114 protein-coding genes and 7 pseudogenes (2 of these 121 cut by a window edge) are annotated in these 115,343 nt (G+C 36.5%); 33 read left to right on the forward strand and 88 right to left on the reverse strand.

Annotated features, from left to right (window positions below; translation table 11 throughout):
- The 8 genes from MW695_RS03115 to MW695_RS03150 form a co-directional block, all read right to left on the reverse strand.
- Window positions 1-599, reverse strand: the 5' portion of a protein-coding gene (locus MW695_RS03115; protein WP_247103265.1) for a siderophore ABC transporter substrate-binding protein. It extends 397 nt beyond the left edge of the window; the window shows 599 of its 996 coding nt (coding positions 1-599); it begins with the start codon at window positions 597-599; its stop codon lies beyond the left edge, outside the window.
- Window positions 600-708: 109 nt separating this feature from the next.
- Window positions 709-1,464, reverse strand: a complete 756-nt coding sequence (locus MW695_RS03120; protein ID WP_247103266.1) for an iron ABC transporter ATP-binding protein — start codon at window positions 1,462-1,464, stop codon at window positions 709-711.
- On the reverse strand, window positions 1,458-2,408 hold the full coding sequence (locus tag MW695_RS03125; protein WP_247103268.1) for an iron chelate uptake ABC transporter family permease subunit: 951 nt from the start codon (window positions 2,406-2,408) through the stop codon (window positions 1,458-1,460). Before MW695_RS03125 ends, MW695_RS03120 begins: the two co-directional genes overlap by 7 nt.
- A complete protein-coding gene (locus MW695_RS03130; RefSeq protein ID WP_247103270.1) occupies window positions 2,398-3,351 on the reverse strand; it encodes an ABC transporter permease in 954 nt (317 codons plus the stop codon). The genes MW695_RS03125 and MW695_RS03130 overlap by 11 nt, the downstream gene beginning before the upstream one ends.
- Before the next feature lie 342 nt (window positions 3,352-3,693).
- Window positions 3,694-4,482: a 6-phosphofructokinase gene (locus tag MW695_RS03135; protein WP_247103273.1), complete on the reverse strand. Its 789-nt coding sequence runs from the start codon at window positions 4,480-4,482 to the stop codon at window positions 3,694-3,696.
- Window positions 4,483-4,497: 15 nt separating this feature from the next.
- Window positions 4,498-5,487 carry a Gfo/Idh/MocA family protein gene (locus tag MW695_RS03140; RefSeq protein WP_247103276.1) on the reverse strand — a complete coding sequence of 330 codons (990 nt, stop codon included), beginning with the start codon at window positions 5,485-5,487 and terminating at the stop codon, window positions 4,498-4,500.
- Window positions 5,488-5,502: 15 nt separating this feature from the next.
- Entirely contained in the window at window positions 5,503-7,560 is a 2,058-nt protein-coding gene (locus MW695_RS03145; protein WP_247103279.1) for an ATP-binding protein, read from the reverse strand.
- 151 nt (window positions 7,561-7,711) lie between these two features.
- Window positions 7,712-9,124: a PAS domain S-box protein gene (locus tag MW695_RS03150; protein WP_247103284.1), complete on the reverse strand. Its 1,413-nt coding sequence runs from the start codon at window positions 9,122-9,124 to the stop codon at window positions 7,712-7,714.
- A 296-nt stretch (window positions 9,125-9,420) separates the two neighbouring features.
- Here MW695_RS03150 and MW695_RS03155 point away from each other — a divergent pair, with 296 nt between their 5' ends.
- On the forward strand, window positions 9,421-10,068 hold the full coding sequence (locus tag MW695_RS03155; RefSeq protein ID WP_247103287.1) for a hypothetical protein: 648 nt from the start codon (window positions 9,421-9,423) through the stop codon (window positions 10,066-10,068).
- 98 nt (window positions 10,069-10,166) lie between these two features.
- Here MW695_RS03155 and MW695_RS03160 read toward each other — a convergent pair.
- From MW695_RS03160 to MW695_RS03175, 4 genes and pseudogenes are all read right to left on the reverse strand, one after another.
- Window positions 10,167-10,319 (reverse strand): annotated as a pseudogene (locus tag MW695_RS03160) (sporulation protein YhbH); the annotation flags it as partial.
- Between the two features lie 20 nt (window positions 10,320-10,339).
- Window positions 10,340-10,564, reverse strand: coding sequence for a DUF1198 domain-containing protein (locus MW695_RS03165; RefSeq protein ID WP_247103290.1), 225 nt, complete (start codon window positions 10,562-10,564; stop codon window positions 10,340-10,342).
- Window positions 10,565-10,585: 21 nt separating this feature from the next.
- Window positions 10,586-10,810 (reverse strand): hypothetical protein, encoded by a 225-nt coding sequence (locus tag MW695_RS03170; RefSeq protein ID WP_247103296.1) that lies wholly within the window; start codon window positions 10,808-10,810, stop codon window positions 10,586-10,588.
- Between the two features lie 38 nt (window positions 10,811-10,848).
- A complete protein-coding gene (locus tag MW695_RS03175; RefSeq protein ID WP_247103298.1) occupies window positions 10,849-11,439 on the reverse strand; it encodes a hypothetical protein in 591 nt (196 codons plus the stop codon).
- A 445-nt stretch (window positions 11,440-11,884) separates the two neighbouring features.
- Between MW695_RS03175 and MW695_RS03180 the strand changes: the two genes are divergently transcribed.
- Window positions 11,885-12,076: a hypothetical protein gene (locus MW695_RS03180; protein ID WP_035347745.1), complete on the forward strand. Its 192-nt coding sequence runs from the start codon at window positions 11,885-11,887 to the stop codon at window positions 12,074-12,076.
- A complete protein-coding gene (locus MW695_RS03185) occupies window positions 12,076-12,666 on the forward strand; it encodes an ATPase (RefSeq protein ID WP_247103302.1) in 591 nt (196 codons plus the stop codon). Before MW695_RS03180 ends, MW695_RS03185 begins: the two co-directional genes overlap by 1 nt.
- A gap of 296 nt (window positions 12,667-12,962) precedes the next feature.
- Here MW695_RS03185 and MW695_RS03190 read toward each other — a convergent pair whose 3' ends face one another.
- Window positions 12,963-14,684: a metallophosphoesterase family protein gene (locus MW695_RS03190; protein ID WP_247103304.1), complete on the reverse strand. Its 1,722-nt coding sequence runs from the start codon at window positions 14,682-14,684 to the stop codon at window positions 12,963-12,965.
- Window positions 14,685-15,070: 386 nt separating this feature from the next.
- On the opposite strand from MW695_RS03190, the gene MW695_RS03195 reads away from it, so the two are divergent.
- Window positions 15,071-15,898, forward strand: coding sequence for an IS3 family transposase (locus MW695_RS03195; RefSeq protein ID WP_308446068.1), 828 nt, complete (start codon window positions 15,071-15,073; stop codon window positions 15,896-15,898).
- 187 nt (window positions 15,899-16,085) lie between these two features.
- Here the strand turns inward: MW695_RS03195 and MW695_RS03200 are convergent, their stop codons facing one another.
- Genes MW695_RS03200 through MW695_RS03210 form a run of 3 tightly spaced genes read right to left on the reverse strand, consistent with a single transcriptional unit; the run spans window position 16,086 to window position 18,458 of the window.
- Window positions 16,086-16,676 carry an Imm64 family immunity protein gene (locus MW695_RS03200; RefSeq protein ID WP_247103309.1) on the reverse strand — a complete coding sequence of 197 codons (591 nt, stop codon included), beginning with the start codon at window positions 16,674-16,676 and terminating at the stop codon, window positions 16,086-16,088.
- 5 nt (window positions 16,677-16,681) lie between these two features.
- The gene (locus MW695_RS03205) at window positions 16,682-17,542 is read right to left on the reverse strand and encodes an SAR2788 family putative toxin (protein WP_247103311.1); all 861 of its coding nucleotides are present in this window, start codon (window positions 17,540-17,542) and stop codon (window positions 16,682-16,684) included.
- 13 nt (window positions 17,543-17,555) lie between these two features.
- The gene (locus MW695_RS03210) at window positions 17,556-18,458 is read right to left on the reverse strand and encodes a S8 family serine peptidase (protein ID WP_247103318.1); all 903 of its coding nucleotides are present in this window, start codon (window positions 18,456-18,458) and stop codon (window positions 17,556-17,558) included.
- Window positions 18,459-18,917: 459 nt separating this feature from the next.
- On the opposite strand from MW695_RS03210, the gene MW695_RS03215 reads away from it, so the two are divergent.
- Window positions 18,918-19,295: a hypothetical protein gene (locus tag MW695_RS03215; RefSeq protein ID WP_247103322.1), complete on the forward strand. Its 378-nt coding sequence runs from the start codon at window positions 18,918-18,920 to the stop codon at window positions 19,293-19,295.
- 42 nt (window positions 19,296-19,337) lie between these two features.
- On the opposite strand, the gene MW695_RS23015 is transcribed toward MW695_RS03215, so the two are convergent.
- The 4 genes from MW695_RS23015 to MW695_RS03225 form a co-directional block, all read right to left on the reverse strand.
- Window positions 19,338-19,511 (reverse strand): peptidoglycan-binding domain-containing protein, encoded by a 174-nt coding sequence (locus MW695_RS23015; protein ID WP_368859649.1) that lies wholly within the window; start codon window positions 19,509-19,511, stop codon window positions 19,338-19,340.
- Window positions 19,501-19,710 carry a helix-turn-helix domain-containing protein gene (locus tag MW695_RS23020; RefSeq protein ID WP_368859650.1) on the reverse strand — a complete coding sequence of 70 codons (210 nt, stop codon included), beginning with the start codon at window positions 19,708-19,710 and terminating at the stop codon, window positions 19,501-19,503. Before MW695_RS23020 ends, MW695_RS23015 begins: the two co-directional genes overlap by 11 nt.
- 89 nt (window positions 19,711-19,799) lie before the next feature.
- Window positions 19,800-20,048, reverse strand: coding sequence for a hypothetical protein (locus MW695_RS03220; protein WP_247103325.1), 249 nt, complete (start codon window positions 20,046-20,048; stop codon window positions 19,800-19,802).
- 18 nt (window positions 20,049-20,066) lie between these two features.
- Entirely contained in the window at window positions 20,067-20,288 is a 222-nt protein-coding gene (locus tag MW695_RS03225; protein WP_252120637.1) for a helix-turn-helix domain-containing protein, read from the reverse strand.
- Between the two features lie 155 nt (window positions 20,289-20,443).
- Here MW695_RS03225 and MW695_RS23135 point away from each other — a divergent pair, with 155 nt between their 5' ends.
- The 3 genes from MW695_RS23135 (at window position 20,444) to MW695_RS03235 (ending at window position 21,364) form a co-directional block, all read left to right on the forward strand.
- Entirely contained in the window at window positions 20,444-20,686 is a 243-nt protein-coding gene (locus tag MW695_RS23135; RefSeq protein WP_483299841.1) for a helix-turn-helix domain-containing protein, read from the forward strand.
- The gene (locus tag MW695_RS23140) at window positions 20,605-20,820 is read left to right on the forward strand and encodes a hypothetical protein (protein ID WP_483299843.1); all 216 of its coding nucleotides are present in this window, start codon (window positions 20,605-20,607) and stop codon (window positions 20,818-20,820) included. Before MW695_RS23135 ends, MW695_RS23140 begins: the two co-directional genes overlap by 82 nt.
- A gap of 124 nt (window positions 20,821-20,944) precedes the next feature.
- Window positions 20,945-21,364, forward strand: a complete 420-nt coding sequence (locus MW695_RS03235) for an HTH domain-containing protein (RefSeq protein WP_247103326.1) — start codon at window positions 20,945-20,947, stop codon at window positions 21,362-21,364.
- 112 nt (window positions 21,365-21,476) lie between these two features.
- On the opposite strand, the gene MW695_RS03240 is transcribed toward MW695_RS03235, so the two are convergent.
- The 4 genes and pseudogenes from MW695_RS03240 to fabF all read right to left on the reverse strand — a co-directional run bounded on the left by MW695_RS03240 (window position 21,477) and on the right by fabF (window position 24,178).
- Window positions 21,477-21,761, reverse strand: a complete 285-nt coding sequence (locus MW695_RS03240; RefSeq protein WP_247103327.1) for a hypothetical protein — start codon at window positions 21,759-21,761, stop codon at window positions 21,477-21,479.
- 172 nt (window positions 21,762-21,933) lie between these two features.
- Window positions 21,934-22,322: pseudogene (locus tag MW695_RS03245) on the reverse strand (MepB family protein).
- Between the two features lie 289 nt (window positions 22,323-22,611).
- A complete protein-coding gene (locus MW695_RS03250) occupies window positions 22,612-22,851 on the reverse strand; it encodes a hypothetical protein (RefSeq protein ID WP_247103328.1) in 240 nt (79 codons plus the stop codon).
- A gap of 91 nt (window positions 22,852-22,942) precedes the next feature.
- On the reverse strand, window positions 22,943-24,178 hold the full coding sequence (gene fabF / locus MW695_RS03255; protein WP_247103728.1) for a beta-ketoacyl-ACP synthase II: 1,236 nt from the start codon (window positions 24,176-24,178) through the stop codon (window positions 22,943-22,945).
- A 239-nt stretch (window positions 24,179-24,417) separates the two neighbouring features.
- On the opposite strand from fabF, the pseudogene MW695_RS03260 reads away from it, so the two are divergent.
- A pseudogene (locus MW695_RS03260) lies at window positions 24,418-24,550 on the forward strand (transposase); the annotation flags it as partial.
- 253 nt (window positions 24,551-24,803) lie between these two features.
- On the opposite strand, the gene MW695_RS03265 reads toward MW695_RS03260, so the two are convergent.
- The 12 genes and pseudogenes from MW695_RS03265 to MW695_RS03315 all read right to left on the reverse strand — a co-directional run bounded on the left by MW695_RS03265 (window position 24,804) and on the right by MW695_RS03315 (window position 34,850).
- Complete coding sequence (locus MW695_RS03265; RefSeq protein ID WP_247103330.1) at window positions 24,804-25,232, reverse strand: PaaI family thioesterase; 429 nt, start codon at window positions 25,230-25,232, stop codon at window positions 24,804-24,806.
- A gap of 29 nt (window positions 25,233-25,261) precedes the next feature.
- Window positions 25,262-25,615: pseudogene (locus MW695_RS03270) on the reverse strand (MFS transporter); the annotation flags it as partial.
- Between the two features lie 123 nt (window positions 25,616-25,738).
- Window positions 25,739-25,987, reverse strand: a complete 249-nt coding sequence (locus MW695_RS23025) for a YbfB/YjiJ family MFS transporter (protein WP_368859651.1) — start codon at window positions 25,985-25,987, stop codon at window positions 25,739-25,741.
- On the reverse strand, window positions 25,988-26,218 hold the full coding sequence (locus tag MW695_RS03275) for a hypothetical protein (RefSeq protein WP_247103333.1): 231 nt from the start codon (window positions 26,216-26,218) through the stop codon (window positions 25,988-25,990).
- 82 nt (window positions 26,219-26,300) lie between these two features.
- On the reverse strand, window positions 26,301-27,059 hold the full coding sequence (locus tag MW695_RS03280) for an SDR family oxidoreductase (protein WP_247103334.1): 759 nt from the start codon (window positions 27,057-27,059) through the stop codon (window positions 26,301-26,303).
- A gap of 363 nt (window positions 27,060-27,422) precedes the next feature.
- Entirely contained in the window at window positions 27,423-27,887 is a 465-nt protein-coding gene (locus MW695_RS03285; protein ID WP_260505829.1) for a MarR family winged helix-turn-helix transcriptional regulator, read from the reverse strand.
- A 766-nt stretch (window positions 27,888-28,653) separates the two neighbouring features.
- Window positions 28,654-29,916 (reverse strand): glutamate-5-semialdehyde dehydrogenase, encoded by a 1,263-nt coding sequence (locus tag MW695_RS03290; RefSeq protein WP_247103336.1) that lies wholly within the window; start codon window positions 29,914-29,916, stop codon window positions 28,654-28,656.
- A 108-nt stretch (window positions 29,917-30,024) separates the two neighbouring features.
- Window positions 30,025-31,425 (reverse strand): annotated as a pseudogene (gene lpdA, locus MW695_RS23145) (dihydrolipoyl dehydrogenase).
- 47 nt (window positions 31,426-31,472) lie between these two features.
- Window positions 31,473-31,763, reverse strand: a complete 291-nt coding sequence (locus tag MW695_RS03300; RefSeq protein ID WP_247103338.1) for a hypothetical protein — start codon at window positions 31,761-31,763, stop codon at window positions 31,473-31,475.
- Window positions 31,764-33,287: 1,524 nt separating this feature from the next.
- Window positions 33,288-34,031 carry a hypothetical protein gene (locus MW695_RS03305; RefSeq protein ID WP_247103339.1) on the reverse strand — a complete coding sequence of 248 codons (744 nt, stop codon included), beginning with the start codon at window positions 34,029-34,031 and terminating at the stop codon, window positions 33,288-33,290.
- Between the two features lie 76 nt (window positions 34,032-34,107).
- Window positions 34,108-34,632: a hypothetical protein gene (locus MW695_RS03310; RefSeq protein ID WP_247103340.1), complete on the reverse strand. Its 525-nt coding sequence runs from the start codon at window positions 34,630-34,632 to the stop codon at window positions 34,108-34,110.
- The gene (locus MW695_RS03315) at window positions 34,629-34,850 is read right to left on the reverse strand and encodes a hypothetical protein (RefSeq protein ID WP_247103341.1); all 222 of its coding nucleotides are present in this window, start codon (window positions 34,848-34,850) and stop codon (window positions 34,629-34,631) included. Before MW695_RS03315 ends, MW695_RS03310 begins: the two co-directional genes overlap by 4 nt.
- Window positions 34,851-35,004: 154 nt before the next feature.
- Between MW695_RS03315 and MW695_RS03320 the strand changes: the two genes are divergently transcribed.
- A complete protein-coding gene (locus tag MW695_RS03320; RefSeq protein WP_247103342.1) occupies window positions 35,005-35,634 on the forward strand; it encodes a DNA adenine methylase in 630 nt (209 codons plus the stop codon).
- A gap of 237 nt (window positions 35,635-35,871) precedes the next feature.
- Here the strand turns inward: MW695_RS03320 and MW695_RS03325 are convergent, their stop codons facing one another.
- The 3 genes from MW695_RS03325 to MW695_RS03335 are packed head-to-tail and all read right to left on the reverse strand — an operon-like array spanning window position 35,872 to window position 38,368.
- Window positions 35,872-36,342 carry an SMI1/KNR4 family protein gene (locus tag MW695_RS03325; RefSeq protein WP_247103343.1) on the reverse strand — a complete coding sequence of 157 codons (471 nt, stop codon included), beginning with the start codon at window positions 36,340-36,342 and terminating at the stop codon, window positions 35,872-35,874.
- 18 nt (window positions 36,343-36,360) lie between these two features.
- Window positions 36,361-37,917 carry an HNH/ENDO VII family nuclease gene (locus MW695_RS03330; RefSeq protein WP_247103344.1) on the reverse strand — a complete coding sequence of 519 codons (1,557 nt, stop codon included), beginning with the start codon at window positions 37,915-37,917 and terminating at the stop codon, window positions 36,361-36,363.
- Complete coding sequence (locus MW695_RS03335; protein WP_247103347.1) at window positions 37,877-38,368, reverse strand: T7SS effector LXG polymorphic toxin; 492 nt, start codon at window positions 38,366-38,368, stop codon at window positions 37,877-37,879. The genes MW695_RS03330 and MW695_RS03335 overlap by 41 nt, the downstream gene beginning before the upstream one ends.
- Window positions 38,369-38,665: 297 nt before the next feature.
- On the opposite strand from MW695_RS03335, the gene MW695_RS03340 reads away from it, so the two are divergent.
- Complete coding sequence (locus MW695_RS03340; RefSeq protein WP_247103349.1) at window positions 38,666-38,815, forward strand: hypothetical protein; 150 nt, start codon at window positions 38,666-38,668, stop codon at window positions 38,813-38,815.
- Between the two features lie 18 nt (window positions 38,816-38,833).
- Here the strand turns inward: MW695_RS03340 and MW695_RS03345 are convergent, their stop codons facing one another.
- A complete protein-coding gene (locus MW695_RS03345; RefSeq protein WP_247103351.1) occupies window positions 38,834-39,589 on the reverse strand; it encodes a MerR family transcriptional regulator in 756 nt (251 codons plus the stop codon).
- 169 nt (window positions 39,590-39,758) lie between these two features.
- On the opposite strand from MW695_RS03345, the gene MW695_RS03350 reads away from it, so the two are divergent.
- From MW695_RS03350 to MW695_RS03365, 4 genes are all read left to right on the forward strand, one after another.
- Window positions 39,759-40,976 carry an MFS transporter gene (locus MW695_RS03350; RefSeq protein WP_247103355.1) on the forward strand — a complete coding sequence of 406 codons (1,218 nt, stop codon included), beginning with the start codon at window positions 39,759-39,761 and terminating at the stop codon, window positions 40,974-40,976.
- A 230-nt stretch (window positions 40,977-41,206) separates the two neighbouring features.
- The gene (locus tag MW695_RS03355; RefSeq protein ID WP_247103356.1) at window positions 41,207-41,806 is read left to right on the forward strand and encodes an ImmA/IrrE family metallo-endopeptidase; all 600 of its coding nucleotides are present in this window, start codon (window positions 41,207-41,209) and stop codon (window positions 41,804-41,806) included.
- Between the two features lie 267 nt (window positions 41,807-42,073).
- Window positions 42,074-42,646 carry a hypothetical protein gene (locus MW695_RS03360; RefSeq protein WP_247103358.1) on the forward strand — a complete coding sequence of 191 codons (573 nt, stop codon included), beginning with the start codon at window positions 42,074-42,076 and terminating at the stop codon, window positions 42,644-42,646.
- 305 nt (window positions 42,647-42,951) lie between these two features.
- A complete protein-coding gene (locus tag MW695_RS03365) occupies window positions 42,952-43,947 on the forward strand; it encodes a beta family protein (RefSeq protein ID WP_247103359.1) in 996 nt (331 codons plus the stop codon).
- Here MW695_RS03365 and MW695_RS03370 read toward each other — a convergent pair.
- Window positions 43,910-44,512 (reverse strand): sce7726 family protein, encoded by a 603-nt coding sequence (locus MW695_RS03370; RefSeq protein ID WP_247103361.1) that lies wholly within the window; start codon window positions 44,510-44,512, stop codon window positions 43,910-43,912. The genes MW695_RS03365 and MW695_RS03370 overlap by 38 nt on opposite strands.
- Before the next feature lie 327 nt (window positions 44,513-44,839).
- Between MW695_RS03370 and MW695_RS03375 the strand changes: the two genes are divergently transcribed.
- A complete protein-coding gene (locus MW695_RS03375; protein WP_247103367.1) occupies window positions 44,840-46,438 on the forward strand; it encodes a recombinase family protein in 1,599 nt (532 codons plus the stop codon).
- Between the two features lie 227 nt (window positions 46,439-46,665).
- Here MW695_RS03375 and MW695_RS03380 read toward each other — a convergent pair whose 3' ends face one another.
- The 4 genes from MW695_RS03380 to MW695_RS03395 form a co-directional block, all read right to left on the reverse strand.
- On the reverse strand, window positions 46,666-46,818 hold the full coding sequence (locus tag MW695_RS03380; RefSeq protein ID WP_247103371.1) for a hypothetical protein: 153 nt from the start codon (window positions 46,816-46,818) through the stop codon (window positions 46,666-46,668).
- A 148-nt stretch (window positions 46,819-46,966) separates the two neighbouring features.
- Window positions 46,967-47,392 carry a 3-hydroxyacyl-ACP dehydratase FabZ gene (gene fabZ, locus MW695_RS03385; protein WP_247103374.1) on the reverse strand — a complete coding sequence of 142 codons (426 nt, stop codon included), beginning with the start codon at window positions 47,390-47,392 and terminating at the stop codon, window positions 46,967-46,969.
- A 461-nt stretch (window positions 47,393-47,853) separates the two neighbouring features.
- Window positions 47,854-48,387 (reverse strand): dienelactone hydrolase family protein, encoded by a 534-nt coding sequence (locus MW695_RS03390; RefSeq protein WP_306421062.1) that lies wholly within the window; start codon window positions 48,385-48,387, stop codon window positions 47,854-47,856.
- Window positions 48,388-48,488: 101 nt separating this feature from the next.
- Window positions 48,489-48,698, reverse strand: coding sequence for a hypothetical protein (locus MW695_RS03395; protein WP_247103376.1), 210 nt, complete (start codon window positions 48,696-48,698; stop codon window positions 48,489-48,491).
- Window positions 48,699-48,933: 235 nt separating this feature from the next.
- Between MW695_RS03395 and MW695_RS03400 the strand changes: the two are divergent.
- Window positions 48,934-49,314 (forward strand): annotated as a pseudogene (locus MW695_RS03400) (tyrosine-type recombinase/integrase); the annotation flags it as partial.
- Between the two features lie 206 nt (window positions 49,315-49,520).
- Here MW695_RS03400 and MW695_RS03405 read toward each other — a convergent pair.
- From MW695_RS03405 to MW695_RS03445, 9 genes are all read right to left on the reverse strand, one after another.
- Complete coding sequence (locus MW695_RS03405; protein ID WP_247103381.1) at window positions 49,521-50,024, reverse strand: DNA topology modulation protein; 504 nt, start codon at window positions 50,022-50,024, stop codon at window positions 49,521-49,523.
- 182 nt (window positions 50,025-50,206) lie between these two features.
- Window positions 50,207-51,628, reverse strand: coding sequence for a serine hydrolase domain-containing protein (locus MW695_RS03410; RefSeq protein ID WP_247103384.1), 1,422 nt, complete (start codon window positions 51,626-51,628; stop codon window positions 50,207-50,209).
- A 41-nt stretch (window positions 51,629-51,669) separates the two neighbouring features.
- Window positions 51,670-52,233: a TetR/AcrR family transcriptional regulator gene (locus MW695_RS03415; RefSeq protein ID WP_247103386.1), complete on the reverse strand. Its 564-nt coding sequence runs from the start codon at window positions 52,231-52,233 to the stop codon at window positions 51,670-51,672.
- Window positions 52,234-52,503: 270 nt separating this feature from the next.
- A complete protein-coding gene (locus MW695_RS03420) occupies window positions 52,504-53,127 on the reverse strand; it encodes an NUDIX domain-containing protein (protein WP_247103388.1) in 624 nt (207 codons plus the stop codon).
- Window positions 53,128-53,203: 76 nt separating this feature from the next.
- Window positions 53,204-53,599, reverse strand: a complete 396-nt coding sequence (locus MW695_RS03425) for a GNAT family N-acetyltransferase (protein ID WP_247103389.1) — start codon at window positions 53,597-53,599, stop codon at window positions 53,204-53,206.
- 98 nt (window positions 53,600-53,697) lie between these two features.
- On the reverse strand, window positions 53,698-54,651 hold the full coding sequence (locus MW695_RS03430; RefSeq protein WP_247103390.1) for an aminoglycoside phosphotransferase family protein: 954 nt from the start codon (window positions 54,649-54,651) through the stop codon (window positions 53,698-53,700).
- 440 nt (window positions 54,652-55,091) lie between these two features.
- Window positions 55,092-56,267: a sporulation protein YhbH gene (gene yhbH, locus MW695_RS03435; protein ID WP_247103393.1), complete on the reverse strand. Its 1,176-nt coding sequence runs from the start codon at window positions 56,265-56,267 to the stop codon at window positions 55,092-55,094.
- Between the two features lie 250 nt (window positions 56,268-56,517).
- Window positions 56,518-57,051, reverse strand: a complete 534-nt coding sequence (gene lepB, locus MW695_RS03440; protein ID WP_247103395.1) for a signal peptidase I — start codon at window positions 57,049-57,051, stop codon at window positions 56,518-56,520.
- Between the two features lie 219 nt (window positions 57,052-57,270).
- A complete protein-coding gene (locus tag MW695_RS03445; protein WP_247103397.1) occupies window positions 57,271-59,166 on the reverse strand; it encodes a PrkA family serine protein kinase in 1,896 nt (631 codons plus the stop codon).
- Between the two features lie 307 nt (window positions 59,167-59,473).
- Between MW695_RS03445 and MW695_RS03450 the strand changes: the two genes are divergently transcribed.
- Window positions 59,474-61,333, forward strand: coding sequence for a transglycosylase domain-containing protein (locus MW695_RS03450; protein WP_247103399.1), 1,860 nt, complete (start codon window positions 59,474-59,476; stop codon window positions 61,331-61,333).
- 117 nt (window positions 61,334-61,450) lie between these two features.
- Here the strand turns inward: MW695_RS03450 and MW695_RS03455 are convergent, their stop codons facing one another.
- The 5 genes from MW695_RS03455 to queG form a co-directional block, all read right to left on the reverse strand.
- Window positions 61,451-62,008, reverse strand: coding sequence for a DUF5366 family protein (locus MW695_RS03455; RefSeq protein ID WP_247103401.1), 558 nt, complete (start codon window positions 62,006-62,008; stop codon window positions 61,451-61,453).
- 270 nt (window positions 62,009-62,278) lie between these two features.
- On the reverse strand, window positions 62,279-62,752 hold the full coding sequence (trmL, locus tag MW695_RS03460) for a tRNA (uridine(34)/cytosine(34)/5-carboxymethylaminomethyluridine(34)-2'-O)-methyltransferase TrmL (RefSeq protein ID WP_247103407.1): 474 nt from the start codon (window positions 62,750-62,752) through the stop codon (window positions 62,279-62,281).
- Between the two features lie 150 nt (window positions 62,753-62,902).
- Complete coding sequence (locus MW695_RS03465) at window positions 62,903-63,787, reverse strand: amidase domain-containing protein (RefSeq protein ID WP_247103410.1); 885 nt, start codon at window positions 63,785-63,787, stop codon at window positions 62,903-62,905.
- Window positions 63,788-63,951: 164 nt separating this feature from the next.
- Entirely contained in the window at window positions 63,952-64,485 is a 534-nt protein-coding gene (locus tag MW695_RS03470) for a methylated-DNA--[protein]-cysteine S-methyltransferase (RefSeq protein ID WP_247103411.1), read from the reverse strand.
- A 68-nt stretch (window positions 64,486-64,553) separates the two neighbouring features.
- Window positions 64,554-65,696, reverse strand: coding sequence for a tRNA epoxyqueuosine(34) reductase QueG (gene queG / locus MW695_RS03475; RefSeq protein WP_247103412.1), 1,143 nt, complete (start codon window positions 65,694-65,696; stop codon window positions 64,554-64,556).
- A gap of 149 nt (window positions 65,697-65,845) precedes the next feature.
- On the opposite strand from queG, the gene MW695_RS03480 reads away from it, so the two are divergent.
- Together MW695_RS03480 and MW695_RS03485 are read left to right on the forward strand one after the other, a co-directional pair.
- On the forward strand, window positions 65,846-66,538 hold the full coding sequence (locus MW695_RS03480) for a B3/B4 domain-containing protein (protein ID WP_247103413.1): 693 nt from the start codon (window positions 65,846-65,848) through the stop codon (window positions 66,536-66,538).
- Window positions 66,539-66,643: 105 nt separating this feature from the next.
- Complete coding sequence (locus MW695_RS03485) at window positions 66,644-67,090, forward strand: Dps family protein (RefSeq protein ID WP_247103415.1); 447 nt, start codon at window positions 66,644-66,646, stop codon at window positions 67,088-67,090.
- Between the two features lie 196 nt (window positions 67,091-67,286).
- Here the strand turns inward: MW695_RS03485 and MW695_RS03490 are convergent, their stop codons facing one another.
- A complete protein-coding gene (locus MW695_RS03490) occupies window positions 67,287-67,793 on the reverse strand; it encodes a ferritin (RefSeq protein ID WP_247103417.1) in 507 nt (168 codons plus the stop codon).
- Between the two features lie 76 nt (window positions 67,794-67,869).
- Window positions 67,870-70,218: an FdhF/YdeP family oxidoreductase gene (locus MW695_RS03495; RefSeq protein ID WP_247103418.1), complete on the reverse strand. Its 2,349-nt coding sequence runs from the start codon at window positions 70,216-70,218 to the stop codon at window positions 67,870-67,872.
- 117 nt (window positions 70,219-70,335) lie between these two features.
- Here MW695_RS03495 and fdhD point away from each other — a divergent pair, with 117 nt between their 5' ends.
- The gene (fdhD, locus tag MW695_RS03500) at window positions 70,336-71,130 is read left to right on the forward strand and encodes a formate dehydrogenase accessory sulfurtransferase FdhD (RefSeq protein ID WP_247103421.1); all 795 of its coding nucleotides are present in this window, start codon (window positions 70,336-70,338) and stop codon (window positions 71,128-71,130) included.
- A 227-nt stretch (window positions 71,131-71,357) separates the two neighbouring features.
- On the opposite strand, the gene moaA is transcribed toward fdhD, so the two are convergent.
- The 12 genes and pseudogenes from moaA to MW695_RS03560 all read right to left on the reverse strand — a co-directional run bounded on the left by moaA (window position 71,358) and on the right by MW695_RS03560 (window position 85,285).
- Entirely contained in the window at window positions 71,358-72,374 is a 1,017-nt protein-coding gene (moaA, locus tag MW695_RS03505) for a GTP 3',8-cyclase MoaA (RefSeq protein ID WP_247103423.1), read from the reverse strand.
- Between the two features lie 185 nt (window positions 72,375-72,559).
- Window positions 72,560-74,149: a catalase KatX gene (gene katX / locus MW695_RS03510; protein WP_247103429.1), complete on the reverse strand. Its 1,590-nt coding sequence runs from the start codon at window positions 74,147-74,149 to the stop codon at window positions 72,560-72,562.
- A gap of 116 nt (window positions 74,150-74,265) precedes the next feature.
- Window positions 74,266-74,853: a class D sortase gene (locus MW695_RS03515; RefSeq protein ID WP_247103431.1), complete on the reverse strand. Its 588-nt coding sequence runs from the start codon at window positions 74,851-74,853 to the stop codon at window positions 74,266-74,268.
- A 22-nt stretch (window positions 74,854-74,875) separates the two neighbouring features.
- Entirely contained in the window at window positions 74,876-75,172 is a 297-nt protein-coding gene (locus MW695_RS03520) for a hypothetical protein (protein WP_247103432.1), read from the reverse strand.
- Window positions 75,173-75,385: 213 nt separating this feature from the next.
- On the reverse strand, window positions 75,386-77,083 hold the full coding sequence (locus MW695_RS03525) for an ABC transporter substrate-binding protein (protein WP_247103434.1): 1,698 nt from the start codon (window positions 77,081-77,083) through the stop codon (window positions 75,386-75,388).
- 362 nt (window positions 77,084-77,445) lie between these two features.
- A complete protein-coding gene (locus tag MW695_RS03530) occupies window positions 77,446-78,270 on the reverse strand; it encodes a carbohydrate ABC transporter permease (RefSeq protein WP_247103436.1) in 825 nt (274 codons plus the stop codon).
- Entirely contained in the window at window positions 78,263-79,126 is an 864-nt protein-coding gene (locus MW695_RS03535; RefSeq protein ID WP_247103729.1) for a carbohydrate ABC transporter permease, read from the reverse strand. The genes MW695_RS03530 and MW695_RS03535 overlap by 8 nt, the downstream gene beginning before the upstream one ends.
- A 170-nt stretch (window positions 79,127-79,296) precedes the next feature.
- Window positions 79,297-80,616, reverse strand: a complete 1,320-nt coding sequence (locus MW695_RS03540; protein ID WP_247103438.1) for an ABC transporter substrate-binding protein — start codon at window positions 80,614-80,616, stop codon at window positions 79,297-79,299.
- A 246-nt stretch (window positions 80,617-80,862) separates the two neighbouring features.
- On the reverse strand, window positions 80,863-82,605 hold the full coding sequence (locus MW695_RS03545; protein ID WP_247103440.1) for a sensor histidine kinase: 1,743 nt from the start codon (window positions 82,603-82,605) through the stop codon (window positions 80,863-80,865).
- Between the two features lie 3 nt (window positions 82,606-82,608).
- On the reverse strand, window positions 82,609-84,162 hold the full coding sequence (locus MW695_RS03550; protein ID WP_247103441.1) for a response regulator transcription factor: 1,554 nt from the start codon (window positions 84,160-84,162) through the stop codon (window positions 82,609-82,611).
- Between the two features lie 157 nt (window positions 84,163-84,319).
- Window positions 84,320-84,481 (reverse strand): annotated as a pseudogene (locus MW695_RS03555) (twin-arginine translocase subunit TatC); the annotation flags it as partial.
- Window positions 84,482-84,676: 195 nt separating this feature from the next.
- Entirely contained in the window at window positions 84,677-85,285 is a 609-nt protein-coding gene (locus tag MW695_RS03560) for a dihydrofolate reductase family protein (protein ID WP_247103443.1), read from the reverse strand.
- Between the two features lie 694 nt (window positions 85,286-85,979).
- Here MW695_RS03560 and MW695_RS03565 point away from each other — a divergent pair.
- A complete protein-coding gene (locus MW695_RS03565) occupies window positions 85,980-86,672 on the forward strand; it encodes a DsbA family oxidoreductase (protein WP_247103444.1) in 693 nt (230 codons plus the stop codon).
- Between the two features lie 126 nt (window positions 86,673-86,798).
- Here the strand turns inward: MW695_RS03565 and MW695_RS03570 are convergent, their stop codons facing one another.
- From MW695_RS03570 to MW695_RS03580, 3 genes are all read right to left on the reverse strand, one after another.
- Window positions 86,799-87,071, reverse strand: coding sequence for a class I SAM-dependent methyltransferase (locus MW695_RS03570; RefSeq protein WP_247103445.1), 273 nt, complete (start codon window positions 87,069-87,071; stop codon window positions 86,799-86,801).
- 115 nt (window positions 87,072-87,186) lie between these two features.
- On the reverse strand, window positions 87,187-88,365 hold the full coding sequence (locus tag MW695_RS03575; protein WP_247103731.1) for a S41 family peptidase: 1,179 nt from the start codon (window positions 88,363-88,365) through the stop codon (window positions 87,187-87,189).
- 224 nt (window positions 88,366-88,589) lie between these two features.
- Window positions 88,590-89,510, reverse strand: a complete 921-nt coding sequence (locus tag MW695_RS03580; RefSeq protein ID WP_247103446.1) for a LysR family transcriptional regulator — start codon at window positions 89,508-89,510, stop codon at window positions 88,590-88,592.
- A 55-nt stretch (window positions 89,511-89,565) separates the two neighbouring features.
- Here MW695_RS03580 and MW695_RS03585 point away from each other — a divergent pair, with 55 nt between their 5' ends.
- Complete coding sequence (locus MW695_RS03585) at window positions 89,566-90,336, forward strand: class I SAM-dependent methyltransferase (RefSeq protein ID WP_247103448.1); 771 nt, start codon at window positions 89,566-89,568, stop codon at window positions 90,334-90,336.
- A 68-nt stretch (window positions 90,337-90,404) separates the two neighbouring features.
- Here MW695_RS03585 and MW695_RS03590 read toward each other — a convergent pair whose 3' ends face one another.
- From MW695_RS03590 to rraA, 10 genes are all read right to left on the reverse strand, one after another.
- On the reverse strand, window positions 90,405-90,632 hold the full coding sequence (locus MW695_RS03590; protein ID WP_306421063.1) for a hypothetical protein: 228 nt from the start codon (window positions 90,630-90,632) through the stop codon (window positions 90,405-90,407).
- A gap of 511 nt (window positions 90,633-91,143) precedes the next feature.
- Window positions 91,144-92,511, reverse strand: coding sequence for an MATE family efflux transporter (locus MW695_RS03595; protein ID WP_247103735.1), 1,368 nt, complete (start codon window positions 92,509-92,511; stop codon window positions 91,144-91,146).
- Window positions 92,512-92,817: 306 nt separating this feature from the next.
- A complete protein-coding gene (locus tag MW695_RS03600; protein WP_247103450.1) occupies window positions 92,818-93,984 on the reverse strand; it encodes an iron-containing alcohol dehydrogenase in 1,167 nt (388 codons plus the stop codon).
- A gap of 349 nt (window positions 93,985-94,333) precedes the next feature.
- Window positions 94,334-95,149, reverse strand: coding sequence for an ABC transporter permease (locus MW695_RS03605; protein WP_247103452.1), 816 nt, complete (start codon window positions 95,147-95,149; stop codon window positions 94,334-94,336).
- 4 nt (window positions 95,150-95,153) lie between these two features.
- Window positions 95,154-96,131 carry an ATP-binding cassette domain-containing protein gene (locus MW695_RS03610; RefSeq protein ID WP_247103454.1) on the reverse strand — a complete coding sequence of 326 codons (978 nt, stop codon included), beginning with the start codon at window positions 96,129-96,131 and terminating at the stop codon, window positions 95,154-95,156.
- Window positions 96,132-96,164: 33 nt separating this feature from the next.
- Entirely contained in the window at window positions 96,165-96,545 is a 381-nt protein-coding gene (locus MW695_RS03615) for an SHOCT-like domain-containing protein (RefSeq protein ID WP_247103460.1), read from the reverse strand.
- Between the two features lie 13 nt (window positions 96,546-96,558).
- Window positions 96,559-96,927, reverse strand: coding sequence for a DUF2089 domain-containing protein (locus MW695_RS03620; protein ID WP_247103461.1), 369 nt, complete (start codon window positions 96,925-96,927; stop codon window positions 96,559-96,561).
- A 636-nt stretch (window positions 96,928-97,563) separates the two neighbouring features.
- Complete coding sequence (locus tag MW695_RS03625) at window positions 97,564-98,781, reverse strand: CynX/NimT family MFS transporter (protein WP_247103462.1); 1,218 nt, start codon at window positions 98,779-98,781, stop codon at window positions 97,564-97,566.
- 199 nt (window positions 98,782-98,980) lie between these two features.
- Window positions 98,981-99,364, reverse strand: a complete 384-nt coding sequence (locus MW695_RS03630; protein ID WP_247103464.1) for a DUF302 domain-containing protein — start codon at window positions 99,362-99,364, stop codon at window positions 98,981-98,983.
- Between the two features lie 697 nt (window positions 99,365-100,061).
- Window positions 100,062-100,547: a ribonuclease E activity regulator RraA gene (gene rraA, locus MW695_RS03635; protein WP_247103467.1), complete on the reverse strand. Its 486-nt coding sequence runs from the start codon at window positions 100,545-100,547 to the stop codon at window positions 100,062-100,064.
- Window positions 100,548-100,746: 199 nt separating this feature from the next.
- Between rraA and MW695_RS03640 the strand changes: the two genes are divergently transcribed.
- Entirely contained in the window at window positions 100,747-101,670 is a 924-nt protein-coding gene (locus MW695_RS03640) for an ArsR/SmtB family transcription factor (protein ID WP_247103468.1), read from the forward strand.
- Between the two features lie 32 nt (window positions 101,671-101,702).
- Here the strand turns inward: MW695_RS03640 and MW695_RS03645 are convergent, their stop codons facing one another.
- Window positions 101,703-102,584, reverse strand: a complete 882-nt coding sequence (locus tag MW695_RS03645) for a LysR family transcriptional regulator (protein ID WP_247103470.1) — start codon at window positions 102,582-102,584, stop codon at window positions 101,703-101,705.
- 159 nt (window positions 102,585-102,743) lie between these two features.
- Between MW695_RS03645 and MW695_RS03650 the strand changes: the two genes are divergently transcribed.
- The 4 genes from MW695_RS03650 (at window position 102,744) to MW695_RS03665 (ending at window position 107,875) form a co-directional block, all read left to right on the forward strand.
- Window positions 102,744-103,838, forward strand: a complete 1,095-nt coding sequence (locus MW695_RS03650) for an ABC transporter ATP-binding protein (protein ID WP_247103472.1) — start codon at window positions 102,744-102,746, stop codon at window positions 103,836-103,838.
- A complete protein-coding gene (locus tag MW695_RS03655) occupies window positions 103,825-104,877 on the forward strand; it encodes an ABC transporter substrate-binding protein (protein WP_247103479.1) in 1,053 nt (350 codons plus the stop codon). The genes MW695_RS03650 and MW695_RS03655 overlap by 14 nt, the downstream gene beginning before the upstream one ends.
- Before the next feature lie 3 nt (window positions 104,878-104,880).
- On the forward strand, window positions 104,881-106,542 hold the full coding sequence (locus MW695_RS03660; protein ID WP_247103481.1) for an ABC transporter permease: 1,662 nt from the start codon (window positions 104,881-104,883) through the stop codon (window positions 106,540-106,542).
- A gap of 112 nt (window positions 106,543-106,654) precedes the next feature.
- A complete protein-coding gene (locus MW695_RS03665) occupies window positions 106,655-107,875 on the forward strand; it encodes an MBL fold metallo-hydrolase (RefSeq protein ID WP_247103483.1) in 1,221 nt (406 codons plus the stop codon).
- Window positions 107,876-107,994: 119 nt separating this feature from the next.
- On the opposite strand, the gene MW695_RS03670 is transcribed toward MW695_RS03665, so the two are convergent.
- On the reverse strand, window positions 107,995-110,181 hold the full coding sequence (locus MW695_RS03670) for an alpha-galactosidase (protein WP_247103488.1): 2,187 nt from the start codon (window positions 110,179-110,181) through the stop codon (window positions 107,995-107,997).
- Between the two features lie 192 nt (window positions 110,182-110,373).
- Between MW695_RS03670 and MW695_RS03675 the strand changes: the two genes are divergently transcribed.
- The 5 genes from MW695_RS03675 to MW695_RS03695 form a co-directional block, all read left to right on the forward strand.
- Entirely contained in the window at window positions 110,374-111,255 is an 882-nt protein-coding gene (locus MW695_RS03675; protein ID WP_247103490.1) for a helix-turn-helix domain-containing protein, read from the forward strand.
- 278 nt (window positions 111,256-111,533) lie between these two features.
- Window positions 111,534-112,763 carry an ABC transporter substrate-binding protein gene (locus MW695_RS03680; protein ID WP_247103491.1) on the forward strand — a complete coding sequence of 410 codons (1,230 nt, stop codon included), beginning with the start codon at window positions 111,534-111,536 and terminating at the stop codon, window positions 112,761-112,763.
- A gap of 77 nt (window positions 112,764-112,840) precedes the next feature.
- On the forward strand, window positions 112,841-113,707 hold the full coding sequence (locus MW695_RS03685) for a carbohydrate ABC transporter permease (protein ID WP_247103493.1): 867 nt from the start codon (window positions 112,841-112,843) through the stop codon (window positions 113,705-113,707).
- Window positions 113,707-114,531 (forward strand): carbohydrate ABC transporter permease, encoded by an 825-nt coding sequence (locus MW695_RS03690; RefSeq protein ID WP_247103495.1) that lies wholly within the window; start codon window positions 113,707-113,709, stop codon window positions 114,529-114,531. Before MW695_RS03685 ends, MW695_RS03690 begins: the two co-directional genes overlap by 1 nt.
- A 328-nt stretch (window positions 114,532-114,859) precedes the next feature.
- Window positions 114,860-115,343: the 5' portion of an AraC family transcriptional regulator gene (locus MW695_RS03695; RefSeq protein WP_247103504.1), read on the forward strand. It continues 401 nt past the right edge of the window; 484 of the gene's 885 nt are visible here — the first part of the coding sequence; its start codon is at window positions 114,860-114,862; the stop codon falls past the right edge of the window.

The raw sequence follows: 115,343 nt of genomic DNA on the forward strand, positions 1-115,343 counted from the left end.
AAATCCACTACTGAAGTTTCTACATCAGCAATTTTCTCTGCAGCTAGTTCTTCTTTTCCAAAGATATCTCCTAAAAGCGTCACATTAGAAGCCAACGACTCTAAATAATTATCCGGATCTGTTGACATAAATAATGTAGGTGCAATGTCTTCTAATTCCTCATATGCTTCGGCTGCACGACCAGAAATAATAATTAAATCAGGCTGCATGTCAAAGATTTTCTCAAAATCAGGTTCAAAAAGAGAACCTACATTTTCATAACCTTCTTCCGCATATTGAGATAAATAATCAGGCACACTATCAACTGGAACGCCTGCAACTTCTACACCTAAAGCATCAAGTGTATCTAGAACACCTAAGTCAAACACAACGACCGTTTCAGGAGTCTCTTCAATAACCGTCTGACCTAGCTCATGATCAATTGTGATTTCCGTTAGCTCATCAGCAGCTTCTTCACCTTGCTCATCATTTGATTCTTGTTGAGCCGTTTCTTCTGTATTTTCTTCTGGTTCTGAAGACGTATCCTCAGATCCTCCGCAAGCAACCATAAATAGTGCTAGCAACACACTTACAAACAATAGTAGTAATGATTTTTTCATTCCCCACTCACCTCTATATCTTTTTTATATAATTACACAGCGTTCCTGATTAACCAAGTGTAATCGCTTTATACTAGTAAACCATTAGCCAATCAGTCAACTGTGATAATTAAAAATAAACAGCAATTTTCCGATTATCAATATTGTTAATCGGAATATCCATATCATAGATTTCTCGTAAGGCATCCTCATCAATCACTTCATGAGCTGGACCTTCTTTAATAATTCGCCCATTCTTGAGAGCAACAATGAAATCCGAATAACAGGAAGCAAAATTAATATCATGGAGAACAACAACAATCGTTTTGCCTAGCTCATCTACCATGTTTTGTAGTACTTTCATAATTTGAACTGAATGTTTCATATCAAGATTATTTAACGGCTCATCAAGTAGAATATATTCAGTATCTTGAGCGATCACCATTGCTATATAAGCCCGTTGACGCTGTCCACCACTTAATTGATCTAAATATTTATCTTGAATATCTTCTAATTCCATATATCGAATCGCTTCATCAATATAACGTATATCCTCCTTTGTTAAATTCCCTTGCGAATAAGGAAAGCGCCCAAAGGAAACTAAGTCTCTTATTTTCAAACGTATGTTAATATGATTCGACTGCTTTAAGATGGAAATTTTCTTTGCTAAATCATTGCTTCTTTGCTTCGTAATGTCCATATCATCAATTAAAACGAGTCCCTCGTCCTTAGCAATTAATCGACTAACAATTGATAGAAGAGTACTTTTTCCAGCGCCGTTTGGCCCAATAAATGACGTAATTTTCCCTTTTTTAATTTTCACTGAAACATCGTCGACAACACTTTTCGAAGCATATCTTTTCGTTACATTTTGAACTTCTACCATTTTTTACTCTCCTTTAACAACAAATATAAAAAGTAGGTTCCACCGATAAAATTAATAATGACACTTAACGTTGTTGAGAACGTAAAGACACGTTCGACAATGAGCTGACCGCCAATTAAAGCAATGATACTTATTAGAATAGAACTTGTTATTAAATACTTGTGCTGATGAACTTTCATATATTCATGAGCAACATTAACAACTAATAAGCCTAAGAATGTTATAGGTCCAACTAACGCCGTTGCAATCGATACTAAAATAGCAATAATAATTAAATAGTTCTTTATGACGTGATCATAATTGACTCCTAAGTTAATCGCATGCTCTCTCCCTAACGATAGAACATCTAAATATTTATAAAATCGATACGCATACAGCAAAATCAATATGATCAGAGTAATCGAAATACCGAGTAAATCTGTGTTCACATTGTTAAAGCTAGCAAACATTCTATTTTGTACTATAAAGAACTCATTTGGATCAATTAATACTTGCATGAATGTTGTAAAGCTTGAAAAGAATGTTCCGAATACAATCCCAATCAATAACAACAAATAAATGTTTCGATCTTCTTTATTAAATAGCAATTTAAATAAGAATAATGAAAACAAAACCATACAGCTTATAGATATAAGGAAATTAACATGCTGATTAAGCATAACAAAGCTTAACGAACCAAACGCAAAGATCATAAACGTCTGAATTAGAACGTACAACGAGTCTAAACCAATAATACTTGGTGTCAAAATTCGGTTATTCGTAATCGTTTGAAATATAACCGTTGAAAATGCTATTGCTGAACCTGTTAGAACAATAGCTAACACTCTAACCCCTCGTCTTGGTAAGATATATTCCCAATTACCGTTAGAGTCTATTGTCATGTACAGGATAATACACGTCATTGCAATTATAGCTAAAATGAGTATCTTTAACTTAGAGCCCATAGGATCTCCTCCTTAAAAGCAGGAAGAGGAATATACCACTACCAACAACTCCAACTGTTAAACCAATTGCAATTTCATATGGGTAAATAATGATTCTCCCTATAATGTCACAAACAAGAACAAAAATGGCACCTAATGCCGCTGTATAAGGTAGGTTATCCCTCAAATTATCTCCGCGATAAATGGAAACAATGTTTGGAATAATTAACCCTAGAAATGGAATCATTCCAACTGTCAAAACGACAACTGACGTAACTAAAGCAACAATAATTAAACCGATATTCACAACTTTTTTATAATTTAAGCCGAGATTGGTTGAGAATTCTTCTCCCATACCTGCAACTGTAAATCTGTTAGCAAATATATAAGCAATAATTAGAACGGGAATACTAATGTATAGTAGCTCATAACGCCCTCTTATCATTAGTGCGAAGTTCCCTTGTAACCATGCCGACATATTTTGAATTAAATCATAACGGTAAGCAAAAAAAGTTGTGATCGAACTAATAATGTTTCCAAACATAAGACCGACTAATGGAATGAAAATCGTATTCTTAAACTTAATACGATCTAATATTTTCATAAAAATAAATGTTCCTAGAAGAGCGAATGAAAAGGCAACTAGCATCTTGACAAATGGACTCGCACTCGTAAAAAGCAGCAAAGAAACCATGATACCAAACCTTGCTGAGTCCAAAGTTCCAGCCGTTGTCGGTGAAACGAACTTATTTCTTGTTAGTTGCTGCATAATTAATCCGCATATACTCATTCCAACACCAGCTAGAATAATACTCACTAAGCGCGGAAAACGAACGAGCCATAATGTTTGCTTTTGCTCCTCTGTCAAATTAAATATTTCGAGTGGCGAAATATTTTGAACACCGACAAAGAGAGAACTTACAGAAAGTAAGATTAATAGAATAATTAAATAACGTAACTTCATGATCCCCTACACTTTCTATACTGCCTTCATCTAAGCTTATTATGTATCTTATTGATAATGATTATCTCTGATAACTATCATACAGACAATTGAGATTGATTGTCAATATCCATTAAAGAAAAACCATTATGAATTTGTAGAAAATGTGAAAATAAAAAACACCGAAAAAGTTTGGTTTTAACTTTTTCGGTGTCCTCACTTATTCCGCTTTTTTGCGAGGAAACGGAAGCTAGTGACTTTATATAACCTAAAAACGCCTTTGAGAGTCATTTTTCAAAGGCGTTTTGTTTACGGTCTAAAGAGCATTAAAAAGGATTTAAATCCTTTCTAATGCTCTTTGAATCATTTATGACTGAGACACCACTGTATAATTTTCTTCGCTAACTTATTCGCAATGAGTCGATCAGCACCACTTGGATATGGCCCAAGAATGAGTGATTGATCAACTTGAACATACTTCCAATCAACCGCTACGTACTGTTCTAATTGTTTAACGACTTCGTTCGGGTTTAAATGCTCATCAAATATAATAAAGCCATATGTTTTTCCATTTGCAATTGATTGTTTAAGTAATGTAGCAATTCCCTCTAACTCTAACATATTTTGTATTCGATGTTCATTTACAGCAACGACGACATCTTGAATCAAATTTTCAGAAAGTTCTTCAGGAAGCTGAATCCCAAAAATACGTGGATGATCATATTTCATTGAGTTAATCGTATCTTTAACTTTCAAAATTTGATCGACAATACTATCCAAAGCTGTATCATAGCCCAAATTTTGCCCTGTATCTTCATCAATTAATGGAATATGTAAGTGAGCAACCGTCAACTTCTCTAATAAATCATTTCCAACATTAGATTTCTCTCCGAGCACTATAACTTGATCAAACTGATCGAATATAGAAAGATCTACTTCATTTCTTAAATGGGAAGGTCTAATCATTGGCGCTTCAAACTCTTGAGAGAATAGAATTTGTTCCTTTTGATACGATTGAACCTTCACTTCACTTTGATCATTGATTTCGATACTAAATAGCTCATGCTCCTGAATTAACTGAAATGCAACTGTTTGAATTAATTGCTGCACTCCAGCTGGTGATTCTTCGACTAACAATAAACCAATCTTCATTAATTAGCACCCCTTTTAATCTGACAAATCAGCAGAATATGTAACGCCTATTTGTCTTCTTGCTTCTTCTAAAATTAGAGCGGTTTCGACTGAATATTCTAATTTATTACACGCTACTTCCTTCTCTCCGTTTTGAATAGCTTCAATAAAAACTCGTGCTTCATCGAACATCGCTTCCTCATCTTGTGGTGCACTTATATCCTCTACACGACCATCACGATAATGAATATGAACCCTTTCAGGCGTATGTATTTTATCAATGATAATTGAACCATCTTCACCTTGTATTTCAGTCGGAAGTGCTGAATCTGTAATTTTTGAATACATAATAACCGCTTCCATACTGTCATATTGTAACAACAAACTACCTTGCCCATCTACACCTGATTTTAATAAATGCCCGATTGCTTTCACCTCATTAGGACGGCCGAACATTGCAACGGTTGGAAATACACAATAGATCCCAATGTCCATTAATGCACCATTTGAAAATTCAGGCTTAAATGCATTTAAAACAGTCCCCGCTTTATACGCGTCATACCGAGACGAATATTGGCAAAAGCTCGTTACAAATCGGCGGATCGTTCCTATTTTATGTAAATGTTCTTTTAGCACTAAAAAGTTAGGCAACGCTGTTGTTTTTAAGCCCTCCATTAGTAAAACGTCCTCTTTTTTCGCAACATGAATCATTTCTTTAACCTCAGAGCTGTTAGAAGCCATCGGTTTTTCACAAAGAACATGCTTCTTATTCTTCATCATCAAAATCGCTTGCTTTTTATGAAATGAATTTGGGCTTGCGATATAGACAGCATCTACTTCCTCACATTGAGCTAATTCTTCTAAGCTAGTAAATATGCGGTGAACTTGATGCTTGCTTGCAAACTCCTCTGCTCTTTCCTTCGTTCTTGAATAGATAGCTGTTAATTGAAATCCCTCAACTTTAGTAGCAGCTGAAATAAATCGATCTGTAATCCAATTAGTCCCTATCACTGCAAAACGTACCATAACATCCTCCTAATTCTAATCTAGTTGCTGATGATTATTGGCTTCCTCTTGGTACAAAGGTAAAGTAACTGTCACCGTAGTACCAACTTGTTCCTTACTATAAATGTCTATGAAACCATAGTGACTGTCAATGATTTTTTTCGTGACCATCAACCCAAGTCCAGTTCCTTTCTCCTTTAACGTATAAAATGGTTCCCCTAACTTATCAATTAAATGCGCTGGAATTCCACAGCCTTGATCTTTAATAATGATGGAAACCATACCATCATTCGATATCCGAATATTCGTAACGATTTTTCCGCCATCATTCATTGCTTCAATAGCGTTTTTATATACATTAATAAACACTTGTCTCATTTGATTTTTATCTGCATAAATGTATGGAGTTTCTATTTCCTGTTCAACATATAATTCAACATTGTTTAATATGGCCTGAGGCTTCAAGAAACGATTAACATTTAAAATAAGTTCATATACATTCTCTTTCTGATATTGGATAGCTTCAGGCTTTGATACAGCCATAAATTCATTTGTAATCATCTCAAGACGATCAATCTCATTTGAAATAATGGACATATATTCTTGATTAACGCTTTTTGAGCTTTGTTGAATTAATTGAAGAAACCCCTTTATAGTCGTTAATGGATTTCGAATTTCATGGGCAAATCCAGCTGCTAATTCTCCAACAACGGAAAGCTTTTCCGATTTGCGCAAAAGCTCTTCCGTTTTAATTGCGGTCGTAATATCTGAGCACGTACCGACTATCTCAATCACTTGCCCATTTTCGTATTTTGGGAATAAACTCAATAGAAAAGTATAATCCATAAATTTCATTTGAAAGACTTGCTCCTTGCCACCCCATGCCTTCTCATAATAAGATTCCAACTTTGTTGTATATTTGATAGGTAGAAAATCATTCAACTCTTTTCCTATAAGTGATTTAAATGGTATCTTTTGTATTCTTAATAATTTGCCATCGATTAACGGATGAATAAAACGGCCATGCTCTCTACGAACTCTAAATATAATTCCATTGTGCAGTTCGACTGCCTCTTGTAGCTCTTTTCGTGCCTTAATCACTTCTGCTTCTGCTTGTTTTTGTTCTGTAATGTCCCTTAATATCGCTGCATATAACGTTTCCCCGCCTCTTTTAATCATGGAGGTTGATATACTTATATCAATAAGGGCAAGATCCTTTCGCTTACGCTTCGTTTGAAAGTTGATAACAGGAACACCTTTATCAAGCTGCTGTAACAATCCTCTATATTCAATCATTAAATCAGCTGGAATTAACGATGCCACAGTTAAGTCATCCTCATCTGTATAACCAAACATTTGTTTAAACCCACTGTTACTTCTAACAATGGATAAATCCTTACGGTACACAACAATGGCATCACCGGAATGCTCGAATAACAGCTCTAGCTCATTATCGATAGAGTGTATATCAGTATTTTCCTCTAATCTTTTAAAAAATGAAAGAACGGCGTAACCTAAAAATAAAACAGCAATCACCTTAAACGCACCGGCGTACAAAATAGCTATTCCTACTGAAAAAAGGCTCAATACAACGAATAAAAAACTCAATATCATAAAAGTAAGGGACAAAATTAATGGATTAATGAGTTTGATATTTTTCTGTTTGTGCCATCTAACCATGAAATAAAGAAGTGGAAGATAGATAGAAACCATGAAGCTATATAATGCAATAGCTAATCTTTCATAATCCATATAAGACTGAGAAAACATGAAAGAAATAAATATAAAAAAAACAATGCTAATAAGCCAGCCAAACTTTTTATCTGGCTTTAATGTAGCGACAACGGTTACAAAAATCATCCACTCTAAAAATAATATAAAGATCACCGTTCCACTTAAATACAATTGATCCCCTAAAATGACAGCCAAAATATGAGATGAATACGCTAGGATAAGCAATAAAAATAAAAAAAGGTAGAGCAATGAACTAAAAGTCTGTGAATTTAAAATTCTTTTTAGGCAATAAATGAACAGCAGAAAATAAATGACTAACACCGCACAAACAAAAACATATTCAATAACATTCTGTTCCATTATATCTCCTATCTCCCGAGAAGGATTTAGAAAAATAAGGCTAATCACGACGTACACTACAAGCATGATGATAACGATTTGACTAATTGGGTGCTGGAGTTTTAAAAGTGAAATACCCATAAGCTCTCCTTCTCTCATCTTTCCTATCCCACTATGAGGGAATTGGTAATGTAATTTGAAAGGTTGTTCCACTGTTCAATTCACTACGAACTTGAACATGCCCTCCTAAGTTCTCAATAATCCCATACGTTACCATTAGACCAAGCCCCGTCCCCTTTTCTTTTGTTGTATAAAATGGCTGTCCTAATTTCGCAAGCTTATCCTCAGAGATCCCTTTCCCTTGATCGATGACTTCAACAATTGCATCGCCATCTTCCATACTAGAACGAATCGTAATTTCGCCCCCTTTAGGCATTGCATCGATTCCATTTTTTATTAGATTAATAAATACTTGCTTCAATTCATTTTCATCACACTTAACAAAGACAGGCCCATTAAGGTCTGTTACTATTTGCACATTCTCAATTATACATTGAGGCTCCAATATACTTTTAACTTGAGTCAAAATTTGATTAAGATCATGCTTTTCTAAATGCTTCACTTGTGGCTTTGCCAGCAGGAGCAGCTCATTCAAAATAATTTCAATTCTTGAAAACTCCTCCGACATAATTGAATAATAGATTTGCTTAGCCGATTCCCCCGATTGAATAAGCTGAAGAAACCCTTTTAATGAGGTTAATGGATTTCGAATTTCATGGGCAATTCCTGCAGCCATCTGCCCTACAAGTGACAGCTTCTCTGAATTTTGCATATACTCTTGGGATTTCTTAAGCTCAGTAACATCTCTAAATATCACAACCGTGCCTTTATATTGAGCATTTTCATAAATTGGGTTAATCGTATATTCAACATCAAATTGTTGTCCATCTTTTCTAGAAAATTGATCTTCTCTTACTTGCAGAGTTCCACCATTTTCAACAGCCTGAAGAAATGGACTTGTAACAGCATCTTTGTCTCCTTTTAATTTCAAAATGACTTCTTGAATTCTTCGACCAATCATATCATCCTGCTTACAGCCAAGCATATTTTCAGAAGCACGATTCCAAAAGACAATTGTACCATCTGGATTTAGTCCGAATATGCCTTCGTTGATTGAGTCTAAAATAAGTTGATGCATATGATTTAATTCATTTAACTCTTTTTCCTTTTTTAATTTCAAACTAATATCAAAAATATCGACATGGTAATAAGAGGTTTGTCCCATTTCTAACATGATTATATGCAACGAAACCCACAGAACCTTCCCGTTTTTATGAACAAATCGTTGATCAATAACTAATTTATCCGTAATGTCGGAGGGGGTGTTAAACAATGATGTCGTCTTATTTAAATCATCAGGATGTGAAACAATATCAAATGCTGAATGCTCAAGTTCCTCTTTGCTATAGCCCGTAATTATGCTTAATGCTTTATTCACCTTAAACCACTGGCCATCTAATGTCATAATTGCTTTTCCAGAAGAAGCGTTTTCAAAGGCATCTCGATATAAGTTTGTATGATCCATTCATCTTCCTCCAAGTCCTATTTGTTCTCTAATAAGAATTATACGCTATTTTTCAACATAAAAAAGACATTGACGGAAAATATTGATAAAAATATGAGATTTGTCAATAGGCGTCTATAATAGACAGCATTTTTAGAGTTTAAGTAACATATTTTGACTTCTTTTGATCAATTGATCGTATGTTTTTCTTGAATCATGAACAAAATAAACTGAAAAAATCATAAAAATTGGAGGTCACCAAAAAAGTTAAAAACCAAACTTTTTCAGTGCCCTCATTGAAATGGAGGTTTTTTATTTTGAAGAAAAACTGGCTCTATCTACTTCTTATGATTATGACTGTTCTTCTGCTTATTTCATGTGGTGCTGAACAACAGGAAGAGCAAATAGAGGAAGATGCAGACCAGCAAGAGCTAGAGGAAACAGGGGAAACTGAGAGAGATGAGGAAGAGCAGGTATTAGATGAAGCAACTGGTCATGATGAAGGAGATGTAGTTGAAAACGAAGGAGGCACCTTTACACTCATTTCCAAGCAAGATGATATTGAGTCCCAAGAGACAGGACCAATGATTGTCGACATCACACAAATCAACGCAAGTTCAGGTCAACTCCAGGGGGATCTAGCTGATTTTTTGGAAACAACTGAAATTGAATACATTCAAGTTGATATGGAAGTTGAAAACACATCAGACGACACGATCTTCTTCTATCCTGGACAAGCGACCATAACGACAAATACGGGAGAGCAGCTTGAATCTGATATGTGGCTTTCCGATCATATCGATGGAGAATTTATTGGAGCCGTCCGAAAGTCAGGCTCGCAGTTTTTCATTCTAGAAAATTCTACTGCTGATGAAATCGAAACAGTTCGAATCATCATAAACGCTCCCCATAACGAAGAATGGGAGGATACCGGTGACAAGATTGACTTCACGGTTGAATTTTAAAGTTCACTTAAAAAGAACAAATCAACTTTTTTAGCATTTCGATTCACAAGAGTATCTAAAAGGGGGGAGATTCTCCCCTTTCAGACACTCCATTCATCCTATGCTAACGCTTCCTCCTCTTTTTTGAAAAAGGCTTTCATTGCATGATATACGTCAGCTTTCTCCTTTAAAATAAAGTGACGAAATCGCATATCATCAATGTTCTTATAGGCACTCATGAGTGTAGAATGGCGACTGTATTGATTCACTTCTCTCAGGAGTATACGAATGATCAAGTATTTATTTTTTCTTCTATCTCTTTTATACTATGTACGAGTTCTTTTTGAGTCCTTAAAATTTCACTATTTAGCTTTTGAAGTTCTTTTTTATTTTGAATGGTTTGTTTAAAATCTGAAAGTGACTCTTCTAAAATACTATTTGCTTTTTTCTGTTCTTTTTTCATCGAAATAAAACCCACAATAAAAATCAGAATGATTGCAGTCAAAATTAACCACATTTTAGAATTCACCTCAATCCCTTAATTTAATCTATTCCGAATATCTTTTACAACCTCTAGCATTTCTTTTTGTGTTTTTAATAATTCTCTCTGTATTTCTATCGTCTCTTTTTGATTTTGTATTGATTCTTTTACATCAATTTGTGAATCATCAACTTTTTCTTCGGCCTTGTTCTCAAATTTCCTCATTGATACGATTATACAAAATAAAGCGATAATAACGATCCAATACATAACATCAAGCATATTTTTATTCTCTCCTTTTATTCATTTTAATTCAAAAGTTATTCAAAGCTAACGTCAACTTCCAAATCTTCACTCATTGGTTCTCCTTCATATTCTGGGCTATGTACGATAAATGTCACCTTTTCAATATCTTCCAATGAAACATCCCCCAATTCAAAGGAAACACTAATTAACGTATCTGATGCTCCTCGTAAATTATATGAATAGAGTGCACTGCTAAATAATTCATCCATGTTTATTAATGGCTCTTCTTCATTTATTCTTAATTTTGGATAATGATGGTCAAATTCAATCCCATCACCAATTTCACCTTCCAAATCCATTTTCATTAAAAAGTTGGCATATTTATATTCCGTTTCCTCGGAGGTATACTCATTAGCATCAAAATGCCCTTTTAATAATTGTACTTCCTCAATCACTACATTCAATGGTCCAGTCTGGTACTCTCCTAAATCATCCGCATTTTCCACGCGATAAAACTCTCCCCATTCACCCCACCAACCGTTCTCTCTTCCTTCACCAATCATTTCAAAAGATTCTGTTGTTCCCTCCATATCATCTGTTTCTGCACACGCCGTTATAACAATCATTAATAAACTAATAGCTAATAATTTGTAAATTAATTTCATATATCGATACCGCCTTTATTGGGAATATTTACATGAAATCAATTTTAACATACTATATAATTTTTTAGTGGAGATTATGTTACTAATAAGAGGAAATAACCGCCGGTTTCATTCTATAAGTGCACTTTACTGACTGTCCCTAAAGGGGACTCTGAATTGACCGTGAATCGTTCCCTTCTATTTCTTATCTTTAAATGGATCTACATAAATCGAGGTTTTCTTATTTATATCGAAGAAACGGACCTATTGAGTGTCTTCTTTTTGTTGAACAGTATCGTTACACTATGTAATAGATAGATCTATTGTTTTATCGTAATTTCTTATTCAACCTAAGCACCCTTTACTTTAAGTGAACTATTCACAAAATATCATTACTCCTAAGTCTCAAATCGCTTATAAAAATCATAATTAATCTGATATAATTTAAAGAAAGGTGGTGTTCCTTATGTTAGAACAAAACAATGAACCTAAGAGAAAATACGAATGGTTAAGTAAATGGGTTAAAATGACTGGTGAACGGGCGAGAATTGACGCTAAGGTTAATAACACATATATTGTATATGAAAAAGACGGAATGCTTGTAAAGGAATTCCCTAATGGTGATATTGTTCCATTGAACAAAAATGGTGACTCGTAATGCATAGCTACAAACCTATATTCTTTGTATTTGCGGGTAATAACGGAAGCGGTAAAAGCACTATACGCAACTTAATTATTGATAAAATTGGTATTGATATTAATATCGATCCAGATGCTATCGCTCGAAGAATTGACCCAGAAAACCCAGAGAAGAATAGAGTTTCAGCAGGTAAGGAAGTCATTAAATCTGTCAATAAGTACATCAAAGAGGGTAAAGACTTTTCTATTGAAACAACTCTTGCTGGTAAAAATGCTATTAAACAAATGCAAAAAGCTAAAGAGATGGGCTATGAAATAACCATGTTTTATGTTGCATTAAATAATGTCCATCAAAACATAGAAAGGGTTGCCATGAGAGTGAAGAATGGCGGTCATCATATCCCTACTGAAGATATTATCAGAAGGAATAAAACTTCTTTTAAGCATCTCTATGACTATGCATATATGATTGACAACCTTGTATTAATTGATAACAGTGAAGAAGATGGGGAAATTGTGCTTGAAGTAAATAATGGCTTCATTACTTACGAAGCAACCTACCTTCCAGAATGGACCCATCCTGTTCGGAAGCAATTTGAAAAGGATTAAATGATCAAGCCGATCTTCTAGCTTAAAGAAAATCGGCTTTTTATTATCCAACTCCACCGATAAAACAATAAATTTTATTGAAGATAAGCACCCGTTAGTTTAGAGTCGACTAATACTAAAATGTGACATCATCCATTTTTAATTACATATTTAAAAAGTAAAAAAAAATTACTATAATAAGAACTAATGAATAGATAACAGCCCCATATACTATTTTACCAAATAAAGAATCTAACAAAACATCAAAGGATGGGATACCTATAGCTTAAAACTTCTTATTTTATTGATTGATTTTCTTAGTTTGTTAGCTTAGGATTTATCAGATTCATTAACTCAAATCCTGTATTCATTTTAGAATATATTGAGCACACCACAAAGAGCTCTTTGCTTGCAAATTTCACAATTTTGCTTTGGCCAGATGATGCTGGTATATGATGATGACCATGTATGGCTCCGATTATATTATATTCCTTAAATAATTTTTCAATTTTCGGTTCAGACAAATTGTAATCCTTATTATACGCCTTGCTTTTTATTGAAAGCATACTCAGTTCATTAAACAGTGGTGCATGTGAAACTATTATTGTTGGAATATCATAATCGTTGTTTAGTAATTCCTTTAATGATTTAAGAATAAATTTTTGTTGCTCATTCTTTCTCTTAACTAAAGCAACAGGTATTGTGAGCCCAATATACCGGATTCCTTCATGAACTATATGATTATTATGTAATACGTTTAATTGTGGAAATCGTTTTTCAAGTTCAACCTTTACTACCTCGTAAAATCTATGGTTACCCACAGGCAACATGTGCCATGACTCATCAGGCTTTTCTAAGAGTTGTTTAAACCATTTACTATTCAAAAATGGACTCCATTTTTTCCCTTGCAGTTCGTCTATATTATTATTATCCGGCAATACATCTACTAATTCATGATTTCCAATTACATAGATACCTTTAATATCTCCGTTTGTTGCACGAGAATCTGAAATATCCCCTACTAATATATTGAAATTACTGTTAATAAACGGAATCTCCCCATCAATAGTGTGGACATCAGAGACAACATTCAATAAATTTGTATTCTCTGTCGAAAGAACATTTTCAAAATATTTTTCTGATTCTTTAGGATGAACACTATGCGGAATATAATTTTTTCTAACTTCAGAGATTTCTTTCCCTGATCTTGATCGTAAAATCGGCTTATCATTTAAATTCAAGGTCTGTTTGGCAATGATGATTGGATTTTCTGTATTTACCTTTTCTGCTAGAGGTAGTAAACTCAATGCTGGTTTTATATCTGATTTATAGGTTACAAACTTATCCTTATTTCTATTATTAGCAAGAGATCTCTTTAGAAGATTTGTTTCTAACAATTTAACACTTTTTCCATCAGTTGTTATGGGTAAAGATTTAGTAAGTTGAACGACAAAGTTAAGATATTCAAAAATATACTCGGATATTCCTGTGTTTACATTCTCACTAAACAAGAACTTACCTGCTAAATTTGCAGAAATAGGTCCAGTTTCATCATGCTGCAGTAGTCGCCCAAGAATTTGAATCTCAAATAATGGATTTTGAAATATTGCATTATATGCTTGTTTAACTTCAAAAGAGTTTTTATCAACACGTTTTTTTGTGACTTGAAAAATACTAAGCATAATGTATTTTTCTAAATTACCTTTATGCATTTTAATATACTCGCGTACCTCTTCTGGATGGAGTAGGTACTGAATAGTTGCACGTTGGATATAATTCCTAGCTGTATCATAAGGAATGGCTGAATAGACAATATCTCCTCTGGATGATATAACCAAATCTTTTTTCTTCATACTATATGTCAATTGAAAATAATCGTTTCTAAACAATATTTTGTTGACAGGTCGTCGTGTGTTTTCTGGATAAAGTTCGAAACGTGCAACAAGTTCTGATGATAGTTCATCCTCAGTTTTTGTTGCTATAAATGGGCTAAGCTTTTTAGCGACGATTAAAGAACTTTTTATTTTATTAGATTTCATTAAATCACCTCATCCTTTAAAGATAATAACTGACTCTTGCACTATCCTGCCCAGTTAGCTTAAGTGAATAACTTCACAATGTCGCAATTATTCATACTAAAATCATACCAGAAGATAACGAATTATTGTTCATTTTCCACATTTATGTAAATCGTTATTGCGTAGTAATAGTCTACCTAAGTAGTAAACTAATTAATCTAACCTATACCCTTGATTTACTCTTACAAAATAAGGCTATAAAATATGAAAAGAAGATGCAGTTGCATACGTATCCCCTATTCATATTTATGTTATGTTAATGATTGGATACAATCTACTGATTCATTCTTCGGATTATTTACTATTGTTGAAACCTCGTAAGCATCCATGTCCTCAGTTGGGTATGAATATGTACCTTAGCTAACGTAAGTAGAAGTGGATATTACGCATGGTTACAAGCAACGGAGATTCGTCAAAAACGAGAAGAATCAGATGAGCTAGAAATTGAACTTATTAAGTGGATTTTTGAATATAAGAAAGAAAAAGTAGGCGCACTTCAAATTAAAATGATCTTGGAAAATGATTATTTTGTCATTATGAACCATAAGAAAATCAGAAGGTTAATGAAGAAGTTTGGTCTTAGTGCAAAAATAAGACAAGCAAACCCTTATCGAAAAATGCTTAAGGCGACTCAAGAACACCGTACTTGTCCGAACCTACTTGATCGTCAGTTTGATCAGCAGGAGCCTGGTAAAGTGTTATTGACAGATATCACTTATCTTTATTATGGTAGGGGCCAGAAGGCTTATTTGTCTTGTGTTAAAGATGGTTCTTCGAAAGAAATCGTCGCTTATAACGTCTATAGTTCCTTAGAAATGGAGTTGGTTTATCAGACACTTGATAAGCTTGTAGAAGCCACTGTTCAATTTCACCCAGAGGCCATTCTTCACTCTGATCAGGGAGTCCACTATACAAATCCAATGTTTCAGGAGAAGGTAAAGCAATTAGGGATCCGTCAGTCTATGTCAAGAAAGGGAAACTGTTGGGACAACTCTCCAATGGAATCATTCTTCGGCCAATTCAAAGATCATGTCAATTACAAGAGCTGCGAAAATCTTACGCAGTTAAAGCACGAAGTGAATGAATATATAGAAGAATACAATAATCATCGTTACCAATGGGGATTAATGAAAATGACCCCGGCACAATACCGAGGTCATTTACTAGCTGCTTAAGTCTCTTTTTATAAACTGTCCATTTTATGGGGTACAGTTCATTTTCAGGGGCTCTTTGTTAATCATACGGACGGTGGTTTTTACGGAGATCTTCTAGTTTAAATGCTTATAAACAAATTAAGCATTCCAATTGAATAGGCAACATATAGGTCCCTCAATATTTTTTTCCGGGTCCTTAAAACATATTTTAAATTTTTATAGACTTCCGTTTCTTTTCTTGCTCCGTGATGCCATCAATACTATAATTACCATAATAAACTTCTAATAAATTATTCTTTTCAACTATGCTAACCGGCATTACGTCTGGATCTTCTATAACTCTTTGAAGTTCATTTGGGTGAATTTCGATTTCAAGTTCATGACCGACTAAACAATAATTATATTTAGTGTAATTGTATAATTTAATCAATACCCTCAATAACTCTTCTGTGATTAAATGTACGTCACTGCTATCACCATCATTTAGTATGCCTTCCCATTCAATATCATATAAGAATCCATAAAAACCATTTTCATTAAATACTGTTAAAGAAAAATCACCTTCAATTTGAAATGCTTCTCCTGTTATTTCTATCATCAGATAATTCCATTCGGTAGGTAATTGCAAATCGTCATTATCTTTTATTTCAATCAAATTCTCACTATCTTCCCTATATTTAATTGTTCTAATAACGCTACCTTCTTTAATAAGAAAATTAAGAGTATACTTCAAATTGCTGAACATATCTCTTTTATCAATATAAACTTGGGCTATATTGATATAACCGCCTATTGGCATAAAAACTACCTCCTTAGAATCAATTCCCCTACTACATTTCTATGATGATTAATTTGCTTAGTAGTTAACTTATAAGCAGTAATAAATTTCCCATTTTGGTCTACAAATACACCTAAGTTACCTTTTAAATGTAAAATAACACGCCCCGATTGTCCACTTATTCTTGTGCTATAAACATGCGAAGCACTTCCAATATGATTTCTTAACGCTGCTTCAAATGCAGCAGCATTTTTTTTGCTATAACTTCCCCTAATTCCAAAACTAGCTGCATGTTTGAATTTCTTCTGTAATTGGCTAGTAGAAAAAGTAACAGCCGTCAAGGCTCTAATCAATTGACTTCTAGTATACAATGAAATAGCAACTCTAGCTCCAAGCCTAATAATTGCACCTACTATAACAGCTGGTAAAATCGATGCTTGAAGTTCCTCGGTGTTTAACTTAAATTCTTCACCGGTATCTAAATCTTTTACAATTGCCTTAAATAAATCTCCATCAATTTCTTCTACTTTCACAATGAAGTTATTTTGTACTTCCTCACCATCTATAATAGAGTTTATCTCCATATGTAAATCCTCTGTTTCAGTATCCATCTGAACAACATTTTCTACTTCAATACCTTCAGTAATATAGTCAATTTCGATTTCTAAAGAACCTTCACTTATATGTCCTAAATTAAAATCGAGTTCTTCAGCATTTTCTAAATTTTCATCACTTAAAACTTCTTCTTTCACTTCTTCCAAATCATCATATAATACATTTTCATCATAAAGTTCAATATTTTTATTACTATTAGTAGCATTTACTGTGTCATAAAGTGGTAATAAAATCATAAAAACTACTAAAAAGCTTGAAATCTTTTTGATCATTTAGAACACTTCATTAATTTAATTTTAATAATCCTATTCCATATTCAACTTCTTCCATATATTCCAAATTAACTATTTCAAAACCATTATATAATATAACTTCTCTTGTATTTACCCCGCTATCCTTTATGTTATCAATGTTCGCTAAAATGCCTGTAACATATGCGGTTGCAAAAGAAGTCCCAGTATATAAAGAATATCCTCCTTCATTATCTGTTGATATAATATCAACACCTGGTGCAACTATATCAATTTTACCTTTAGCTGCAGAGGTAGGGCGATTTAGTTCGATATCAATCGAATTAACAGAAACTACATTGGTATATTGCGCAGGATAATCTACACCTAAACCGTATGTGTTACCAGCAGCAGCTACTATCAAAATCCCTTGTGACATCGCTTGTTCAATCACTCGTTCAAGCTCTTTATTTTCTGACTGAAACCCAAAACTAATATTAATAAGATCAACTTGCTCCTCCATGCACCACTTAATAGCAGAGATCAAGCTCTGTATACTCCCTTTACCCTCAGCATTTAAAACCTTTACATCGTATAACTCCACATTTTGAGTCACACCAACAATCCCTACATCATTATCGTTTGCAGTAATAATTCCTGCTAAAGCTGTTCCATGTCCATAGTCATCTTTAACAGGTTGACCCGGATTAATAGCATTAAACTCCTTTTCTATTTTCCCTTTTAAATCTTCGTGTTCTTTATAAATCCCACTGTCTAGGATTGCTACTCTCACAGAACTATCTGATGAGCTTGTTTGATACCCTACAAGTTCAATCCCCCATGGAACCACTTGCTCATATTTAATTCTTTCAAGTAGTTCTTCAGGAGTTTGCAAATCATCATTAACCTTCTCACAACTTGCTAAAATAGCAATAACTATAAAGACCAAAATATTCAATAAACAACCTTTTATTTAATATTCACCTCACTTCACTCATATTCTGAAATTTAGTTTACTGAACCTTTTTAGACATTCAATTAGATTGTTGAACAGCAGGCATTTCAAAATATCAATTTTCAAGGAATATTAATAAATAGCTCTATTAGATTATCACTCTCCCAAATAAATGAAAAAATAAAATCCAGAAAACCATTTTCCATTATTTTAAAATATTATCCATTATTTTGGACTTTAATATAATACTATTTAATTCCAAAATAATCAATTTTTTGTCTCTTTTATATTTATATAATGAAAAAGTGGATTGTTTGAGGAGTGTGGAGAGGGTTTAGATAGAGTAAAATTTAATTTTTTTATGTTAGTATGTACAATAAGGAGAGGATGTAGATAATGTTCAAATGGTACATTAGACTAATGATTAAACTTTTTTCCGCATTTGTATCGCCTCTAATATTCATGATAGGTATAATGATGGTAGGATTGGTTAGAGGAGGAACATTAGTAATCGATGTTTTCTTCTTTCAATTAATTATCATTTATTATATTTATACTCTTCCTATCTATTTGTTTTTTATCATTCCTTTTTCAATGCTCGTAGATAAAATAAATCCCAAATGGAAAGTTGTATTTTATGCTATCGCAGGGGTAATTGCAGGAGTAGCTGGAAGTATTATAATAACTTTACTTTCAAATAAAAGCCTACCTGATTTTTCACGATTCGATTTTCACACGATCTATACTTTTATGATTGCAGGTATAGCTTTTTACATAGCCGATATCATTATAAAAAATATCGTCCAACGCCTCATTGACGGCCAATTTCCGTTGAATTAGAACATTAAATTGAAGCCCCCACAAACGTGAGGGCTGTTTTTATTATCCAAACATATGACTCCATGTTTGCGATCCTACAACCCCATCCACAGCAATGCTTTGTGAGCTTTGGAATTCTCTAACTGCCCTCTCTGTACCTCCTCCAAAGATCATGGATCCATGGATCCCATCTACAGTTAGTCGAGCGTTAAATTGACGATTAAGCTCACTTTGCAATACTCGGATTAACCCACGTAACGTTTCGGGTCCAGGTAACCCATTGGAACCATCTGATCATGTCAGACGCTTTTAATTCCAACTTGTCATTTTCCAATCCCGAGACTGCGCTACGAGACAAAAACATCTTTTCTGCTAATTCTTCTTGGCTTAACTCAGCGTTCAACCTCACTTTCTTAAGTATTGATCCGAACTGCATCTTTCTCCCTCACCTCCTTCATGTGCAATATCTGTACATAACTTGCAAGGCATTAACAACAAAATGTCTAGTTAGCTAGTAAAATTGAGTTATGTTTGATCTTTTGCATGAACTATATTCGATACGGCTGTCACTAAACTTAATGCAACTGGATCACCTCTTTTGATTGCCTGATCAAACCATTCCTGAATTTGTTCAGGTGTCTTATTCACAAGAGTTGAATGAATCGTGACAATGGTGTTGCCATTCGTGATTGTTTTGGAATCCAAAGCATTCGCCCCCTTTGGGACATTTATATGCTGCGGATTGAGTGGGACAGCCCTTGCGTTTTGTGGCATGTTTAAACCTCATATTTCTTATGCGGAATTATTTTTACACGATTCGTGACATTTCTCTTCAAAAAAAATAATCCATTCGAACAATAGAACCTGACTAATTCTTTTCGAAACATTTACACTGGGGTTTCTAAAACCTTGCTCGATAGAAGCGTAAGTTGTTCTTGCAATTCCTGCTTTATCAGCTACCTCTTCTTGAGTAAGTTTTAAATCCAATCGCTTTTGAAGCAACCAATCTCTCATTATCTCACCTCCAATTACACGATTTGTGTATTTGTTATACACACATAAATACACAAAACGCGTAATATCAATATAAAAATTACACTTTTTGTGTATTTTATTAAATTACTGTGTAGTTATAATAGAATTATAATCAACCGAAAGGACTAAAAAATATGCTCAGTTCACGTTTGTCTAGCCTAAGAAAAAGTAAAAAACTACCTCAAGCAGAACAAGCAAAAGCTTTAGATATTGCCAGAACAACGTATGCAATGTATGAACAAGGGAATAGAGAACTGATTACGAAACCCTTTCTAAAATTGCAAACTTTCATGACGTGTCGACTGACTATCTTCTTGATCTCATTGATAATCCTAAAAGTATCGAAACCGAGGAACAACGCCTTGAACGAAAAGTAGATGAAGCTCTTATGGATCCGGAAACAGAGGTTTTCCTAAAGGACTACTTATCTGCTCCAGAAAAGAAGCGTGAGGATGTGCGGAATTATCTGAAGTTTTTGATTCAGCAGGAGGAAATTGATAAAAACAAATAAAAAAACGGCACCTCTATTTTTCTAAAATGTACCCTATAGAGTAGACACTTTAGAAAAAGGACTACTTTATAGGGTTCTTTTTTGTATACTTAATTTAGAGAGAAAACGGAATTGGGGAATCTTGATGACTAAAAAGTATTTTACAGAAAAAGAAGTGAACGACCTATTAGTAAATCCTAATGTAAAGTCTGTAAGTGATCAAGCAATTACTTATACAGATGAGTTTAGGAGATTATTTATTTCAGAGAGTGAAAAAGGAAAATTTCCACGTCAAATATTCGAGGAGAATGGTTTTAATAGTGAAGTTGTAGGTTCAGACAGAATTAGAAAAACGGCTAATAGATGGCGAACTACCTATAAAAAGTCTGGTGTAATGGGACTTAGCGACTCACGCTCAAATACTTCTGGAAGGCCACTTCAAAGAGAACTTACGTTACAAGACAAAAACCGCAGACTAGAGGCTCAAGTTCATTTGTTAAGAGCTGAGAATGAGTTATTAAAAAAGTTAGAGATGATCGAAAGGGGGCTGGGGAGAAGCGAGTAATAGGGGCTGTCGAAATGAAGTTTCTTTTAATCCGTTCTATTATTGAAAAATACAATCTTCGGAAAATGGTCAGTTTTCTATGTGATATTTGTGGAGTGTCACGTTCTGGATATTATAACTCAACTTTCGCAGCACGAAATAGACAGACATATGATACTACGTCAAGAAAATAGACACAGATTTTTCTTGACGTAGTATCATTATTATCAACCTTAAATTCAATACCTACAATACCTCTTTTATCATGAAGGAAAAATCGCATAGATAAGAAGTGCGTAGTATTTTCAGATTCATGTCCAGTTATCCAGGTAAACTCATTCTTACCCAATTGAGTAGCAAAACTTTCAATGCCATTTTTAAGGTCTTCTAATTGTCCATTGTCTAAATAAATCTCCAACTCAACATTGCAATCACTACCATACAGGCATAGGCTTACTTCAAAGAAATCAGCATCAGTCCATATTTTTTCATTATAAACCTTGAATTAGCCAAAGTATCCACAACCTTTCCTGCTTAACCCCTGTTACACAAACGCACCCGTTTGTGTAAGTGCAATTTTTCACAAACTATTAAGAATTTAGCTTTAAGAATTTTTGTATTGGTAAATGATAGGAGTTACTCAACTCAACAAAATATTCTAATTGCCATTTCTGTGTTTCGATAGCTTGTTTGCTCGTGGGTTTTTCCCATATAGGGTATACTCTAATTGCCATTTTTCCTTTTGTAGTTGCCGTTTTAATGATATTTTGTTTTACAAGTACTTCTTTTGGAAAAACGAATTGTCCAAAATTTTTATTAGTAAAGGTATTGATAACCAACAAGTCAGTAGCCTTTTCATATGAAAAAGCTTGGTTTTTTGATTCTTATCTTTTTCCCAAAAAGCAACAAACTGTCCTAGCTTAGTAGGTGTTTTCTTTGCGACTCTAAATCTAACCGATTTCGAGTTCAGCTGAAATATACCCGCTCCGTAATCTGAGAGCTTCCTCTCGGATAGCTCTTATAATGAAGTGATTTGGCTCATAATACTTTTTATTTACATATGTTAGCGCCTCATAAAATTCATTCACTACTTTTACCTACCCTTATTTAATAATATTAGATAATACCTCTCAAATTAGATTATCCCAACTTCAGCATAATGCCCGAACCAAAATTAATTAATTGAGCTATTCTACCTCATAGTTTAATAAAATCAAAAGGAACAACCACACATTTGACTGATCCCGCTGTTCAAGTAAAGCCCCCCTTTAGTTGAAGAGTGATGTCTTAATCCCTCTCTTTAAATGAATCGATTGCCTGATAATTTCATCTGGCTTTTTAGCTTCAATCACAACAGTTTCATTCCTTAAATTCAACTTTACCCCTTGCTTTCGGTTAACAATATATTCCGTTTCCCCTTTTAAATTAGAACCGATTCCCCAACAACAAGCTTTTACGATGTCTAACACTAGCCAATAATGGAAATCAGTCCACAATACAACTTTCATTAGGTAAACCTTCTTCTTTTAAAATTGCTTTTGAAGAGATTTTAATAGAATAATATATAACCTATCGATTATTCCTTTTCTTCAATCCTATCTATATCGAAAATTTCTTAAATGCCAACACTACATTATGTCCTCCAAAACCAAAACCATTAGAAATAGCATAGTTTATTTTCATGTTAACTGCATGGTTTGGAACATAATCTAAATCACACTCTTCATCCGGTATATCATAATTAATAGTTGGAGGAGCTATATCTTCCATGATACTATTAAGGGTTATAACAGCCTCAATCCCACCTGCTGCTCCAAAAAGGTGCCCAGTCATCGATTTAGTGGAACTTACCTTTAAGTTATAAGCATGAGCACCAAAAACACTTTTAATCGCTTTGGTCTCTGATTTATCTCCTTCAGGGGTACTTGTACCATGTGCATTTATATAATCCACATCAGTCAATCGAATCTTTCCCATATTTAAAGCCAATTTCATTGCATTTGCTGCCCCATTGTAATCAGGGGAAGTAATATGATAGGCATCTGTTGTGGAACCATAACCTACGATTTCTCCTAAAATTGTCGCTCCTCTTTCTCTCGCATGTTCATATTCTTCCAGGAATAAAACACCCGCTCCTTCAGACATGACAAAACCATCACGCCCTCTGTCAAATGGGCGACTTGCCTTTTCTGGAAAATCATTAAAAGTAGACATTGCTCTCATTCTTGAGAATCCAGCAAAAGCAAGTGGATTAATAGGAGCTTCAGCCCCTCCAGCTAATATACCATCAGAATAACCTTGTCGAATATTTAAAAAAGCCTCCCCAATAGCTTGATTCCCTGTTGCACAAGCAGAAACAGGTGAAAAGCTAGGCCCCTTAAAACCCGTTTTTATAGATATTATTCCTGACGCCATATTACTGATCATCATTGGAACCATAAATGGAGAAACTTTTCTTGGTCCTCTTTCAAGCAAAGCTTTATGATTATCTAATGTAGTATTAATTCCTCCAATACCGGAACCAATATAAACCCCTAATCGCTCCTTATTAACATTTTGTAAATCTAGATTCGCCTGTTCCAAGGCTTGTTGAGCAGCAGCAACAGCATACTGTACGAATAAGTCATATTTCTCCTTTTCTTTTTTATCAATAAATTGCTCTGCGTCAAAGTCGCTAATATAACCTGCAATTTTGGTGCTAATATTGTTATAGTCATCAGATTTAATTTTCTTGATGCCTGAGTTACCTTCTTTTATGTTCTTCCAGAACGCTTCAACTGTATTTCCTAACGGTGAAACGACTCCATATCCTGTTACTACAACTCTTCGTGCCATTACCAAAACTCCCCTGTCATTCTTTTTCACATAACTACTTCAAAAGACCTTAAGTTGTTCCAATATTTTAGAAAAGAAATCATCTCTTAATACACATTTATATTGTAATCCGCCTTTGGCGCTTGAGATGATACTGCTAATGCCTTCAGATCGTCAGTATTTTGAATACCCCCTTCCTTTTTGGCGTCATTAAGCAGTTCTGTTAGAAAATCTATTTCCATTTGACTTAGTCGTTGTATGGAACGCCTTTCTGCTCGATGGGATTTGCACTGACGGCAATTATCTAAAGTTCCGTTGTCCTCACGCCACGGGCAAAGTCGATTGCCCATTTTGCATGGTGCCTGCTCATCTTCCAACTACGGCATGGAAGTTCCTGGTTCCTCTAGAATACGAAATAGATGATTTTTGGCAATTTGACGAAAACGATCCAAGCAGGTTATAACCAAAGGTATCGTATAGCCTGTCTCTATGCTTCTCGACCCTTTCTCTAATATGGATTTATGGTTCTCTATTACCGTATTTAGCCCTCCGATTTCTGAGCCACCTAATTAGGATACGGCACCATAGCCTGTTATTACGACTCTGCGTTGAATAGCAAACCCCTCCGTGATTAACGATAGTTTAACTATCTATTTATTGCCTTTTCTCCGTTTAGTGTCATACAAGTTGAACTGGCTTTCGCTACCAATGTCTCATTCTCATCAAAAATAGTGCATTCGATAAGGCCAATGGAACTTCCCTTTTTCACTACAATGGCATTAGCTTTTAAGGTAGTTTTCCATACGGGTTTCAAATAGTTAATTTTCAACTCGATCGTTGTATACGTTTCTCTTTCATCTAACAATGTAGCGTAAGCCACTCCCATTTCTGCATCTGCCAAATCACATAGAATACCACCATGTACGGTTCCCATCGGATTAAAATGCGTTTCCTTTGTCTTTAATGTGAATACGGACTTTCCATTCTTAACTTCTACTAAATTAAACCCAATTAACTTTGCAACAGGTGGGACTGAAATTTCTTTGTTCGCATTTAATTTAATCTTATTCTCCATCATCCATTCCCCTTTACGTTGTTTGTGTTTTATGTTTCCAATACAACTTTCTCCTTTTCACTTACAAAACAAGTGAGTATAAGGGCAGTAAAAAATATGAATATGGCAAAGATATATGCCTCTCGAACTCCCCCTAAATGCTCAATAATTGATCCTGCAAGAAAGGGTCCTACTAATTGACCAGTTGCAAAGAAAATGGTTATGAAGCCCAAAACGGCTGGTACTAGATAAGGAAGAGAGCGTTCTGCTGCCATCGCTTGGACAAGAAACATGAGACCTCCAATGGAAAAACCAAATAAAATTGCCGAAGCCATAAAACTTATTATGTGATCATTGACGACTGGAATAATACCTCCCATGACACAAAAAGCCAAAGCAACGAGTAAAGATTTTTTCTCCCTACTTTATCTGAAACGATTCCCCAAATTGGACCTCCAAGAATTATAAATAAGCCAGAAATTGAAAATAAACTACCGGCCACTCTTTCCTGATTCTTTCAATACGATTCATGAGAGTAGTGTGAATAAAATAGAGGTAATAGAAAAAATCAGCCAAATAGCCCTCCATTCCCATACAGGAAAATACCTAATCAAATAGGTGGTCATGAGACCACTAAGAAGCATTCCTGAACCCACCCCACTAAATAAGACACCGAGTACTAATCCCTTTTTCTTTTGAAATTGGATGACTAATAAAGACATTATGGGGGAAAAGGCTAAAGCACTTCCTGCCCCGCAAAAAAACATAATAAGCATCTATAGATAAAAGGAGTTCGAGAATGAAAGAAAAAGGAAGCTAACTGTTACAAGAGAGCCACCTGCCATAATGACTTGTTTCATTCCAAACTTGAGTGCTAATAACCCAGCCTGTGTGTAGTTCATATTTAAGTCGGCTTGCATAAAAGGCATTAACACTCCATAAGCCAATCTTGCAAAGCCAGTTGTCGAAATAACCAACAAGAAACCCACAATAAGTTGTGACCACATAGACCATTTTTTATGTGCTGGAATATAAATCCCCCCTGAATAAACAGAACCTCGTCCATATCCGTACCAATGTTCCGTATAGTTAACTCTTGTTTTTGCTTAACTGATTTAACATAAACTGAGGCGCAACACGACTCATGAACTTCAGCGCACTGCTCTGGCCCGGCAGGATCTCAAAGCGATCCTTTTCCAAAGCCTTGATTGTGTACCTAACCATCTTATTGGCATCCATTGGTTTCATGGCTTTGATCTCGTCAGCATCAAAAACTTCAACTAAAGGGGTCTGAATAGCTGGAGGCGCCAATTCAAACACTTTAATATTAGTATTTTTCAGCTGGATTCGCAGTGATTGTGTAAATGAATGAATACCAGCTTTCGTCGCACTATATACCGGCATTGCCGGATAAGGAACAAATGCAAGTGCGGACGAGACATTCATAATCGCAGCGGATTTCTTCGTCTTTAAATGCGATAAGAATTGGTTCACCATGCGGATCGAACCACTGAGGTTAATTTCAATCTCGCTACTGAAATCCACTAAATCAACCTCTTTGGTATGAAAGTTCAATTTACGCATAACCCCAGCGTTATTGATCAGAACATTCAGTTCTGGAAATTGACTAATTACTTTTTCAAAAAGGTCAGAAATTGCCTTTAGATCGCTTACATCACTCTGAAATGTGTAAACGTTTGGCAGTTTCTTTTTGGCTAAGTCCAGTTTGGACTGATCCCGCCCGGTAATAATTACGGTGTTCCCAAGCTGAAGGAGCTGAGCAGCAAGCTCGAATCCAATCCCGGATGTTCCACCCGTTATGAGTATTGTGTTGGAATCCATTTTCATAAAAATCAATCCTTTCTCTATAAATGATTTATATAGTGGCTTTACTTGCTTTATTGTGCAACAAGATTCTCAGTGGTGGATTCGTAGTAACGCACAACTGTGGGATGTTTGTTGATTTTTAGACACTTTATCCATCCTTTCATATTAAGTGCATATACACCTTTTAGTGAAAAAAATTAGGCTATTCGCATTTTTGAGTGGAGGATTGAAAGACTATCAAAACCGAAAGGGCATGATTTATAAGCCAAGAGGCCAGTTGACAAGGAAAACTAGCTTTGCCTACAAGGCTATCATGCCCACCACTCCATATAAAATCTCTTAAAACCCATCTTAATCTCACTCTAAACTGCGATGAACCAAACATTAATCTCGCCTGTTCAGCTTAACGATATCAGACAATTGACCAAGCAAACCTTTATAACGGTCATCGCCCATATAGTCTCGAATACGATTTTGCGCCTGTTCCCATAACGGCAGCGCACGCTTAAGAAGGTCCCGGCCGTCGGGTGTCAGAGCAATAAATCGTTTCCTGCGATCCTCCCCTTCCGTGATCGACACCCAGCCTTGTCTCTCAAGCGGCTTGAGATCCCGTGGCAATGTGGTCCGATCCATAAGAAGAATTTCGGAGAGAGATGTAATGGTGATAGACCCGGTCTGTTCAAGTGCCATCAGCAATGAGAATTGTGTAGACCGAAGCCCGACTGGTCTTAAATATTCATCATATAAACTGGTAATGAACCGGGACGCCTTTCTTAAATTCAAGCTAGCGCACTCTGCTGCATAATCGGTCGTCCCTGAAAAATCTGAAGTTGAATTTTGTTCTCTCATATTTATGAGTATATACACTTATTGTGTCGATGTCAATCTTTACAATCATCTTAAACCTAGACGAATCCTTTTTTATTATTGAAAAAGGATCTTCAACTGATCCTTTTGTGCTTGCTTATTAAATTAACGTAACCCATTACTTAAATAAGGCTTTTTATTTTAATTAAGAAAAAACTCTTCCAACACTTCAACTTTATTTGTTTGAAGAACTATCCCTTTATAATCAAAAACCACAATTTCGGGGAACTCATTTAAGGATAATGCTTCTTTATAATCATGTTAATAATTTTCATCTAATATAATATAAGTCAAAGAATGAATTTTTTTCATAATTTATTCGCATCAATTAAGTCATTATTGATACTACGTTGGTATTCTCCAGAAGTCATTTTATCATCAAAAACCACAATACTGTATTTACCTTCAACTTCAGATTTAAATTTATTAACAACTCTTTCTACCTCAGAAGAACAACCTATAAAACAAAAATTAGACTTAATATAATTGCTAATTTCTTTTTCAAAACTCTCACTCCTTACAACTATTTACTTTAACATAAATTTACGAATACCCTTATTAAACATTGATGCTCGTTGAAGAAGATCCCAAAGGATATAATGAATACTGTATACAAATCTATTTAACATAATTATAATTTTCGGAAGTACACCAAAAGGCCAAACCCTTTTCTACCAAGGGTTTGGCCTTTGCTCATTTTTATCGTTTATGCATGATTTAAAGGAATTTCAAATAACATTGTGACTAATTAAAGTCGAATTTGTCCGTCTCCATTGACATAATATTTTGTCGTCGTTAAAGCTGGTAACCCCATTGGTCCTCTTACATGTAGCTTTTGTGTTGAAATGCCAATTTCGGCACCAAATCCAAATTCAAAGCCATCTGTAAAGCGTGTTGAGGCATTATGATAGACAACTGCTGCATCAATACCATTTAAGAATTGTTCAACATTCTTTGGCGTTTCCGACACAATACACTCGGAATGTTTTGTACCATATTGATTAATATGAGCAATGGCTTCTTCAACACTATTTACAGTTTTCACACTGATGATTAAATCTGAAAATTCTTTTGCATAATGTTCCTTTGTTGCTTCGAGGGCTGTTGGAAATAATTTACAAACTTTTTCATCTCCATAAATTTTAACTCCAGCAATGGATACCGTTTCAAGTAGTTCTTTCCCATAATTATTAAAGAATTCATCATGGATTAATAAACTTTCAATCGTATTACATACTGATGGACGATGAGTTTTAGCATTTAGTACGATTGGTCTTACAATATCGTATTTTGCGGTTGCATCAACAAAAACATGGCAGTTACCAGCCCCTGTTTCAATAACAGGCACACTTGCTTCACGTACCACTAAATCAATTAAATCTTTGCCTCCTCGAGGAATTAAAAGGTCCAAATATTCTGTTAAGTTAAATAATATTTTAGCAGTTTCGCGTGACGTATCCTCGATTAAAAGTACCGCATTTTGAGGGAATTGCACACGTTTCAATGCTTGATGTATAGACTTAACTAAAGCCATATTGGAGTGTTTTGCTGAACTAGAGCCACGCAGTAGAACTGTATTTCCTGTTTTTAAAGATAGCGTAGCTGCATCAATGGTTACATTCGGACGGGCTTCATAAATCATACCAAGGACACCGAGTGGCACACGTCGCTTACTAATAATCAGTCCATTATCCTTATTTATACGTTCCAATTCTTCTCCTATTGGATCGGGCAAATCAATTACTAAATGAATTGCATCACTCATGGCTTTAACCCGTTCTGGATTCAGCATAAGACGATCGTTTATGGACTCAGATAACCCTAATTTATGACCATATTCAATGTCTTTTGCATTTTCTTTTAGTATAAACGCTTGATCTATTAGTAATTGCTCTGCAATTGCTAATAGTGCTGTATTTTTTTCTTCAGTTGTTTTATTTTGCATTTCTAAACTTGCTTCTTTTGCAAGCTTTGCTTTATAAATGACTTCATTCTCAATAGCTGTACTCATTGATTTTACCTCCTTTACATTTAAGTTAATTTACAAATGATGAAGAAAATTGAGATGGCATAGTTTACTTCTGCTTGAATTGATTGGTTCGGTACATAATCCAATAAATTATTTAATGATATGAATTGGGGTTCCAAGTGCAACTTCGGCAGCTTCCATTGTCATTTCTCCTAGTGTTGGATGGGCATGGATTGTCATAGCGATGTCATCGGTACTCATTCCTGTTTCAACAGCCAAACCTAACTCCGAAATGATATCTGATGCATTTGCTCCGGCAACTTGCGCTCCGATAACAAGTCCATCTTCTTGACGAGTTACAAGCTTAACGAACCCATCTGTGCTGTCAAGTGACAAGGCACGTCCATTTCCCGCATATGGGAATTTCGCAGCTACTACTTCAATACCTTCATCTTTTGCTTGTTGTTCAGTATAACCTACAGTTGCAAGCTCAGGGTCTGAAAATACGACTGCTGGAATGCCTATATAATCAATTTCAGATAGATGTCCGGCAATTGCTTCATAGAATGCCTTATGTGCTAATTGTGGACCTGGAACAACATCACCGATTGCATAAATATTAGGAACATTCGTGCGGCATTGCTTATCGATTTCAATAAGTCCACGGTCTTTCATTTTACGCCTGCTTGTTCAAGACCTATTTCATCCGTATTCGGGCGGCGTCCGACCATTACAAACACATAATCAACGTCTATTTTCTTTTCTTCATTTTTTACCTCAAAGGTTACAGTTACGGCATTTTCTGTTTCTTCTACACCTTTTGCTATTGCTTTGGTATAGAATTCTACACCTTTTTCTTCATACTCTTCTTAACAACGGCTGACATTTGTTTCTCAAAACCTACGCCTAAAATTTCATCTGCACCCTCTAAAATCGTTACTTGGATACCAAAGTTTGCATAGGAACCGCCAAGTTCGATTCCTATAACACCGCCGCCAATAACAACGATTTTTTCAGGAATTTCATTTAAGCTGAGGGCACCAGTCGAATTTAGAACGCGTTTTGAATATTTAAATGTAGGCAACTCGATTGGACTCGATCCTGTTGCAATAATTGCATTTTTAAAGTTGTATGTTTGAGCATTTCTTTCGCCCATTACGCGTAATGAATTACTGTCTACAAAGAATGCTTCACCACGTACAATCTCAACTTTATTTCCTTTTAATAGTCCTTCGACACCGCCAGTTAACTTCTTCACTACACTAGCTTTCCACTCTTGTACCTTTGAAAAATCAACCTTTACATTCTCTGCTCTAATTCCATATGCATCCGAATGCTTAGATGCTTAGCTGTTTCATAGCGGTGACCTGCGGAAATTAATGCCTTTGAAGGAATACAGCCGACATTACAACATACACCGCCCAAATATTCCTTTTCTACAATTGTTACTTTTTGTCCCAGCTGGGCAGCACGAATTGCTGCTACGTAACCCCCTGGACCTGCACCGATGACAATAGTATCTGTTTCAATTGGGAAATCTCCGATAACCATTTACTTACGCCTCCATTAACAATAGTTTTGGGTCGTTAAATAATTTCTTAATATGATTCATTGCATTCTGCTCTGTAGCTAGGAGCTTCCTTAATTTTCTTAAACACTAAAACGGTATAATGTCCACCGAACCTAAAACCATTTGAAATAGCATAGTTCACTTCTGCTTGAATACTATGGTTAGGTACATAATCAAGATCGCATTCTTTATCCGGATTTTTGTAATTAATAGTAGGCAGGATGATATCGTTCATTGCTACAATCAAGAAGATATACTCAATTGTTGAATTTTGTTCTCTTATAATTACGAGTATATACACGTATTTTGTCAATGTCAATCTTTATATCATCTTAAGCCTGAACGGATGCTTTTTTATTATGTACAAAGAAGCGGCTGGAAGTATACCGCCAGTCCCGCTTCCCCTTAATTTTACCATAAAAATGTTAATTCCTTCTTCAAGATTACTGCTCGTTACTTCAATAAGAAAAAAACGATAACCATATTCAGCTATCGCTTTAATCACAAAGTGTTAAAACTTTATTTAAAACTAACTATTTATTTCGTTCTAATTCTTCCACACGTCTTTTTAATAATTCAATGTCTTTTGATACGGACCTTTCAGAAGTATTCTTTTTTAGTTTAGAATAATAAATAGTGCTATTGCCATTAATGTTAATAGGAAAAAGATATTTTGACTAATAAATTCTAACATTGTCTATCCCTCCTCTCTACTCATCAATGCTGATTATTTAAGTTTTCTGTTAAATTAGTCGAGTAGAAGAGAGTCTCTCTACCTTTCGATAGATTGTACTCTCCCCCCTCACAGAACCGTGCTTGCGCTATTCACGCACACGGCTCCTCCTAGTTACCATTCGCAGAAATAACTTGCCATTCCTGCTATCCTTACTAGTTTTGTTTCCATTTAATCATCCTACCTCTGAGTGTAGGTCTACCTCTGTGTGTAGTAAATGTGTCCCTAGCAAGGGTGGTAACTAGGTAGCAGCCTTTCCTCCATCAACATTACCCAACTTCATTGGTACTACGCTGCTATCCGACTCCCTAACCAGCGTTTGGTTTCTTTACTTATTATCGCTTGTACACCATACTCTTCTATTTAAGAAAAGACTGATAGGGTCTCCCGAGTTGCCGTATCATATCAATGTGTAACGTGCCAAGGTCTCTGACTCCAGAGAGGTTTCATTCTTCTTGCCATATACGAAGAATGAAATGTTGCTTTCTGCTGCAGGTAAAGCATCAGCCCTCTCGAATTACTAACATTATGGGGCTCAATCCCTTCAACCATTTGGCTTTCGGCCCGCAACCTAACTGTCTACGCTTAAAGACTAAAGTTACCTTTAGCCCTCCAAGACTCGCTACGAGTGAATGGCTAGTTCTTGCTCGACGGGAATCCCACCCGCTATATGATACGACCTTGGCTCGGCCGCACACCTGCTCCGTTAGTACAATAAAGAAAGTACGCTGTTTCTTGTTATAGTAGCGCTACCCGTTCGTACAATAAAACTATGCTAACCTAAATAGACAGTTTTGCCATTTTCTCTTTTGGCACGAATGATGATTTCCCCTGCAATTTGTTCTGGATTTTTATAATCCTTCTCTACTTCTTCAAATTGTGTATTTATTAATTCTTCTAACTCACCTAATGTGGTATCTTTGGAAAGTAAGCGTCAAATAAAAAGAGGACACTGATAGACTACGGTTGTACCGTAATCGATCAGTGTCCTCCAGTTGGCTGGTAGAACTATTTTAATAAAACTTATAGACCTCTTAATATATAACCATTCAGGTAAAAATAAAATATCAATAGTTTTATCTTCATTCTAAGTACTTCTTTCAGACCATATTAATCAAACTGATCGAATAAACATTTTAACTTGCTTAATCGGTCATATTTCAATTGGTAACAAATATAATATAATATTAATGCTCCAGAAACTAGTAAAAACACATTTAGATTAAACAACAAATTTCCTTTTAAATATTTACTTATGACTTCTGATATAATCTCCCCGAATTCAGGGTCAACTAAAAAAACATCAGATAGCAATGAATTAGATATTTCCTCTCCGGAATTCCCACTTAATTCTAAAAAATTTATTCTTTGATCAATCGATAAAGAAATTACATTGTTCATCCAATTATTGTATAAGTTATTGTATACATTAAAAACAGAAAAAAAAGCAGTAACTACAATTGTAAAAATAATTCCTACAGGAGCAAAATTTTTCTTTTTATCTAATTCACTATTAATCAACGCCTTATATATTTTCTTTTTCTCTTGCTCAAGTTCCTGTATATTTTTATCTATAGTTTCCATTCGTTTAAATGTTATTATTTCAAACATGGGAAAAAAAGTATAAATAACCTTTTCCACTCCTTTTCTTGATTCTTGTAACAACCTTAAACTTGCACCAAAAAAATTTAATTTATTACATACCCATCCTCCAAATGCAAATATCATAATAATAAGTATAATTTCCCCTGATACTCCAAAATGATTAGCCACAAGTACAATAACCATTCCTACTACAAGTACAGTAACCATTGCTACAAGTACTGTTATAAATTGGTTAACTTTTTGATTCAAAACTCCTCCCCCTCATCAAACTTATCTTTTTCATTTTAAGCAGTGTCCTCCAGATGGAGAGAAGAACTACTTAAAATTAGGATTTTTTCCTCTTCATTTTCTTCTTCAACCTTTTCATTTTTCTTTTGTGCCTGTAATTTGTCTTTATTTTGTTGTAAATAGAATAAATTGAAGAAGAATATTTATAATCATTTGGCAACCCAAGAGATTTCCGCGTTTTATGAAAAGCACCATTTATATAATTTAACAGTTTTTTATCACATTCATAAAAGTTTTCATGTTCATCATACTTCCAATTAATATAACTGATTTCATAATAACTATTTATTATTTGTTCTAACTCTGGATCAAATAGCTCAGGATTTTTACTAAATAAATCAACTAAACCTGTTACATCATCATCGTCTAATCCTTCAAAACCATCATGAGGGTTTGTTCTTGATAGAATGAGTTTGAAAATTGGTACATATAATTCTGTTAATACTCGCTCGGTATACTTGGAGGTACGTACTTTATGTTCTTTGATATAGCTAAAATAATTGCTAGCACCAGCAGTAATTATTGCGGTTAAAAATATAGTAATAAATTGTTCCCAATTCAAAACTCCTCCCCCTTATCAAATTTAATTTTTTCATTATAAGCATTATATCCTGTATAGTTAGCAGAACTAGACTCCATAATAATATAAATATTTTTCACTTCTCCAAATTGAACCAATGATCGTAATTTATGATCGTATTGTAAAAGTAATTCCCGAATACCTTCCCCATAATCTGTATGACCCAAACAATAAATAAGGTATTTTTCATCACTACTCATAACAACCTATATAGAGCCTTTTGCAGATGGTGCAGCGGTTGCACTTGGCTTACTATTTAATAATGATGTTAGAAAAATAATTATAAATGATTTTGATACATCGATCTTTGCTTTTTGGCATTCTATACTTTATTCAACAGATAATCTAATCGAAATGATATATGACTGCGAGATTAACATTGAAGAATGGTACAAACAAAAAGAGATCCAAAGAAACAAATCAAATTCAACTCTTCTCGAATTAGGTTTCTCTACCCTTTTTCTTAACAGAACTAACCGCTCTGGAATTATAAAAGGTGGAGTAATAGGTGGCAAAGAACAAAAAGGATATTACAAACTTGACTGTAGATTTAATAAGGAAAAACTAATTAATAAAATTAACATAATCGCATCAAAAAAGGATCAGATTGAATTATTTAATGAGGATGCAATTATTCTTATTGATAAGGTTATTAAGAATACAAGGAATTCCTTTACATTCTTTGACCCACCTTATTTTGAAAAAGGGCCTTCATTATATACTAACTTTTATAGTGAAGAAGACCATATTGATTTGGCAAAAAAAATAAAGCAAGACTTGAGGGAACGAACATGGATAGTAACCTACGATCATACACATGAAATCAAATCAATATATTCAAATTTAGAGTATATCGAGTACTCATTATCCTATACAGCTCAAGAAAAAACTAAAGGAATTGAATATATGTTTTTCTCAAAAAAAACTGATTCCAACTGCCCTGAGAACTATCTTACCGTTTTAAAAGAACTAACTTCTACATAAGCCGTAAATGGCTTTTTCTTTGCAAATCAAACATATATTCCTATAATGAGTATTAATCTAACAAATTTAGGAAGGTGTAACTATGATAGCATATCAAACAACCCATCTTGAGGATACATTGAGAAACTATATAACCAGCTTGGAATAGATCTCCTGCTGTGTTAGTTCTTCATAAGCTTATGACTAAAAATAATAAAAAACCTTGAAAGGCTATAGCCAATCAAGGTTTTTCAAATTCTATACTTCTTGCTTAACTAAGTCTAATAAAAAATCACCAAAGTCGTTAGCAATTATTTCATATGCTTGACTCTCTAATTCAACTCCAGGCACAAAAGATACTACTTTTGGTTCTCCATTATCATCAAGGTGACTATAGTCTAAACAAAATATTTCGTCACTCCCAGTATCATATATAACTAGCAGATTATCAGGTAGATTAATTTCCCTTCGTTCTGTTAAAGTGTACCATATAGCGTCTGGAACTGATGAGTTTTCAAAATCAGCATTAATAATTCCGTAAATTTCTTGTGCTCCGAAATTACCTGCTCCAAATGTCTTTAAATAATCAAAATATAAACCAGTAAACTTTAACCCTAATTTTTCTCCAGCCAAACTAATTAATTCATTTGTACGACCACCCACAAAGTCAGCAATCTCTTCTTCATTCAAAATAATTTCCTTTGCTTTTTGATAATTTTTTACACTCATGTCCATCTCCCTTTAACATTAAAAATCATTGGCTCTATTTTTCCAGTAATCAGTTCGCCATTTATTAAACTCAGACCTATTTATACCTGAAGGTATAGGATTAGGATTGATGTGAATTACAAAACTATTATCTTTATGAAACGTCTGTGTCACCTCTGCTATCGAACTTTCATTTCTTTGTGTCGTGTGATGAAGGTTTATAGACTTTCCATCTGGACCAAGTGGAGCTAATCCCTTCTGCATTCTTTCAAGGTTAGTTCTACCACGTGCGTCTTTCATATTTGGATTTATAATATCATCTCTTTGATAAACTTTCACGTTTTTAAATTGGGTGGTTTTATTCCAATAATTATAACCATTATATATCCCCATATTCCCACCAGTCTCAACCTTACTAAACTGAACTTTGTCACTTTCATCCAACTTCCGAAACATCGCTCGTGAATCGATCACATTAAACGGTACCGAACTGGCTAGTACTGGAGGCATTCCTAATCTCGCTGCGAGATCACTGATGGTGTCCATCCCTCTTTGTAATGTGTTCTGAACGGTTGTGGCTGTCGATTGAATCGTGCCTAGTGTCGTGCCTAGCGTTCCGGCTGGTGGTATCGTTGTCGGTCGATTGGAGGAATCCGTCCGGTTGTTCTTGGCGGTATTGGCCATTTTGCTCGCTTGGCCTAACCGAGACATGCCTTTATCTCCGTATACTGAGATTAACACAAGTCCCGTTGCATAGCCTAGCCATTCCCCGCGGGATTGACTCGTCCCATCAATGACATCTTCCGTGAACGAATCACGTAACATTTGCCCCATCTCTATGATAATCCCCGGTTCCTTGATAACTTCCCCTGCAAAGGCGATTTGGTCTTTGACGGTGCCAACAGGATCTTTCGTGAATTCCCACAGACTCTTTCCTGTATCGATTCCCGATCTTCCAACACCGATGGTCACTCCTTTAAGGTAATCATAAAAAGGCTTTTTGGACAAATATTCGTTTATGAGTTCTGTTTCGATAACCTCCATAGTACTTTCCATGCGATGAATACGACTGTTGATCATCGGAATGTTCCAGCCTTTGATTTTCTCCAGGATTGCGCTTCCTTGATCGGCCGTATGAGTAGCGGTTTTCAGCCACCATTTCTCATGCGCCGTGCCGTATGCTTTGCTGAGTGGAAACCCACTCGGCTTCCCTTGAAAATCAGTCACTTCAGTCACATTCCCTGTCCCTACAACACCGAACTGCGCGAATGAAGACTCGTGTGGACTTCGGCGGAAGTGAGCCACAACACTTCGTAACGGCATTCGCGCTAAAACGCGTTCCACGATGACTTTGATTGCATCTTTTTTCGCCGTCTGTCCATATTTTTGAAGCCCGAGCGAGCTGAGTGATGCTTTCGCTTCATTTGTATGTAAACCTGGCCTGCTGATCTGACCACTTTCCGCTTTTTGAACGGAAAGAAGGGTTGCGAGAACGGTAGATTCCTTCGCTTCCATAACAAGTGGTTGAATGGTAGACAGACTTGTCTGAAACCCTTCAGTTCTTGTGGTACTCGCCTGATTTCCAATAGCAGACATCAACCGTTCGATTTCCGCTATTGATTGAAGAAGGCGATGTCGCACTTGTTAGATCTGATACACTACGGATCGTTTGATCGATTTGCTTCATGATCCGCTCAAACTCTTGATAAGCTTGTTCGATTTCAGTCTCTTGCTCTTTCACATAAGAGCTCTCAACAATCGCTCGTTCGCTCCTATCGACGTTCATATGGAATTCGTGAATGTGCTTCTGAAGGTTCTTCTCTAATTGGATAAAAAGGCCTTCAAATGACCGAAGAAGCGTCCCGTGTACGTCACCAAAATAGAGCTTAGCTGCATCGGCAGCTTCTCCCTTAAAGCTAGACATTCGACAGATCTCTTTTATATTCGCTCTCACATCTCGGAGCCCTTGCTGAAGTTCTCGTAACTGCTGAGATTGTTCTTCCTTAAAGGAATGAACCTCGGCCATGTTCACTTTCTCATTCGCCATCTATTCTTCCCCTCCATTACAATTATTCCATTATAATACAGGGAATAGATGGTACATATAGGATATTGCTCACATTTTAACGCCAATATAAATGGGCATATCTCATTTTAATGTATTTATCCAAAACTGAAAAACAAAGCTGCGTAGTATTTAATCTACTCCGTAATACAAGAGTTAATCTGGCACATGTGCAGAAAAATCATCTTCTGGATTTATCTTAGACACCCTATAACTTTACAAACCGAACATATATTCCTATAACAAGTAGTAATCTAACAAATTTAGGAAGGTGTAACTATGATAACATATCAAACGACCCATCTTGAGGATACCATTGAGAAACTATATAACCAGCTTGGAATAGATGCGCCAGCTAATTTCAATATGGACCACCTCAACAATGGCTTCCATTATGTAACAAAGCACTTGAGAGTCATTTGCTTCTAGTCACCTGTCTTATCCTACTCATTTATTATTGTTCTCGTCATAATATGTTTTTAATTCTTTATAAATATAACTAGCTATATTTTCAGGAAAATAATTAGTAAACTCATGATTATACGTAGTTAAAAAATGATCATTATCCACAAGATTTAAAATGTTCCTACTCGCAGGGAATAGATTATTCATTTCGTTAAGAATTTCTTGTACCTTTTTTCTGCTGATAGAATCATTATAATGAATAGCATTTCTAATGGCTTGAATTAAAAACCATATCTCTCTATCCATTTTCTCCTTATATACAGGATCATGAAGCATTTTTATTTCTTTTAAGATCTCCTTTTCATTTGTAAAATGTTCTTCCAATATTTTAATTTGTGATTTTTCCCGCCTAAATAAATCCAGCATAATAAAAGCAAATTCATTTAATTCTTCCTCAGAAATACCTTCAATGTTGTACAGTCTCTCCATTCTTGTAATTACCTCTAACTTATCATCTAACTCTGCTTGCTTTTTTTCAATTAACTGCTTCTGTACCTGCAACAACTCCCGATTTTTAAACTTCTGATTAGTCATTTGTTCTTTTATTTCATTTAATGATAAACCAAAATGTTTTAAAATCATTATTTGCTGAAAAAGTTCCCAGTCTAATTGTGTATATACTTTTCGGCCATTTTTATTATATTTTTTTGGGGTAAGTAACTCTATTTTATCGTAATATCTTAGTGTTCTTACCGTTGAACCTACTAATTTTGCAAACTGACCAATTGTCATTTCCATGTTAACACCACCTTCCTGAATTATAAACTGTTACGTAAGGTCACAATCAATACACTTGTTAAAAGTTAAACTAATACAATTTAAGAATATTTTTTAGAAAATGTTTGCTTACGACATTACGTCACAATTTATGATTGGTTCTATAATAAGTTTGAGAGGAAGGTTATCTATGGAACAACAATCATTATTTCGGAATCGTACATTTATATTTTTGTTTATTGGTAGCTTTTTGGCGCTAATAGGGTATAGTATGTTTTTCATGACAACAACGTGGTTTGTCATTTCTGATTTAGGTTCTGCTAGTTCATTGGGCATTATTCTTATTGCCATTACTGTGCCACGTATTCTCATGATGGCATTCGGAGGGGTTCTTGCTGATAAATTCAAGAAGACGACAATCATGTTCAGCACGAGTTCAATCCAAGGAGTTTTGCTAGTTATCATATTTTTATTGAACAATGCAAATCAATTAACATTTTTGTATCTGATTATTTTGGGATGCATTTTTGGAACATTAGATGCATTTTCTGGACCAGCTGGAACATCTTTAATCCCGAAAATAGTACAAAAAAACCAAATAAAACAAGCAAATGCTATTATTCAAGGATTAGGTCAGATTGGTTTTGTTATTGGACCTATTATCTCTGGGAGTATCATGGAATTCGGTGGCGTTACATCAGGTTATTTAGCCTCATCTATTATAGTTCTGTTATCTGCCTTTTTTATGTTCCCACCTCTCTTAAAAGAAGGCCCTGTAGTTAATACAATAAAACAGACACCATTTAAAGATCTCATAGAAGGGTTTTCCTATGTAAAAGCAAGTAAATTTTTAATGACAGGTATCCTTATTTTAATTACGTTAAACTTTTTTGCCTTCGGAGCGATATCCATTGCAATCCCAATTTTAGTAGAAGCGTATGGTGGGTCACCCATTAATCTTAGTTACATTGAAGCTGCTTTAGGGAGTGGGATGCTAATAAGTACAGCAATAATCGGTATGATCAAAATACGCCGTAGGGGATTAACGTCGATTGCAGGCTTAATTTTAACATTAATCGTAGCTATAGCTTTTAGTCAAATTCCTAATTTGTATATTTTAACGGTGTTAGCGTTTTTAATTGGATTTACCATGACATTTGTATTCATCCCATTTTTCAGTTCAGCACAAGAAGATACTGATCCCCGCATTATGGGGAGGGTCATGAGTATTGTTTTTTTAGCCATGAACGGGTTTGATCCCCTTGCCTATGCAAGTGTAACTTTACTCGTTTCTAGAGGATTTGATATTCAATTAGTCATACTGTCCTTTTCTATTATTGGATTAATAATTGCTATTTCCATTTGGTGGAGAGGACATGCATTTAGAAGTTACAAGTCTAACTATTAATTTACCTTCAGAAAAAGACCACTATAGATAGAAGTGGTCTTTTTAAGTTTTATAGTTAAAGTGAGGACACTTGCTGCATAGTTTAAATCTACTCCGTAATACAAGAGTTAATCTGGCACATGTGCAGAAAAATCATCTTCTGGATTTACCTTAGACACCCTATAACTTTACAAAACGAACAGATGTTCCTATAGTGAGTAGTAAACTAACAAATTTAGGAAGGTGTAACTATGATAGCATATCAAACGACCCATCTTGAAGATACCATTGAGAAACTATATAACCAGCTTGGAATCAATTCACCAGATAATTTCAATATGGACGAAATAGCACTCATACTTGGTATCAGTCTTCACTTTCAAGCTTTTAACAGTCAGTTAGTTACATTCCGAGGTAAAACAAGCATTAACATTAATTCCGAGCAATCCCCCCAAGAAATGTGGGAAGATTTTGGCCATGAGCTCTGTCACTACCTAATTCAGTATGGAAAACAAACGCATATGGCTGAACTTTTTTTGAAATTCCAGGAATATAAAGCAGACCATTTTGCCCTCCACTTTTGTGTGCCAACTTTCATGCTAGAGCAAGTTGAACTACCTGCAGAACGTAACCAAGCAATAGCGTTAATAGCCGCAAAGTTCAATGTGACAATTCCATTTGCTAAAAAGCGCTTAGAGCGATACGAGCAGCAATTAATAGGTTCAGAGATTAATCTTCGTTTTATTGCTCAATTTGAAGCTATGAATCTATTCAAACAACAAATTGGACATGACTACGTTTTAGAAGATTCCAATAATACATATTTGGTAAAACGTCACAGGATTAAATAACATAATAAGAAATAAGAGTGATTGTTGATCGGTATAAGCTCATCCCAAAAATGAAGAATTATAATTGTCTATTTCACCTAACTTTGCAACATCAATAAAATAACACGGTATATTGATGTTGTTTTTTGGCTTTAATTGTCTAATATATATATTTTTTAACAGGACTTTAATATTATTTATTTACATATTTTTGTTGGGATCATTGTTTAACAGTGTGAATTTACCTATTATTTCTTTTGAAAAATTAATGATGAAGGGAGAGATTTAGTGGAATTTAAAAGCGTCAGAAAAGGTATCACTCAAGCTAACTTTAACGATAGTGCATCTACATTTTTATTTGGCGAAATTGCTATCATCTCCATCATTGCAGGTATATCTACTTTGAATTGGACTGTTTTTGGAATAGTCTTATTGGGTTTAATTGCTTTTACTTGTTTTAGAAAAGGAGCCATTATATTAATAATTCTGTTTTCTATTTGTTGGACAATCATCGGCTTATTAATCGGAGGTATGTTAGGTGGTCCAATTGCAGGTATTATATTCGGAATAATTGCTTTAATCGTATCTGCTGGTTTTCATATCGGAGCATTAGAGTGGATGGATGATATGCGGAACTCTAATGTATCAGTACAAAATGAAAACCATTCAGACACAAGAGAATTATGGAAACGATATAACGCAATGCAATTCGCTTATTCTAATAATCCTCTCTCATTTCCTAATGGAGAAATCATACGTTATGAAAATTGGTATAACAACCCGTATAGTGAACCAAATATAGAAAACTGGTATCAAACAAATAGAAAACACTTTAGTGATCACCAAGAGAGTTATTCTTGATTAAGAGTTTACATGTTTCAAGCAAGCAACTAATGCAATAACAGCTATAAAAAATCTAACAACACGACATACACCAAGTTTATTTGGGGGTGTCGTGTTTTATTTTAGGAAGTGTTAAAAACAAATAACAGTTCTGCTAGTCATATACCAAAAAAATACAAAGGTTCCATTAATGCCATACACATACATATTTCAAGTGTATATTTATTAGCTGTCTACTTTAAAATTTGTGATTTTAGGGGAGGTGATTCATGGAAATTTAATGCGAATACGTTGGATAAAACTAAAAATAGGAGGCGTAATCTATGTTATATGTTCCAATTCTTAAGTGTAAACAAGGAGAAAAAGATGCTCTTTTAACTCTTCAAGACAATATTAAAGATCAGATTCTACCATTATTAGAGGTTACACCAGATATAATTGAAAAAGGCACGTTCGCTGGTGTCCAAGATTTTTGGGTAAAGCGTTTGTTCATCTTTGATATCTCACCAGAATACTATAGTGAGATGTCAGACAAAGAATATGTAGCACTTTATCGGAAAACTGACTTTGAGTTTTCAATTCCAACTATAAAACTAGCAGACGATGAAGAAAAGATCAATGAACTAAAAAGCTTATCGCAAAATGGATTAGCTCTGAGGGTTTACCTTGAAGAAATATTAGATGATGATTTTCAAAGTAACTATGAAGATCTGTTAAAGCATATCGACAGTAGCAAAACCGATTTAATTATTGATGCTCAGAGTGTTGAAGTTAAGCGTATTAATGAGGTGTCATTCTTAGTTAAAGGTGCTTTATCTTCAATTAATAACATTGATAAGTTTAGAAACGTAATTTTCTCAAGTAACTCATTCCCTAAGTCGCTTGAGGTCGAAAGAAATAAATTGAGTGTTTTGCCTAGAATTGAAAGCAAGTTATTTCAAAAGGTTTTAAGTCAATCAACAGTCAATCTAATCTACTCTGACTATTCAATTAACCATTGGACTTACTTTGAGTTTATTTTGGGTATACAGCCCTCATTCAACATTAGGTACACCACTGAAAATTCCTACGTTATCTTTAAAGGTGAAACAAACAAAAAGGGTGGCCTAAAAATAGATAAAGTACAAGCAGCTTGTAAATTACTTACAGATTCCGAGTATTTTTTGGGGAAAGATTACTCTTGGGGTGATTTAGAAATACATAGTCGTGCAAACGGTGATATTTCTAAGTCTGGAAACCTTACAACCTGGAGAGCGATTGGAACAAATCACCATATCACTCTCATTGTAAATCATCTCTCCAACCAGTTCGAGTCTTAAGCGTTTCTCTAGTATAATCTCTTAACAATTTAAACGAGATAAATTCAATTGTTAATTCCTTTAATCCTGGCTTATCTTTTTTTGAATAACCTCGGACTTTATGTTGTTTCAAAAAAGACTTTATTTCAGGATTCCATAGCAGATCAAGTAAGTTCGTAGCTTTTACATTCTTATTGACCTTACTTGATCTGATTTTTTTAAGAGATATGTTCCCAAATCTATTTACATATGCCACTTCAATACCCCAATGGTTAGGTACATACTTTAGAATTTTATTTTCGAACTTCTTACCGATCACAATTGTGGATTTGTCAAAAGTTTTATCGTAACATGCGATTTGATTAGGTAGCCTTTCTAGTGAATCGCAGTCACTTTTAATTTCAAATCCATGGAGTATTCCATTGGCAAGTACTACGTCTGTTCTAGCTATGCCATCACAAATAGTAAGTTCCTCAATTATACGATAGTGCTTTGCACTATTGTCATTATGAAGCTTCTTTAATAATACCTCTCTTATATCGGAATCTGTTAGCATTTCAATCACTCCAATATATATGTTTCTCATTGGATAATAACATAAAAAATCACTTAATTACGAATTAATGAGCAACATTTTTAAATTTTTATATCGTTTCTTCATTTTCAATTACTTTACAATAAGAACATACATTCTTATAATTGATAGAACGGATATTTTGTGGTGTTCCTATTGTGATTTGCTACAGTAACACAAGCTACTTTGGCAAGAAATCCACTTAACGAAATGGCGCTCTCTATACATATCCCTACTACATTGAATAGCATTTAGGCAAAAAACATTAATACTACTTTTGTAGATGAAGTTACCTACTTTTTAGTCCGTATGGATGATTAGAAGAGCTTCTTTTAATGAATGTCCGAAGCTTTAATGCAATATAAATGTAAGTATAACAAAAGGCAGGTGTTACAATTGCGCCCAACTCGATTAGATATATTCATCTATTTAAGGAAAAGCCGCAAAGATATAGAAAGCGAAAGAAAAGAAGGTGGCGACACCCTTCAACGCCACAGAAAACTCTTATTAGAAGTTGTTAAAAAAGAGAATCATAACTTAGTCAGGGAACCTTTTGAAGAAGTTGTTTCTGGAGAATACATCATTGAACGCCCTGAGATACAAAGGATGCTGAAAGAAGTGGAAAATGGAGCTGTAGACGCTGTGCTTGTTGTTGATTTAGACAGGCTTGGCCGTGGAGATATGTATGATATGGGTTCTATCTATCGTGCATTTAGTTATTCTGAGACCCTAGTCCTAACTCCTACTGACGTCATCGATCCTACTCAAGAAAATTCAGAATTGATGTTTGGTGTAAAAAGCATTGTGTCACGAGAAGAACTCAAAAGCATTAACAAGCGTTTGCAAAACGGACGAAGAGCAAGCGCAAAAGAAGGGAAATTCATCGGCAAGCAAGCACCATTTGGATATAAGATTGATCAAAATTTAAAATTAGTGCCGGACCGGGAAACAGCTCCTATAGTTAAAATCATTTTTGAAAAAATATCCGAAGGATTAGGACGCCACAAAGTAGCACGATATTTAGAAGAAGTTATAAAAGCTAATCCTCCATCTAAATATCAGTTTTGGGATCAATCAAGCATTTCGTACATCATAAAAAACGAAGTATACAAAGGAAATATCATCTGGGGGAAAACAAAGCAATATAAACGAAATGGCAAGCGCATAACGAAAAAACTACCTCGAGAGAAATGGATCATTGTTGAGAATGCACATGAGGCTGTCGTACCAGAAGAGTTATTCCGGGAAGCAAATAATGCTCTATCAGCAAGGTATCGAACTCCTACCGTCCAAGCCCTTAAATTGTCTAATCCACTTGCAACAATTTTAAGATGCTCCATTTGCGATCGTGCTCTTAAAGTCACTCACTCAAAGGACAGGCCGAATAAACAAGTCCGTTGCGAGACAAGAACATGTGCCTCTTTTCAAAAGGGTGCACTTCTACCAATTGTTTATGACAAGTTAATCGAATCCTTAGAATCTATTTTAGAATCTATAACCATTGAAGGAGAATTAGTAAAAAAGCAAGAAGAAAAGCTATCGGTCTTACCTGGTCTCAATAAAACACTAGAACATGCCGAAAAGGATCTCGCTTTGTTAGAAAAGCAAAAAACGAATCTACATGATCTCCTTGAACAAGGCGTTTACGACATAGAAACATTTATGGAACGACAAAACATCATCGTATCGAAAATGAAACAGCTGCAACAAACTGCAGTTGAAACTGAAGAAAGTATTAAACGGGAAATGGAGAAAGAAAAGCATTACTCTACCTTCCTCCCTCGAGCACGGTCTATTTTAGAAACCATTAAGAATACTGATGATCCAGAACATATCAATAAGCTGTTAAAGTCCATTGTAGAGAAAGTTGTTTATACTCGTAAGAAAGACTGGAAAGAGGTCGACAAGTTCAAATTAGACATTCATTTGAAAATATAATAGCTTTAGCTTTGAAATGAAAGCACAAATATCTTGCAAGCCCTTATTTCACGATAAATAAAAAGAAGCCATTTTGAAAAAAAGATTGATCAAAATGGCTTCTTCTTCATTAGATTTTAGTTTGGTTTTTAAAAAAAAAATTAATTATTTTCTACCTATATTGTTCAATAACCGCGCTCGATTGTTGAAGATCGTTATTAAAGTAAAGCAACCCGTTAGCTTAATACTCAGGTATTCAATGCCTTTCTCTTTTTAAATGAAAGCACGATTGCTATAACAAATAAAATTACTGAAATCAAAATACTTGTTCCCGTAGCGATAGGTGTTAAAACCCCTAAAATCAATAGAATAAACCCTAATACAATTAAACTGACAACCATCAAAATCCCTCCTCTATGTACTAATTTTCACCATTAAAACCCAATTGTTTTTTCCATTAACCTGCTTCGTTTGTTGAATAAGAAAAACGTTTTCTTGTTAAAGAAACGCTTATCGTTAGTGAAATAACATTTTAGAAATTAATAGCTTTTAATCACCAAATGCAAATATTATTTCTGTTTCGCAAACTAATTCTCCATCAACCGTAGCTATACCTTTGCCTTTTCCAATAGGACCTTTTAATCGAGTTATTTCAACCTCAAGACGCAGTTGGTCTCCTGGTTTAACTTGCTGTTTAAACCGGCATTTATCTATACCTGCTAAAAGCCCTAGTCGTCCTTGGTTTTCTTCTTTAGTTAACATCACAACTGCACTTACTTGAGCTAATGCCTCTACAATTAATACGCCTGGCATAACTGGATAATTGGGGAAGTGTCCGTTAAAAAACTCCTCATTCACAGTCACATTTTTTAAACCAACTGCTCTTTTTCCTTCTTCTAATTCGATAATTCTATCCACTAAAAGAAATGGATAACGATGTCTAATAACATCCTTAATTTTTTGAGTATCTAACATCATTAAAGCCCCCATAACAATCATATTTAGAGAAATCTATTTATTTCTATTTTATCACTTGATTTTAATGCTTGGCACCAAAATATAGCACTTCTTCAACTTAACAGCTTCGTTAAGTATATCTTTTCACAAATTATGTTTAATTCGCTTTCTTATAGTTGTAAAATCCATTTAATAGAATAAAAAATGGAATAATTAATAAAATTAAACCTGCTATATAGTTAATATAAATCACCAGAAACCAACCTCCTAAAAGGTTAATAGCCGCTAATGTTAGAGAACTCCAAAAATATTTTTTGTTCTTCGTCACCTTAAAAACATAAATGCTAATTATAATTGAACAAATAGCAATTATAATGGTGCTAAACGCCACCTGCTCCACCTCCCAGAATCACTTTCCTAAGTACAACTCCTACGCTCACATCTTTTTTTGTTAAAGCACCCGTTGGTTCAATAAGGTATCAGTTGAGATAATGTATATTTTGTAAAAAATCCATCATTTTTCTATATGCTTTTTGTGCTGACCTCTCATTATATTTTGAAGAGTACGGATCACTGAATCCATGTTGACCACTGAATTTATATATCTTAATATTCTTTTTATCTAAAGTTGAAATTAACTCATCCACATTAAATGATTCTTCCTCATTCGGAAAGAACAGCATTATTGGATTTTTTGGTAATCTGGAAACATAATTTCTAATACCTGAACCATAATAACCCACTACTCCATCAACAGATTCATCCTCACTACATAACCAAGCTATAGTGGCACCAACACTGAATCCGACGATATATATTCTTTTGTATTTATTTTTAATATCTGACAATACATCTTTTATTTTATGTAATGCATTTTCAAAACCAACGTTTTCCATAAAATGATGATACGCTATTTCCTCTTGAGAATAATCAAATGGTGTATCACGTTCATATAAATTAGGGCATAAAACATCAAATTTCTGTTCTGATAGAAACTCACAAACATTCTTCATATGTTGATTAATCCCATAAATTTCGTCTATTAAATGATTACAGTATCACACTTTTTATGTATTAATTTAATCATTTGCACCTCCCGTAGAAATTACTCAGTTTAATCCGATTCACCTTCTGTTTTTCTAAATGAAAAATCTTTAAATAAGTAAAGGTTTCCAGCACAAACAAACCCTAAACCCAATAAAGTTATTGTTAAACTCATAAATTGACCAGTGATTAAACCGTAAACAAATATTGTTAAGCCAAAAGCAAAAAATATCACACTCGATATAATGCATATTTTCCCATAAGTAGTTAGCCTTTTCACAAAATACCTCCTCCTTCTTAACCCCTCCTGCTCCGATAGTTGAACAATCACTTTATCATTTTAACATTAATTCCCTTTTTGGTTTCGTCATTTTGTATTATTTAGAATAAAAAAGTAAATAATTCCTGTATAAAGACTGAGTACAGGAGGAATCACAATGCTCTTATCACAAGCATACAAAAACTATGAATCTGATAAACGAATCGAAGGTTTCTCTTTTTAGACGTTAAAAGCATACAAATTGCAATCAGGCCTTCTCATCCGCTATTTTAATGATGTCTCCATTGAGTCATTATCTACTAATCAACTAAAGGAATATTTAGCCGAATCAAGCGAACACTTAAAACCGTCTAGCCTAGCTCACCGTATTCATTTTATGCGATCCTTGTTTCGCTGGTCACATGAAGAGGGACATATTCCATCAAACCCAGCCTATAAGATTAAGGAGCCAAAGGTCGGGAAGCGAATCCAAAAGTTCCTCACAGAAAGAGAGATTGAACATCTTAGGGAAGCTTGTAAGATGCCAAGGGTGAAAGTGCTGTTTGAATTTATGTTTTCAACTGGTTGCCGTATAGGTGAAATTGTCTCTCTGGATAAGAATTGTATTAACTGGTAGAATCGTTCTGCATTTATCAGAGGGAAAGGAGATAAAGAACGCGAGGTTTACTTTAACATTCGTTGTGACATCTTGTTAAAACGGTATACAACGACAAAAGAGCAGCACTTGAGAAGTGTTGCTCTTTTGAATACTCGCCCCTATTTACACAAGAAGCGACTGCGCTATTCAGCAATCGCACCCCATAATTGAATAAGATAACCTCATTAAATTTCATCTAAAAATCTTTGAACCTCATTCGGTGATTTTAAAATAATAATTTGTTTATCTTCTGATAATTGTTCTAGCTTTATTAAAATGTCTGGTCTTTTAGTTTTTGGATAATTCCATATCCATTTTAAAAAGTTTAAATCAATTCTTTCTTCACATCCTTCACCCATATCTGGTCTTATTTTATTTCGGTACTGTATCATTCTTTTGCAAGCACGGTAAACACAAATTGTTCTATGAATATCAAGAAAGATTATTGTATCTGCTGCATTAAGTCTTATATCCATTGTCCCACCATAGTTTCCATCGATAAGCCATTCTTCTTTATTCACTAAGTCATTTTGAACTTTTCTCTGTTCGTCCTTTGGCACTCCTACCCAATTAGGTTTCCAAAATAAAGCATCAAGGTGGTAAACATTTATTTTTAGCTTGTGACCTAATTGCCTTGCCAGTGTGGATTTACCTGAACCACCTGAACCAATAAGTATAACTTTTTTCATTATATTCTCCTTATTGAGTTATCCTGCTTCGTTAGTTCATTATCTTTGTAATTCAACTTTAACATAATATTCCAAAAAATCATCCACAAAAAGAAAAAAACACCAAATTAATGATAGTCTTGCTCAGCTCTTGCCCCCGTTACCATTCCTATAGTACATTTATTCACAATCTTGTAAATATATCATTTATTGATTTTATTTTTTTTAAATATTGCAGGAAGGAGATTTGCAATAAAGGGTATGATTCCATTTGTCGCAACTATAACAACCAAAATATTAACTAATATTGCAACATCTGGTGCGAAAATTCGAATAGTTCTCCATGGACTATTCATTACATAAGTCAGAATAGGTATAATTCCAACTGCGAAAATAAATATTAAAATACCATAGGTGAAAGACCACTTCTTACTTATAATTTTCTTACGTCTAATAATTATATGGATTACAGTTAATACTGCTATTAGAATAGTTACCGCCAAAAGAATCGATTGAAGACTATTACCTGGTTTCGATAACTCACCAGGTTCAGTCCCATTCATTATAGAACGAATCCCTTCCATCATGTAATAAACTTGATAATCATCCATGATATGATATTTATTTGTCAAAAGGACTGCTGCAACATCTTGGTCAGGTATAAAGAACATTTCTGCTCTGAAATCCGATGTTGCTCCCCCATGGAAAGGAAAATGTTCTTTTTTAGAAAAACGCCAACCTAAGCCGTATGTTTTACCTTCTTCTGGTGGATTTTTTATTAACTCGAGGTATTGTTCTGATAATAAGTCTCCACCTTCTAACATGAATGTTAAAAACTTTGACAAGTCATTTGTACTGGAAGCTATATAGCCGTATGGTGCTCCCGCATTATCATAGAAACCGTCACTTTTTATCGGTTGGCCGAACCATGACTCGAACCCAGATACGTATCCTTTATCAACTATTCTTTTATAGTCAGCAGCCGAATGATTCATGCTAAGTGGTGTAAAGATACTCTGATTCAAATATTCTGAAAAGGTTTGGTTTGTCACTTGTTCAACGATTTCTCCCAAGAGCAAATAGTTAGCAGAGGTATATTCATAAACCTCTCCAGGATCGTGAGACAGCTCTACGCCACTCAGTTCTGTAACTGCTTGAGTGATTGCTCCCATGCTCTCCCTCTCCACGTCTGTAACTTTAAAGCCATCATATCTACTAATACCACTTGTATGTTCTAATAGATGCAACACTGTAATTTTTTTTGTACTTTCTGTTTGATAGTTAAACGATGGAATATAAGTCTGAATTGGTTCGTCAAGCTTGATTTTGCCATCTTCAACTAACGTCATGATAGCCAAGGCTGTTATCGGTTTACTTAATGAACCAATAAGAAAAGGTGTATCTGAAGTAACACTTGACCCATTGCTCATTATTCCCCAATTACCTTGATAGAAGTTTTCTCCATTTTTTATAATCTTCAGTGATGCTCCAGGAATGTTATATGTATCTAAAGAATTCTCTATATATTTTTCTATTTTTTGCCTAGCATCATCCGTATTTGCAAAGGCATTAATAGGATTTGACAGAAACAGTATAATGACTAATAAAACAATTGCTTTTTTCATTGGATTTTGCTCCCCTTGGTCTATATTAACAATACTACTGCCTACTCATCCTTTAAAAGTCCATTTGAAATCTCTATCAATAAATCATAAGTTTTATCTATATCAAATTCCTTATCTATTATTTTTTGAAGGGCTAATCCATCAAAACAGGCTAACAAAATACTCGCTAGAGCATTTGCCTTACTAGGATTATTTGTCAACTTTTGCAAAGGTTTTGACAGACTCTCTCTTCCATTTTGTAAAATGTTCATAACTTCCTTTTGATATGTCTCTCCTTTTAAGCCCAGAGAATAAAGCTCGTATCTCCATAGATACCAAAGCGGGTCATTTTCCACCCTAGATTTAATTTCAAGTAAAACTTCTGAAGGGTTAATTTGGGAACTTTCTTCTGTACCATATTTACTGTGGTATTTAGTTTGAATATCGTTCTGAACAGAGAAAAGTAATTCTTCCTTATTCTTAAAATAATAATGAACCAATCCTGGTGTTATATTAGCATTTTTAGCAATATCCTTTATTGAAGTATTATTAAAACCCTTAGTGCTGAACTCTTTATATGCAGAATCTATTAATCGTTGGCGTTTACCTGTATCCCTTGTATTCATTACATCACCTCTTTGTTATTTGGTCGACCAACCAAATTACACTTGAGATTTTTAACAAAAACAATAGAACAAAAGATACATCTTAATCTTCCACGCTTGTTCAACAAACCTCCCTCAATAAACTAATCACAATTCTCTAGTATTCTCAGGTTTACATAGTTAAATCATTAAGCTGCTTCTCTACAAATTCAGTTTAACCCCGTTGAAGAGCGATAGCTTCTTTCGCTATCGCCTCCGCTACTTTAATAAGCGTTTACCTCTAATATAATCTTAATCCAAATTGTTCATCTCTCTTAGTAAATATTGAAGCCACTCATTTTGAGGAGAAACAACATGCGGTAAGTTATCTATTGGATACCAACATAATTTAAAGTTTTGATTATCTGTCTCTATTTCCCATTCATCCAGATAACTGTTCGATTGGAGATGATAAAATTGTCTTGTTACTTTTGATGCTAAATTCAATTTTTCCGTCCAACCAGTTATCTGATACGTTACGTAATTCGGTTCTGGGAATTTATCCCCCTCTTTATATGTAATTTGCACAAATTGACCTTGATTTCTTTCATGTAGAACAGTAATACCTCTTCTTATTTCTGCCCATTGGAAACTTGATATGTCTGGTCTTGAATATATTTTCGCCTTATCAAAAATGATGTACTTACCTTCTAAATTTTGTTCCTGTTTTCCTATACGTTTACATGAAACAAATTCTTGGAGACCCGTTTCTTCAATGGCTTCTCTAATAGCGGCTTGATGGAAGTCTTCATTTATTTCGACTGTACCTGCTGGTATTTGAATACCTGCATTTGGGTGCTGAATTAAAAGAAGTTCAGATTTGTTATCTTTTTTTCTTGTAATAAAACATGTAACCTTTTCTAATACTTTTTCCATAATCCCTCCAAAAATAGTAAAGCAGGCTGTCACCTAAACTTTTCCTAATATTTCAATAAAATTTAGTCAATATCATTCATTTTTTGTGCATTACAAATTGAGATTTACCATACTTAAATGCATTTTTCTCATAAAATGGAATTAAATCCTTTTCACAAAACAGGCTAATTACATCAATGTGCGAAAGTTCCTTTACTAATTTTGAGACAATTTTTGTTCCAATACCTGATTTTTGAAATTTTTTATGTATTACAACGTCTTCTATATAAGCCCTAAAATTACCGTCTGATACTGCCCTTGCAAACCCAATAAGAACATCACCTTTCCAAGCACCAACCGACACTTCTTGTTTTAACATTTTTTCAATATCTTGTTCTTTTCTTTCTTCCCACCAACCTACATCCCTATATAGTTTCATAAGTTCATTAGCTTTTATTGGCCTTTCGGTAAAACTCATTACCTCCACAATCATCTTGCCAACCCCCATTACGATTTACTATATATACACTAACTGTTTTATGTTGACGTATTGAACTAATCTGACCAATAGTTGAAGAGCGATAGCCTTGTTCAGCTATCGCACCTGTTTTTTAAAGTGTTATTCTTCACAAAGGTAGATTCCATTTTATACCACTTAGGTTTTATTTTGTTAAAGTAATCATGATCTTCTAAATACATGTATACTTTATCTAACATCTCATTCATGTTGTTTGGGATAGTTTTTAAAGTCCAAATTACAGTTGAGAAAACGCACATTGCCAGGTAAAGTGAATACAACCTCCAAAAATCTTCAACAGGTTCGTTATTATTAAAATAACCTCTGATTTGTCCTATTGAAAAAGGTATGCTTACTCCTCGGCTAAAAATCCCTATCTTTAGAAATTCATGAATAGGATCTCCCCAATCATACCTGTTAAAGTCTATAACTCCAGCGAATTTATTATTATTCACAATGATATTGCCAAGGTGAAAATCATCATGTTGAAATAAGTTCGGGCGTTGTTTCATGAGGTGGATATTCTCATCAATAAAACTCATTATTTTTTGGTCATTTTTAACCTTCACCTCACATTCTAAGTAAGCATCAATATACATCCTATGTTTTTCAACTTTCCTCGAATACCACGAAGAGATATGGTCTGGAGCAGATAATCTGTGCATTTTTCTTAATTCTTTTCCCGCCTCAATACCAATAATAAATTGTTCTTGCTCTGAGTATTTTAAAATTTCATCCTCAGCGTCCTTACCCTCTATGTATGATGTGATCATATACCCCCGATTTCCTACTTCACCAATTGAAATCGGTTGTGAACAAGTAACGTGGTAATTCTGCATCCTATGCAAAATAAAATATTCTCTCTTCTTTAATTCCAACTGTTCTAAATTAAACATCCGAAGTAATAGCTTATTGTTACCTTCCATATGTATTAGATATTTTTCATCTGAGGAAAACCCCTTTTCAATTTCAATAACTTCTTTACAATTACTTATTAACGGAATCTGTTTTATTAATGCTTTACTCACACCTTACCCCCGACACTAAATTTTTGGAGCAATACAATAATCACCAAATTGTACAACGGTTTCATTATTGTAAACATTCTATTGACGACGGAATATTAGATTGAAAGGATAGACTGGTTTAAATGCAATTATAATTATACATTCATAGTACTTAGCATTATTTTTAATTTGTTTTATCAGACACCCCGTTCTTGTTACTTACTTTATAACAAAAAATCAATCAAACTTCTTAAAGTAAACCGCTCCGTTACTTTAAGCACAATTCTTTACAATCTCTAATTATCTTAACATAAATTCCCTATTTAATTACCAACTCTTATTCTATTATCTTGCTGATTACGGAACAAAAAAAATCCTGCATCAATACAGGACTTTTGATCAAGCTTTTTATAAACGGTGCAACGTTATTTCAAATCTACAATAGCCGCATGAAAATCCGTCTAGACTTTTTCTATTTCTCTTTTTTCAAAAAAATGCAATAATGATCTAAACACATCTTTCTTTTCTCTTAGCTGAAAATATTTGAAACGATCATCTTCAACTTTTGAGTAAATATTCATTAATTGTGTACCTCTTGAAGAACTGTATTGATTCACCTCCCCATATCCAAACATACTCGACACTTCCATTAGCTGCTGCACAAGCTTCAAGCAGCGGGCGTTATCTGATGTTAAATTATCGCCATCTGAAAAGTGAAACGGGTAAATATTATAGCGGATCGGATCATATTTGTTGCTAATTATTTCTAGCGCCTTGCGGTAAGCGGATGAACAAATCGTTCCACCACTTTCTCCTTTGTTAAAGAAATCACCCTCTGATACGACCTTTGCCTCCGTATGATGAGCAATAAACTCAATATCAACGGTTTCGTATTTCGTACGAAGGAAACGGGTCATCCAAAAGAAGAAGCTTCTTGCCATATACTTCTCCCATCGTCCCATCGAGCCGCTTGTATCCATCATCGCAATCACAACCGCCTTCGATTCGGGCTTTACAATTTCATTCCACGTTTTAAAGCGTAAATCATCATTATAAATGGGAACAATACCTGGTCTACCTTCAAGTGCATTACGTTTAATCGCTGATAAAATTGTTCTTCTTTTGTCAATATTCCCCATTAATCCTTTCTTTCGAATGTCGTTAAAGCTAATGTCTTCAAGAACAATTTCATTTTCTTCTTTTTGCTGAAGGTTCGGTAGCTCTAACTCGCGAAATAATAATTCTTCCAACTCCATAATCGACACTTCTGCCTCTGAGTAATCTTCTCCTGGTTGATCTCCAGCACCTTTCCCTTTACCAGGTCCTTTTTGTTTGTCGCCATTTGGATCGCGTGCGACTACATCTCCGACCTTACTATCTCCTTTGCCTTGGCCTACATGCTTATTTTTATCATAATTATAGCGAATCTTATACTCATCTAATGACCGAATTGGAATGCGAATCACATCTCGACCATTTGACATGACGATGTTCTCCTCACTCACGAGATCAGGAAGGTTTTTCTTAATTGCTTCCTGTACTTTCTCTTGGTGTCGTCGCTGGTCTTGATGACCCTTCTGATGTAAGGACCAATTTTCTTGTGAGATAACAAATTGACGTTGATTACTGTTCGCCATGTGATTCCCTCCTTTTTTTTATATCGCTTTGCTACTTACATGTTATCGAGTCACACAATCACTTTGACGTGCATACAATGATGACGTCTAGAGCCATTACATCGTTACTTTTTAGCTAACATCCACTTCATTAGGGCTCAAAAATAACTTACTCTATCATATGCAGACAAGAAAAAGAGTTGCTAATAAATTCTGACAAAAACACTGCATGAAAAAAGGACAGGCTTAATTAGCCTATCCTCCATTCCATTCATTTGACGGTTCCAACATCTGTAATTGGCCAAAATCTTAAATCAACTTTGCCGACTATATGATCCATTGGAATAAACCCAAGTCTTCTACTATCTAAACTATTAGGGCGATTATCTCCTAAAACGAACACATGATCCTCCGGTACTTTCTCCTCCATAGCAAAGTCGCGTGTGTAGCGATCACGCCCGTCCTCTGTCGTTACTTCTAAAAAAGGCTCTTCTATTTCTTCACCGTTAATGTATAACGTATCATTGATATATGATATTTGATCTCCTGGTAATCCTATTACTCGCTTAATATAATCTTCTGTCTCACTTGCATGAAAAACGACAAGATCAAAACGTTGTGGATCTGAAAAGCCATAACCTACCTTATTCACAATGAATTTTTCACCATCAAACACACTAGGCTCCATCGATTCCCCTTGTACCTCATAGCTTGTGAAAAGGAATGTCCGGATTAAAAATGCTAAAAGAAGTGCAACTACAATAGCCTTGATCCATTCCATCCATTCATTTTTCGTTGTCTCCATCATCGTATCCCCGACCCATCTACACCGTTTCCTTTAATTTACCACTGTTATCGAATCATCACAAGGATCAATCACACCAAATTCACATCAATATCAATCATTTCGTCCAATTTTACCTTGTCCCATAGTAGCATGTTACATTTTGGTAACAACTAATTAATGATAGGATGCGCCTAATGTGGAGAGCATCACCACATTAGGCGCATCACACATGCGATATCAACGATTTAATAAGCTTCCAACATAACGCAACAATTCATTAGCTGACACGGAATTGTACCCATGCTCATCAACTAACCTTGCAATGACTTCATTAATTTTCTTCAGTTGTGATTCATCTGGAGTTTTCGTTGATGTTGTAATTTTAACGATATCCTTTAGATCAGCAAAGAGCTTCTTCTGGATCGCTTCGCGTAAACGTTCATGAGAATTATAATCAAATTTCTTCCCTTTTCTCGCATAAGCAGAAATTCGGATTAAGATCTCTTCACGAAATGCCTTTTTTGCATTTTCCGAAATTCCAATTTGTTCTTCAATGGAACGCATTAATTTCTCATCTGGTGTCATTTCTTCACCTGTTAAAGGATCGCGTAATTTATTTTGATTACAATATGCTTCAACATTGTCTAGGTAGTTATCCATTAGCGTTTTCGCTGACTCATCATATGAATAAACAAATGCTTTTTGTACTTCTTTCTTGGCAATCGTATCATATTCCTTTCTTGCAACAGCTATAAAGTCCATGTATCGCTCACGGTCTTCTTTTGTAATAGAAGCATGTTCATTTAAGCCTTCTTTAATAGATCGCAAAACATCTAATGCATTAATCGACGTTAATTGCTTACGAATAATGGCCGACGAAATTCGATTAATGACATAGCGTGGATCAATACCAGCCATTCCCTCATCAGGATATTCTTGCTTCAATTCTTCAACATCCTGTGAATTAAAGCCTTCTACGCTTTCTCCATCATAAAGTCTCATCTTCTTCAACAAGTCAATGCCTTGCTTTTTCGGCTGCTGTAATCTCGTTAAAATCGTAAAAATCGCCGCAACCTTTAATGCATGTGGAGCAATATGCACGTGTGATAGATCACTTTCTTGAATCATTTTTTGATAAATCCGCTCTTCTTCAGATATTCTCAAGTTATATGGAACCTTCATGACAATAATTCGAGAATGTAATGCTTCATTTTTCTTATTTGCAATAAAAGAGCGATATTCCGATTCATTCGTATGAGCGACAATTAATTCATCCGCACTAATTAGAGCAAACCGCCCTGCCTTAAAATTTCCTTCTTGAGTGAGAGAAAGCAAATGCCAAAGAAATTTTTCATCACACTTGAGCATTTCCTGAAACTCCATCATCCCACGATTGGCTTTATTCAATTCACCATCAAATCGATATGCTCGTGGATCAGACTCAGATCCATATTCAGCAATTGTTGAAAAATCAATACTTCCTGTTAAATCAGCAATATCCTGTGATTTCGGGTCTGAAGGACTAAAAGTCCCAATTCCAGTCCGCTTATCTTCAGAAAAAAAGATACGTTCAACGATTACATCTTCAATTCGGCCACTATATTCTTCTTCCAAGCGCATCATATTTAATGGTGATAAATTCCCTTCCACTTTAATTCCATATTCCTCGTAGAATTCATTTCTCAAGTGATTCGGAATAAGATGAAGAGGATCTTCATGCATAGGACATCCTTTTATGGCATAAACCGCACCTTTATCCATTCGTGAATATTGTTCTAACCCACGCTTTAGCATTGTAACAAGTGTCGATTTACCTCCACTAACAGGCCCCATTAAAAGTAAGATACGTTTCCGTACATCTAAACGTTTAGCAGCCGAATGGAAGTATTCTTCAACAAGCTTTTCAAGGGCTTCATTTACTCCAAACAACTGATCTTTAAAAAATTGATATTCTTTCTTCCCGTTGTCTTCCTCTACTCCAGCATCCTTAATCATATTGTAAACACGGGAGTGAGCGGTTTGAGCAATCCACGGCTTCTCCTTCAAAAGGTTTAAGTAATCAGCAAATGTACCTTCCCACTTTAGACGCTCCTCTTCTTCTCTGAAATCTTCAATTTTACGTAAGATTGACATGTAGCGTAACCTCCATCCTCATGGTCAGAGCAAGATTAGTTAACCATATGCAACAAAAGAAATGAACATGCAATCTTTTATGATTATGACCCTTTTTCTTTAAATTGGTGGTAAAATATAAATGGAATAATTAAGATCTTTTCTTAAATATGTCGTGCGGAGCCATTACTTTGGATTAAGATTGTCTGATCAGATAACTCATATAATGAAGTAGCCGACGCCCGTCCAATATTCCACTTAATCTCCACAATTGGATTTCTTTAAAATTTCCTGAATTCTGATCATATAAGAAAAGAGTGTACACAAAATGATAAAGATGGCAATCGGTTGGATTTTCACTAGTATATCAAGTATCGTATTTGCATTTGTCTTAATAGAAGTGACAGCTGAAGTGAAAGAGGTTAAGACTTTATCCGAGCTTATAGATGAACAAGTCGACTTGCAAGACATACAGTTATCTTCTAACAGCTATATGTATGACCAACATGGAGATCTAATTTCAGAGCTTTACATCGATCATAATCGGCGATACCTACATTATGATGAAATACCTGTCCAACTGATCGATGCTTTTATTGCTACAGAAGACCAACGCTTCTTTGAGCATAAAGGCTATGATGCGATTGCAATGGTTAGAGCGCTTTTGGCTAACGTTCGCCAAGAGGGTATTGAAGAAGGTGCAAGTACAATGACTCAACAGCTTGCTCGAAACCTTTTTCTAACACATGAACAAACGTATAATCGCAAAATGACGGAAATCCTCTATTCACACGAATTAGAAAAACATTTTACAAAAGAAGAAATTATTGAGCTTTATGTGAACTCAATTTATTTCAGTAATGGCGTATATGGAATTGAAGCGGCTAGCTATTTTTATTTTAATAAGCCGAGTAAGCAATTAACATTAGCCGAAACAGCCTTCTTAAGTGCGATCCCGAACAATCCAAGTCATTATGATCCACTACAGCACTTTGATCGGACATTACTTCGCCAAGAATGGATTTTGCAAAAAATGCTTGAGGTTCACTATATTTCAACGGAAGAGTACGAACAAGCACGTAATGAGCATCTTACAATAAATCAACGACAACGAATTGATGAATTTCCTGATTACGTGACTTATATTCATCACGAACTAACAGAACTTATTGCACAATCAGAAGGATACTCATTGAGAATAGAGCAAGCAGAATCAGATGACACACGTCAAGAAATTGAACGTGACCTGCAAAACCATGTTCAACAGCTACTTGAAAGCGGTATTCATATCGAAACTGCCCTTGAACCGTATAGACAGAACAGTATTACAAAGGCTATACAACGGTATTTACCTGAAGATGATATACAAGCTGCCGTCGCAATGATCGACCACCATAATCATGAGATCGTCGCGATAAGCGGAGGCAAAGGCTATAACAAGTTTGATTTTCATCGCGGGTATCAAGATTTCCGTCAGCCAGGCTCTGCGATTAAGCCCATTCTTGTCTATGGACCTTTTATTGAAGAAACAGGTGCATCTATTTCAACTCAAATTGATGCATCGAACATATGTATTAACGACTATTGTCCAAATAATTATGGAGATCAGGAATATGGTCATGTCCCAATATTGACAGCATTTAAACACTCCTATAACACACCAGCTGTACGTCTGCTACACCAAATTGGCATTCAACATGCATTTACGTATTTAGAACCTTTTTCGTTTTCAAGAGTCGTATCAGATGACTATGTTCCAGGTGCTGCTTTAGGAGGCTTAACATATGGAGTCTCTCCACTAGAGCTCACACAGGCCTACACAACATTTGCAACGGATGGAGCTTTTACACAGTCATATGGCATTCGAGCTGTAAAAGATCAAGAGGGGACGATTTTGTATAGTTGGGAACAAGAGTCTGAACAAGTATGGAGTTCTTCAACCAATCAAAAAATGCGCTCACTTCTAGATGAAGTCATTACAAGTGGTACTGGGAGACAGGCCAATATTACTGCATCCTACCGTGGTGGGAAGACAGGTACAACTGATGAATATCGTAATTTATGGTTTGTTGGTTTAACCGACCAATACACAGCAGGAGTATGGATTGGTAACGATGATAACCAATCCATAGAAAGAGTCAACAACCGTTCACCTCACCTAGACATTTGGAGAGAAAGTATTAAATAAGACCAATAAATGAAAGAGAGTCTCCTCCCTTAACTAGAAAAAGGTGGAAACTCTCTTTTAAATGTGTATGAGTATCAAGTATCTACTTGTAATAAGTGAAGATTTCACTCCACCCAATTAAATCGGCAAACTTGCCATAAAGCTATTATACAAGCGTACTAAAGCGTACAAGACCGAAATAACAAATGCTCCCCAAAAGAAAACTTGAAAGAAAATAAATCCGACAAGACCAGCAAAGGATAAAACATCACTTACTTTATAAATGAGAAAAACAAAATAAATAAAATTAGCGAGTAAAAAGAGAGCAAGAATGAAAATAAGTTGGTTGGCAACAAATAATGAGATGATACTTCCAATTAAATAAATCCATGCACCTGCCCTCGCTTTGGACAGCTCTGTCCCTTCTTCGTCTTTTGAAAAAAAGAGCATCGATAACTCAATTGTCGTATCTGCTATTAGCTTCAATGCAGAAAATACCATAAAGAAAAATAACATTAATAAAAATAATAAAGTCAATTTAATTCCATTCTCTGAAATGAACTCTAGCATACCGCTATAGACTCCCATATTTACAAGCTCAGTCAAAATAAGCCCTTGAACATAGATAGCTAACGCTAGACTAAAGAGTACAATTGATATTAAAGGGAAATGACTAGTAATATAACGATTGGTCATGAACGTTTCTCCATTTCTTCATATTCATTAAGTGTGTCTTGATTGTGAATTTAGACTTCTGATATTTCATTCTTCGTCAAGTTGATTTATAATGAAAAGGATCATGTCGCAAGGAGGCTATGATTTATGGGAACTATTCTTATCCTTGGAGTATGTGTAGTATTCTTTGTTGCCCTCTTTACAGCTGGCTATGAAGATAATCCTCACAAGAACTAATGAATGAAAAAATCGATCAGACTCGCATAAGAGCTGGTCGATTTTTTTGTATCCTTATGTTAAATGAGGAAAACCTTGTTGACGAATGGCTTCATAAATAACAATAGCTGCAGTATTGGACAAGTTTAACGATCGGATATGATCGGTCTGAGGAATCCGAAGGCAGCGTTCAACATTACGGTTGATGATTTCATCAGGAATTCCTGTTGTTTCACGTCCAAATACAAAAAAGTGATCCTTATTTACATCTGAATAATCAAACTCACTATAATTCTTTTCACCAACTGTTTCAATAAAATAAAATTCTCCATCATCATAACTTGCAAAGAGCTCGTCCAATGAATCATAGTAACGAATGCTCACACTTGGCCAATAATCACACCCTGCACGCTTTAACATTTTATCATCAGTTGAAAACCCTAACGGACGAATTAAGTGTAGCGTTGTATTCGTTCCTGCACACGTTCGAGCAATATTGCCAGTGTTTGCTGGTATTTCTGGCTGATACAATACAATATGAAGCCCCACGCGCTCCACTCCAATCTTTGTATATCATGGTCTCTTAAACGAATTTATTATATCATAAGACTCCTTTAACCGCCGAATTTTATTTTATCGAAACTACAATTAAAGGGTATTCAAACCGTTTAAATCCAGGCTAGAATACCCTCACAATCCTCATATCTTTATATGAAAGAACTTATATTGAATTTGTGGTGTCCAAGCTGTTGAATCTTCATATTTCCAGTAACGCATTCGACTATTAGTCGTTTGCGCATTAACAAGCGGCTCTCCATTAGCATCTTTTGCTACAACGATCGTTGTATGCTGCCAACTGCCATTCCCATTAAAATCATAGCAAATGACATCCCCTGGCTCTAACAGCTCAGCACGTGCTCGTTCTTCCCCTCTAAGCCCTGAATTCGCTCCGCTTAAATACCAACGCATCGCATTTGCTACTGACCAGCTATAGCTCCATGTACGTCCATTATACCACCACCCCTTTGATCGATTTGAAAATCCTCTCATTTCGGCACCACCTGCACGTAAGCATTGTGATATAAAGTTTGTGCAATTATTTTCAAATTTCTCATATTGAGGATTGTAGTCATTCCACCATCTTTCGGCATACTGTACTGCTTTTCGCCGATCATAAGTAGCTCTTTGAATGCTCTCTTCACTTTCTTCATGACTAAATTCAACATGTGCTGTTTCATCATTTTCCGATAATTTCCCTTCGAAACCAATTTGGTGATCCGATTGACATGTTTCCCTTAAAAATGTGGCCCTCCTTACACACTCTCTTTCTTCTACATAAAATTCATCCTTCAATTTAATGAGAAATTCTTCATGTTGAACATAATCAACAATTTGCTGATCATCAAATTGATTAGAACGAAGCACATCACCTTCAACAAGAGTACGGACAATAGTCGCTCCACGTTGACGATGCATACTTAACACATTTTCAACTTGTTGATCCGTTTTTTCAATATTTGAAACATAGGCATGACTCCGATTCTTAATACGTTGATGCAAATTCAATATGATCCTTTCATCCATCTGATTACACCCCTTTCCTTTTTACACTATGCGTGAAATCCAGAATCCATTAATCAGAACAACTTTAGAATGAATACTCTTCATTGATTAGAAACAAAAAGAAGCCACAAAGGCCAATAACCTCTACGACTTCTAACCTTGTTATTAAGCTTTATATTCTATGATTAAGAGGATATTTTTTGAATTGCTCCTTCTAAGGATAACAATCGTTCCTTTTTGTCTAATCCCCCACCATATCCAACCATATTCCCATTACTACCAATTACTCGATGACAAGGTATAACGATTGGTATAGGGTTTTGATTGTTAGCACCACCAATCGCGCGAACGGCTCTTGGCGCTCCTATTCTTTCGGCAATTTCCTTGTAAGAAACCGTTTCTCCATATCTAATTTGTGTTAACGCACTCCAAACCTTTTTCTGGAATGGTGTACCACATAAATCTAGCGGAACATCAAAGTGGTCTCTTTCACCAGCAAAGTATTCTTCTAATTGTGCACAATATAGACGAAGAGTTTCAGAACAATGAATGATATCTCCACAACGACTTTGTTTCTTCAGCCATGCCTTTAAACTTGCTTGACTTGTCGATATTTCTCCAAAATACAAACGACAAAGGCCTTTTTCTGTTGCTACGATTGTCAGTGGTCCTAGCGGGCTATCCAACTCATCAACATAATGTGTGAATAGACTTGACATGTATGAACCCTTCCTTCCTATTGTCCATCTTTTCCTAACATTACCTTAATCATCGCTAAAATGCATGATTACAAACTCTTATTTTCAATGATATTAAGACCTTTTTCTATCTCTTCTAGTACTTTTTCCTCAAATTTGGTCTTTTTCAACTCATTTAACAGCTTTTTCTCCTGATAGCTCCCAATAACTCCGATTGCCCAGGCCGCCGTCCCGCGAATAACAGGACGAGGATCATTTTTAACTAAATCCGTCAAGACCGGTAACGACCTTTCGTCTTTAAAATGAGCTAACGCAATAATCGCATTACGCTGAATAGGCTTCTTTCCACGCCAGGACCCAGACACATGACCAAACTTCGCCTTAAAGCTTCTATTACTCATTGTCAATAGTGGAATGAGCTTCGGTTTCGCTATTTCAGGGTCTGGCTCCATCTCAGAATGAATATGAACATCTTTTCCTTTATTTACTGGACAAACTTGCTGACACGTATCACATCCATATAATCGATTCCCTAATTTCTTTCGGTATTGATCTGGTAAGAAATCTTTTGTTTGCGTCAAATAAGCAATGCACTTCTGTGAATTCAATTGACCGCCTTGTACAAGCGCACCAGTCGGACATGCATCTATACATTTTGTACAGGATCCACATTGGTCTGTTAAAGGGACATCTGGCTCTATAGACAATGTTGTAATTAAATCACCTAAGTACACATAGCTACCGAACTCCGGTGTAATGATTGCACAGTTCTTTCCACTCCAACCAATACCCGCGCGCTCTGCCACAGCCCGGTCAGATAATTCACCCGTATCAACCATTGAAACAGTCCTAGCTTCAGGAGCTCTTTCTCTAATAAATTGCTCTAGCTTCTGCAATCGTTCTCGAAGAATATGATGGTAATCTTTTCCCCATGATGCCCGACAAAAAATCCCTCGACGTTCTTCCTTCGTATTCTTAGGCGGGTTTTTCATTCTTGAAGGATACGCTAGCGCAATGGAAATAATTGTTTTTGCATGAGGCAAGAGCCGTTCAGGTGTCACACGCTTATCAATATCTGGTTCTTCAAAGCCAGACTGATAGCCTAACTTCTGCTGTGTAAGTAAACGATCCTTTAATTGCAAAAACGGATTAGCAGAAGCGAAGCCAATTTTATCAATACCTATTGATTTACTATATGCAATGATTTCATCTTTTAGTTGGGCGAGTGTCACGATCTACCCACCTTTCTCTTACTTTTTTACGTTTATGCTACAATAGAACAAACACATATATCACTTTAGCACATAGCCGTTACTTGATTTTATAGCTTTAAAGAAGCTTGTACATAGGCTTAGTATCTATTATTATAGGAGGTCAAGAAATGATCCATACGAACATCGATCCATCTCTTAAGGCAATTGTACCAAACTTTAAAATAGGATGTATTCAATATCATCATATCGAAATTCAAGAATCTCCTCAAATGTTAAAAGGACGATTACGTTTTTTTCAAGAAACAATTCAAGTAGAATTAGCAACTAAACGTATAACCGATGTTGCTGGCATCGCTGACTGGAGAAGTACGTTTAAATCCCTTCGTATCGACCCTAATCGGTATCGTCCATCAAACGAAGCACTTTTTCGTCGCATAAAAAAAGGGAGCGCACTTCCATTTATTCACTCAGCTGTCGATCTAAATACATTTTTCTCGTTGCAATACGAAATTCCGATTGGGATTTATGACCTTTCAACAATTGACACCGATCTTACCATACGAATCGGTCAAAGTGGAGAAGCATATGTTGGAATTAACGGACGAGAAAATCAGCTCGAAGGAAAATTAATTAGTGCTGACACCATTGGTCCGTTTGGAGGACCAGTTGTTGACTCTGATCGGACAAAGGTAACTGAACATACGACCGACGCTTTACATATTTTTTACCTTCGACCTTCAATGGATATGGCCGAAGCAAAACAGCTAATAGAAGCTGCAGCAAAGATGTTTACACATGTTCACGGAGGTGAAAGCTCTCACCTTATTCACCATGTAGATGGAACGAAGGAAAGTTGGTAAACCACTCTTAGTACGTATAATTAGCTGATTTTTATAAATGATGTTTAGGCTTGGTCAAAGATGGGTAATAGTAATATATAGCAAATGATTAGGAGTGGTTATAAGATGGAAGCAAAATTACATGATGTATTAAATAAGCAAATTGCCAATTGGAGCGTTTTATTCGTTAAACTACACAATTACCATTGGTACGTAAAAGGGCATCAGTTCTTTACTCTACATGATAAGTTTGAAGAGCTATACAACGAATCTGCGACTCATATCGATGAGTTGGCTGAGCGTCTATTAGCTATAGGTGGAGAACCGATTGCGACAATGAAAGAATATTTAGCAGAATCCTCCATCGAAGAAGCCAAATCAACAGAGACTGCTGAAGAAATGGTCCAGTCAATCTCTAAGGACTTCACAACGATGATCGGTGAACTACGAGAGGGGATGGCTATCTCCGAGGAAGCGGATGATGAAACAACAGGAGACATGCTTCTTGCCATTCATTCGAGTCTTGAGAAACACGCTTGGATGCTTCAAGCATTCCTAGGTAAATCTGTCTAGCGAAAAAACGAATGAGAGCTTTATCAAAGTCTCATTCCTTTCAAACATAGACACAACGCCTTTGAGAAGAGACTCTCAAAGGCGTTTTTATGACCATCCTCTCAAATCACAATAAGCCTGTCAACCGTCTCTTTATCCTAAGACTTTATGACAGGCTTTTCCTTCTTTTAAAAATAGAAATCATTGCAAAGTGTTCTTATTGACCCTCAGGACTAAAGGATCGCTTCGAAAATTCATCATCTAACATGAAGAAGGCATTACTATCATTATCAATTCGCTTAAGCTTCTGAATAATGCTATCAAACATATCCTCTTCTTCTACTTGCTCCTCAATAAACCATTTTAAAAAGGAGATTGTCGCATGCTCTCTTCGATCTAATGCCAAATCAGAAAGATAATAAATTTTCTTTGTGACATCCTTTTCTTGTGCTAGGGCTTGTTCAAATGCATCTTTTACAGACGAAAACGAGTTATTAGGTTTTGGTAATGATTGAATCGTTGCTCGTTCTCCTAATGCATTGATGAAATTGTAAAACTTCATTGCATGGAAACGTTCTTCCTCAGCTTGCACTAAGAAAAAGTTAGCGAACCCATCAAGGCTTTCACTTGTGCAATAAGCAGCCATTGCCATATAAGCATGTGCTGCATAAAATTCATAATTCATTTGATCATTTAAAGCTTTTGTCAATTGGTCATCTAACATGACTAATCATCCTTTCTTTCTGCTATCTACTCCATTATACTATACCCTTGGATAACTGTGGAAAAACCTTAAACACTTAATTAACTGATATTTCTAAATCAGCAATCCGCTTTTCTACGTATTTCTGATCTTTTTTAGCATGAAATATATCCGCCCGTTCGACTATGACAGATGAATTATATTCTGGAATCTTGGCGTGTTTCTCATATACCCCTTTTGGGAGAAGTACATTTCCTTCTGGCCAATAGACAGCAATATTTCCATTTGCCACGTCTTCAAATTTCGCTCTACCTTGAAGCTGTCCATAATGATTAAATACGACAACCGACACGCCTTCATCAATTGCCAGTTTGCGAGCATCCTCTTCATTTAGAAATATATCGTAACGTTCTCCATCATTAAATGGATCAACCTCACTATAAATCATCGAGTTAAATTGCTTCCCTCGACGAGTTGTTACGAAGAACTGACCTTCTGTTCGGCGGTTTTCAGGCAAATCAATGGCAAAGAGCTGTCCCTTCCCATCTTCAGTCGGACAAACACCACCCTCACAGAGCCATGCCCCTCCCCACTGAAACAGATCTCCTTTTTCAGTAAGGTGTTGAATTCCATCATAGTTTGGATTCGCTTGAGCAATCTCGGCACGTATGTCAGCCGCGGTTTCAAATTGAATCAATTTCTTTTGATCAGGCTTCACACGTCCTGCTAAATCAATATAAATTTCCCACTCTGATCGAGCTTCCTCTATGCGAGGGCCTCTTATCTCTGGACTAAAATAAACCATCCGCTCCGTACTAGTCGAGGTGCCGCCCCCCGGCTGTTCATATCGGGTCATTGCTGGTAAAATAATCACTTCTTCTTTTGCATCAACTAATGTAGATGTATTCAATATAATATCTTGATGAACACGTAGCTCTATCTTTTCTAATGATTGTTGCATAAAATCCGGATCTGGCATCGTTTCTAGGAAATTTCCGCCACTCGTATAAAACAGCTTCAGCTTACGTTCGTGCTCTTCGCGTAAATGAGTATTTTCTAAAGATTGACCGACCGTATCTCCTTGCCAATCCATAATTGGAAATCCCCAAAGCTTCTCCATTCTTTCCTTGTTTCGCGGATCAAAATCACCACCTGGTAAAACAAAAGGATCAGCTCCCATTTCACCAGATCCTTGAACACCACTATGGCCACGAATCGGCATAACACCACAATGCTCCCTCCCTAAAAAGCCACGTAACATCGCCAAATTGGCAACTTGTGATATATTATCTGTCGCAAAACGATGCTGCGTCAACCCCATACTCCATATAAATACTCCTGACTTCGAGTTAGCTAATAGTTGAGCAAACTCTTCGATTCGCTCTCTTGAAAGACCTGATGAACGTTCGATTTCGTCCCAAGTAAGTGTACGGACATGTACTTCCACTTGTTCAAACCCTTTCGTATGCTGCTTAACAAACGAATGATCGATCGCCGATCCCCTTTCTTGTTCCTCCATTTCAAACCAATGCTTCATTACACCATTCATAAACGCAATATCTCCACCAATATTCACTTGATACACATCATCAACCATTTTCGTCCCGAATAATGCACTTTCAGCAATCGATGGAATCCAATATTTCTCCATGGACGGCTCACGATAAGGGTTAATCATAATTATTTTCGTTCCTGCTTTCTTTGCAGCATACATATATTTCGTTGAGACTGGCTGGTTGTTTGCTGCGACGCTCCCCCAGAAAATAAGGACATCCGTCCCAATCCAATCTTTATACGAACAACTTGCTGCACCAATTCCTAATGAACGCTTTAAAGCCGTTTTACTTGGTGAATGGCAAATTCTTGATGCATTATCAATATTATTCGTTCCAAGGAATCTAGCAACCTTCGCTGCAGTATAATAGACTTCATTTGTAATCCCACGTGCTGTTAAATAAAATGCCATCTGTTTCGGGTCAATCTCTTGCATTTTTTCTGCAATGCGATTCAATGCTTCATCCCATGTTAGTCTTGTAAACTTCCTCTCCCCTGGTTTGCGTGAAAGCGGATATGGAATACGACCTAGTTTCCTCAATTGGCTACTATCCATCTTGCGTAATTGTTCAACATCCTCAAACCATTTATCCTCAATAGCTGGTGCTGTATTTAATCGCAGCACATTCAACCGCGTCGTACAAAGGTGAGGACCTTTTAACGTCTGATCATAAAGTCCAGAAACACCAAGAGCACAACCATCACATACACCTTCTGTTATTATACGATAAGCATAACGGGCATTATCGCGATTTTCCCAAGCAACCTTCATCGTATCGCGAATATGCTTCGGCTTCACCTTTCCAATCCCCATCGGAGTCATTCCTGCCCATAACGAAGGCTGAGGTTTTTTATTTAGTTTCATTGGTCCTGTATGTTTTGTTTTTCCCATTAAGAGCAACTCCTCTTCTTCTCAATACAAACTCTCTCTTTCACAAACTACTATATTCATTATAAAATAACGTATGAGCCTTGTATGCAATTTCATAATAAAAGTGAGGGTACTACGTTGAATAATGATCTTAATCATCAACATGCCGTTATCAAATATCAGCATGGAGCGTTTCAATCGACTACTGATGCGATTGTAGAGGAAGCTCCATTAACCATTTACATTAACCAAGAAGAATTCGCTACGTTATTGTGTAGTCCCACCTATTTAAAAGAATTAATGATCGGTTTTTTAGCTTCGGAGGGCATCATCATCGCCAAGAAGGAAGTTGAATCTATGCATATTGACGACCATAAAGGTGCTGCCTATGTCACATTAGTAAACAAAAAAGTAAACATGATGCAAACAACGAAGCGAGTATTTGGTTCATGCTGTGGAAAAAGCCGACAATTTTACTTTCAAAACGACATGAAGACGGCCAAAACGGCGATGTCCACACTACGCATTACACCGGATCAATGTATAGCATTAATGGAAACACTCCAACAGCAAAGTGAAATTTTTCAGAAAACAGGTGGTGTCCACAACGCAGCTCTAGCGACACCCGATCACATTCTTTTACAAAGAAGTGATATCGGCAGACACAACGCACTTGATAAGCTCTATGGTCATGCACTTATTCAACAGCAATCCCTTGCGAACCAAGTTCTCGTTTTCAGTGGCAGGATTTCATCTGAAATTCTATTAAAAGCTGCCAAAATGCGGATTAGCATCCTCTTATCAAAATCCGCACCGACAACACTAGCGATTGAGCTAGCAAAAGACTTAAATATGACAATCGTCGGATTTATACGTGAGCAATCATTTAATGTGTATTCGCATCCAGAGCGTATAATTAAACGGTCCAACTAATTTTACTCTCTGTGATACGAGTGAAGCGATTGCTAGTCAAAAGAAAATCACCATCCATCTGAAAAAATATGATGAATGGTGATTTGAAATCTTTTACAATGAGAAATATGAAAAAGATTGCATCTTGGTAAAAAAGAATCGCAAGCGGACGGTTTTGAAATGAGTTTAATATATATTTTAGGCTCACGATGAAACAACTTAATATGAATTTTGACTTGCAACTCCTGCTATCCACCTATATAAGACATCTCAATTTTCTTGCGCTTTTTCACTGACTCTTCTGTTCTTAGTTCAGAATAGCGGTCGAATCGTTTATTCCAAATCCCTTTCACAGTTGTCAAAATTTCTTGATCAGTAGCATCTGAGCGAAGTGACTCTACTAATGTGTGCCCCTCCTCCGCAAATAGACACGTATACAATTTCCCATCTGCCGAGATTCTCGCTCTTGTACAATTCCCACAAAATGTATCACTAACAGAAGAAATAAAACCTACTTCCACATTCGTTCCTTTGTAACGATATTTCGAGGCAACCTCCCCTAAATAATCCTTACCCACAGTCTCTAATTCACCTAAAATTGATACTTGTTCCATTAATTCCTTTTTCGTGACTACCTCGGCAAAGTTCCAGCCATTTGTCTGACCGACATCCATAAACTCAATGAACCGAAGCGTAATATGCTGATCCTTAAAGTAGGAAGCCATGTTTAGTACTTCACAATCATTGACACCCTTTTTAACAACCATATTAATTTTCACATCTAAACCTGCTTTAACTGCTGCATCAATTCCCCTTAATACAGCCTTCGGTTTGACATTTTTTCCATTCATCTTTTGGAAAGTTGATTCCGTTATCGCATCCAAACTTACATTCACTCGTTTCAATCCAGCTTCCTTTAGCCTTTTCGCTTCCTTAACGAGAAATACTCCATTTGTCGTTAAAGCAATATCCTCAATTCCGTCTATGGCAGCTAAACGCCGAATGAGTAAGTAAGCATCCTTCCTCATTAAAGGCTCTCCACCTGTTAGACGTAGCTTTTTCACACCTAGCTTCGTAAATAATCGAACAACCCTCTCAATCTCTGAAAAAGATAGTAGCTTGTCTTCTGGTAGAAAGGCATAGTCTTCTCCAAAAATTTCAGCAGGCATACAATAAGAACAACGAAAGTTACATCTATCAATGATCGAGATTCGTAAATCTTGTAACGGACGCTCATATTGATCGTATACATGTTCGAATGTCATTGAGCTTCCTCCTTAACGTCAATCCTATATCTTGTACTATATGCTATTTTAACACATCTAGCTTGTTCATGTGATAAACCACAAAAAGGAAGGACACCAAAAAAGTTGAAAACAAAATTTTTCCAGTGTCCTTAAAAAGCGAACTCATTCAATATCCTCATTAAGAAATGCTTGCTATCATTACTCTAATATGGATCAGATGGATGACTCAACTCTTCAGCTTGCTGAACGGCTTCATCTGTTTTAGTCGTTCCAATTGGACCACTCGAATTCATATTATCATTCATTTGAGCAATCCCTTCCTTCACTCGACGTCCATATTCAGGATCTGCCTTCGTAAAGTTTTCAATCATTTGCTGCTGAATGCGCTCATCACAGGTTGATAAATTGTTGACTAAATTTTTTATTAATTCATCTCTTTCAAAATCAGTAAATCGTCGATACGTTTCTCCAGCCTGAGCAAAATCATTTGTTCGATCAATCGACTGTCTCTTTACGTTCCCTTCAACATATGGCGTATGTTCAACACCTGGATTTTCCGCTTCATCTAAGCCTCCTAACGTAGACGGCTCATAGTTCACATGAGGATTCTGATGTTCTCCTCGATCAACATGATATTCCATTTGGCCACCGCGTTGATTCGTCGCCACACGCTTCTTCGGGGCATTGATTGGTAACTGTAAATAATTCGCACCTACACGATACCGTTGAGTGTCAGAATATGAAAACGTTCTCCCTTGTAATAGCTTGTCATCAGAAAAGTCTAGACCATCTACAAGGACTCCTGTTCCAAATGCAACTTGCTCTACTTCATTATAATAATCCTCTGGGTTACGATCTAACACCATTCTTCCTACTGGCTGCCATGGGACATCCTCCTTATACCATAACTTTGTTGGGTCAAGTGGATCGTAATCAAGCTGATGATTTTCACCATCAGGCAGCACTTGCACAAACATCTCCCATTCAGGATAATCTCCATTTTCAATCGAATCATATAAATCTAATGTAGCATGATTGAAGTTTTTAGCTTGGAGTTCCTCCGCCTCTTCTTGTGTTAAATTACGAATACCTTGCTTCGGTTCCCAGTGATATTTCACTAAAAAACCCTCTCCCTCGCTGTTTACCCATTTGTATGTGTTCACACCTGATCCTTGCATCATCCGATAATTAGCCGGAATACCCCAAGGAGAAAAGAGAAATGTCACCATATGTGTCGCTTCAGGTGAATTGCTGACAAAGTCGAAAATTCGCTCACTGTCCTGAACATTTGTAACTGGATCAGGCTTAAATGCATGAACAAGATCAGGAAATTTAAGTGGATCACGAATAAAGAAGATTTTTAAATTATTCCCTACTAAATCCCAATTACCATCCTCTGTATAAAATTTTATCGCAAACCCACGAGGATCGCGTAACGTTTCCGGAGAATGCCCACCATGAATAACAGTTGAAAAACGAACAAATACCGGAGTCCGTTTACCTTTTTCTTGGAACAGCTTAGCTCTCGTATAGTTTGAAATCGGCTCTTCACCAAACGTACCATATGCTTCAAAATAACCATGAGCACCCGCTCCTCTTGCATGAACAACTCGTTCAGGAATTCTCTCACGATCGAAATGACTAATCTTCTCAAGAAAATCATAATTTTCTAACGTTGTCGGTCCACGATTTCCTACCGTTCGAACATGCTGATTATTTGTGACTGGATGACCTTGACGATTCGTTAACTCATCTTCACTTTCATTTCCCATAACATTTTCTTCATTCACCATAATCTACCTCCTTTAAAATTCCTTTTCAATTTACCCATAAAGGTGAGAGATTATGTATAGCATACAAAAACCTAGCTACAGACTCATTAAGTCTACTAGCTAGGTTAAGAAATTACTTATTCTGCATCAACCGGTTTAGCATAAACGATATATCGATCTGGTGCCGATCCTACAAAACCAAATGGATAACAAGTCGACAATGTTAATATTTCATCAGGTGCTGTTGAACGAATCACCGTTCGATCATCAGCATCAACGATTTCATCTTCATACATCACGTACGTAAATTCACCATACGGCATCTTTACAATGAATTCATCGCCCATTTCTAAATCACCAAACCCACGAAAAACCGTATCACGGTGACCAGAAAGGAGGATTTGGTCTCCTTGACCTGGAAGTACGGTCGTTGTATAGTGACCTACTCCGCGATCAAGTTCGTCCTCATCTGTACCAGAAACAATTGGAAGCTCCTTATCGAATCGTGGGATATATAAAATTCCTATCACATCCCCTTGATTAATATCCATATCTTCAGCTGAAGTCGGCTTACCTCCTTCACTATTAGAATTTGTTTTCGTAATAAGCTCATTAGCTTGGGCAATCGATTCATTTTGCTTCGCATGATTATCATAAATGTTATAGCCACTATAAAATACGAGAGCAAGTCCAACGATAATAATGATATTCGCAATAATTTTCATTTACTACATCAACTCCTTTATCTCATTTTGAGCGTTTCCAAACAGAAATTAAACCTGTAAAGCCAATTAACCCTCCAATAAACCAGCCAATTGTCGCGCCAGTCTCACTGTACATACTGCCGATAATAAGCCCGAGAAATGGTATCGTAATTGCATATGTAAAGGATAAAATAATTTTATGTGTTTTACTTTTTGCATAGCTTGATTTTTTTACATCCGTTTGAGGCTTCGACTTATGCTTTTGTTGATAAGCGTGCTCTGATTCTTTCTTCGCCTGCTGCCAGTCACTCTTGAATCGTTCTTTACTCCAAAATCCCATGTTGTCTCATCCTTTCACTTATAGAATACCAAATAAACGATCGTTTTGGCTATTCTTATTCGAATGTGACAACAGTTTATGCAGATTCTAAATATTCTCAATTTTGATTATAACTGAAACATAGGAAAAAGCAATCTTTTTAGTAAGCGCTCTATTTATTATTTTCTCTATAGAAAAGAAGCCAGCCTTTTAGCTAGCTTCTCCCTCTCTTACTTATTCACCTTCAAATGCTTCGACACGACTCTTAACAACTTCTGTAAAGAACGCTTCATACCCTTCAACATCAAGCTCATTCACTCGTGCAACATAATCTTCCCAAATACCATCAAACTCTGATGGATCTGATAGCACTAAACGTGGGAAAAAATCACGCTGAATATCTTCTAAACGCTGTTCGAATATTTCAGGATCCGAACCTTGTTCAATATTAGCACTCCACGTTGGATACCACGGACGATCCTGTGGCTCAGCAAAGATTTGTGTAAATGTTTCTAATCCGTACGCATCTAAGAATTCACGGTCAACCTCATTGTACGTTTCTTGGACAACAGCAGGCTGTCGGCGAGGCTCCCAAGCATTCCCATCTGAGAATACACCGCCTCCACGTGGCCAGTACCACTCAAAGTAGGCAAATCCGAACTCTTGTCTCCAATCTTCATCTTCAGTCATCGTAATTTGTTCTGGTGTGCGATAGTACATACCATCTTCATCGACTTCATATGTTTCTCCTTCAATTCCCCACATAACAAGCTTTTGCGTCTCTTCCTTAGCAATGTGGTTAAAGAATTCCATAATACGCTCAGGATTATCCGCGCTTGTCGTAATACCTACACCGCGGTTCGTAACAAATGCTGGTGGATCAAGGTACTGATCAGTAATATCTTCATCAAATACAATCGGAAGACCCATGTACTCTTTATAATGGTCACCATCTTGTCTATGAACATTCATAGCTACATTTGCTTGCCATCCATAATCAAAGAATCCTAATAGTCGACCAGAAGAAATTTTCGCTAAATATTCATCATAGTTCGCAACAAATGCTTCTCGATCAAATAACCCTTTTGCATTAATTTCATTTAATTTCTCAAGGTAACGTCTTGTTTCTTCTTTATCAGCGTAAATTTCCGCTTCATGCGTGTCCATATCCACCCATACGCCACCATCATTTGGAAAACCAGCTAAATGGTTAGGCACATTGGATAATGCAAAGAATCTCCAATCATACGTCAAAGCTGTATATCCAATTGTTGAAGCACCGTCAATTTCAGGGTACTTTTCAACATAAGCTTCAATTAAATCAAAATACTCGTCTAACGTCGTAATTTCAGGATAATCAAACTCACGTAAAACTTCACGTTGAATCCAAAATGCTCCTTGATCTTGGTTAGCTGGAGGGATAAATCCTTGGTCCGCTCCCATCGGGATATAATAAATATTCCCATCTTCATGAGTCATCGCATCAAGGTACGGCTCATAAAGCGCTTTCAAGTCAGGTGCATATTCATCAATTAAGTCATTTAATGGGATAAATGCTTCAGCATCTAATAGAGCATCAATTGCTTCATTTGGCTCAATAACATCTGGATATTGACCCGATGCAACCATCGTACCAATACGCGTGTTAAGATCACCAGTAATATACTCCATGTCAACAGTAGTGTTCAATTCCTCTTCAAACATAGCTCCAATTGTTGTTTCTCTTGAATTAACATTCGGAAGTGTCGTTGAACCATTGAAATACGAAAATGTAAATGGTTCATTGTCCGCCGTTGCTTCCTCTTCACTACTAGAATCGTCGTTTGTATCACTTGACTCATCACCTGACGTATCGTCACCTGAACAAGCGACTAACGCTAACATTAGCGCCAACGCTAGACATAAGAAAAAGTTTTTCTTACTAATAAACATACTGCAATTCCCCCTTTTTTGAAATTGCTTACCTTTTCTGTAAGCCCTTTCATTGTATATTTAATGACTTAGTTCAGTCACTCTACAAACTAAAGATTAAACCTTAAAAATTATATTTTCTATCTTAGAGATGTTAACTTTACCATGTCTAAACAAGTGAAACAATATAAATAAAGACACCATTAGTAAATAAAAAACTAGAATCTACTTGCGACTCTAACAAGGAAACGTTTTATGCATTGGCTAAATAACAAATACTATCTTGATTCAGATATGTTTTTTTAAAACAACAAAAAAACCCATATGCAAGGATTCCATTCGTTCCTTGCATACGGGATGAATGAATAAAAGAGAATTCATAACTATTTGATGGAACCAAGCATTCCCGCTACAAAATGTCGTTGCATCAAAAAGAAAATAATCGCTGTAGGTAGGGTTGCTATGACAATCGCAGTCATGATTAAACCATAATCAGGTGAATAGCTCGAACCTAATGTTGAAATGAGTAATGGAATCGTTTGTTGTTCCTGAGACTGCAATACAACTAACGGCCATAGGTAGTTATTCCAGCTATTCATAAACGTAATAATGGCTGCAGCTGCATACGTTGCTTTCATCGTTGGCATGTAAATCCGAAAAAAGATTCCAATCTCTGAAACACCATCAATTCGAGCAGCTTCCAATATATCTTTTGGAAAGAACTTTGTATTTTGTCTAAATAGAAAAATAAGAAAGGCTGTAGTAATGGTCGGAAGAGCTGCTGCTGCCAGTGTATCAATGCCAATGGCAGGAATAATATGTGAAATCGTTCCAAACAAACGAAACAACGGAACCATTAACGCGGCAAAAGGAATCATCATTGATAACAATAAAATCGAAAAAACAATATCCTTTGCTCGACTTCGATAAATTTCAAATCCATAACCTGCTAATGAACCTATCAATAAAGCTAGTACGGTTGTCCCAACAGCAATGAGTGTCGAATTCCAAAGAGCTTGCACAATATCAACAGTTGCAAATAAATGACGGATATTTTCAATTAAATGTGTTCCCGGTAATAATCGACCACCCGTCACATCTACAGATCGATTCGTTGAACTAATAACCATCCAAAGAAACGGAAGGATTGAAATAAGGGATGCCACTGACAAAAATAAATATGTGAAAATTCGTTTAACGTTACGCATTTTTATCACCTGCTACTTTAAACTGAATAATGGAGAAGAACACAACCATCACAACGATCGCATACGAAACAGTTGCCGCATAGCCAAAGTCAGGCGTGTATTTGAATGAAATGTTATAAATATATTGCGAAATAGTAATTGTCGCATTACCTGGTCCACCACCCGTTATATTCATAACCTCATCAAATAATTGTAATGTTCCAATTGTCGACATAATCGATGTAAATAAAATAATTGGTTTTAACATTGGCACCGTAATTCGGAAGAATTGGGTAAATGCCGATGCTCCATCGATTCGTGCCGCTTCATAAATAGCTGGGTCAATATTTTGTAGCGCAGACAAATAAAAGATCATGTTGTACCCTGTCCATCTCCACGTAATCGCAATAATAATTGTTACTTTCGCCCAAAACGAATTCGTAAGCCATTGAATCGGCTCTGAGATTAATGAAAAATTTAAAAGCATCACGTTAATGAATCCATCTGCACCAAACATATACTTAAACACAACAGAATAAGCAACTAAAGATGTGACACAAGGAAGAAAGATCGCAATTCGAAAGAATCCTCTCCCTTTTAACGTTCGATCATTGAGTAGCACGGAAAAAAATAACGCAAGAATGAGCATGACTGGTACTTGAATAAGAAAGTAAAGGATCGTATTCTGTACGGCTGTTATAAAAACAGGATCTGAAAACAATCTCGTATAATTAGCAAACCCAATAAATTCTAAGTTATTCCCAGATCCTGATTGAAAGGATAAGATGAACGCTCGTAGCATTGGATAAAAATAAAAAAGCCCGATCATGAAAACAGATAAAATAATAAAAGACCATCCAATCATCGATTTTTTCATACGTAACCGAGTTAATGGTCGCTTCGGCTTAAGCTGAGTTCGTTTGTTTTCTTGCTTGGCAGGCAACACTTTCTCCACCCCTCTCTTAATTTAAGAAAAAAAGCGTTAGATGAAGTGAATGTCCTAAAGGGTATACTTTCACCTTTTAGGACATCCACACTCTTCTTTGTTTAATTTAATGAGGCTTCGGCTTGTGCTTGTGCATCTGCTAGCGCATCATCTAAATCCTTCCCATTTAAATAGTTTTGCATTTCAACGACTAGAATGTCATCAATCGCATACGTATGCATCCCATAGTTAATTTGCGGAATATCCTCTGCCCATTCTGAAAAAGTCGCAATAATCCTTTGACCTTGAAAGTAATCATCTTCTAATTGATACGCCTCTCCTTCAGCCGCAGGCGAATATGTCCCGATTGCACCAATTTCAGTAACTAAATCTTGGTAAAAGTCAACATTCGAACCAAACGTTTGTGTTAAGAAATCAACGGCATCCTCTTTTCCATCAATATCAATCACATACCATGACGATCCCCCTAAGTTTGAGGCATTTACTGCTCCATCAACACCGCTTAGTCTTGGTTGTTCCACGACCTTCCATAAGCCGGCTTGAGAATCTTCTGCCCTGATTGAAGGACTAATCCAATTTCCTGTTTGTACAGTTGCAACGTCTCCACTATTGAACCCTTGTAAAAACTGACTCCAGTCTGAGTGAAAGCCCATAATATCCGCTTCAACCATTTTTTTATACACTTCAAAGGACGCTTTCAAGGCTTCATTATTCGCTAAATTTGGTGTAACTCCATCGTCTTCCATATACCATGCCCCTGCCGATTGAATCATCGTACGAATAAGACCTAAATCACTAGGGTCAGTGGTAATCATTTTCTTGCCTGTCGCTTCATACACATCCTTACCTATCTCGATATATTCTTCCCAATCAATAATTGATAAATCATCTGCTGTATAGCCTGCTTCCTCTAAATAGTCGGTTCGAACGAATAAACCCGTTACACCGGTATCAAATGGAAGACCATAATTCTCTCCTTCAAAGCTTGTCGGTGCTAATTTATAAGGGGCGAAGTCATCTGCGTTAAACGCTCCCGTAATTGGGTAAAATGAATCCGGATACGCATTTAAAAAGCTTTGAGCACGATAATCCTCAATTAAAACAATATTAGGTAAGCCTCTTGTTGTACCGGAGCTCAAGCTCGTATTTAACCTTTGTACAATATCATCCTGAGCATTTTCGATGACCTCAAACTCAACATCTGGATTGATCGCTTGATAATGCTCTTGAGCGATTTCAAGTGCTTTAATATTAAAGTTCACATCCCAAGCCCATACCGTAACCTTTCCTTCTCCAATAGCCTCTTCTGTTACATCATCTGAATTTGATCCGTTCTCTGTAGATGACTCTTCAGTAGAGTCAGAGCAAGCCACTAACGCGAAAAGAGCTACCATTAAGATTGCCATGAACCATTTTTTCATTTTAAATCCCCCTGTCTTTTATTTGTAAGCGCTTACTTATATAAAAAGTTTACCATTTTACTTATTTATACTGTTAGGAAGATTTCTAGATATATTTGCACTTTTTATCGTTTTCATATAACGTCAGCTTGTATTTTCTTTGGAAATTAGGAGATTTCTTTGTTAATCCTTTTGGAGCATATCCACACTTAAAAAGACACTGAAAAAAATGTAAAAGTTCTTATTTTTCAGTGCCTCCATAAATTATTATTCTTGCTCAACTGGAAGGATCAAGCGTACTCTTGTCCCTTGTTTAAGCTCACTTTGTACAGACACTCGATATGACTCACCGTACAAAAATTGAATACGTTCATCTACATTCTTTATCCCAATTCCTTTAAAGAACGATGAACCTTTACGTTTTTCTTCTATTATAGGCTCCTTCAACTCCATCCCCTTACCGTTGTCGACAACTTCACATACTAGTCTGTGCTCGTCTAACCATATATAGATGTGGATAAATCCCGTTTCCTGTTCATTGAACGCATGAAAAAAAGCATTCTCCACAAAAGGCTGTAAAATTAATTTAGGAATAAGAATTTTTGCGCAACTTTCTTCCACAAAATAATCAACATGTATTCGATCACCATAACGCTTCTGCTGAATGAACACATAATGCTTTAAATTCTCCACCTCCTGCTTCACCGTAATCATCTCATCACCATTACTTAATGTACTTTGTAAAAGTGAGATTAAAGAACGAACGGTATCAATAGCTTCTTCTTTACTTCCTTGCTGAACAAGGAATTGTACGGAAGTTAATGTGTTATAAAGAAAATGGGGATTAATTTGTTGCTGCAATGCAGCGAACTCCGCTTGACGCTTCTGCTTTTCACTGTCCACCACCTTATCCACATACATGTGAAGCTCATCTAACATTCGATTAAAGGCCTGACCAATCTTCTTCGTTTCATACGTATTTTGTAACGTAATATAATAATCAAATTGATTTTCAGAAACATGCCCTATTTGTTGAACTAATGTTGCAATCGAATTCGTCAATCTCTGTGATACAAGGAATACAATAATGACAGCTACGAATGTAATGAGCATACACAATAGAAATATGGCACTCGTATCAATTAAATCAGCAAAGGCAATATCCTTATTCAGCATATTAACTAAATACAAATCAATAGAAGGGATATACGTAGAGAAAATAATATGATCTTCTTGATCGATCGTTGTCGTCAAATAGTCGAGACGACTATCAGCTAGCTCATTTGCATATTGCAGTAAGGACCAATTTTGCTTTCCAATCAAATCATGACGATTACTAGAAACGACTTCACCCGCTTGATTCATTAGCAATATATCATTTCCTGGTGAAGTGTAGCTTTCATAGAAAGGTTGAAAATCAGCTTCTCGTATCGTAAAGTACATAACCCCATACGTTGAATCATTCGTACGATCTAAGAAAGCTCTTGAAATAACGATAATCGGCACTCTCGCTGAAGGATCCACCTGATAAAGCATTTTTCTCGGATAGAGCATCGATAGTTTCGTAATGTCACTTGCATAAAGCTCCTGATCTGAAATCGGCCATTGTGAGCGCTCAGACGTATACACTTGACCGTTTTTTCCTGCAATGAGAACACCGATATCATGGGCACTAAAAAAACGTTTCGTTCTCTCAATTTCTTGGTCCATATAATAATAGGAATTCAACAAATCCAGGCTCGTGTATTCCTCTGTTAAATAATTTTTCACATCATTATTTTGAATGAGCTGATTTGAAGCCATTACTAGTGAATAATGGAACGTATCAATTGAACCTTCCACCTGCTTTAATATTTGTGAATTCGTAATACTAAATGTATTAATAAAAAATCGCTCAGACATGCGAATCGTCGTCCATGTAATAGTAGTCGAAACAATGACCATCAATAACACTGTCATGACAAACAGTTTAATAAATAAGCTTCTATGTTGAAATCGTTTAGGAATCATTGCTTACCCCAACTCTCTTAGTTGATCCTTCTTTTGCTGTCGGCGATAGTAGCTTGGTGAAACCCCCTTTAGTTTTTTAAATACTTTGCAAAAATAACTATGATCTGAATAACCGACAACCCCGCCAATTTCAGAGATAGGTCGCTTTCCTTCTGTTAATTGCTTGCAGGCGTGCTCGATACGTATTCGGTTTACATATTCATTAAATCCTACTTTCATATGGTGAGAAAACTGTGCTGATAAATACGAAGCATTAAAATGGAACGTTTCTGCGACAACATTTAAACTAATAGGCTCATGATAATGAGTAGAGATGTACTCGATCACTTGCTGTATACTATCTTCATTTCCCTTCACACTTACTTGAGTAACGGTATCGTTCATCTCTTCTATAAATCTTTCCATATAATCAATGACTTCATGAGCACTTAACGCTGCACTAACTTTCGACACATACGAGAACTTAACCTTCTCTAGCATCGACCTCTCATAGCCATGGTTGCTTAAAAGAATCGTCACCGTAAAAAAAATATGATTGAAGAAGCTTCTAAACTCATTCACACTTAAATGAGCCGACTGTACTAAACCATAACTGTATTGTCGTAAATATTGAAAAGCAAGATCGTAATGTCCGTTCTTCCATTCATCTGTAAACCAATCTAAATTAAAAGGTTCCTCCTTTTTTGTACAAGGAGCATCCTCAGTGCAAATCAATGACTTCTCTGAAAAATAAAACGGAAGCTGGATCAATGCCTTCCATTCTTCCATATAAATTCTACGTAACTGCTGTAATTGTTCAAAACATGATGTCATTATAAAAGATATTTGAGCTGCCACCTTACATACATTTTTCAAACGTTCATATAGTTCAAGATCATTCAAATTCACTATCGCAATAGCAGTATATTGATCTTCTTTAATCCAAGCGTATCGGACTTGATCTTCATGCTGTTGATAAAAAGGTTCCAATATCCTTTCTGCACATTCAACCTTATTAATGTTACCGCTTTCATTTTGGCTCACTACACCTATTAAACAAAAATAAGGATAAGTGAAAAGCTTACATAATTGCTCAATATCTTCCTTCGAACTATACCCATCTATTACCTTTTCTATTTGAGTAGACTTAGACGAGACAACTTTCTGATAAGTCTCTTCGCATTTTAACACTTTGGGTATATGCTGAACGGCTTTACATAATACGTCATGTAAATCCTTAGCGTTCAATTTCGGTTTAAGAATATAATCAATAGCACCATGATGAAAAGCTGAACGAACATAATCATACTCTCCAAAGCTACTTAAAATAACAACTTGGATATTCGGATAATGTTGCTTCATTTCCTTCGTTAATACTTCTCCATCCATTATCGGCATAACCATATCTGTCAACATAATGTGGGGCTGACATTGAGGAATAAGAGCTAATGCTTCTTGTCCATTTGAAGCTTCACCAACAATCTCAAAGCCGGACTTTTCCCAGTCTAAATAATGCTTAATTCCTTGTCTAATGAGCGGCTCATCATCAACTATTAGAACACGATAAAGATCTTTCATGTACGTCCCCCATTTGATCTATTTATAATACAACTCATTTGTTACTCATTCTACTTAAAGGAGACCGTTTCCTGCTTTCTTACCAAAAGCAAATAGGGAGATGTCTCAGAAGGTAAAGTTATCTTCTGAGACATCTCCATTCGGTTCAATTTATCGCTTAACTTCCTTTACGATGCACAAATCGTGAGATCGTCACACTCACTTCATATAAAATGAGAAGAGGAATAATAACTAACACATCTGATAGAAAATCGGGCGGTGATACAAGAACCGATAAACAAATTAAAATAAAATAGGCATACTTACGACTTTTAACGATTATGGAAAGAATCGATGCATCAATCTGTTGCGATTTAGTTATATGAAGCGTGTGCAAATACTTTTTAAAGGCTTTTCTCTCCTTTTCATTTTAGATGCAACGGCTTTCTACGAATCCTTATACACTGTTATCCTACAACGACAAGCCGCATTGCTTCACTGAACAATGCGGCTTGTCGCGATAGTTTTGTTCGATTCATTTTATTACATCATATTTTACATGTATCGCACCCGTTCCTTCAACGACCTCAGTTGATCTCAACGTCACCCGCTGCTGTCCAATGTGATCAAACAAACGTATTCCCTTACTGAGCAATACCGGAGCAATATGTAGATCTAGTCCATCAAGCAAACCTAATTGAATGCACTGTTGAGCAACACTGGCTGTTCCAACACTCACATCCTTAGAACCCGCTACTTCCTTCGCTTGCTTAACCGCCTGCTCTACTCCGTCTGTAATAAACGTAAATGGTGTACTACCACTAGGTGGGCTATCTGGGACATTGTGAGTTAGGACAAATAGCGGAACATGTCTTAAAGGATGACTTCCTCCCCAACCATTCACAATGTCATAAGTCCTTCTCCCAACAATCATTGCACCGGTTTTTTCAGCTGCCGAATCAAAAATATTTTTGTTGATCGTTGAAAGTTTAAAAAAGTCATTAGTCTGACTCGCTATGTCTCCAGAAAACATCCACCGTTGCAGAATTTCACCTTGATCTCCTAAAGGTTGTTTTTGACTATCATTCGTTCCTGCTATAAAACCATCAAGAGACATTGATATATTTAGAATAACCTTGCTCATTTTTAAAACCTCCTTATCAACAGTTTATATTACAAAATAATAGCGTATTTCTTCTCGATTGCTTTTCTAATGATTACAGCCACAAGTCCCCACCAAGTCTTTACTTAATCCATTAACCTTATTAAACTCCTCTGCTTCTTTAACCGCACAAGTAAAGAGAACCGCATTCTGGCTAACCTTATAAGACGAACGGGAGCGTTTCTGGAATAAGCAAAAACGCTTATTCTACTATAGGTGCAGGTTAGTTGTACGTAACGTTTCTACCCCAAAAGGAGAATGGTCATATAACTCTAGTAAAAGTTAGACAGTTTCTATTTGAAATTGAAGGATTACATTGAAGAATCAAATGATCGGGTAACGCCTTGAAGGGTTCTAAGTAGAGTAGCACTAAAATTAGTAAGAAAGATAGTGTTATAAGCTCGGCAAAAAGGCGTGAGAATTTACCGAAACAGTAATTGGGGCTGACAAAAGCCTACCTGCTGGGTGATGTACATCATAATAATAGACCAATACTTTACAATCCTCCGTCTTGATTCAAGCATAAATGCCAACACCAGTACCAATCATGGTGGTAAATGCTATGTGGTACAGTTCAATACTGTAATCATACTCGCGTCCTCCAATCAATATTTTGGACTCTAGAAGATACTCTCTGTATACTAACAATAAACCATTTACAAAAGGAGGATGTAACATGATGATTGAAATGTGGACAGATTTCGCTTGTCCCTTTTGCTATATTGGTAAACGACGCCTCGAAGAAGCTTTGAAACAAATCGAAGAGCCAATTGAAGTTGTTTATCGTAGCTTTGAATTAGACCCTGACGCTGACGTTCAATCAAAAGAAACGATATATGAAAAGCTCGCAAAAAAGTACGGAATGAGTATAGCAGAAGCAAGAGCTAATACTGAAAATGTGGAGAAAATGGCTGCTCAGGTGGGGTTAAATTTCAACTTTGACCAAATGGTTGTCACAAATACGTTCGATGCGCACCGTCTCGCGCTATACGCTCACAAAAAGGGGCTAATGCAAGAGATGACCGATCGAATATTGCATGCTCACTTTTCTGAAGGCAAGCATATTGGCGATCGTTCGACCCTAATTCAGCTTGCTACAGAGGTTGGACTCGAACAGGAAGCCGTTTCTGCGTTACTTGAAAGCAAAGAAATGACTGAGCTTGTTCGCAAAGATGAGCAGCAAGCAAGCGAATACGGTATTCGCAGCGTGCCTTATTTCCTGATCAATCAAAAATATGCGATTACAGGGGCACAACCAACAGACGTCTTCGTTCAATCCATTAAACAAATCCTTGAACAAGATCAACTATTAACACAAAAGCAAGCAGATGGAGAAGGTACATGCGACAATGATGGGTGTAGTGTGTAAGGTGATGCCCTAAAAGGTATATTTTTTTACCTTGGGCATCCCTCTTAAAAGACTTACTTCGTACAAAGACACATATTTCGATTAATCGAGAAAAAATATTGATTCAACTGAGAAAGTTCATCCAGCTCAGCCAACCAAGCCTCTATTAATAACCCGCAATGGCTCCTTGACCCACTCTAACATTTCTGCACATATCACTTTGTCAAATCGATTATCTTCAAATGAAAGAGCAGTAGCATCTCCTTGAACAAAGGTAATCTTCTTCTCATCCTGCTCCCACCTTTTCTCGGCTCGGTTAATTCGTTTCTCATCATAATCGAGACCGATGATACTATGAATCTTTGGATGCTGATCCACGATTAATTTTTCAGTATCTCCTATATGACAACCGACATCCAATCATTGATCATTGTCTTGAATAGCCAGCTTGGCAATATAATACTCCCATTGCTTGATTACATCCGGCATCGGGGGATCTAGAAAGAAACATTTCTTGAGCCATACTATGTCCTTTCTAGCTATTAGTTAGCTGCTTGTGATAGTGAAGCGCTGTGACTAGACTACTGTCCTGATGTTCATATAAATCTGCTCTCGTCAGCTGCACCTTAATATCAGGTTCAATCCCTATACCCTCGAATCGATCCCCATTGGGCATCCGTGCTCTCATAGCACCAACACATAGAAAATAGCGCTCTGTTTCATAATGATACGGTTGTCCTGTTGAACCCGCAGTCGTCTCACCGACGATCAATGCTCGACGATTATCCTTGAATGGAACGATCAAGTCTTCCGCAGCAGAAGCTGTTTCACGATCAACTATAAAAGTTACATCTCCATCATAAGCACCACGAGCTGGTTCATAGTAGCACGTTAAATCAACATCATCTGGAATAGGCAAAGTCGTCTCGATCGACCACCATCTCCATTTTTGATTCATTAATTTGGCAACTAGCCTAGATGGTGTACTTCCGCCTTGATTACCGCGAAGGTCAATCATAATCGTTTTTGCGTTACTAAATCGGTTTAGATCGTCTAGCACTTGTGCTTCATAGCTTTGCTTTGCAAATGAAGGAATTTTCAAATAAGCAATTTCACCTTTTATTAACCATTGCGATATCGGTTCACATTGCTTTCTATAGCCTTCTTTTGAATCCACTTTTACACGTTTCACTTGTCCGAATTGATCCACTAATTCAATCAAATATTCGTCACTTGGATATAGTAACGTCCAAAGTATTTGCGCACGAGCGACTTGTGATGAGGAATTCAATTCTGGAAAATAGCATTTAAGCGTCTTAATCCAACTATTAATTGGCTTTTCATTTATCTTCATCACTTTATCTCCTGGATGAATCTCTCTCACCACACTATCAACAACAATCCAATCATCATCAAGTAGCTTCATTGAAATTCCTAATGGTATCGCTTCTTCAAGCTTCTCCCAACAAATAGCAGGGGCTAATGAACGATCAAAATAAACGGTATGTTTATTATTAAATAACGCTAAGAACTCTAGCATAAGCTTCATAAACTCAGAGCTACCTTCCATATGTACAGCCTTCGATAAATACTGCTGATACGTATCATCTAATTGATTTTCGGCGATCCGCGCATCCTCCCAGTGAGCAAAATATTTAGAGATGATTGCATAGGCTTTTGATATAAGAAATAGCCGTTCCTCTAAAGAAATCATTACATTCACCACACCCCTTTCGACTAATTTACATATTCTTCATATGAGATGAAATCCCTTTTTTTGAGTGAGTTTTATAACAATTACAAGAATAAAATAAGCCATACCTAAGCGATATGACTATTATTTATGTGCACTAGCAGTTTCCATTGACCAAATTCAATCATATGATAAATGTATTCTCGATCTATACTTTTCCCTCATGGTCACCTTTTGAAAACGTATTAAGTACCCTTCAAAAACTGCATAAAACGATTCACTTCATATGTATCGACTCTTGTTAAAATGTATGTTGCAGACGTAGGGGTTGAGACTTTTTCAGGTTGTATTTCTAGCAATTGATTACTCGTTATCTCATCTTGGACCATGGAATAAGGTAAATAGGAAACACCTAGTCCATTCTCAATCAATTTCTTCGTCCCTTCGATTTGATTCACCTCCATCGTTCGTATCATTGGATAATGTCTCTTAATTTCATTTAATAAAGAATCCCAATAGTCTGGATGATTATGTGTGATAAGTCTATACGACGTTAATGCTTCGCTTTCCGCCATTGCACCTGTATGTCTAGTCGATCCAACTAAAATGACTCTCTCCTCTTCAAATGCTTCAACCTCAACATTTGCTTGCAAAGGCTTTACTTTTGATAACCCTATATCAGCCCTTCCTGAACTGATAGCATCGCCAATTTCATATGATTTAATAACATCTATAGATACTTCCATATCAGAATTTTCATCCATAAAAACTCGTAACAACGAGGGTAAGAAGGATGAAGCAATTTGAGGGGCAGCCGCAATCGCTAATTTACGATGATAGCCTTGCTTCCATGATTCAAAATGCTCCATCCCTCGTTCATACGTTTCTATAAATTCCATTGCATAAGGTAGAAATTTATACCCTGCTTGCGTCAAATTCACGTTTTTCCCTATTCGATTGAACAACTGGCTATTCAGATGCTCTTCAAGGCGTTTAATATGCTTTGTTACCGCAGGTTGAGTGAGAAATAGCTCCTCTGACGCTCTTCTGAAATTTTCAAACTTTGCACATATGATAAATGTTTTGAACCACTTAATATCCAATCCGATCACCTTCACCTCTAATAACGATCTGTTATTAAAATTGATTTTTTTTGTTAATTTCAATTATATACCTTGTACCATATAATTCAATAAAACAGTAAAAGAGAGGAGAGCAAACATGAAGAATCAAATTAAGGATCAGTGGAATGCTGGATTATATGACGGAAACCATTCATTTGTATCTGAATTTGGAAATGAGTTAATTAAATTTTTAGCACATGAGGAAGGGGAACGAATACTTGATATCGGATGCGGGACAGGGGATTTAGCAAATACGCTATATGAGAATGGTGTAAACGTCATCGGTGTTGATCAATCAGCAAATATGATTAATCAAGCTTTGAACAAATACCCACATATCCCTTTCGTTGTGAAAGACGTGTTGAGTTTGTCTGACAAAAATGAATTCGATGCTGTTTTTTCAAACGCAACACTTCACTGGGTGAAAGAACCCAAACAAGCACTCATTTGCATCTATAATAGCTTAAAGCCTGGGGGGAGGTTTGTAGCTGAGTTTGGTGGTAAAGGAAATGTTCAAACGATTACAAATGAAATAATCCACCAATTAAAGCTCTCTGGTGTCACCTATCACTCTGAACAGTTCCCTTGGCACTTCCCAAGTATAGGTGAATACACTACTTTAATGGAAGAAGTAGGATTTTATGTCAGTGTTGCTTTGCATTTTCATAGACCGACTCCCTTAGAAGGAAATGATGGGTTAAGAAATTGGCTCGATATGTTCGCAGTAGAAATGTTTAAACATGCTACTACCGAAACAAAAGAACGGATTTATGCGAGCATAGAAAAGAATCTCAGGAACACGTTATTTACGAACAACCGTTGGATCGCAGACTATAAACGAATTCGAGTTGTTGGGATTAAAGACTAGTATAAGGTAAGGTAGGGGTAGAGGCTTCTTCTAGCTTTCCCCCTAACAACCACATATCCACTCATCTTCTAATTCACTAACCTATGACGATAAATTAGAAGATTAATGACATTTAAAATGATTGTAACGATTAGAAGAACAGCTGCGACAAATGCAAGTGTGTCCATAAGAGCAGACCAATCCTCAATTGTTACAAGATGATTGATACTAAAAATCTGAAAGCATAGTGAAATGGCACAAGCACTGATGCTCGTTACAATAAGTGTCAACACACTATGATCATCGAGATTGTTCATACGTATGAAAGTGACAATAGGAAGTATCCAAGCAATTAGCCCGAGCACAAGGCTACCGATATTAAGTAATTCAACTACGTCTATTCCCCCTTTGTTAATTGAATACAGGTTTCCAATTCAAGCCACCCGATTATTGCCGATTTTCATGTTTAACAATAAATGCATTTACTTCATCAACCGATTGATCTGATAAAGTAAAAATAGTATGTGTATGATTAGCATTCATAATTATCCCAGAATCTTCTGTAATCCATAGAAAATAGGTAATTCATCAATACAAAATTGATACTGATGTTGGGACACATTGACTATGCCTGGTTCTTGCTTTGCGTAGCGTACAGCGCTTTTAAGTATATCTAAATCTTCTTCACTCTTTTGTATGTGAGAACATCCAACTAATGCAAGGCTTATTACGATACATAACAAAGTGCATTTTTCCATAGTACAATCACTCCCATCAATTAGACGTTCTAGCTCAACAAAGGGTTTCAATATTTTTCCTTGTTCGCCATTATGCCGATGATCGATCCTCCTTTTCAACTAACCCTTTACTCATCCATTTCCGACTGCGCCAGCGAAAGAACATTAAGACCGAACGTAGCCATTCATCTAATAGCATCGCAATCCATATTCCAATTAATCCATAGCCTAAATGAATACCTAATATATACGATAGCAATACGCTCACTCCCCACATTGAAGCAATCCCTATTAATACAGGGAATCGTGCATCACCTGAAGCCCGTAGTGCACTAATGATCACTAAGTTTGAAGTTCGCCCAGGCTCTAATAACACCCCAATAAATAACAAAATAGAGCCAAGTGCAATAATTTCAGCATCATCTGTAAAAAATCCAAACAAAATCTCTCCAGAAAAAGCGACAGTAATGCCCACTATAACAGCAATGGTCAAAGCGACTCGTAAGCCACGAAACATTTGACGATATGCCTCTTCTTTCAATCCAGCTCCAACAAGTTGACCGATGTAAATTTGCATTCCTTTTGAAATCGACATCGAAAAAACAACCATGAGCATAAGCAAATTTTGCGTGTATACTTTCGTCGCCAAAGCTGTTGCACCAATCAAAGTAATAAAAATCGTAATAACGATTTGACTCATATTAAAGGACAAATGCTCACCAGCTGCCGGTACACCAATTGCCATAATTTTTTTGACATACTCGACCTTAACCTTTAACCAATCAGCCCAACTAATTCGCACCTCTACACGACGATAGAGAAGAACGAAAAGTGTGACCAATGCTAACGCCTGACAAACAACAGTCGCAATCGCAACCCCCATCACCCCTAATTGAGGTACACCTAATGCTCCGAATATAAATAAATAATTCCCGACGATATTTAAAGCGTTCATCGCTAGGACAACATACATGACATCCTTCGTAAACCCCATTGCTTGTAACACAGCAGAAATCGTTAAAACAAGAGCATGTGTAAATAGTGCAGAGCCAACAATCAACATATAGATATCAGCATACTCAAATAGCTCAGGCTCTAAGTTGAATAGTGTAAGAAACTGCTGACGAAACAGTACGACCATCACACTAATAAATAACCCAAATAACAAATTAATGATAATTGCATTAGCAATCGTTAAGCTAACATCCTTTTTCTTTCTCGCGCCAACAAACTGAGCTACAACAACGCCGGAGCCCATTGCAGTAAAATTAAATAAGACAAAAGTAAACATCATGACTTGGTTTACAACACCAATTGCAGCAACAGCCTCATCAGAAATAAAGCTCAGCATAAATATATCCGAAAACTTCATCATCGCTTGTAAAAATACTTCAATAAAAATCGGCCATGTAATCGCAAATAACGTCACATGCTTCATATGATTCGTAGATTGTTTCATAGACACAGTATATACACCTTCGCTCTTCATCCTCTTATTTAAACGCTTTCAAAAAAAAAGAAGATCGTTTCTATTTAATAGCAGACATTTTACCATATCCATTACGTCATTGAAGCTAGAAAAACTATATGATTTATTTTAAAAAACGCGATTACGATTTTCTTTATCGAAGTCTGTCGTAATGAAATTTGCTACTTCCCTTGACCCACCTCTGTTTCTTCACAGAGTGCCGGTATTGATTGCCGTGCCCCCTAAACAAAAACAGAGTGCATAGCTGAAAATAGCATCAGCCATACACTCCCTATTCTAATCTAAAGCCAGTTCATATATCTTATGTACATCATTCGCTTCTAGCTTGACGAAATTCCCTAACGGGCAACGATCAGTCGCCTTTTTGGCCATCTCATCAAAGTGTGTACGGTCGATATCAGCCTCATTTAACCGAATTGGCATACCAATTGAGTGGAAGAATTCCTCGGTCTTTTTTATACCAGCTAATGCCGTTTTTTCTAAATCATTAAGATCGATTTCAACATCCCACACTCGATTTGCATATTGAGCAAAACGGTTCACGTTATGCTTATAGACATATTTCATCCAAGCAGGGAAAATAATCGCTAACCCTGCACCGTGTGCAATATCATAAATTCCACTAATCTCATGCTCAATTTCATGACTTGCCCAATCACCGATTCTACCTGTTCCTAATAAATCATTATGAGCAATCGTTCCGGCCCACATAATTTCTGCACGTGCATCGTAGTTGACCGGTTCATCAATAACCGTACGAGCATTTACAATGATCGACCGTAATGTACCTTCACATAGACGATCCGTTAAATCAACGTGCTGTTCATTTGTGAAATAACGCTCTAATATATGAGCCATCATATCTGTAAGACCACATGCCGTTTGATAGGCAGGTAATGTGTAGGTAAGCTCCGGATTTAATATCGCGAATTCTGGTCTCATATTTTGGTGACCTGTCGAGCGTTTGTACATGCCATCTTCATTTGTGATAACGGTCCCATTACTTGTTTCACTTCCGGCAGCAGGAATCGTTAACACTACGCCAATCGGCAAACATCGATCCACTTCAGCTTTTCCAATAAAGTAATCCCACACATCGCCATCATAATATGCCCCTGCTGCAATCGCTTTTGCAGAATCAATCACACTTCCACCACCAACTGCAAGAATGAACTCGATGCTTTCCTTCTTACAAATCGAAACGCCTTCACGTACTAAATCAACACGCGGATTCGGCTTCACTCCACCTAACTCGAAAACCTCAATCCCCTCGGCCTTTAATGAAGAAATTACACGGTCATATAACCCACTCTTCTTTATACTTCCGCCTCCATAATGAAGAAGAACCTTCTTTCCAAAAGCAGCAGTCTGTTTGCCAACAACCTGCTCCTGATCTTTTCCAAAAATAATCGCTGTTCCATTTTGAAATTCAAAATTCTGCATTGATGTCATCTCCCTTCGAACCTATCATACGCCGATCCTAATAAAAAATGCAAACGGCTACACCTGGCATATGGAGAAACGAGTGAACACTCTAATAGTTTATGTTCATTTTCATTGAATCAGAAGATGACTCATCATCTATTTGCACATTCCTTGTTTTCCAATCCAAACTTTTTTTAAAGTTAGTTTAGCATCAGTAGCAGTAAGCCCGTCATCCATTTCAACATACCAGCTCTTAGGAGCCCGCGCACAGCCAAGAATTTTCTAAAACAAAAGAGACCGCGAATAGAATCACAAAGATTTCATTCTCGATCTCTTATACGTAAAATGATCTCAACAGTAGTCTTGCTTATTTCTTTCGATACAAAAGCATCGTCAATGGTGCAAAAATAACAATGAGTACTAAGCTAAATAAAAGCACGACACCTATTTCCCCTGCTGTTACCGTTCCTTGCATCAGACCACGAATCGCTGTGACAAGAAGAGTGATCGGGTTGACATCAACAAACGCTCGTAGCCACCCTGGCATCGTTGCCGGATCAACAAACACATTACTCGCAAATGTCAATGGGAACAGGACAACCATACTAACACCCATTACCGCATTTGGTGTCCGCATCACTAGACCAAGTGCGGTAAAGATCCACGATAGGCTAAAGGCGAAAATAAGAAGCAACAACACTCCTAATAAAACGCCAAGTGTACCACCATCTGGTCGGAAGCCTAAAATAAGTCCTAATACGATGACAATCGCTGATGCAATCGAGTAACGCACCGTATCAGCTAAAAGAGCACCGACTAGTGGTGATGGCCCCCAGATCGGCAAGGATCGAAACCGATCGAAAATTCCTTTTGAAATATCTGTATTCAATGCTGTCCCCGTATAAATCGATGTAAACACAACGGTTTGAACGAGAATACCAGGTAATAAAAATTGCAAATACTCACTCGTAGAACCAGCGATCGCTCCGCCAAATAAATATGTAAACATTAACGTGAACATTATCGGAAACATTGTTACATCAAACAACTGTTCAGGTACGTATTTAATTTTCAAAATCGCACGCCACGTAAAAACAAAGGTCGAAGTCCAGCCACGTGCACGTTTCGGCCGTTCTCCATTGGCTATGGCTGTTTTTAACGTTTCATTTATATTTGAATTCATCGCTCTACACCTCCTCCTCTTGCTCTTCATCTTCAGCTGGTCGACCTGTCAAAGTAAGAAACACTTCATCCAAACTCGGTTGACCTAATGAAAAATCTGTGACTCCAATCCCAGCTTTGGCTAGCTCTGCCAAAGCATGTGCTGCCTTTTCACTATCCTTAATTCTCGCAGAAAGCGCTGCTGGATCTGATACTACTTGTATCTCAGCCTGCAAATGCTCGTGCAACAATTTCTCAGCTTCGGGACGTTGTTCCGGGTTTAATAATCTAACATGTAGCATCCCTGAGCCAATCGAGGCTTTCAGCTCTCCACTCGTCCCCTCAGCTATGACCTTACCACGGTCAATGACGGCAATACGATCGGCTAACTGATCAGCTTCATCTAAATATTGCGTCGTCAATAACACTGTCGTTCCTGTACTGACTAATACTCTTACAATATCCCACACTTGATTTCGACTCCGTGGATCTAATCCAGTTGTTGGCTCATCAAGAAACAAAAGATCCGGTGTTACAACGATACTTGCTGCAATATCAATTCTTCTTCTCATTCCACCTGAATATTTTTTCACTTGTCGCTTGCCTGCTTCTTCAAGGCCAAATGCACGTAACAATTCAATTGCGCGAGCTTTCGCCTTTTGTCTTGAATAACCCATCAACCTAGCAATCATTCTTAAATTATCATAGCCAGTTAAATCCTCATCAATCGAAGCAAATTGTCCCGTTAAACTTACACGACTCCGTACTTTCTTCGCGTCTGACTTTAAATCATGTCCGAGTATTTTTGCTGAACCCCCATCTGATTTCAATAATGTTGCTAGCATGCGAATGGTCGTTGTTTTCCCGGCACCGTTCGGCCCTAAAATACTATATACAGTACCAGCCTTCACCTTTAAATCGACACCATCAACAGCTCGATTCTTCCCAAACACCTTCACTAATCCATTAGCTTCAATCGCATAGTTGGAACGATCCAATGACATCCCTTCCTCTCTTCTTTCAATGTATTTAACACTCTATTCAATAATGACAGATACAGTATCTCCATTCGATGATTTCACATCGACAATTTGACCCTCTAACTCATTATCTATTGCTTCAATAATAAGACCAATGTCAAGGTCTTTCACATATTGCTCAGATTGAGGAATTTTCGATGCAATACTATGTCCTGCTACTAGAACAACTTTTACAAGCTTGATCGGTAAATTAACTGAAACATTTTCATTGTCTTCTGAATGTATGCGGATTTTCAATGTTTTCTTTAAATACTCTGATTGTTTCGTTGCCGTTTCTGTTTCCTCCTGCTTCAACAACTCAATTAATTCCGTGCCTTCTTTGGCATCAATCTTCCCCTCTTGAACCATGTTCAGCACCTTCGCAATCTCGTCCTTCATCAATCCCACTCTCCTATTCCTCTTTCAATAATTTAATGGCATCCTCTGATGAAATTTCACCATCTTCTAGCATTTGAATCACCTTACTCTTATCAGCTGAGACCGTTTTCTTTTCTTGTTCATAGCCTAGTGCTGATATGATCTCTGTTAACTTACCACGAACAGTAGGGTAAGAAATGCCTAACTCTTTTTCAACCTCTTTAATATTCCCTCGACAAGTAATGAAAACTTCTGCAAAGTGAAGCTGCTCTTTGGACAATGCTGCAAATTTTGAAAGTTCGAATTGATTCTCAATCGTTGTATGACAATGCGTACAATGAAGCTTCGTTACTTTCATCGTATGACTGCATACAGGACAAGATGTGATGATTGGATATGCCATTTCGATCAGCTCCTTCTTCAATTGTTAGTTTAATCCAATAAAAATAAAAAGTAAATAATTATTTTTATTATTTACATAAAAAATATTAATTTATTTAATTGTTAAGTTAATATTTTAAATTAAATGGTGCTGGACAGACTAAAAAAGCATCCAAATGTTATCATGAATGCCTTTTTAAAAAATGGCGTATCTTTCTAAATTAGCCCACTCTCTCAAAACATAAAATTGATAATTTGAACATTAGATTCTTTCCTCTCAGTCCAGTGTCCTTTAAATCATAGACGAAACCGTTGCCTTTTTTGAAAATCCTGATATGAGCTATTTCTAATCAAATCAAAGATGCTAAAAAAAGTTAATTTGGAGGCCACTGAAAAAGTTTGGTTTTAACTTTTTCAGTGGCTTTGAAGTAATGTGCGTAGCCGTTGCCCGATTTTGAAAGCCTTGCAATGAGTGGGTTTCTCATAGCAAGGCGCGCAACGAGCGGAGCCATTACTCTTCCTTGAGTTACTAGAAAGGACTTTTTCAGTGACCTCGTTAATTTGTACTTTTCCAGTGGCCTCCTCATCTCATAATAGCAGCTATATTTACATACACTTCTTCTAAATTGCTCAATAGTAGTCACCATAATTATTTTACCTATGCAGATGTATTCTCATTTTCCTCATCAAACACATACTTCGCTTGTCCTGCACCCACACCAACAATGAGCATAATGACATTTATTGCCAAAAGAACCAACAATGACACATTCCATGATGCTAGCCAATCATAGAGAAAACCAAGCATTAATGGTCCACTTGCCGCTAACAAATAGCCAATCGATTGCGCCATTCCAGAAAGATTAGCAGCCTGATCAGACGTGCGTGTCCGTAAACTAATAAAAGATAATGCCATACTAATGCTAGCTCCAAAAGCAACACCCATCATGAGAACACTCAAACCAATTAACCAAACAGTCTGAACATCAATTAATAATATACCGATTCCAATAAAAGAGCAGAGACTAATCACGAATACAATTCCTTTTTGATCTCGTAAACGATCAGCCAGAACAGGAGCTAGCAATGTAGCTGGCAAACCAATCAACTGCATCCCTGCCACAAACCACCCTGCTGAAACAGACTCTATTCCTCGACTTGTTAAAATTTCAGGTAACCACGAAATCATACAATAAAATAATAACGACTGTAAGCCCATAAATAGCGTGACTTGCCACGCCAATTTCGATTTCCATAGACTTGATTTGACTGATTTGTCCATTAATAGTTGACTGGAACGGGAGGCGTTTCTTAGCTGCGGCAGCCAAGCAATCAGCCCGATTAAGACAAAAAGACCCCAAAACCGTAGTCCATTCTGCCATCCTAATTCTAGCTGCTGTGACATCGGCACACTCAAACCTGAACCAAGACTTGCTGCCATTCCCATTGACATCGTATAAAGTCCCGTCATCAAGCCTACTTTAGCTGGGAAGCTTTTTTTCACTATACCTGGTAGTAATACATTTACTACCGCAACACCCGCTCCTACTAAAACCGTACCTATAAATAAAAAAGAGACCGAATCAAATGGCCTAATGACGATACCAATACCAAGTATCCATAACCCTAACCAAACAGCACCATTATTGCCGAGTCTCCGTCCGATTTTCGGAGCAAATGGTGACAAGAAAGCAAACGCCAGTAATGGAACGGTTGTTAACATGCCTGCGACCCCATTTGAAATCCCCGTATCATTCCGTATATCTTGAATGACTGGTCCAACTGACGTAATGGCGTGGCGTAAATTTAATGCAACAAATACTAAACCTATGATAAAAATCCATTTATTCCATTTTTTCTTTTTCATATTGTTCATTCCTCACTCTCCTTTTCTACACTAACGTTTCTATCCTTTAACAGCAAGAGGAGAAGAGGATAATCTGTGGACTTACTTTACAAACATACGCTAACTACATTGCCCTTAACACAGCCAAACTTTAATATTTTTTTCAAGGAAATTAAAAAAGCAAAGGAAACTGATTCATCCCTTTGCTTATCAACATTCTATGAGTCTTTTAAATACTTTTTTGAATGGCCGACATCAGCCTACTTTCAATTTCATCCGAGACTGCATTTAATTCCTCATTTTTTAAGCTTCTAAGTAGTACAGATGGCTTTGGCATCCCGACTTTTATTCGATCTCCATCTCGATAAACTGTAATCTTACATGGTAGAAAATAACCTGATAACTTATTAATTTCAAGCATCCTTTTCACTTCAATTGAATTACACACTTCAAAAACGGTATACGACTCATTATATTGAAGCCCTTTTTCATTAAGCTTCGCCTGCAAATCAAACTCATATAAAACGCCAAATTTCTCTTCCATTAATGCCTTTTGTAATTGCTCCACCGTTTCTTGAAAGCTATTAGAAGATTCAACCGTATAATCAAACATGATAAAAACAGCTCCTTATCAACATATTCATCTACTTTGTTAAAGACCTTTACCCTGTTTGAAAAGGCTTTATTCAATTATCTAAAAAGTCAGGTAATTTCTCATATTTTTTTACATTTTCCTATTCTAATTTTTTCAAAGGATACTATTCTTAAAACTGGTGATATGTAATTTGAAAGGAGTGACTAAGTTGATCGTCAAAAATTGGACTGAACGATTACTACTAAGAATCCTTCGTAATATGACATTAACTTTCATTCTTGAGCACCGATCTCATCCGAAAACAATTCACCATACTTTGTTATTCAAAATCTCTTAATATTACCTATAAAAAAGTGTTCTATAGAAACAAGTCTATAAAACACTTAATAAAGAATATATTCTTTCAGCCTGTCGACAAAGTCTCGTAAAAGCGAGACATGTAGACAGGTTTTTTTGATTAGTAGTCAGGGTGCGGCTCTTCGTCCTCGCTACCGGGATGGGGGGCACGCTTTCCGCAGGCGGGAGTTGAACTAACCGGCTGCGCCGGTGGATTTCAACCTACCCTTTCTTCCTGCAGGAGTCGGCCCTCCCATCCCGTCCGCTTTTTCTAGTGAAAAAAAGGAAATTCGCCTCCTCAAATGTCACCAACAATAGAACCGCCTTTGAGAATCATTTTTCAAAGGCGGTTTGTCTATGGTCTGAAAGAATATATTCTTTATAGTAAAAGGTCCTCATCCGAAACGACGACACCATCTTGATCAACATATACATATTGCCCAGGCTTCCAATCAACACTCGCAAAGTGAAAAGCAATGTTTGTTTCCCCTGAACCTTCGCATGAACTTAGTACGGGTATCGTTCCTATCGCCATTATTCCAATATCCATCTGATCGATCATCGCAGAATCACGTATACATCCATAAATGATCAATCCAGATACTTTCTTTTCAATACTAATTCGAACAAGCTCTGCTCCAATTAGCGCGGATCGTCTTGATCCAGAGCCATGTATGACGATCACACTCCCCTCTTCAGCTGATTCAACGACCTTTTTTACTAATCCATAATCTTCATATACTTTCACCGTTACAACTCGTCCTGAAAAGGCTTTCTTATTACCGTAATATTGAAGAAGCGAACTTTCAGCAACAACGATTTGTCCATTATTTTGATCACATAATTGAGAAGTATGAAAACTCAAAAGAGTCCCTCCTAAAAGAATAATATATTACATATACAGTTATATTAGCTCCATTCTATCATATTTTCAATTATGAAAAAGTTAATTTATGAGTACACACAAAAATTTAAGCAATTAATCAAATAGCCTTGTTAAAATATTAACAACCATGTATCATTATTTACATTAACATTAATTATATGACGTACGGAGGAAATAGATGCAGTTAGATATCTCTCAACAATCACTTCCTGTCTATGAGGCACTAGCCAGTAAAGTTCGCCTCGCCCTAATTCAACACCTTACCAATAGATCGATGAATATTCGAGAATTGGCCGAAGCCTCAAATTTAAGTAGTGCCATCATGACAATGCACATAAAAAAATTAGAAAAGGCGGGAATCATTCGTACAGAAATGATTCCTGGAAAAGGCGGGGTGCAAAAGCGATGTATATTAAATACTGAAAAAATCGAAATCCTTTTTCCAAACCATCAACAATTAAAAAAAGACTTCTATCATACCGAAGTTTCGGTCGGCCACTATACTGATTTCTTTGTCAAGCCGACATGCGGTTTAGCGACAACAGAAAAGTATGTAGGTGAATTTGACGAACCTCGTTATTTTCTTGATCCACAACGAGTTAATGCGAAAATTCTTTGGTTTAGTCAAGGATTTGTCGAATACAAAATTCCGAACTTCCTTCTTTCTACTCAGGAGCCCGAGGAGCTAGAAATTTCATTTGAACTATCGTCAGAAGCACCATTTACAAATGATCATTGGCCTTCTGATATTACGTTTGAATTAAATGATGTCCAAATTGGAACGTGGACAAGTCCAGGTGATTATGGAGATCGCCCAGGGAAATATACACCAGACTGGTGGCCGCGAATTATTAACCAGTATGGCATCTTAAAAATATTGCGTATCTCCAAAGATGGTACATATATAGATGGTCAACAAATCTCTTCATCAACCATTTATGATGTCAATGTTCTTAATAAGCAATGGTCTTTTCGGATATCCGTTAAAGAAGACGCTGCTCATGTCGGCGGGCTCACCCTCTTTGGATCAGGCTTTGGCAATTACAATCAAGATCTCGTTTTTAGACTCTATTATAATCATAAGGATAAGGCTAACAGGTAAACAACTTACTTTTAGCCTTTTTTATCACTAACTCATACTTCACGAAATAGATCTGTCATGAACTCTTGCATTAGTGGGCTAATAGGACGATCATTCCGATAAATTAACGAGATAGAGCGGTTATGTCCAAGCTCTGGTAACGAATGAACCGTAAGCACATTTTGTTGCGCTTCTTCCTGTACTGCTCGTTTTGATAGAATCGCTCCCCCTTCTCCAAGACTGACCATTTTCTTAATCGCTTCAATACTCGTTAGCTCCATACGGATATTTAAAGAGAGCTTCTCTTTCTCAGCCCATTCGTTAATCATCTCTCTCGTTGAGCCAGAACTGTGAATATATATAGGTACCTTTTCTATATCGTGGCGAGTTATCTTATCAAAAATGGCATATTCATGTGAATGAGATATGACAAATACGAGATGATCTGACACAATCTCTTTCTCCACCAACAAGGAATCCTTCATTGGCTGAGTCGATATAACACCGAAATCGACTTCTTTTTCCTTTACCATTTTCTTAATAGTCGGTGCCGAATGGACATGTAACGTAATTTGAACATTTGGTTTCTTTGAAAAAAATTGACTGCATATAGGGGGTAGAACGTAGCTTGCAGGGATTGTGCTCGCCCCTATATGTAACTCTCCTCTATTAAACGATTGATAATCCTTCATTACACGCTCCGTCTCAGACACGAGACGCAAAATCTTTTCAGCATATTGATGAAGCATCGCCCCTGCTGATGTTAATACGATCTCCTCACCCTTTTGCTCATACAACGTTATCCCAACAGAATCACGTAATTTTTTTAAATGAAACGAAACCGTCGGTTGCTTTAAGTTCAAATCACGAGCAACCTTGGACACACTTTTACATTGGCAAAACCTATAATACATATCAAGCTGCTGTACGTTCATTTGTAAATCTCTCCGTCCATCCATAGATTATTTCTATAGTAACATCCGTAACCTATTGATTTTATTAATTAGATGTTAAGAAAGCGTTAATACTCTATTAACATTTCTTCGTTATCGTAATAGATAAGCAAGACATTTAGACGGAGAGGAGAGCTTTGATTGAAGATTGAGTTAACAGCTATTGAAAAATCTTTCGGTTCCTTACAAGCACTAAAAGCGCTTCATTTAACAATTCCATCTAGTTCATTTGTTAGTTTACTAGGCCCATCAGGCTGTGGAAAAACGACACTACTTCGCATCATTGCTGGTCTAGAGGAGGCAGATAGTGGAACGATTATGATGAACGATACAACTATCTATTCAAGCGAAAAACACATTCAAGTCCCTCCGCAAAAAAGAGGGATCGGCATGGTATTTCAAGATTTTGCTCTTTGGCCACATATGACGGTCTATGAGAATGTTGCTTACAGTCTTAAAGCAACCGGAAAGAGAAAAGCCTTACGTGACAAAGTAAAAACCGCCTTAAAAAATGTGCAGCTTGAGTCTTATAGTAAGCGATATCCACATCAACTATCAGGTGGCCAACAACAGCGAGTTGCTATCGCTAGAGCGATTGCCAATGACCCCGCAGTCATCTTAATGGATGAACCATTAAGCGCACTAGATGCTACATTACGCGATGATATGAGAATCTTATTACAATCACTCGTAAAACAGCTTAAAATGACTGCCATTTACGTCACTCATGATCAAAATGAAGCAATGGCAATGTCTGATCATGTTGTCGTCATGAACTCTGGAGAAATTTTGCAGCAAGGAGCACCGGAAGACATTTATCATTACCCATGCTCAAAAGAAGTCGCTTCTTTTATCGGAAAAGGCACCATTTGGGATGGCTTGATGATTCATAAGGGAGAGCAACCTTACGTGAAAATCGACACCGATTTCCTTATTCAACTCGCTAAGCAAGAAAAATACAAATCACTCGGCGGAGAATGTACGATGGTTATTCGACCTGAACATGTACGCCTTTCGCAAGTTTCATTTCATCATGCACAAATTGGTGAAGTTGAAACCGTTAGTTTTTTAGGAGAAAGATATGAAGTCACTTTACAAATCGGAAAGAACAAGCGACGATTATTTGCTTATTCATCCGAACGATTAACGCCAGGACAAGCCATCTATTTTACGATCATGTCTGATTCGATTCATTTTATTAACCAAATAGGGGGATTATCTCATGAAACAGCTTAAGTCATCTTTTTTTCTACTATTACTACTAGTCACGCTTGCAGCATGTACCCAGTCGGAACAAGAAGTACAAGAAAATGAAAATAAACAGCCTACTAACAATGAGCCCACAGAAGAAATGCAAAATGAGGAAACTGGCTCATTAACCCTTTACACATCTGGCCCCGGAGGAATGGCTGAGCAATTAGCTGAAGCCTTCACAGAAGAGACAGGCATTACAGTCGATATGTTTCAAGGGACAACAGGTGATGTACTTGGTCGTCTCGAAGCAGAGGAAAGCAATCCTCTTGCTGATGTCGTAGTTCTTGCCTCCTTGCCTCCAGCTATCGATTACAAAAATAGAGAACTCACACTCGCTTATGAATCACCATACGCCTCATCACTTCACGATGATTGGTATGACGAGGAGTTTCACTTTTATGGCTTTAGTGCATCTGCATTAGGATTAAGCTACAATACGAACTTAATTTCAGAGGCGCCAACTGATTGGTCTGACTTAACCTCTGATGAATTCAACGGTCAAATCGCCATCCCTGACCCAACTCAATCAGGTACAGCACGTGATTTCATCACCGCATATATTAATCAAGAAGAGGAAGACGGATGGGATTTACTCGAACAACTCAAAGAAAATGGACTTCAAATGGAAGGTGCGAATAACCCGGCATTACAAACGGTTATTTCAGGAGCGAATTCAGTCGTTATGGCCGGTGTTGATTATATGGTTTATAACAATATGGAAAATGGCGAACCTGTGGATATTATCTTCCCTGAAAGTGGCACGATGATCACACCACGCCCTGCTTTTATTTTAGAAAGTACACAAAATCCCGAAGCGGCGAAAGCATATATTGATTTCATTCTTTCTGATAAAGGACAGGAAATCGTCGCAGACGCTTATTTACTCCCGGCACGAGTCGATATAGAACCAGCTGATATTCGTCTTGGACTCGATGACATTCCAACGTTAGAATACGACTGGGATTACTTAGAGGAGCATACACAAACGATATTAGAGCGCTTTATGGAGATGATCCGATAACGAATGAATTCATTATTTACTTTTCAAACACTTAATCGTGCTTTTGCCTTTCTTACATTAATCATTCTCGTTTTCATGCCATTATTGTTTGTTTTGTTACGTGGTGTGATGCCAGATGGGACATTTGAAGGCTTTGCTGCTTTTAGTTTGTTGGCCAATGATCATTACTGGTCCATTTTCCTGAACTCGATTTTACTCGGAATTGGAGTTGTCATAGGGGCGTCATTATTAGCGGCGCCTCTTGCCTTCTTCATGGCACGAACTGAACTAAAGAAGCACCGCTGGATTGACATCGTTCTCGTTATCCCATTTATGACACCTCCATATATTGGAGCAATGGGGTGGATTTTGTCCATGCAACCAAACGGCTACGCTGAACAACTCGTTCCATTATTAGCCAATGTTACTCCCGTGTTCTTTTCTTATTTCGGAATGGTTTTAGTCATGAGCCTTCATCTTTTCCCATTTATTTACCTTATTATGCGAAATAATTTGGAGAACATTGGTGGGCGTTTAGAGGAAGCTGGTATTATTCATGGCGGTTCATTCTTTAATCGCTTAAGAAGAATTACTTTCCCTTTGTTTCTTTCAGGCTACAGTATGGGAGCCTTACTCGTCTTTGTGAAAACAATTGGAGAATTTGGAACACCAGTCACATTAGGTAATCGTATTGGCTATTACGTCTTAACATCTGAAATCCATCGTTATACGTCGATTTGGCCCCTTGATTTTGGTACAGCGGCGGTTTTGTCTACAATGCTTCTATCGGTTAGTATGCTCATTTGGTATTTACAGCAATGGCTCGTCAGCCGCCGTCACGATCAAGTCGTAACAGGAAAAGGACAAACTCAATCGACCTTACGCTTAGGTAAGAAACAGGCTTTCGCTTGGGCGTACTTAGCCTTTGTCCTTCTTCTTTCAATTGGTGTTCCATATTTTTCAGTGGCATCAACGGCTTTGATGAATATTCAAGGTAATGGCTTAAGCTTTTCCAATTTGACACTCCGTCATTTTGTTGAATTATTTAGTGGCAGTGGCAAAGACGCGCTGTGGAATAGCATTTGGCTTGCTGCACTTGCAGCAACTATCAGTGCCAGTATCGGCATTTGGGTGGCCATGATTATTATGAAAAAGCGTGGAATTCAAGAGAAAACGATGGATTTTTTCTCACTTGCTCCTAATACGGTACCGGGAATTGTCGTCGTCGTAGGTCTCATACTTTTTTGGAATGCGTATTGGAATCCAGCACCCATCTATAACACTTGGATGATGCTCATTCTCACATATGTCATTTTGTACTTACCTTTCACGGTACAAAATATTAAAGCCGTATATGGTCAGCTCGGAGACTCTTTATTCCAAGCAGCAAAGATGAGTGGCGCTTCTTCTATCTATATGATCCGAACCATCATCATTCCGTTGCTCATTCCTGGTATATTAGCAGGCTGGATGATGACCTTTACGATTTCAATGAGAGAGCTCGTAGGTTCACTAATTCTGCGTCCTCCCAATATGCATACATCAGCAACTTTTATTTATTCACAATTTGAACAAGGTACTGCCTCCTTAGGAATGGCAATGGCGCTCGTTACTGTCGGAATGACAACAATCATGTTAATCGTGATTGAACAAATGAAAGCTCGTTTTCAACATTACAAGTCTTAATAACCTATATGAGAAATACACCGAGTGGCTTTACTGAGTCCACTTCCATCTCCTTCATTGGACTTCTAAGAATGTTATAAAATCTGATTATGAGAAAAAAGGATGATGCTAGTTGAAAGTAACTTTCTTAGGTGGAGTGAATGAATATGGACGATCTTGCTTCCACCTGCAAGCAGATAGGGTTTCCATTTTAATCGACTGTGGCATTATGAAAAATGCCCATGTCGAGCATAAACGATTCCCTTTATTAAATAGAAAAATCGTCGAAAGTCTTGATGTGGTTTTCATCACACATTCACATGAAGATCACACAGCAGCACTTCCATTGCTTTGTGAACTTGGCTTTAAAGGAAGCATTTATGCGACATCAGCCACACTCAATCAAACGATTCAAGTGCTTACTTCACTACAAAACGGAAAACAAGGATATAGCTCTATCACTCAGCAGTTTAGACCATTAGAACCATTACCAAGACAGACTTGGCTACAATTGGCTCCGAACTATCAATTTGATTTTCAATACGGTTATAGTGGACACACACTTGGTTCTGTCTGGTTCCTATTTCGAATAAACGGTGAGCAAATTTTCTTTTCTGGTGACTACTCAACAGAGTCACCGATCCTCACAACAGATCAACCAATCATTGAAAAACCAATAGAAATCGCGATCCTAGACGGAGCATACGGGAATGAAACATGCTCACAACAAACCTATTTAGAAGAAATCTACCATGCAATTGAACACGCATTAACCTTAAAGAAAAAAGTTCTCCTACACGGGCCTATATATGGAAAATTGCAAGACTTGCTCATGTATTTTCAAAATGATAGAGCTAACTTCCTAACAGATACAGCCATCAGTCAAGAAATTAGAGCAAGTTTTGAAGCATATATGAACAATCAAAGCAACGTTAAGAAGCAAGCTCTCAAACAAATAGATGAGCTTGCCAATCAGCTGCAGACAATACCGTTAACGACATGGCTACATAACGATTCATTTTCAATTGGACTTTTTACAGAGCATGAACTTTTAAAGGAATTAACAGCAGAAAATGCGGATAATTTACTCATCTTATGTACCGGACCTTATCTAGAGAAAATTGTGGCAATCGGAGACAAGCAACCATTCCCACAATACGTGCAAAAACGTTACAAAGTCCATCCAAGTGTCTATGAATTACACGAACAAATCAAGCATCTCAAGCCGAAGAGAATTGTCTTCAGTCATAGTCCCAATAAACAAATTACCTACTTACAAGAAGTATTTACAGCAATAGGCGAAGATGTTGTACTTGCTGAAGTTGGAGATGTATTAGAAATGATTGTGAAGTGAAGAAATCCTATCAATTAGACGATCCACGAGAGCACACCTTCATGGATCGTCTTCTATGCGAAACAACCACCCTTATATTTACGCTCATTATATCCAAATGACGAAAATCACAGCACGCTTCATTCCTCTATTAAGCGCCACATTACACTCTGAAAATCGCCCGTTAATTGGGGAATATTAACCCCAATATTCATTAACTCATCTCCATAGTAACTTTCACTCAGTTCTATAATGTGATATTTTTTTGTCTTGATGAGACCTTTTAATTTAATTCTCTTAAATGGCTCATTCGCTTCCCCTAACACTTTCACATAAGAAAAAACAGCTTCAGACTGATCATCTGTAACGAACATCCACGCCGCATCCTGCTGTTTAAATGGATTCACTAAACGATACATTTCACCGAATTGAACAATATGACGAATCGTCTTATAATACGCTACCTGCTCCTTAATCACTTGGTGTTCCTCACTCGACAACGTAGTCACATCTAACTCATAACCAAAGTTCCCTGACATAGCAACATGACCCCTTACCTCAATAGGGGTTTCACGATGTACCTGATGATTCGGAACAGCCGATACATGTGCTCCCATTGAACGAATTGGATAAACAAGACTCGTTCCATATTGGATCTTCAAACGCGAAATAGCATCCGTATTATCACTCGTCCATGTTTGTGGCATATAGTAAAGCATCCCAGGGTCGAATCGTCCACCTCCACCTGAGCAACTTTCAAATAATACATGTGGAAAGGCTATCGTAAGTTCCTCTAGCACACGGTACAACCCTAGCATATAACGATGACCTGTTTCTCGCTGCCTGTTTTTCGATAACTGTGCCGACCCCACTTCAGTCATATGGCGATTCATGTCCCATTTTACATACGTAATCGGAGCTTGCTGTAATATAGCCGAAATTCGCTTAATCATTTCATTACATACATCATGCCGTGAATAGTCCAAGACTAATTGATTCCGACTTTTCGAACGTCTTCGATTTGGAACATGAATACACCAATCAGGATGCTGACGATACAATTCACTATCTTCTGATACCATCTCTGGTTCAAACCACAAGCCAAATTGCATATCCAGCTTTGTAATTTTTCGTGCTAATTCTTCTAAACCATTAGGCAATTTCTTTTCATCAACAAACCAATCTCCTAAGGAAGAATTATCGTCATCCCTCTTACCAAACCATCCATCATCTAAGACAAATAGTTCTATACCTAACTCTTTACCACTTTTAGCTATGTCATATATTTTATCCTCATGAAAATCAAAATAGGTCGCTTCCCAATTATTAATTAAAATCGGACGTTCTAGATCACGAAATACTCCTCTACAGAGACGCTGTTGATAGAGACGATGAAATGTATGTGACATCTCCGTTAAACCATTACTAGAATAAACCATCACCACTTCTGGCGTTTGAAAGTTCTCACCAGCCTGAAGCAACCATGAGAAATCAAACGGATTAATCCCCATCGTGACTCGTGTTTGTGAAAATTGATCAACTTCTGCAGTCGCCAAAAAATTACCGCTATAGACCAAGTTAAAAGCAAAAACTTCACCTGTATCTTCAGTTGTATTTTCATCAACTAGTGCAATAAATGGGTTATGCTGGTGACTACTTGCACCTCGACGGCTTTCTACAGACTGAACCCCAGTATGAAGTGGTGATTGTTCAATATGCCTTTCGCGGCAATGAGCTCCTGGTAAACGAAGCATTTCAAAGTTAGCACTACGAAAATCAACATTCACACTTGCCGCTTTTTCTATTTTCAATGATTCTCTCCCATTATTTTCAAAACGAACAGAGCGTGTCATTGCATTCCACTTCTCAAAGACTGTATACGTAAGCACAACTCGTAACTGTGTAAGCGAATCAAGCAATGTAATTTCAAGAGTTTCCGCCTCATCTTCATTTTCCACATACGTAGCTGGGAGGCCATTTAATTGTGGCTTACCTTTTTCAATTCGATGTGAATGATAACGCAAATCCATCACCGTACTGCCATTTTCTAATTGAATATGAACAGCAGGAAGACGATAATCAGTATGACCAAACGAAGGATACTCTTGCGGTAACGTATCTAATGAAAATGTCCGATCTGAAGCAATCGGATTTCCAGAAAAACCACGATCTGCATAACGAATCGCATTCGAATGATGATAACGATTCACCTTTTTTCCCCAATACAAATGAGCTACATAGCCTCCATCTAGCAATTGAAAGACATAACTCATATCATTAGCTTGCAAGTGAAACGTACGTGTCTGTTCTACAAAGGTAATCCCCATCTTTCACTCCACCCTCCAAAATAATAAACAGCATTATATTGCTCAAAAAAAATACATGAATTCTTCTTCTTTAAACACTATATAATCTTATAAATACTTATATCAAGGGTAATTAATTGAAATTAGAGTATTATATTGCTGTTGATGTTATACTAGTTAAAAGAGAAGATAATAAAAAACGAGGTGAGTAGTTTGACAATTATTAAGCATAAAATGGGAAATGTCCGCCTATTTCTAGATAAACAGGACGACCTTCCAACATTAAATTCGATCGGATGGGAACTACGAACAGATAATGACAAGGAAATATATGATTGGAATTGCACAAATCGTATGGACAAACAATGTTTGTTTCAATATACAGTTGCAGGAGAAGGAGAACTAGAGGTCGGGGGAAATGTCCACCACATCAAAGCAGGACAAGCCTTTCTTATCGAAATTCCTGGTCCATTTTCTTATCGCTTTCCACAAGGAAAACAAAAATGGGAATATAAATACCTCTCTCTCACTCTTAACGCATATCCGTTGTGGGCACCCCTCATAGAAAACGGAGGGAGAATTATAAACCTAGCTCCTGATAGTAACGTCCTTCAATTTTGGGACAAACTTTTCGAAAAAGCATTAACCGATCAAATTAAACATATTTATGACAATTCTTCGTACGCTTATCGCTTCTTAATGGAGGTTCGCCACGCTGTTCAACAGCAATCGAAGCCAAGTTCAACTCCTGAACCGATTCAAAAGTGCTTACACTTTATAGATCGTTCTTTTCACAAGCCAATTGGACTCGATGAAATCGCCGAAGCTGCTGGACTATCTAAGTTTCACCTTATACGTATTTTCCAAAAAAGTATCGGCGAATCACCTATTAATTATTTAATTAAAGTACGCATTAAAGTGGCCGCTCAAAGATTAATCGAAAACGATTTACCCATTTATGAAATCGCTAATCAATGTGGCTTTTCAAGTGCGAATTATTTTTCAAAAGTGTTTCAAAAGCATACATCCCTTACCCCATCTGAATTCAGAAATAGCGTAGGCAAGCAACAAATATCTGAAGTGTTTGTCAAATAACCCTCTTCTTAGGCAGCAATAAGGCTTCTTATTGCTGCCCCATTCAATCTAGCAATATATTACCCTATCATGCAATTAATTACTCTTGTTCACATTATTAAGTTAACATATTATTGATTTACACAAATTAACCGCTTATCGATTATGAAGCAATTTAATATCCATATTATTTTATTTATGAATAATACTACTAACGAATGCTCATTCGTTAATCGGTTTTTTGTTAAGAGTAATTGAGATCGCTTTCAATATATACAAATTGAAAAGGGGAGATTGACATGAAAACATGGCTTAAAGCGACTATCATAGGTGCATTAACTGTATCAATGTTAATAGCTTGTGGAGAAAGAGATTCATCAGGTGATACTGAAATCGTACAACTTGAATTTTTCCAATTCAAAGGAGAAGCAGTTAGCGAATTTGACACTCTTATTGAACAATTCGAACAGAAGCATCCAAATATTCGAATCGAACAAAACAATGTACCTGATCCAGACACCGTACTATTCTCTCGATTATCACAAAATGACATTCCTGATATCATGACTATTAACGGGGGTGTTACGTATGGTGAAATCGCTAACGCCGGTGTGTTAATGGATCTCAGTGATTACGAAAATCGCAACTCCATTATTGATGAATATGAAGAAATGCTTCAACGCCTTAGTAGAACTGATGAATTATTCGCATTACCACATACAGTTAATGCTAATGGTGTTCTTTACAATAAGAAGAAATTTGAGGAATTAGGTTTAGACATTCCTGAAACATGGGATGAGTTTATCACTCTTGCTGAAACGATTCAAGAACATGGGGAAACACCACTTTATTCAACTTACGGTGAAGCGTGGACCATCCTTCCCCCATTAAATACATTAGCTTCAAATATACATGGCATGGAGTTTTTTGATGAACTTGAGGCTGGCAATACATCTTTTAGTGACGTCTATAGTGACATTGCATTAAAAATGAAAGAATTACTTCAATATACAGATAACGATGTATTCGGAGCAGATTATGATATTGGAAACACAGCTTTCGCCAATGGAGATGCTGTAATGTATATGCAGGGGGTGTGGGCATTAGGTCCAATTCTAGATGCTAATCCTGATCTGCAGGTAGGGGTCTTTCCAATGCCTGCAACAAATGAAGCAAATCAAAATAATGTCATTTCCGGTGTTGATGTAGCAATAGCCATTGCGGACGATACAGACTATCCTGAAGAAGCCCAACTTTTCTTAGATTTCTTACTACAACCAGAAAATATAGAAGTCTATTTAGAAACACAGCGAATGTTTTCTGCTGTTGAAGGGGCTGAACAAGAGAATGAAGCATTACAAGAGCTACAAGTTTACTTTGATAATGAACGAGTCTCACCGTTTTCTGACCATTATTACCCACAAGGATTTGGTGTCGACATTATGTTCCAAGATTATTTATTAGATGGTTCTCTCGATACTCTTTTAGCTGAACTAGACTCAGAATACGAACGATTAACAAGACAATAATATGGGTTTACACTCATTTAAGGTCACTGTTCTCAGTGACCTTAAACATCCATGCTCGCAAGAAGGGAGAACATATCATGATTAAGAAAAAACCGTCAGTCTACTTTTTTATGGTCATCCCAGCTTTGTTGTTATTTTTTAGTTTCCACACTCTCCCTGTACTACAAGGAATCTTTTATAGCTTCACGAATTACCGTGGTTATGGAAACTGGGACTTTGTTGGGTTTAGAAATTATATGAATGTGTTTAGTGATAGCCGCATTTATAATGCTTATTTTTTTACATTTAAATTTGCTATCGTTTCTACAATTTTAGTTAATATGATTAGCTTAATAATCGCTCTTGGCTTAAATGCCAAAATTAAATTTCATAGAACATTACGTGGCATCTATTTTATGCCAAACATTTTAAGTATTTTAATTGTAGGATTTATCTTTAATTTCATCTTTGCTGTCTTCATTCCAAATATCGCAGAGAATTTGGGCATTACTGCCTTAACTACAAGTATTCTTGGAAGTCGAGACCACGCTTGGATAGCAATTGTCATTGTTGCCGTATGGCAAGCTGCAGCCTTTAATACCATTTTATATTTAGCTGGATTATCAACCATTCAACAAGACCTATATGAAGCAGCTAGTTTAGATGGAGCTAACAGTTGGATGAAATTTTGGAAAGTAACATTCCCATTAATCGCTCCATTCTTTACCATTAATATGGTACTAGCAATGAAGAACTTTTTAATGGTATTCGATCATGTTGTTGCGCTAACGGGTGGTGGCCCGGGACGCTCAACTCAATCGATCTCTTTACTCATTTATGAGGATGGTTTCTCAGGTGGACAATTTGCCTTACAATCAGCTAACGCGGTCATTTACTTTATCATTATCGTCACCATCTCCATCATTCAAATACGTGTACTCCAGAAAAGGGAGGTGCAAATGTAATGAGTCAAAATAAATATAATTGGCTAGTCACCTTTTTATTAATGCTTGGAACAATCGTTATTCTTTTCCCACTTTATATTACAGTGGTTAACGCATTTAAGACACCTGCAGAAACGGCAGCTTCAATTCTTGCGTTACCAGATTCACTCTCATTTGCAAACTTTAATAGAGCGATTGAAATGACGAACTTCTTTAACGCGTTAGGAAATAGTGTATATGTAACTTTATTTACCGTGTTATTTACAGTCCTATCCAACTCACTTGTCGCTTACGCAATCGCACGAAACATGCATAAAAAAATGTATCGTTTCTTATTTTATTATTTCGTCAGCGCCATGTTCGTTCCTTTCCCTATCATTATGCTACCAATAGTCAATCAAATGAGCTCGATGGGGCTGATGAATTTAAATGGGCTCATTTTACTCTATATCGTTTACGGGTTAGCATTTAACGTTTTTCTCTATACAGGTTATATTAAAACGATCCCGAAAGAATTAGAAGAAGCTGCAATCGTGGATGGATGCTCACAATGGGGGGTTTTTTGGAGAATCATTTTTCCGATTCTATCACCCATTAATGCAACTGTTGCCATCTTAACAGCTCTGTGGGCATGGAATGATTTCCTTTTACCTCTAGTTATTTTGTCTAACCGAGCTGATCAAACGTTACCACTCGTTCAATATGTCTTTCAAGGTCAATTCGCAACCAACTATAATTTATCATTCGCTTCTTACTTAATGGCACTACTCCCAATGATCATACTGTATTTATTTTTACAACGCTACATTATTAGTGGTGTAACACAAGGAGCGATTAAATCATAATACCGCAGATCTCCTATAAGCCCATAATCTTTTACAACTATGGGCTTTACCTCTTTTTCACAAACGCTCTCCTCTCTGCATATTCCAAACATTTAGGATAGACAAACGCTTCTTCGCCATTAATTTGATATAGCACTTACAGAAGTAGCAGCTCCTATTAAAGAAAGATTATATATATCGAACCATTTCCCCACCTCCTTGTTCCAAACATCCCCTTAAATTAGCTTATGCCATTCTACAATTCAATGGTAAAATAAATATAGCAAAAAAGGTTAAGAATTCCAGAATGGTTTGTTGTTAAAGTAAGGATATGGGAGGTTTAAGGGGAATGGATTATATATGTAGTATACAAAAATCAATTGATTACATTGAAGAAAATCTAGGTGAAGAACTATCACTTTCAACTTTAGCAGAAATCGCCCACTTTTCTCCTTTCCACTACCATCGCATATTCCAAACGATGGTTGGAGAATCAGTGATGGATTATGTCAGAAAAAGAAGATTAACATCCGCAGCAGAACGTTTATATTACACTGAGGAAAAAGTGATTACCATTGCACTAGAAGTCGGATTTCACTATCAAGAATCGTTTAATCGTGCATTCAAAAAGTGTTATGGAATTTCACCTAAACAATACCGCAATGCCAACTCCATCTCCGGCCCCTTACGTGGAAAAGTTCAACTCACTCCCAAAATCACAATTGGAGGAAAACGTATGCAACCTAAATTAATCACAAAACCTAAATTTAACATTATTGGCTATGAACTAAAGACAAAAAATGTCGACGGTCAAAACAGTCGAGACATTCCGC

Origin of the sequence: Halalkalibacter sp. APA_J-10(15), from assembly GCF_023017105.1 — a bacterium.
Lineage (GTDB): Bacteria > Bacillota > Bacilli > Bacillales > Bacillaceae_D > Halalkalibacter.

Excerpts from the sequence above, each read along its gene's own strand:
- MW695_RS03120 (WP_247103266.1), bottom strand. The coding sequence starts at position 1,464 with ATGGTAGAAGTTCAAAATGTAACGAAAAGATATGCTTCGAAAAGTGTT.
- MW695_RS03125 (WP_247103268.1), bottom strand. The coding sequence starts at position 2,408 with ATGGGCTCTAAGTTAAAGATACTCATTTTAGCTATAATTGCAATGACG.
- MW695_RS03130 (WP_247103270.1), bottom strand. The coding sequence starts at position 3,351 with ATGAAGTTACGTTATTTAATTATTCTATTAATCTTACTTTCTGTAAGT.
- MW695_RS03135 (WP_247103273.1), bottom strand. The coding sequence starts at position 4,482 with ATGAAGATTGGTTTATTGTTAGTCGAAGAATCACCAGCTGGAGTGCAG.
- MW695_RS03140 (WP_247103276.1), bottom strand. The coding sequence starts at position 5,487 with ATGGTACGTTTTGCAGTGATAGGGACTAATTGGATTACAGATCGATTT.
- MW695_RS03145 (WP_247103279.1), bottom strand. The coding sequence starts at position 7,560 with ATGGAACAGAATGTTATTGAATATGTTTTTGTTTGTGCGGTGTTAGTC.
- MW695_RS03150 (WP_247103284.1), bottom strand. The coding sequence starts at position 9,124 with ATGGATCATACAAACTTATATCGAGATGCCTTTGAAAACGCTTCTTCT.
- MW695_RS03165 (WP_247103290.1), bottom strand. The coding sequence starts at position 10,564 with ATGTGGTTAATTTTGACTGCAATCATTCTGATTTTTATTGTGGGTTTT.
- MW695_RS03170 (WP_247103296.1), bottom strand. The coding sequence starts at position 10,810 with ATGCTTGATGTTATGTATTGGATCGTTATTATCGCTTTATTTTGTATA.
- MW695_RS03175 (WP_247103298.1), bottom strand. The coding sequence starts at position 11,439 with ATGAAATTAATTTACAAATTATTAGCTATTAGTTTATTAATGATTGTT.
- MW695_RS03180 (WP_035347745.1), top strand. The coding sequence starts at position 11,885 with ATGTTAGAACAAAACAATGAACCTAAGAGAAAATACGAATGGTTAAGT.
- MW695_RS03185 (WP_247103302.1), top strand. The coding sequence starts at position 12,076 with ATGCATAGCTACAAACCTATATTCTTTGTATTTGCGGGTAATAACGGA.
- MW695_RS03190 (WP_247103304.1), bottom strand. The coding sequence starts at position 14,684 with ATGAAATCTAATAAAATAAAAAGTTCTTTAATCGTCGCTAAAAAGCTT.
- MW695_RS03200 (WP_247103309.1), bottom strand. The coding sequence starts at position 16,676 with ATGCCAATAGGCGGTTATATCAATATAGCCCAAGTTTATATTGATAAA.
- MW695_RS03205 (WP_247103311.1), bottom strand. The coding sequence starts at position 17,542 with ATGATCAAAAAGATTTCAAGCTTTTTAGTAGTTTTTATGATTTTATTA.
- MW695_RS03215 (WP_247103322.1), top strand. The coding sequence starts at position 18,918 with ATGATAGGTATAATGATGGTAGGATTGGTTAGAGGAGGAACATTAGTA.
- MW695_RS23020 (WP_368859650.1), bottom strand. The coding sequence starts at position 19,710 with ATGCAGTTCGGATCAATACTTAAGAAAGTGAGGTTGAACGCTGAGTTA.
- MW695_RS03220 (WP_247103325.1), bottom strand. The coding sequence starts at position 20,048 with ATGCCACAAAACGCAAGGGCTGTCCCACTCAATCCGCAGCATATAAAT.
- MW695_RS03225 (WP_252120637.1), bottom strand. The coding sequence starts at position 20,288 with ATGAGAGATTGGTTGCTTCAAAAGCGATTGGATTTAAAACTTACTCAA.
- MW695_RS23135 (WP_483299841.1), top strand. The coding sequence starts at position 20,444 with ATGCTCAGTTCACGTTTGTCTAGCCTAAGAAAAAGTAAAAAACTACCT.
- MW695_RS03235 (WP_247103326.1), top strand. The coding sequence starts at position 20,945 with ATGACTAAAAAGTATTTTACAGAAAAAGAAGTGAACGACCTATTAGTA.
- MW695_RS03250 (WP_247103328.1), bottom strand. The coding sequence starts at position 22,851 with ATGAAAGTTGTATTGTGGACTGATTTCCATTATTGGCTAGTGTTAGAC.
- fabF (WP_247103728.1), bottom strand. The coding sequence starts at position 24,178 with ATGGCACGAAGAGTTGTAGTAACAGGATATGGAGTCGTTTCACCGTTA.
- MW695_RS03265 (WP_247103330.1), bottom strand. The coding sequence starts at position 25,232 with ATGGAGAATAAGATTAAATTAAATGCGAACAAAGAAATTTCAGTCCCA.
- MW695_RS23025 (WP_368859651.1), bottom strand. The coding sequence starts at position 25,987 with ATGCTTATTATGTTTTTTTGCGGGGCAGGAAGTGCTTTAGCCTTTTCC.
- MW695_RS03275 (WP_247103333.1), bottom strand. The coding sequence starts at position 26,218 with ATGTGGTCACAACTTATTGTGGGTTTCTTGTTGGTTATTTCGACAACT.
- MW695_RS03280 (WP_247103334.1), bottom strand. The coding sequence starts at position 27,059 with ATGAAAATGGATTCCAACACAATACTCATAACGGGTGGAACATCCGGG.
- MW695_RS03285 (WP_260505829.1), bottom strand. The coding sequence starts at position 27,887 with ATGAGAGAACAAAATTCAACTTCAGATTTTTCAGGGACGACCGATTAT.
- MW695_RS03290 (WP_247103336.1), bottom strand. The coding sequence starts at position 29,916 with ATGAGTACAGCTATTGAGAATGAAGTCATTTATAAAGCAAAGCTTGCA.
- MW695_RS03315 (WP_247103341.1), bottom strand. The coding sequence starts at position 34,850 with ATGAGTAGTGATGAAAAATACCTTATTTATTGTTTGGGTCATACAGAT.
- MW695_RS03320 (WP_247103342.1), top strand. The coding sequence starts at position 35,005 with ATGATATATGACTGCGAGATTAACATTGAAGAATGGTACAAACAAAAA.
- MW695_RS03325 (WP_247103343.1), bottom strand. The coding sequence starts at position 36,342 with ATGAGTGTAAAAAATTATCAAAAAGCAAAGGAAATTATTTTGAATGAA.
- MW695_RS03330 (WP_247103344.1), bottom strand. The coding sequence starts at position 37,917 with ATGTCTGCTATTGGAAATCAGGCGAGTACCACAAGAACTGAAGGGTTT.
- MW695_RS03335 (WP_247103347.1), bottom strand. The coding sequence starts at position 38,368 with ATGGCGAATGAGAAAGTGAACATGGCCGAGGTTCATTCCTTTAAGGAA.
- MW695_RS03340 (WP_247103349.1), top strand. The coding sequence starts at position 38,666 with ATGATAACATATCAAACGACCCATCTTGAGGATACCATTGAGAAACTA.
- MW695_RS03345 (WP_247103351.1), bottom strand. The coding sequence starts at position 39,589 with ATGGAAATGACAATTGGTCAGTTTGCAAAATTAGTAGGTTCAACGGTA.
- MW695_RS03350 (WP_247103355.1), top strand. The coding sequence starts at position 39,759 with ATGGAACAACAATCATTATTTCGGAATCGTACATTTATATTTTTGTTT.
- MW695_RS03355 (WP_247103356.1), top strand. The coding sequence starts at position 41,207 with ATGATAGCATATCAAACGACCCATCTTGAAGATACCATTGAGAAACTA.
- MW695_RS03365 (WP_247103359.1), top strand. The coding sequence starts at position 42,952 with ATGTTATATGTTCCAATTCTTAAGTGTAAACAAGGAGAAAAAGATGCT.
- MW695_RS03370 (WP_247103361.1), bottom strand. The coding sequence starts at position 44,512 with ATGAGAAACATATATATTGGAGTGATTGAAATGCTAACAGATTCCGAT.
- MW695_RS03375 (WP_247103367.1), top strand. The coding sequence starts at position 44,840 with ATGTCCGAAGCTTTAATGCAATATAAATGTAAGTATAACAAAAGGCAG.
- MW695_RS03380 (WP_247103371.1), bottom strand. The coding sequence starts at position 46,818 with ATGGTTGTCAGTTTAATTGTATTAGGGTTTATTCTATTGATTTTAGGG.
- fabZ (WP_247103374.1), bottom strand. The coding sequence starts at position 47,392 with ATGTTAGATACTCAAAAAATTAAGGATGTTATTAGACATCGTTATCCA.
- MW695_RS03390 (WP_306421062.1), bottom strand. The coding sequence starts at position 48,387 with ATGAAGAATGTTTGTGAGTTTCTATCAGAACAGAAATTTGATGTTTTA.
- MW695_RS03405 (WP_247103381.1), bottom strand. The coding sequence starts at position 50,024 with ATGAAAAAAGTTATACTTATTGGTTCAGGTGGTTCAGGTAAATCCACA.
- MW695_RS03410 (WP_247103384.1), bottom strand. The coding sequence starts at position 51,628 with ATGAAAAAAGCAATTGTTTTATTAGTCATTATACTGTTTCTGTCAAAT.
- MW695_RS03415 (WP_247103386.1), bottom strand. The coding sequence starts at position 52,233 with ATGAATACAAGGGATACAGGTAAACGCCAACGATTAATAGATTCTGCA.
- MW695_RS03420 (WP_247103388.1), bottom strand. The coding sequence starts at position 53,127 with ATGGAAAAAGTATTAGAAAAGGTTACATGTTTTATTACAAGAAAAAAA.
- MW695_RS03425 (WP_247103389.1), bottom strand. The coding sequence starts at position 53,599 with ATGATTGTGGAGGTAATGAGTTTTACCGAAAGGCCAATAAAAGCTAAT.
- yhbH (WP_247103393.1), bottom strand. The coding sequence starts at position 56,267 with ATGGCGAACAGTAATCAACGTCAATTTGTTATCTCACAAGAAAATTGG.
- lepB (WP_247103395.1), bottom strand. The coding sequence starts at position 57,051 with ATGGAGACAACGAAAAATGAATGGATGGAATGGATCAAGGCTATTGTA.
- MW695_RS03445 (WP_247103397.1), bottom strand. The coding sequence starts at position 59,166 with ATGTCAATCTTACGTAAAATTGAAGATTTCAGAGAAGAAGAGGAGCGT.
- MW695_RS03450 (WP_247103399.1), top strand. The coding sequence starts at position 59,474 with ATGATAAAGATGGCAATCGGTTGGATTTTCACTAGTATATCAAGTATC.
- MW695_RS03455 (WP_247103401.1), bottom strand. The coding sequence starts at position 62,008 with ATGACCAATCGTTATATTACTAGTCATTTCCCTTTAATATCAATTGTA.
- MW695_RS03465 (WP_247103410.1), bottom strand. The coding sequence starts at position 63,787 with ATGGATGAAAGGATCATATTGAATTTGCATCAACGTATTAAGAATCGG.
- MW695_RS03470 (WP_247103411.1), bottom strand. The coding sequence starts at position 64,485 with ATGTCAAGTCTATTCACACATTATGTTGATGAGTTGGATAGCCCGCTA.
- MW695_RS03480 (WP_247103413.1), top strand. The coding sequence starts at position 65,846 with ATGATCCATACGAACATCGATCCATCTCTTAAGGCAATTGTACCAAAC.
- MW695_RS03485 (WP_247103415.1), top strand. The coding sequence starts at position 66,644 with ATGGAAGCAAAATTACATGATGTATTAAATAAGCAAATTGCCAATTGG.
- MW695_RS03490 (WP_247103417.1), bottom strand. The coding sequence starts at position 67,793 with ATGTTAGATGACCAATTGACAAAAGCTTTAAATGATCAAATGAATTAT.
- MW695_RS03495 (WP_247103418.1), bottom strand. The coding sequence starts at position 70,218 with ATGGGAAAAACAAAACATACAGGACCAATGAAACTAAATAAAAAACCT.
- moaA (WP_247103423.1), bottom strand. The coding sequence starts at position 72,374 with ATGACATTCGAACATGTATACGATCAATATGAGCGTCCGTTACAAGAT.
- katX (WP_247103429.1), bottom strand. The coding sequence starts at position 74,149 with ATGGTGAATGAAGAAAATGTTATGGGAAATGAAAGTGAAGATGAGTTA.
- MW695_RS03515 (WP_247103431.1), bottom strand. The coding sequence starts at position 74,853 with ATGAAAATTATTGCGAATATCATTATTATCGTTGGACTTGCTCTCGTA.
- MW695_RS03520 (WP_247103432.1), bottom strand. The coding sequence starts at position 75,172 with ATGGGATTTTGGAGTAAAGAACGATTCAAGAGTGACTGGCAGCAGGCG.
- MW695_RS03525 (WP_247103434.1), bottom strand. The coding sequence starts at position 77,083 with ATGTTTATTAGTAAGAAAAACTTTTTCTTATGTCTAGCGTTGGCGCTA.
- MW695_RS03530 (WP_247103436.1), bottom strand. The coding sequence starts at position 78,270 with ATGCGTAACGTTAAACGAATTTTCACATATTTATTTTTGTCAGTGGCA.
- MW695_RS03535 (WP_247103729.1), bottom strand. The coding sequence starts at position 79,126 with ATGAAAAAATCGATGATTGGATGGTCTTTTATTATTTTATCTGTTTTC.
- MW695_RS03540 (WP_247103438.1), bottom strand. The coding sequence starts at position 80,616 with ATGAAAAAATGGTTCATGGCAATCTTAATGGTAGCTCTTTTCGCGTTA.
- MW695_RS03545 (WP_247103440.1), bottom strand. The coding sequence starts at position 82,605 with ATGATTCCTAAACGATTTCAACATAGAAGCTTATTTATTAAACTGTTT.
- MW695_RS03550 (WP_247103441.1), bottom strand. The coding sequence starts at position 84,162 with ATGAAAGATCTTTATCGTGTTCTAATAGTTGATGATGAGCCGCTCATT.
- MW695_RS03560 (WP_247103443.1), bottom strand. The coding sequence starts at position 85,285 with ATGAGCAAGGTTATTCTAAATATATCAATGTCTCTTGATGGTTTTATA.
- MW695_RS03565 (WP_247103444.1), top strand. The coding sequence starts at position 85,980 with ATGATGATTGAAATGTGGACAGATTTCGCTTGTCCCTTTTGCTATATT.
- MW695_RS03575 (WP_247103731.1), bottom strand. The coding sequence starts at position 88,365 with ATGATTTCTTTAGAGGAACGGCTATTTCTTATATCAAAAGCCTATGCA.
- MW695_RS03585 (WP_247103448.1), top strand. The coding sequence starts at position 89,566 with ATGAAGAATCAAATTAAGGATCAGTGGAATGCTGGATTATATGACGGA.
- MW695_RS03590 (WP_306421063.1), bottom strand. The coding sequence starts at position 90,632 with ATGAACAATCTCGATGATCATAGTGTGTTGACACTTATTGTAACGAGC.
- MW695_RS03595 (WP_247103735.1), bottom strand. The coding sequence starts at position 92,511 with ATGAAACAATCTACGAATCATATGAAGCATGTGACGTTATTTGCGATT.
- MW695_RS03600 (WP_247103450.1), bottom strand. The coding sequence starts at position 93,984 with ATGCAGAATTTTGAATTTCAAAATGGAACAGCGATTATTTTTGGAAAA.
- MW695_RS03605 (WP_247103452.1), bottom strand. The coding sequence starts at position 95,149 with ATGAATTCAAATATAAATGAAACGTTAAAAACAGCCATAGCCAATGGA.
- MW695_RS03610 (WP_247103454.1), bottom strand. The coding sequence starts at position 96,131 with ATGTCATTGGATCGTTCCAACTATGCGATTGAAGCTAATGGATTAGTG.
- MW695_RS03615 (WP_247103460.1), bottom strand. The coding sequence starts at position 96,545 with ATGAAGGACGAGATTGCGAAGGTGCTGAACATGGTTCAAGAGGGGAAG.
- MW695_RS03620 (WP_247103461.1), bottom strand. The coding sequence starts at position 96,927 with ATGGCATATCCAATCATCACATCTTGTCCTGTATGCAGTCATACGATG.
- MW695_RS03625 (WP_247103462.1), bottom strand. The coding sequence starts at position 98,781 with ATGAACAATATGAAAAAGAAAAAATGGAATAAATGGATTTTTATCATA.
- MW695_RS03630 (WP_247103464.1), bottom strand. The coding sequence starts at position 99,364 with ATGTTTGATTATACGGTTGAATCTTCTAATAGCTTTCAAGAAACGGTG.
- MW695_RS03640 (WP_247103468.1), top strand. The coding sequence starts at position 100,747 with ATGCAGTTAGATATCTCTCAACAATCACTTCCTGTCTATGAGGCACTA.
- MW695_RS03645 (WP_247103470.1), bottom strand. The coding sequence starts at position 102,584 with ATGAACGTACAGCAGCTTGATATGTATTATAGGTTTTGCCAATGTAAA.
- MW695_RS03655 (WP_247103479.1), top strand. The coding sequence starts at position 103,825 with ATGAAACAGCTTAAGTCATCTTTTTTTCTACTATTACTACTAGTCACG.
- MW695_RS03660 (WP_247103481.1), top strand. The coding sequence starts at position 104,881 with ATGAATTCATTATTTACTTTTCAAACACTTAATCGTGCTTTTGCCTTT.
- MW695_RS03670 (WP_247103488.1), bottom strand. The coding sequence starts at position 110,181 with ATGGGGATTACCTTTGTAGAACAGACACGTACGTTTCACTTGCAAGCT.
- MW695_RS03680 (WP_247103491.1), top strand. The coding sequence starts at position 111,534 with ATGAAAACATGGCTTAAAGCGACTATCATAGGTGCATTAACTGTATCA.
- MW695_RS03685 (WP_247103493.1), top strand. The coding sequence starts at position 112,841 with ATGATTAAGAAAAAACCGTCAGTCTACTTTTTTATGGTCATCCCAGCT.
- MW695_RS03690 (WP_247103495.1), top strand. The coding sequence starts at position 113,707 with ATGAGTCAAAATAAATATAATTGGCTAGTCACCTTTTTATTAATGCTT.